Origin of the sequence: Streptomyces sp. C10-9-1 (assembly GCF_024497955.1) — a bacterium.
GTDB classification, from domain to species: domain Bacteria; phylum Actinomycetota; class Actinomycetes; order Streptomycetales; family Streptomycetaceae; genus Streptomyces; species Streptomyces sanyensis.
Map to the genome: position 1 here is coordinate 343,253 of NZ_JANHKP010000002.1, position 115,343 is coordinate 458,595.

A 115,343-nucleotide genomic window follows, 5' to 3' on the forward strand; every position below is an offset into this window, starting at 1 on the left:
ACTGCACACCGACCACTGCCCGAAGGACAAGCTGGACGGCTACGTCCGTCCGCTGCTCGACATCTCGGCCGAGCGGGTGAAGGCCGGACGCAACCCGCTCTTCCAGTCGCACATGTGGGACGGCTCGGCCGAGACCCTCGCCGACAACCTGGCCATCGGCCAGGAGCTGCTGGCCCAGGCCGCTGCCGCCAGGATCATCCTCGAGGTCGAGATCACCCCGACCGGCGGCGAGGAGGACGGCGTCACGCACGAGATCAACGACGAGCTGTACACCACGGTGGAGGACGCCCTGCGCACCGCCGAGGCCCTCGGCCTCGGGGAGAAGGGCCGCTACCTGCTGGCCGCCTCCTTCGGCAACGTCCACGGCGTCTACAAGCCGGGCAACGTCGTGCTCCGACCCGAGCTGCTGAAGGACCTCCAGCAGGGGGTCGGCGAGAAGTACGGCAAGGCCGCGCCGTTCGACTTCGTCTTCCACGGCGGTTCCGGCTCCACCGCCGAGGAGATCAGCACCGCCCTGGAGAACGGCGTGGTGAAGATGAACCTCGACACCGACACCCAGTACGCCTTCAGCCGCCCGGTCGCGGGCCACATGTTCGCCCACTACGACGGTGTGCTGAAGGTCGACGGCGAGGTCGGCTCGAAGAAGACCTACGACCCGCGGACCTGGGGCAAGCTGGCGGAGGCCGGCATGGCGCAGCGCGTCGCCGAGGCGTGCGCCGCGCTCCGCTCCACCGGCACCAGGATCAAGTAGGCGCCGCGCGGCGCGACCGCAGGCACCGCACGGCGGGCCCGGTGTCCCCTCGGCAAGGGGCGCCGGGCCCGCCGCGCATCGGGAGGGGAGGACCGCGATGGCCGCGGAGGAACGCTTCGACTTCGACACACCGGTGGACCGCACGGGTACCTGGTGCATCCAGTGGGACGGGGTCGCCGACCGGTTCGGGGTGGACGGCCTGCTGCCGTTCACCATCTCGGACATGGACTTCCCCTCACCGCCGGCGGTGCTCGACGCCCTGCACCAGCGGATCGACCACGGGGTCTTCGGCTACACGGACTGGCGGCAGGAGGACTTCCTCTCGGCGATCCGCGACTGGTTCGCCGAGCGTCACGGCACGGCCGTCGACACCGAGCGGGCCGTCTACGCCCCCTCCGTCCTCAACCAGCTCTCGCAGCTGCTGCGGATGTGGTCCGGCCCCGGCGAGGGCGTGGTCGTCCACACCCCGACCTACGACGGCTTCGCCAAGGCGATCAGCGGTCTGGACCGGGAGCTGCGCGGTGTGCCGGTGGGCGACGAGGGGGCGCTGGAGGCCCAGCTCGCGCGCCCCGACAGCCGGGTCCTCGTGCTGTGCTCGCCCCACAACCCGACCGGCCGGGTGTGGACGGCCGCGGAGCTGTCCCGGACCGCCGAGCTGGCCGCCGCCCACGACGTGGCCGTGATCAGCGACGAGATCCACGCGGACCTCGTCCACCCGGGTGCGGTGCACCTGCCGTGGACCCGCTTCGGCCGGGGGCGCTGGGCGCTCGTCACCTCCGCCACCAAGGCCTTCAACTTCCCGTCACTGAGCGGTTCGTACGGGATCATCGGCGACGCGGAGGACCACGCCGCCTTCCTGCGCCGGATGGGGACCGGGGAGGGGCTGGCCTCTCCGGCCGTGCTCTCCCTGACCGCCCACATCGCCGCCTACCGGGAGGGCGGCCCCTGGCTCGACGCCCTGCTGGCGTACGTCTCGGCCAATCTGCGGATGCTCGCCGACCGGCTGCACACCGCCTTCCCCGACCTGGGATGGCAGCCCCCCGCCGCCGGTTACCTGGCCTGGATCGACCTGCGGCCCCTCGGAGCGGGCGAGCGGTTCGGCGACGAGGAGCTCCAGCGGGAGCTGATCGAGACGGAGCGGGTGGCCGTCATGTCCGGGGGCGTCTACGGGGCGCCCGGTTTCGTCCGGCTCAATGTGGGCTGCCCGCGGAGCAAGGCGGAAGCGGGGGCGGACGCCCTGGTCAGGGCCGTGGGGAGGCTGTCCGGCCGAGCGGGCGGCGCCGCCCGCTCGTAGGACGCCGACCCGGCTGCGATGATCGCCCCATGACCCAGGGACCGGACCTTCGACTGGCCTCGCCCACGGGGCGCTGGGTGGTACTGACCACGGTGCTCGGCTCGGGCATGGCGCTGCTGGACTCCACGGTCGTCAACGTCGCCCTGCCCCGCATCGGCGAGGACCTCGACGCCGATCTGCCGGTCCTGCAATGGACGGTCAACGCCTACATGCTCGCGCTCGCCGCGCTGATCCTCCTCGGCGGGGCGCTCGGGGACCGCTACGGGCGGCGGCGGGTCTTCGTCCTCGGGGTCGTCTGGTTCGCGGTCGGCTCGCTGCTGTGCGGCCTCGCACCGACCGGTGAGGTCCTGGTCGCGGCCCGGGCCCTCCAGGGGATCGGCGGAGCACTGCTCACCCCGGGATCGCTGGCCATCATCCAGGCGAGCTTCCACCCGGACGACCGGGCCCGCGCGGTCGGGCTGTGGTCCGGCCTCGGGGGAGTGGGCGCCGCGATCGGCCCGTTCGTCGGCGGCTGGCTGGTCGACGGCCCGGGCTGGCGCTGGGTGTTCCTGCTCAACGTGCCGCTGGCCGCCGTGTGCGTACCGATCGCCCTCCGCCGCGTCCCCGAGTCCCGTGACCCCGGGGCGACCGGACGGTTCGACGTCGCGGGCGCGGCGCTCGGGGCGCTGGCGCTCGGCCTGGTGACCTATGCGCTCATCGACGCGACCCCGTGGGCCGGGCTGCTCGGTGCCGCGGTGGGCGTGCTCTTCGTCCTGCGCGAGCACCGGACGCCGGAGCCCATGCTGCCGCTCGGGCTCTTCCGGGTGCGCCTGTTCACCGCCGTGAACACGGTCACCGTCTGCGTCTACGCCGCCTTCGGCGGGTTCTTCTTCCTGATGGCCCTCCAGCTCCAGGTGGTGTCCGGCTACTCGGCGCTGGGTGCCGGGCTCGCGCTCGTGCCGACCACCGTGCTGATGCTGCTGCTCTCGGCCCGCTCCGGCGAGCTGGGCGAGCGGATCGGGCCGCGTATCCCGCTGACCGTCGGCCCGCTGGTGTGCGCCGCGGGAATGCTGCTGGCACTGCGTGTGGGGGAGGACGCCTCCTACGCGGCCGACGTGCTGCCCGCCGTCCTGGTCCTGGGCCTCGGCATGGTGACGCTGGTGGCCCCGCTGACCGCCACGGTGCTCGCCTCGGTGGACACCGCGCGCGCCGGTATCGCGAGCGGGGTCAACAACGCGGCGGCGCGGGCGGCCGGGCTGGTCGCCGTGGCGGCGCTGCCGCTGCTGGCGGGCATGGGCCCCGAGGCGTACCGCTCGGCCGCCGAGTTCGGTGCCACCTTCCGGCGGGCGATCCCGATGTGCGCGGGCGTCCTGGTGGCCGGGGCGCTGATCGCCTGGACGACGGTCCGGCGCCCGGAGGAGCCCGCCACCGGGGAGCAGCCCCACCCGGAGTGCCGGATGAGCTGCCCGGTCGCGGCTCCGCCGCTGGAGGCCCTGGAGGCTCCGGAGGACGGTCCCGGGGCGGTCCCGCCGCCCGCCCGCGGCGCGGGCGGCGGCTGACGCGCCGGGCCGCGCGGCGGTGCGGGCGGCCGGGCCGCCCCCCGGCCGGGGCGCGGGCCGACGGCGTCCGCCCGGAGGGGACGCGGGCGGGCGGGACCTGTGAGACTGGGGGCATGTCGATCCACGAGAACCTGCTCGGGGGCCCTCCCCCGACCCATCTGCCCGACGAGCCCGAGCCGCGCGAGCTGCTCGCGGGCGGCACGGAGCCCGCCGACGTGGCGGCCAAGTACCCGACCAGCTCGCTGGCCTGGGCGCGCCTGGCCGACGACGCCTTCGAGGGCGGCCGGGTCGTCGAGTCCTATGCCTACGCCCGCACCGGCTACCACCGTGGCCTGGACGCCCTGCGCCGCAGCGGCTGGAAGGGCCACGGCCCCGTGCCGTGGGAGCACGAGCCGAACCGGGGCTTCCTGCGGGCCCTGCACGCTCTCGCCCGGGCCGCCCAGGCCATCGGCGAGCAGGCCGAGTACGAGCGGTGCACCACCTTCCTGCGGGAGTCCTCGGAGACGGCCGCCGACACCCTGGGCTGAACCGGGACGATCGCCCACGACACGCCCACGGACCCGCCGCCGGTTCCCCGGCGGCGGGTTCGCACATCGGTACGATCGTCGAATTGTTGATCATGTGTCGTCGCCCGGCACACCCGGCGGGCGGCGGCACCAGGGTCCGTTCGGCTGCCGGGCGGGTGTATCGCCGGTGCCGGGGCACACACCTCCCCCCGTCCCCCGCGGACCAGGGGGGAAGACTGCCGTGGGCAAGCGTGCCGCCGTCGCCGCCGCCGGTCGGGGGACCGGACGCAACCGCCGCGCACCGGGCCGCGCCGCCGTTCCCGGCCCCGCCCGGCGGTCACCCCGCCCCGGGAACTCCCCCCGCCCTCGCGGGAGCACCGCGCGGCAGGCACCGCGGAAGGGCACCAGAGGTCCCGGCCCGCGCGGCGGCCGCCGCCGACCCGCCGGGCCGCTCCTGCTCGCCGCGCTGGTCGCGGCGGCCTCCCTCCTCGGCGGCGCCCTCCTCGCCCACTGGCGGGGCCCCGGCGGCACACCTGCCGCCGTCGCCGCTCCGGCGGCGACCCCCGGCGCCGCCGCGCGGGCCACACCGCCGCCCTCCCCCTCGCCGGCGTCCCCGCCCGCGCCCCGCCCCTCGCCCCCGGCCTCTTCCCCCGCCCCGCCGAGCAGCGGCCCCCCTGAGGTGCCCGCCTCCGGCCCGGGCACCTTCACCGTCGCGCAGGCGGCCGGCGATCCGGTGGGCGCCGGCGGCACGCTGCGCCGCTACCGGGTCGAGGTCGAGGACGGCATCGACGTCTCCGCCCGCGGGGCCGCTGCCGAGATACAGCAGATCCTGGCCCATCCGCAGGGCTGGGCGGCCAACGGGCGCGGCCGCTTCCAGCTCGTCGCCTCGGGGGCCGACTTCACCGTCCGGATCGCCACCCCGGCGACCGCCGACCGGCTCTGCCTCGCCCAGGGCCTCGACACCGGCGGCGAACTCAACTGCGAGACCACCGACGGCGTCGTGGTGAACCTGCGCCGCTGGCTGCTGGGGTCCCCCACCTTCACGGGCACGCCCGCGGAGTACCGGCACCTGATCATCAACCACGAGGTCGGCCACGAGATCGGCATCCGCCAGCACCTGGGCTGCCCCGGCCCGGGCAGCCCGGCGCCGGTGATGATGCAGCAGATCAAGGGGCTGGACGGCTGCCGCTCCAACGCCTGGCCCTACACCGCGAACGGGACGTACATCACTGGACCTGCGGTGTGATGCTCGTCTTATGATGCCGGTGGGGACCGGGGCCCACACCTAGAGGGAAGGGGCGGACCGCTACCCGGACCGTCGAGGAGACAGCGATGTCACATGACGCCGCCCCGAATCTTGACTTCGCGGGCACCACTCCCTACGAGGACTACGTCCAGGCCGACGTCCTCACCCACCTCCAGCACCCCCTCTCGGACGACCCGGGAGAGATGGTCTTCCTGGTCACCACCCAGGTCATGGAGCTGTGGTTCACCGTCGTCGTCCACGAGTGGGAGACCGCCGCACGCGCCCTGCGCGAGGACGACCTGCCCGTCGCGATGGACGCCCTGCGGCGCTCCGCGCGGGAGCTGGAGGCGCTGAACGCGTCCTGGAGGCCGCTCGCCCAGCTCACCCCCGCCCAGTTCAACTCCTACCGCAGCGCGCTCGGCGAGGGCTCGGGCTTCCAGTCCGCCATGTACCGGCGCATGGAGTTCCTGCTGGGTGAGAAGTCGGCGTCCATGCTGGTGCCGCACCGGGGCGCGCCGCGCGTCCACGCCGAGCTGGAGAAGGCCCTGTCCGAGCCGAGCCTGTACGACGAGGTGCTGCGGCTGCTGGCACGCCGGGGCCACGCGGTCCCGGCCGAGGTGCTGGACCGGGACCTCTCGCAGCGCTACGAGCCCTCCGAGGAGGTCGAGCGGGTCTGGGCCGGGCTGTACGGGGCCGAGGACCAGGACACCGAGCTGATGCGCCTGGCCGAGCTGCTGACCGACGTCGGCGAACTGGTCTGGCGCTGGCGCAACGACCACCTGGTGGCGACCCGGCGGGCCATGGGCTCCAAGGTCGGCACCGGCGGCTCCGCGGGGGTCTCCTGGCTGGAGAAGCGCGCCCGCAAGAACGTCTTCCCCGAGCTGTGGACGGCGCGCAGCCATGTCTGAGTCCCCGGCCGCACGGGCCGCGGCGCTCGACGCCGCAGACGAACTGGCGGGTGCGCGCAAGCTGTTCGCGCTGGACGACGGGGTCTACCTGGACGGGAACTCGCTGGGCGCACTGCCCGCGCACGTACCCGACCGGGTCGCCGACGTGGTGCGGAGGCAGTGGGGCGAACTGCGGATCCGCTCCTGGACCGAGGGCGACTGGTGGACCGCGCCGGAGCGAGTGGGCGACCGGATCGCCCCCCTCGTCGGCGCGGCCCCCGGGCAGGTCGTCGTCGGCGACTCCACCAGCGTCAACGTCTTCAAGGCCGTGGTCGGCGCCGTGCGCCTGGTCGGCGACCCGGCGCGCACGGACGTCCTGGTCGACGCGAGCACCTTCCCCACGGACGGGTACATCGCCGAGTCGGCGGCCCGGATGACCGGCCGGCGGATCGTCCCGGTGGACCCGGGCGAGCTGACGGCGGCCCTGGGCCCGTCGACGGCGGTCGCGCTGGTCAACCACGTCGACTACCGCTCGGGGCGGCTGCACGACCTGCCCGGGCTGACGGAGGCCGTCCACCGGGCGGGCGCGCTCGCGGTCTGGGACCTCTGCCACAGCGCCGGGGCGCTCCCGGTGGGGCTGGACGCGCACGGCGTGGACCTCGCGGTGGGCTGCACCTACAAGTACCTCAACGGAGGCCCCGGCGCCCCGGCGTACCTCTATGTGGCCCACCGCCACCAGGAGGCGTTCGACTCGCCGCTCCCGGGGTGGACCTCCCACCAGGACCCGTTCGCGATGAGCCCCGCCTACGCCCCCGCCCCCGGGGCGGTCCGCGGCCGGGTCGGCACCCCGGACATCCTGTCGATGCTGGCCCTGGAGGCGGCACTCGACGTCTGGGACGGCGTCTCGATCGACGCGGTCAGGGCCAAGAGCCTGGCCCTGACGGACTTCTTCCTGGAGTGCGTCGCCGCCTACGTCCCCGCGGGGCGCGTCGAGACGATGACACCGGCCGCACACGAGGAGCGCGGCAGCCAGGTCGCACTGCGCTGCGCGGACGCGCCCCGGGTGATGCGGGAGCTGATCGCCCGCGGGATCGTCGGGGACCTGCGCCGCCCGGACGTCCTGCGCTTCGGCTTCACACCGCTCTACGTCGGTTTCGCCGACGCCGAGCGGGCCGCACGGGTGCTGGCCGAGGTGCTGGCCGAGGAGGCGGGGGAGCGCTGACCCCCGGCGGTGGGGCGGCCGTCGCCGACGGCCGCCCCACCGCCGACGGGTGCCCGGCCCGCGGCCCCGCCTCGGGCCCGCTCCGGGGCTGGTACCGTCCGGGCTGATCAAGGTCGAGTACGCCATCCCCGCGGGACTGTTGGAGCAGCGCATGCGTGACCCCGTCGCCCAGGACGCCGCCGAGGAAGCCTCGGCGTTCTCCCATCCCGCCGTCCCGCCCGGCGCCTCGCTGCCGTACGGCGACCATCCGGACCAGGTCGTCGACTTCTACGCGCCGTACGGCGGGCGGGCCGACGCGCCTCTCGTGGTGCTCCTGCACGGCGGTGCGTGGCGCGCGCCCTACGACCGGGGCCATGTCACCCCGTTCGCCGACTTCCTGGCCCGCCGCGGACTCGCCGTGGCGAACGTCGAGTACCGCCGCGGGCGCGAGATCCCCGGGCAGCGGGGCGAGGCCCCGGTGGCGGGCCGGTGGCCCGACACCTTCGACGACGTGGCCGCCGCACTGGACGCCCTCCCCGAACTCGCCGCGAAGGCGCTTCCCCGGGCCGACGCCCGGCGCACGGTGCTCACCGGGCACTCGGCGGGCGGGCACCTCGCCCTCTGGGCGGCCGCCCGGCACGTCCTGCCGGAAGGCTCCCCCTGGCGGCTGCCCGCCGCCCCGCCGCTGCGCGGTGTCGTCGCACTCGCCCCGATCGCCGACCTCGCCGCGGCGGGAGGACTCGACGTGTGCGGCGGCGCGGTCGGCCAGCTCCTGGGCCCGGAGGAGGCGTACGAGGAGCGGGCGGCCCACACGGACCCGGCCCTGCTGCTGCCCACCGGCATCGCCACGGTCGTGGTGCAGGGCCGCCGCGACATCGTCGTCCCCCAGGCCGTCGGCGAGTCCTTCGTCGAGGCCGCGGCGCGCTCGGGGGAGACGGTGGGGCTGACCCTCCTGGAGGGGGTCGGGCACTTCCCGCTGATCGACCCCGCCTCCGACGCCTGCGCCGTGGTCGCCGAGGAGATCGCCCAGCTGGCGTGGTGAGCACCGCCCGCCGCGGCCCCGCGCGGGGGCCCGCCGGCGCGGCGCGTGCCGCCGCCCGGTCCCTCCACCGGGGACTCCCCGTAGTACTCAGGGCGGAGGCGCCGGGATCCGCACCCAAGGGGACGACCTTCCCCGCCCGTGCGCATACCGTCGACGCGTGACCCAGAAGACCCGCAGCCCCGAGTACGCCATGGCCCAGGGCCTGGTCGGGGGCCTCCGCCAGGACCTGCTCCTCGACCCCTTCGCCTACCGGCCCCTGCCGCCCCTGTCACCCGACGGCCCGGTCGTGCGGCGCCTGCCCGGCGCGCGGATACGCCGGGCGGCCGTGTGGCTGCCGCACGCCCTCGTGCTGTTCCTCGCCTTCGTCTCCCTGATGCTCGCCCTCGACGAGGGCGGCGGCCTCGGCATGCTGCTGGTCGGCCTGGTCCCGGCCGGGGCGGTGGCGATGACGCTGATCCGGCCGGTCGGCGCCTGGTGGGTGTCGATCCTGAGCACCCCGTTCGTCACGGCCCTCGCCGGTGGTGGCGACTGGCCCTGGGGACCGTCCGGGTTCCTGTCCCACCTCGCGGTGATGACGGTGGTCGCCGCGCGGACGCGGCCCCGGACGGCGGGCTGGATGTGGGTCCTCACCGCGGTGTACGCGGCCCTCGCCGGCACCCTGCTGGCCGGCGGCTACGCCTCCCTGGGCCCCGCCATGGCCTTCTGCTCGGCCGTCTCCCTGCTCCTGGTGAGCATGGTCCTCGTCCGCCGCACCGCGAAGCAGGAGGTCGCCGCCCAGCAGACGGTCACCGCTGCCGAGCGGGACCGGCGCACCCTGCTGGAGGAGCGCACCACCATCGCCAGGGAACTCCACGATGTGGTGGCCCACCACATGTCGGTCGTCGCCATCCAGGCCGAGGCCGCCCCTTACCGCGTCGAGAACCCGCCGCCGGAGCTGGCGCAGGCCTTCGCGACCATCCGCGAGAACGCCGTCGCCGCACTGACGGAGCTGCGCCGCATCCTCGGCGTGGTCCGCGCGGAGGACTACGAGGCCCCCGACGCGCCGCAGCCCGTGCTGCGCGACCTCGACGCCCTCCTCGCCAACGTCCGGGAGGCGGGACTGGAGACGGAGAAGACGGTCACCGGAGCGGTGCGCGAACTGCCCCCGGGCGTGGAGCTGTCGGCGTACCGGATCATCCAGGAGGCGCTCAGCAACGCCCTGCGCCACGCCCCGGGCTCGCGGGCCAAGGTCGAGATCGCCTATGTGCTCGGAGGGCTCGGGCTGCGCGTCGTGAACACCGCCCCGCAGGGAGCGTTCGCGACCGCCGCCGCGGCCCGCCCGCCGATGACCGGCGGCTCGGGGCACGGGATCACCGGCATGCGCGAGCGGGTCGGCATGCTGAACGGCGAACTGACCGCGGCACCGACCGAGGAGGGCGGGTACGAGGTCACCGCCTTCGTCCCCGTCGCCGCCGCCCCCGCGACCACGCCCGGGGAGGGCTCGTGACGATCCGCGTGCTCATCGTCGACGACCAGGCCATGGTCCGCGAAGGCTTCTCGGTCCTGCTGAACGCCATGCCGGACATCGAGGTGGTCGGCGAGGCCGTCAACGGCCGCGAGGCGATCGGCAGGGTCGCCGAACTCGCCCCGGACGTGGTGCTGATGGACATCCGGATGCCCGAGATGAACGGCATCGAGGCCACCCGCGGGATCACCGCCGCGGACGGCGGGGCGAAGGTCCTGGTCCTGACCACCTTCGACCTGGACGAGTACGTGTACCAGGCGCTGCGGGCCGGGGCCTCGGGCTTCCTGCTCAAGGACGCCTCCGCCCGGCAGCTCGCCGACGGGGTGCGGGTGGTCGCGCAGGGGGAGGCACTGCTCGCGCCGACGGTCACCCGGCGGCTGATCACCGAGTTCTCCCGGCTCGCGGAGGTGCCCCGGCCGGCGGCGCTGACGCAGGTCGGCGACCTGACGGAACGGGAGACGGAGGTCCTGGTGCTGATCGCCCAGGGCCTGTCCAACGCCGAGATCGCCGCGCACCTCGTGGTGGCCGAGTCCACGATCAAGACCCATGTGAGCCGGGTGCTGGTGAAGCTGGGGCTGCGCGACCGGACCCAGGCGGCCGTCTTCGCCTACGAGGCGAGGCTGGTCACCCCGTCCTGAGGGCGTGCGGGGGGAGCGGCCGGGTGCTTCCCCGCACGCCCCCGAGCCGGTGCCGGCCCTTCCGGTCACGGCACCGGCGGCGCTAGCGTCCCGTCATGAACGCCCGTGCCCACACCCCCGGCCCCCCGCCCCACGCCCCGGCCGAGCACCCCGCAGGCCCCGACCCCGTCGCGCGGCTGTTCCGCCCGGCGGAGGCGGACTTCGCCGCCGACCCCTACCCCGCCTTCGCGGAGCTCCGGGCGCTCGGCCGGGTCCACTGGTACGCACCGACGCGGCAGTACCTGGTCCCGCACCACGCGGACGTCTCGGCGCTGCTGCGCGACCGGCGCCTCGGCCGCACCTACCTGCACCGCTTCACCCACGAGGAGTTCGGGCGCCCGGCGCCGCCGCCCGCCCACGAGCCCTTCCACACCCTCAACGACCACGGGCTGCTCGACCTGGAGGCCCCGGACCACACCCGGATCCGCCGCCTGGTGACCAAGGCGTTCACCCCGCGGACCGTGCAGCGGCTGGAGCCCGTCGTGCGGCGGCTGGCCGCCGGGCTCGTCGCGGACCTGCGGCGCGAGGGCGGGGGCGACCTGGTGGCGGAGCTCGCCGAGCCGCTGCCGGTCGCCGTGATCGCGGAGATGCTCGGCATCCCCGCCGCCGACCGTGGCCTGCTGCGCCCCTGGTCCGCCGACATCTGCGGGATGTACGAGCTGAACCCCTCCGAGGAGACCGCCGCCCGAGCCGTGCGGGCCTCGGTGGAGTTCGGCGACTACCTCCGGGAGCTGATCGCGCACCGCCGCGCGGACCCCGGCGAGGACCTGATCAGCGCCCTGATCGCCGCCCACGACGAGGGCGACCGGCTCAGCGCCCAGGAGATGGTCTCCACCTGCGTGCTGCTGCTGAACGCGGGCCACGAGGCGACCGTCAACACCACGGCGAACGGCTGGTGGACGCTGCTGCGGCACCCCGGGGCGCAGGAGGCCCTGCGGGCGGACCCCGCGCTGCTGCCCGCGGCCCTGGAGGAGCTGATGCGCTACGACACCCCGCTCCAGCTGTTCGAGCGGTGGGTGCTCGACGACATCGAGATCGACGGGACGGTGATCCCGCGCGGGTCGGAGCTGGCCCTGCTCTTCGGCTCCGCCAACCGCGACGGGGCGCGCTTCGAGCGCCCCGACGAACTGGACCTGGCGCGCGCGGACAACCCGCACATCAGCTTCGGCGCCGGGGTCCACTACTGCCTGGGCGCGCCCCTGGCGCGGCTGGAACTGGCGGCCTCCTTCGGCGAGCTGCTGCACCGGGCCCCTGCCCTGCGCCTGGTGGCGGAGCCGGAGTGGAAGCCGGGATTCGTGATCCGGGGGCTGCGGGAGCTGCGGGTGGAGTTCTGAGGGCCGCGGGCCGGGCGGGGGGCGGGGCGTACGGGTGCGGTCAGCCGCCGCTCTCGACGGTGGCGAACTCCGGTCGCTGGTAGGGCTCCCACCAGCTGGTCAGCCCCCACACACCCAGCGCCAGCGCCCCGGTGGCCGCGACGGCGGCGAGCAGCGGGCGGCGTCCGACGCGCAGCACCAGCAGCCAGACGGCGAGCGGGACCAGGGCGCCCCCGAGCGCGATCAGGGGCAGGTCCAGGTAGAGCACGCTCAGGTCCCGGTGCTCGCTCTCGAAACCGCCCTCGACGTTCACCCGGGCCATCGGCGCCCAGGCGAGCAGCGCGACCGCACTGCCCGCGAGGGCGAGGAGCAGGCCGGCGCAGCCTGTGCGTGCGGGGGCGTCGGGACCGGTGCGTGCGGAGGTGTCCATGCCACTGAGGACGCGGGACGGCCGGGGCGGGGTTCCCGGCCGGGTGGCGGAGCCGGTGTTCCGCCGCTCTTCCCCCTGGAGGCGTGGGCCCGGTCCGGCGGCCGGTGACCGGCGCCGGACCGTCGGGAAGCCGCCCCGGGGACCGCGCGGGCAGCCTCCCCGGTCCGGGCGGATGCGCCGCCTCGGGTGCGGTCCCGGGGCCGCACGCCACTTCTTCACCGGGAAGGACCGGCATGCCGGGGAGCGCGCCGGCCCGGACATCGCCACGATGGAACGCGCAGCCGTCACCTGGGAGGCATGTCGTGGCCGTGACCGAGGGAACCGTTCGCTTCCGTGGGCACCGGACCTGGTACCGATGCGTGGGCCTGCCCGGCTCCGGCGGGAGGATCCCGCTGCTCGTGATCAACGGCGGTCCGGGCTGCCCGCACGACTACCTTCAGGACCTCGCCGGGCTGGCGGACGAGCACGGCCGCCCGGTCGTCTTCTACGACCAGCTCGGCAGCGGCCGGTCCGACCACCCGGACGACCCGGCGCTCTGGGTCATGGGGACCTTCGTCGACGAGGTCACCGCGGTGCGGGAGGCGCTCGGGCTCGACCGGGTGCACGTGCTCGGTCACTCCTGGGGCAGCCAGGTGGCGCTCGCCTACGCGCTCGGGCAGCCTCCCGGACTGGCCGGTCTCGTCCTCGCCGGTCCGCTGGCGAGCGCACCCGACTACCAGGCCGAGGCGCGGCGGCTCAAGGAGTCGCTTCCCGCCGAGGTGCAGGAGGTCATCGACCGGCACGAGGCGGACGGCACCACCGGGGACCCCGAGTACCAGGAGGCCACCCTGGAGTTCTACCGGCGCTGGCTCTGCCGGCTGGAGCCCTGGCCCGAGCACGTCGTGCGCTCCTTCACGCAGTGGAACGAGGTCCTGTACGAGGCCATGTGGGGCGCCGAGTGGAACATCACCGGCAACCTCAGGGACTGGGACGTCACCTCCCGCCTCGGTGAGCTGGACCTGCCGGTGCTCGTCACCTCGGGACGCCACGACGCGACGACTCCTGCCATGGTCGGCCGGATCGCCGAGCGCATCCGCGGCGCCGAGTGGGTGGTCTTCGAGGAGAGCGCCCATCTGCCCTCGGTCGAGGAGCCGGACCGCTACCGGCGGGTCCTGGAGGAGTTCCTGTCCAGGGCGGACGCCGCCGAAGGGGCGGGGCGCGGGCGGATCTGAGGGAGCCGGTACGGGGCGTCGCCGCGTCCCGGCGACGGCGGACGCGCCCGCGCGGCCGACGGGCGAGCGGGCGCCGGGGCGGCTCACCCCCGCCGTGCCGCCGGAGGCCGCGGGGAACGGCCCCGGCCCGTTCCCCCGGGGTGTGCCGGGGAAAGCCGGGGGCGAGCGCCTGCTGGCCGCGGTTCGCAGGCGCTCGCCCGTGTCCCGGGCCGCCCCGGCCCGGGACGGCTCATCCCGCCAGGTCCCGCCTGCGCAGCCGTACCAGTCCGGCCGCCGTGAGCGCCGCCGCCAGCACGGTCAGCACCCACACGGGCGTCCAGTCCATCGGCGTGCCGGGCAGCCTCGGCAGGTGGGCGAACGGGGAGAGGTCCAGCACCGGCTGCGGCAGGTCGAGCGCCGGGCCGATCCACCCCAGGGCCAGGACCAGCCCGGCGACCCCCCAGGCGGCGGAGGCCGCCTGGGGCGACACCCCGTAGAGCAGCACGGCGAGGCCGCCGACCGCGAGGACGGCGGGGAGCTGCACCAGGCAGGCCCCCAGGACGGCCCCGCCGTCCTTCCCGTGCCCGAGCCAGAGCCCGCCCGCTGCCAGGAGCAGGATCAGCGCGGAGCCGCCGAAGGCGATCACCAGGTGACCGGCCGCCCAGCGCATCCGGCCGAGTGCGGCGGCGAGCATCGGCTCGGCCCGCTGGGAGGACTCCTCGCCGTGCAGCCGCAGCACCGAGCCCGTCACGTACAACCCGGCCACCAGCCCGAACAGGCCGCACATGGCGGAGAGGAAGGCCTCGGTCAGCCGGGCCTGGCCGCCCATCCGCTCGAAGATCGCGCGGGCCTGCTCGTTGTCGCCGACGAGCTCCGCGGCCCCGTCCACCATGCCGCCGAAGACGACGCCCGCCGCGAGGAAGCCGACCGACCAGCCCAGCAGCGACCCGCGCTGGAGGCGCCAGGCGAGTCCGCCCGCGCCCCCGATCCGCCCGTTCGCGGGGCCGGGGCGGGAGGCCAGGAAGCTCATGCCGACGTCCCGCCGGGCGGTCAGCGTGTAGGCGGCGGCCACCAGGAGCGCCGTGACGGCGGCGAAGACCGCCAGCACCCACCAGCGCTCTCCCCCGGTGCCGAAGGCGCGCACGTTCTCCGTCCAGCCCAGCGGTGAGAGCCAGGTGGCCGCGGCACCCCCGCCGGCCTCCCCCGCGTCGCCCGCGGCCCGCAGTACGAAGGCCGCGCCGAGCGCACCGGCCGTGGCGCCCTTGGCGAGGCGGGCGCTCTCGGTGACCTGGGCGGCGACGGCGGCCAGGGCGGCGAAGACCGCACCCGCCCCGGCGACGGCCCCGCCGAGGGCGAGCGCCCCGGCGAGGCCCTGGCCGGCGAGGGCCGCCGTGACGACCAGCCCGAGCAGCGCGTTGCCGAGCAGGGCGGTCGCGAGCGCGGCCGTGAGCGGTGCGCGGCGCCCCAGCATGCCGGAGGAGAGCATCTCCTGACGCCCCGTCTCCTCCTCCTCGCGGGTGTGCCGCACCACCACGACCAGGCTCATCGAGGCGGCCAGGACCGCGGCGAAGACACCGAAGCGCCAGGCGGCCAGCGCGCCGACGGTGTCCCCGAAGACGGGTCCGACCAGGGAGCGCATCGAGCTGTTGGCGTTCATCGCGGCGGCGATGTCGGCCCGTTCGGCCGCCGTGGGGTAGAGGCCCTCCAGTGCACCGGTCCCGCCGGTGACCATGGCGCCGACGACCAGCATCCAGACGGGCAGCATCACCCGGTCGCGCCGCAGTGCGAGCCGGACCAGTGTGCCGGTCCCGGCGTACGGGCGGTGGCCCCTCGGGGGCGCGGCGGAGGGGGCCGCGGTCACGGAGGCGGCGGGGGTCATCGGGATGCCCCCTCGTCCGCGCCGGCCGGGGCGTAGTGGCGCAGGAACAGCTCTTCCAGGGTGGGCGGGGTGCTGGTCAGGGAGCGGACGCCGGAGCCGGTGAGGGAGCGCAGGACGGCGTCGATCTTGTCGGTGTCGACCTGGAGGCTCACCCGGTGGCCCTGCACCCGGAGGTCGTGCACTCCGGGGAGCTGCGCCAGCCCGTTCGGTGGGGCGGCGAGTTCGGCCGTGACGCTGGTGCGGGTGAGGTGGCGCAGCTCCGCGAGGGTCCCCGTCTCCACCGTCCGGCCCTGGCGGATGATGCTGACGCGGTCGCAGAGGCTCTCCACCTCGCTCAGGATGTGCGAGGAGAGCAGCACGGTCCGGCCCCGTTCGCGCTCCCCGGCCACGCAGCTGCGGAAGACGCCTTCCATCAGCGGGTCCAGGCCGGAGGTGGGCTCGTCGAGGATCAGCAGGTCGGCGTCCGAGGCGAAGGCGGCCACCAGGGCGACCTTCTGGCGGTTGCCCTTGGAGTAGCTGCGGCCCTTCTTGGTGGGGTCGAGCTCGAAGCGCTCGACCAGCTCGGCCCGGCGGGCCGGGTCGAGTCCGCCCCGCAGCCGCCCGAAGAGGTCGATGACCTCCCCGCCGGACAGGTTGCGCCACAGCGTGACGTCGCCGGGTACGTAGGCGATCCGGCGGTGCAGCTCCACCGCGTCGTGCCAGGGGTCGCCGCCGAGGACCCGGACGCTGCCCGCGTCGGCGCGCAGCAGGCCCAGGAGGACCCGGATGGTGGTCGATTTGCCCGACCCGTTGGGGCCGAGGAACCCGTGGACCTCGCCGGGTGCGACATCGAGGTCCAGGCCGTCCAGGGCGTGGGTCCGCCCGAACGACTTGTGCAGCCCGGAGACCGTGATTGCCTTCGTCATGGCTCTGAACGTACGCTCACTTCACAACTTTGTGAAGTTAAGGAAGCGTATGAAACGCGTATAGACTCGGGCCCGAACGGCCGGACGAAGGAGACGATGAGCCGATGAACGGCAACGGGGACGCGGAAGCCGACGAGGCCCTGTCGCGCTTCGTGGAGCGCTTCGCCTCGGAGCTGACCGAGGCCGGGATGCAGCGCATGGCCGCGCGGGTGTTCGCCGCCCTCTTCGCCTCGGAGACGGCCTCGATGACCTCCGCGGAACTCGCCGGGCAGCTGAGGATCAGCCCCGCCGCCGTGTCCGGAGCCGTCCGCTACCTGTCCCAGGTCAACATGGTCGGACGCGAGCGCGAGCCCGGCTCCCGCCGCGACCGCTACGTCCTGCACAACGAGCTCTGGTACGAGGCGATCGCCCACCGCGACGAGGTTCTCGTCCGCTGGAGGAAGATCCTGAGCGACGGCGCCGAGACCCTGGGGCCGGACTCCGCGGCGGGGGCCCGCGCGGCCGAGACCGCCGAGTTCTTCGAGTTCGTCCGGCACGAGCTGCGCGCCATGCTGGTGCGCTGGCGCGAGCACAAGGCCCGGGGCGGCGACGCGTCCCGGGGCGGGGCGGAGTCCGGAGCCGACTCCGGAGCCGGCTCCGGAGTGGACTCCGCCGCTAGTGCCCCGCGCTGATCCGCGCCCCCGCGAGCAGTCCGGTCAGTAGTTCCCGGGCCTCCGGGTCCCCGTGGCGCAGCTCCTCGTAGGGGTGCGCGGGCCAGTAGGCGCGGCCCTCGATCCACGCCACGGCCGTCCGCACGCCGCCGTCCTGCCGGAGCCTCAGCTCCAGTGTCCCGACCGGCTCCACCGGCGGTCTGCCCTGTGCGGGCGTGCCGGAGACGGGGAAGAGCAGGGCGAGCACGGCCTCGGGCGGGTCGCCCGCACCGTCCGCCGGATCGCCGGTCCCGGCGGGCGGCCGGGCAGGGAAGAGGACCAGTACCGGTGCGCCCTGGCCGGGGGAGTGCACCAGCGCGTACCGCCGCTCCCCGGGGACGCCGGAACGCGCCGTGAGCGCGAGCCGCCGGGCGGCGGGCACGCCCCAGGTGAGGGCCCGGTACCCCGAGTACAGCGCGTAGAGCGCCCCGGAGGCGGCCACCAGGACGGCCATCGGCGAGACCTCGGCGGAGGTGCCCAGCACCACCGAGGCCCCGCAGGCGAGCCCCGCGCCCAGGAGCACCTGGGGCAGCTGCGACAGGCTCCGCAGCGTCCGCACCCGCCACCAGGCCACCCGGCGCACGTCGGCCTCCGCCCGGCCCCGGCCCTCCGCCGGCGGGCTCGGGGCCTGGCGCCGGGCCTCGGCCGCGAAGGCCGCGTACCCGGTGCCCGGCGCCGGGCCCTCCGAGGGCTCCGCGCGCCCGACCGGGGCTGGCCCGGCCCCGCCCGCGTCCCGGTCCGCGCCGGGGCGCGGCGCCCGCACGCGGGCGACGACGCGGCGCGCCACGCCCCCGGCCACGCCCAGCAGCAGCAGGGCGAGCCCGGTCATCCCCGTCGCGTCGGTGGCGGCGGCGCCGGGCCTGTCGGCCCCCGGCGCGTACAGCTCGCCCTTCCAGGGGCCGCTCGACACCGCGTAGCCGACGTCCCAGTCGGCGAGCAGCGGGTCCCGGTCGGCGTCGCAGGAGAAGCCCCCGGTACGGGCCGTGCCGTCGAAGGGGTCCGTCCAGGCCACCCGGCAGCGGCCGTCCGGCTGCTCCTGCACCACGGTCAGCTCGACCTGCGGGTCGTCCGGAGTCCCCGACCAGGCGAGGGCGAGCCCCGTGCACACGGCGCCGGCCAGCAGGACCCAGCGGAACAGCCCCCGGCGCCGGGCCCTCGGGCGCCCCGGCAGGTCCCCGCCGGACTCGGGGGCGCCGTCCCCGGAGCCGGGTCCGTCGGGCACGCCGGAGGCAGGCCCGGAAGCGGGCATGGCGGACAGCCCCTGGCTCTCCGCCATGCGTACCAGGCTGCGCCGCTGCCGCTCCCCGCGCACGGGCTTCGCCCAGATCAGCGCGTCATGGCCGGGCGGCGCGAGCACCCCACCGCGCAGCGGGTCGCCGCACCACCGCAGGACGCCCGCCGGGCCGGGGTCGGCCAGGTGGTAGCGCTGCCGGATGGCGACCACCCGCAGCGGCAGCAACCCCCCGGTCGCGGGGTCGCGCAGGATCGCCGCGGCCGCGTGCAGTCCGCTGGGCGCCGAACGCGCTTCGCGGACCTGCCACGGGCCGGCGGCGAGGGCGGCGGCCATTCGGCGCCCCACCAGGAGGGAGCCGATCCCGATGCCGGTCGACGTCACACACAGGACGAAGGCGAGGAAGACCACCCGCTCCGCGATTCCGCCCGCCATGGCCAGGGCCACCCCGAGCGCCCCCAGGCCCGGCCCGGCGAGCAGCAGGTGCCGGGCCCGTCGGCGGTAGGCGTGCAGTGCGGCGGCGGTGCGCGGATCGTCGGCGGCGCGGGGGAGGGGCGGGGAGCCCGGCGCGGACGCGGCACCCGGGGCGACCGCCGCACCACGGGCGGCGGACGCAGGCGGGGCGTCCGGGGCGGGTGCGGACGGTTCCGCCGCGGTGTGGTCCGCCGGTGTCCCGCCCTCGCCCGTGTCGAACGGCTCGCGCTCGCCCATGCCCCACCCCTGTCCCTGTGCTCTCACCGCGGAACCCTAGGACACGGCCCCGTGCCCCCGCCGGGCAGCCCCGTGCAGGTCAGACCGGGGGCAGCGTCAGCCCCCAGGCGCCCGGCCGGAGCGTCCAGGTGCGGGTGCGGACGGGGCCGGTGACATGGGCGTCGGCCCGGTAGCGGAAGTCCGGCCCCGAGACGGTGACGGTGAGGGCCTCGGCGCGGACCGGCTCGGGCAGCGCGGGACGCCGCACCACGACCCGCGCCCGGCCCGCGGCGCCCGCCTGGACGCTCACGGCCTCCACCGGCTGGTCCAGATCGGCGAGGAGCACCCCGTCGGCCTCGACGCGCAGCCGCTGGGGGCGGGGTGCCGCCGGGGGCGGTGCCGGGCGGGTGAGCGTGAGCACCAGGGAGCGGGCCGCCCGCAGCACCGGGCTCCCGGGCCGCGGCGCCGGGCCGAGGGCGGGGATCGTCAGCCCGCCGAGGACCACGCCGTCCGATTCGTCCACGAGCAGGTCCAGCCGCCGCACCGCGCCGTCCAGGACCGTGCGCGCCGCACCCACCGCCCCGGCGGGCACGCCCAGGGAGTGCGCGAGGTGCACCGAGGGGCCGACGGGGACGACGGCCAGGGCCCCGTCGCCCAGCCAGCGGTCGCGGTGGAGGAGGGAGACGGCGCGCAGCAGCGCCCGGTCGTCGCCGACCACCACCGGCCGCCGGGAGCCCCGCCGGGCCAGGGCGCGGGCGAACTCCTCCGGGCTCTCCGGAAGGCAGATTTTCGCCTCGGAGCCACCGCACAGGACATCCTTCGCGATCCGTACGGACTCGCCGTCGATTCGGCGGGCGACCGGGTCGATGACCACCAGCAGCTGGTCGTGAGCCGACACCTCGGTCCTTCCTCGGGTAGCATCTTTGTGCAAGAGCCCCTTGCGCTATTGCGCCAGGGGCTTCGTCTATTCCGGGGCAACCGGTCCGAAGACTCAGGCACGGCTCAGGCCCCCTGACCTTGGTCTTGCCCCGCCCGGAAGGGGTGTACGCCTGTGCCCGCACTTGTGCTGCTCGGTGCTCAGTGGGGTGACGAGGGCAAGGGAAAGGCCACCGACCTGCTCGGTGGATCCGTCGACTATGTGGTGCGCTACCAGGGTGGTAACAACGCAGGCCACACGGTCGTCGTCGGTGACCAGAAGTATGCGCTGCACCTCCTCCCTTCCGGAATCCTCTCGCCCGGTTGCACGCCGGTCATCGGCAACGGTGTCGTGGTGGACCCGGCCGTCCTGCTCTCCGAGCTGAGCGGGCTGAACGACCGCGGTGTCGACACGTCCAAGCTGCTGGTCAGCGGCAACGCCCACCTGATCACGCCGTACAACGTCACCGTGGACAAGGTGACGGAACGGTTCCTTGGGAAGCGCAAGATCGGCACCACCGGACGCGGCATCGGCCCGACGTACGCGGACAAGATCAACCGCACCGGCATCCGCGTCCAGGACCTCTACGACGAGTCGATCCTCCAGCAGAAGGTCGAGGCGGCCCTCGACACCAAGAACCAGCTGCTGACCAAGGTCTTCAACCGGCGCGCCATCGAAGCCGACCGGATCGTCGAGGAGATGCTCCAGTACGCGGAGCAGATCAGGCCCTACGTCGCCGACACCACGCTGATCCTGAACAACGCCGTGGACGAGGGCAAGGTCGTCCTCTTCGAGGGCGGCCAGGGCACGCTGCTCGACGTCGACCACGGCACGTACCCCTTCGTCACCTCGTCCAACCCGACCGCGGGCGGCGCCTGCACCGGTGCGGGCGTCGGCCCGACGAAGATCAGCCGGGTCATCGGCATCCTCAAGGCGTACACCACCCGCGTCGGCGCCGGTCCCTTCCCGACCGAGCTCTTCGACGAGGACGGCGAGGCGCTGCGCCGCATCGGCGGCGAGCGCGGTGTGACCACCGGCCGCGACCGCCGCTGCGGCTGGTTCGACGCGGTCATCGCCCGCTACGCGACCCGGGTCAACGGCCTGACGGACTTCTTCCTCACCAAGCTGGACGTGCTCACCGGCTGGGAGCAGATCCCGGTCTGCGTCGCCTACGAGATCGACGGCAAGCGCGTCGAGGAGCTGCCCTACTCGCAGACCGACTTCCACCACGCGAAGCCGATCTACGAGACCCTGCCGGGCTGGTCCGAGGACATCACCAAGGCCAAGACCTTCTCCGACCTGCCGAAGAACGCGCAGGCGTACGTGAAGGCGCTGGAGGAGATGTCGGGAGCCCCGATCTCCGCGATCGGTGTGGGCCCCGGCCGCACCGAGACGATCGAGATCAACTCCTTCCTGTAGGACCCCGGCCGCTCGACCGGTGCGAAGGCCGGCTCCGGGGACGACGGTCCCCGGAGCCGGCCTTCGCCATGGGTGCGTGTGCGTGCGCGGCTAGGCTGTCCCGGCGGGAAGGGGGCGGTCGGGAGTGAGCGCGAGGAAGCCGCCGACGGAGCGCAGGCGGCGGCTGGGCACGGAACTGCGGCGGATGCGGGAGCGGGCGGGGTTGTCCGTCAACGAGGCCGCGGTCCTGCACGGCACCGACCGTACGACCGTCAGCAACACGGAGTCCGCCCGTTCGGGCGTCAGCCCCGACCGGGTGCGCCACTGGGCCGCCAACTACGCGTGCCCGGAACCGCGTTACGTCGACGGCCTGGTGGCCATGGCGAGGGAGCGGGTCGGCGGGCAGTGGTGGGACGACTACCGGGACGTGCTTCCGTCCTCGCTGCTCGACATCGCGGAACTGGAGCACCACGCCGTCGCGTTCAGGCTGGCCCTGATGATGCACATGCCCGGGCTCCTTCAGCACCCCGACTACACCAGAGCCGTCTACGACATGGCGGTGCCCGCCCTGTCCGAGGAGACGCGTGAGCGGCTCGTCGAGTTCCGGCAGGCGCGGGCGGCGGTCCTGGAGCGGCACTCCAAGCCTCGGTGCACCTTCCTGATCCACGAGGCCGCCCTGCGCATGCGGTTCGGCGGCAGAGCCGTGGTGCTCGCGCAGTTCCGCCACCTGTCGGAGCAGGCGGAGCGTCCCAACGTGGCGATCCGGGTCGTCCCCTTCGCGGCGGGCGGTTTCCCCAATCCCGGTGCCGCCGCCTTCTACGCGCACGGCCCGGTCGCCGACCTGGACACGGTGCAGTTGGATGTACCGACGGGTGTGACGTTCCTGCACGCGCCCGGTTCCCTGGAGAACTACCGTGAGGTGCTGGACCGTATGGAGCAGTGCGCGCTGGGCCCGCGTGAATCCCTGGACTTCATCGGCACGGTGGCGAAGGCGGTATGAGGGCGTGACGTCGGTGGACACTCCGTGGCGCAAGTCGTCATTCTCCACGGACACCGGAAACTGCATCGAAGTCGCGACGCGGGACGGTGTCGTCCTGCTCCGTGAGAGCGACAGGCCGGACGTCGTGGTGGAGACCACCCCCGCCAAACTGCGGGCGTTCCTCGCGGGTGCCAAGGCGGGGGAGTTCGACGACCTGGCGTGATCGGCATATGCCAGCACGGCGCAACATGTTGTTCCGGTTGCGATGTGCTCGATACGCTGAGTGCGTGAGCGGCAACCGGCAGTGCTGGTCCGTGTCTTGCCGCGCACAGGAAAGCCCCGGCGGTGTTAGCGGCACCCCGGGGCGAGGCCAACGCCCTTCCCTCACCGAGGAGACGTCAGCATGCTCCAGCGTATCCGGCGTGCCTTCCGGCGCGCAGCCGCTTGGCAACGCACCCCCCTGCCCCGGCGCCAGGCGCCGACGCCCCCGCCCTCACCCGTCCCCGCCCTCCGTGCGGCCTCCCCGCACCGCCCCCGTTCCCTCCGGGCCCTTCGTGACGCGGTCCCGCTCGACCACCCCGGCCGCCTGGTGCGCCCCTACCTCGTCGCCCACGAGCGGCAGGAGCGGCGGGCGGATACGCAGGTGGCGGCGGCCGGGAACCACCTGGGGCCGTGGTTCCTCCACGGGCACGAGGCCGGCCTGCCCGTGAGGGGAGCGGCGGCATGAGCGACGCCGACAGGATGCGGATCAGCCGGGTGCCCGGCAAGCCCGTGCGGCGGGACAGGGACGGAGGACTGGTGGTCGACCTCTGGCTCACCCGGGCCGGGGCCTTCGCCACGGACCTGCCCCTGCGGCTCACGCCCGACGAAGCGGAGGTGCTGCACGCGCAGTTGTGCTTCGCGCTGGACGACGTGCCGCTCCCCGAGGCGGGGCAGCGGGTGCCGGACTGCCGGGGACCCGCCCGCGCCCCCACCCTGCGGTGGCCCTGAGCCCTGAGCCCTGAGCCCCGGGCGCTGAATGCCGGGTCCCGGGCGGCCGGACGGCGGCCGCCCCGGACCCGGTCGCGCGCCCCCGCTTGTCCGACCGGCGGGTAACCGGGGGCGTGTTCCGGCTGTCGTCCCGGTCTCGTAGCATCCCGGGCATGAACGACGGGGAGCCCGGCAGACGGGTGATCGACGGCCGCTTCGAGCTTCAGGCACGGCTCGGGGGCGGCGGCATGGGCATGGTGTGGCGCGCACGCGATCTGGTGCTGGACCGGGCCGTCGCCCTCAAGGAGGTGCGGCCGCCCGATCCGGGGCTGGCCGAGTACGACCCCGAGGCCGCGGCCATGCTCCGCGCCCGTGTGCTGCGCGAGGCGCGGGCGCTCGCGCGCGTCGACCACCCCAACGTGGTGACCATCCACCACGTGGTCGACGGCGACGAGCACGCCTACCCCTGGATCGTCATGGAGCTGGTGACGGGAGGCTCGCTGGCCGACCTCCTCGCCCGCGGCCCGATGGAGCCGAGGGAGGCCGCCCGGCTGGGCCGCGAGGTCCTCTCCGCGCTGCGCGCCGCGCACGCCGCGGGGATCCAGCACCGGGACGTCAAGCCCGCCAACGTGCTGCTGCGGCCCGACGGACGGCCCGTGCTCACCGACTTCGGCATCGCCGCCATCCGCGAGTCCACGGCCCTGACCGCCACCGGCTCCGTCATCGGCACGCCCGACTTCATGGCGCCCGAGCGCATCTCCGGGGGCGACGGCGGACCCGAGTCCGACATCTGGTCGCTCGCGATGATGCTGTACGTCGCGGTGGAGGGGCACCACCCGCTGCGCAAGGGCTCCACCCTGGCCACGCTGGCCGCCGTGCTCAGCGAGGAGCTGCCCCCGCCGCGCCAGGCGGGCCCGCTGGCTCCGGCGCTCGGTGCGATCCTGGTCAAGGACGCCTCCGTGCGGCCCGACGCCGCCGCCGTGGACGAGCTCCTGCGCCGGGCGGAGGAGGACGATCCGGGCCCCGCGGCACCCGCCGGGGGACCCGCCACCTCCTACCACCTGACCCCGCCCACCCCGCCCGCCGGGGGCGGGTACGGCACCCCCGCCCCGCCCCCCGGCGGTGTGTTCGGTGCCCCGACCCCGCCCACGGCGGGCGGCTACGGAGCCCCGGCGGGCGGGTACGGGCCGCCGGCCACGGCGCCCGTCCTCCCGGCCGGGGCGGACGGCGCGCGCCGCGGCGTCCGGCGCAGGCGGGGTGTCGCGGTCGGTGCCGCGGCCGTGTCCGTCGCCCTCACCGGCACCCTGGTCTGGGCGTTCCTCCCGGACGGCGGTGACGAGGACCCCGGCGGCGCCAAGGGCCGGGGCATCGTGGCCACGGGCTCCCCCGGCACCTCCGCCACCCCCGGCGCCGACCCGGTCGACGCGGAGGAGCAGCCCGAGGAGACGACCGACCTGCTCACCCCGGACGGCATCCGCACCGCCGTGGACGCACTGAAGGAGGCCGCGGGCACGGACCGGATGAGCCGGCTGGCCGTCTACCCGGAGCACGTCTCCGCCAACGTCATGGTCGGCGACAGCAAGACCCGCTACGACAGCTGGACCTACCGCCCCGGCCAGGGCGCGGAGAAGGGCATCATCAGCGGGTCGGTCACCTCGATGGAGAGCGCCTTCGACGTGGACGACTTCGACTGGGACGCCGTCCCGGCGCTGTTCACGCGGGCCGAGAAGGAGCTGAACGTCACGGACGCCACCTCCCGCTACCTGCTCGTCGAGGGCGACGACCCGACCTTCGGGGACCCGCAGCACATGTCCGCCTACCTCTCCAACGACTACAGCGAGGTCGGCTATCTGACGGCGGACCCCAAGGGCAAGGTGACCCTGGTGATGCCCCACGAGGACCGGGACTGACGGCCCGGTCCCCGCTCGGGTCCGGCGGCCGGCCCTACTCGGGCGCGTCGACGATCTCCCCCTGCTCGTCGACGGTGTGGGTGCGCCAGTAGACGTCCCACTCGTCGTCCACGTGCTGAGGCACCTTGCCCTCCGGGTAGCGGGTGTACCCCTCGGGCACCGGGTCGCCGTCCGCGACGCACGCGGAGCCGGTGGCGCCCACGGTCATCACCGGGTACTCGCCGCCCGCGCAGATGGCGTCCCGGAAGGTCACGGAGCAGCCGGTGAGCGTCAGCGCGGCCGCCGCGCCCGCGAGCGCGCAGGCGGCCGCGGTGCGGACCCGGCGGCGGGCGGATGCGGCGGCGGTCGGGCGGACGGGCTGCGGGACGGGCTCGGGCACGGTGGTCTCCCCTGTTTCGGTCTCGGTCCCGACCACTGTCGCCGACCGGCGGCGCCGGGGGCCTGAGTACCGCTACTCATCCGCCGTACCGGGGTCAGGGGTGCCCGAAGCCCTGGAGCACCCCGGCCGCGGTGAAGCACAGCGCCCCGGTGAGGGTGCCCCGGTTCGACACCGTCAGGCTCACGGGAGCGTTTCGGCTCGTGGGTGGCCGGGGCGCCCGGTGCGGCGGGCAGGCACAGCCCGGAGCCCGGCGGGAGCTGCCACCACCCACCGGCCGGGGCCGAGGGGCTTCTCAGAGGCAGGTTCGTGAGGTCTTGAGTGGATCTGACGTCGCCTGATGGTGTGGGTGCGGACGAGCAGTGGCTCTGATCGAGCCGGTGATCACTGCGTGGAAGGACCGGCACCGCTCAGTCGGCGGCCGCCAGGGCGCCTACGCGATGCGGGAGATCGTGAACGCGATCCCCTGCCAGGGCCGCACCGGCTGCCAGTGGGCCCATCTCCCGCACGACCTGCCGCCGAAGAGTGCGACGTACCGCTACTGGGTGCCGGGCCGCAAGCGGGGACTGGCCGTGGACGTGCTGGGCTTGGTCATCGCCGTCATCGCCGTCATCGCCGTCATCGTCACCAGGAGGCAGTAGCCGACCAGGCACCGCGGTCCGCTGCCTTGCCTCAACCTCGCCGGGAACCGCACAGCACCTCAAGAGCTGCTGCTCTCTGCGGCCTTGGGCTGCTGTTGGGTGGCGCAGTGGATGCCACCGCCGCCTTCGGCGACGGTGTGGATCTCCAGCTGGACGACCTCGCGATCGGGGTAGAGGTCGCCGATGACGGCGGCGGCCTGCTGGTCGGCTTTGCGGTCGCCGAAGCGGGGGACGAGGACGGCGTCGTTGGCGATGTAGTAGTTGGCGTAGGAGCCGAGGAAGTCCTCCCCGCGGCGGCCGAGCCGGGTGGGGTCGGGTTCGGGGAGGTCGATGATCTCGAACCCTCTTCCACGGGCGTCGGTCGTGCCCTCCAGGACGCCGCGCGCCTGGTCGTAGGCGCGGGTCCACACGTCGGGTCCGTCGCCGGCCCAGGCGCGGCCGAGCAGGACGACACCGTTCTCTGCGAAGCGGGCCAGCGAGTCGACGTGGTAGTCGGTGATGTCCTGGCCCTTGACGCCCTTGAACCAGATCACCTTGTCGGCGCCGACCAGGTTCTTGAGGGAGTTCCCGATCTCGTCGCGGCTCAGGTCGGGGTTGCGGTTGGGGTTGACCAAAGAGCTCTCGGTGACCAGGAGGGTGCCGTGGCCGTCCACTTCCAGTGAGCCGCCCTCTCCCGCCAGCGGCGCGTCGACACGGGGGACGCCTGCGTACTCCAGGACGGCGCGGGCGACCTTCGCGTCGTGCTCGTGTTCCTGCTTGCCGCCCCAGCCGTTGAAGTGCAGGTCGATGCCCTGGAGACCTTTCGGGCCCTGGACGAAGGTCGGGCCGCTGTCACGCATCCACAGGTCGTCGGTGGGTACCGCGATCACCTCGACTCCGGAGCCGCAGGCCCGGCGGGCGGCCTTGACTTCCTCCGGGGCAGCCAGCATGACTACAGGCTCGAACTCGGCCAGCGCCCGGGCGATGCCCGCGATGTCGCGCTGGACGTCGTCGGCCATGTCCTCCCAGACCGAGTCCAGCGGCGGCCAGGACATGAACGTGCGGACATGCTCGCGGGTCTCCGCCGGCATGAACAGCTCGGCCTGATGCCGCATGGGCACCGCGCTCTCCTCCGTCCCGGCCGACGGCCGGCCCGACTCCTTCTCCCGGTCCTGGGCGCAGGCTGTCAGCCCCGCGGCGGCCAGCGCGGCAGCCAGACCGCCCCTCAGCACGCTTCGGCGGTTCGGTCTCCTCATGACACGGCTCCCATCCCGGAATTCCTGACTGAAATTTCAGTCAGGGTGTGACGGTAGCATTGCCTCCGTCACCGCCTGGAACCTTTCTAGGGAGCCGAACCGTGTCCGCCCGCCGCACCGCCATCCTGGAAGCCGCCGCCCGTGTCATCGCGCAGCGCGGCATCAGGGGCCTGCGAGTCGAAGAGCTGGCCGAGGAGGCCGGCGTGTCGACCTCGCTGATCTACTACCACTTCCGCGACCGGGCCGGTCTCCTCGCCCGCACACTCGACTTCATCAACACCCGAGCCGAGCACTACACCCAGCCCACCAGCGACCCCGATACCGACCCCCGCGGCCACCTGGAAGAGATGCTGCTCCTCGAACTCCAGGACACCCCCGCCGTCGTCGAGAACAGCACCGCCTGGGGCGAACTGCGCTCCACCGCCGTCTTCCGGCCCGAACTGCGCGACCAGCTCCGCACCACCACCGACAGCTGGAACGACTACACCAGCGACCTGATCCACCGCGCCCAGCAGACCGGCCGCGCCACCCCCGACATCTCACCCGACGACGCCGCCCATCGGCTCACCGCCCTCGTCGAAGGACTCAGCAAACGCTGGCTCAGCGGCACCCTCACCCTCGAACGCTCCCGCCACCTCCTGCGCGGCGCCATCGTCGCAGAACTCGGCCCCTGACCCGGCCGGCACGGCCTCGCCCTCACCTGAAGCAGGGCGTCAACCTGCGAACCGCGTTCTCAAGGCGCGTCCTCGCCGCAGACGCGCAGGCCCCTGGGGGAGGCGCAGGGCAGATGGCCGTGGGTGGTGATCACGTCCTGGCCCGGGCCGCGGCTCATGTAGGCGAGGAAGCTGGAGGCCAGGGAGTCCGCGGGCGGGCGGCCGTAGGTGTAGGCGTACTCGATCTCGCGGTACGGGTAGTCGCTGACGTCGAGGTCGTCGACCGGGGGCGCCGCCCCGTCGATCGCCAGGCGGTGGAGCCCCTTGAGCGTGGTGCCCGCGCGCAGTTCGCTGTAGCCGATGGCACCGTCGAGGCGGGCGACGGTCTGGAGGACCTGCCGGGTGCTGTCCAGCTCGCAGCGCACCACGGGGGCGTCCCGGTCGTCGCGGGTGGTGCAGTCGCGCGAGGAGTTGGCGAGCTCGTTGCGCCCGAGGACGCGGCGCTGGAAGACCTCGCGGGTACCCGAGTTGGCGTCCCGGCTGACCAGCCGGACGGGCAGGTCGGGACCGCCGAGGCGGCTCCAGTTGCCGATCTCGCCCCGGTACAGCCGCCGCACGTCCGCCAGCGCCAGGTCCTCCAGCGGCACCGCGTCGTTGACCACCAGGGTGAACACCGAGACGGCGATGCGGTGTTCGCGCAGCCGGGGACGCCCGGGAGGCTTGGGCCCGTCGGCGAGGGCGATCACGGAGGGGGAGCCGCCGCGGCTGCGGGCGCCGGCCTCGGCCAGGCTCCGGATGCCGGCGTTGGTGCCGTGGGCGTCGACCGTCACCTCCGCGCCCGCGCAGTCCTGCTCGTAGCGCTTCGCGAGTTCGGCGAGCACCGGTTCGAAGGCCGTGGAGCCGGTGAGGGTGAGGGTGCCCCGCGCGCAGCCCATGGGTGGACGGTTGTCGCCGCGGGTGACGATGATCGCGGCCAGGGCGACCACGCAGACCGTCAGCAGCACGGTCACCAGGCGCGCCGCCCGGCTGAAGAGCGGCAGCCGCTCGTCGGTGGGGACGGCCCGGTTGGGTGTGACGTCGCCGTCCCGGATGCCGCCGGTCACCGTGACCGGGCTGCCGACCGGCCCGCCGGTGAGCAGCACCAGCAGCTTGAAGTGCTGCCCCTGGTTCAGTGGCACCCGGGGCAGATGAATCGTTCCTTCGCTGTGGCGCATCCCGGCGGCGGCCGTGAAGTGGTCCATCAGGTGGTCCGCCCCCGGAGGCTGGGTCACCGCGATGGCGCGGACCGTCCGCCCGGTGAACTCCGCCGTCAGGCCGTGGACCTCGCGCCCGGTGTAGTCGGCGTCCGCGATCGACTGGGAGCCGTCGTTCTCGACGCGCAGCAGCACCAGTGTGGCGTCCGACATCTCCGGGGCCTCGTTGAACAGCCCCAGGCGGAAGTTGGGCCGCCCGGAGCGCACACTGCTGCCGATCGGGGTGTCCATCTGCACCCGGTAGCCGATGCGGCGGCGGCGCGGCACCCGCCGCTCGTACCAGAGCACCCCGACGGAGACGAGCACACCGAGCAGCGCCGTGGCCACGGCGACGGTGTTCTCGGGATTCAGCCACTCCACGACGCCACGGTAGGGCGGCCCGATGGCCGGATGTCGGCCCAACGGCGGTGATGTCAGGGGAAGTTCGCTCTGTGTTCAGCGTGGGGGCGGGCCGCTCCCGTAGCCGCCCGCCCGTCCTCGCGGACCGGCCGTGCCCGGGAGGCCCGGGACGCGCCCGGGGCACCCGCCGCTCGGGTCCGCTCCCCCGCCCCACCTGAACGGCCCGGCCCCGCGCCGCGTATGGAAGGGACGAGACCCGAGACCGTACGAGACGACCACCTGGGGCCGCGGATGAGGCACGCACGACGGAAACTGCGCCGGCTGGTGCGGCTGGCCGCCGCCTGCGGGCTGGTGTGCGGCGGGCTGATGACCTCCGGGGCGTTCGCGGGGGAGGACCCCGGCGGCGCCCGCACGGCGGCGGTCGCCGCGGGGGACCTGGTCGCCCGGCTGGGCACCGACCGGACCGCCGGGAGCTGGACCACGGCCGACGGGCGCACCGTGGTGGCGGTCACCGACCGGGACGCGGCCGCCGAGGTGCGGGCGGCCGGAGCCGACCCCAAGGTGGTGCGGCACAGCACCGACCGGCTGCTGGCCGCCGCGGAATCCCTGCGGGAGGCGCCGCGGGTGCCGGGGACGGCCTGGTCCGTGGACTACCGGACCAACGAGGTGCGCGTCCGGGCGGACAGCACGGTCTCCGCGGACGACTGGTCCCGGATGACGGAGCTCGCCGAGTCGATCGGCGGCTTCGTCCGGATGGAGCGGACCCGGGGCGCCTTCACCACGCGGGTGGACGGGGCCTCCTCGATCATCGGCGACCAGCGGCGCTGCTCCGCCGGGTTCAACGTCACCGACGGCCGCGGGGCCTTCATCCTCACGGCCGGGCACTGCGGCCCGGAGGGCACCGCCTGGTTCCGCGGCGGGGGCCGGGGGCTCGGCCTGCTCGGGACGACGACCGCCTCGGCCTTCCCCGGCTCCGACTACTCCCTGGTCCGCTACGAGGACGAGGACGCCGCGAGCCTGACCAACACGGTCGCGATCGGCGGCGGCCGGGGCGTGCGCATCATCGGCATCGCCGATCCCGTGGTCGGTGCCCAGGTGTTCCGCAGCGGCAGCACCACCGGGTTCCGCACGGGGCGGGTGACGGCCGTGAACGCGACCGTCAACTACCCGGAGGGCACCGTCTCCGGACTGATCGAGACCACCGTCTGCGCCGAGCCCGGCGACAGCGGGGGGCCGCTCTTCTCGGAGGGGCTGGCACTCGGGGTGACCTCGGGCGGCGACGGCGACTGCAGCACCGGCGGCACGACCTACTTCCAGCCCGTGACGGACGCGCTCCGGGCGCTGGGCATGCGGATGGCGGGCATCACCGCCCCGGCGCCGCCCGGCGGCGAGCCCGGTACGGAGGCGGGGGCGGTCCCGGCGCCCGGTGCCCCGCCCGCGGGCGCCACCGGGGGAGCGTCCCTTCCCGGGGCCGAGATCCCGCCCGGGCCGGGCGAGGGCCGCCGGGTCACCAGCATCGTGAAGTTCGACGACCCGGGCCTCGGGCTCGGCGTGATCGGCGCGAGCCTCGGCCTGCTGGTGGCCGCCCGCTGGATCGGTGCCGCGCAGGACCGCAGGAACTTCCGGAACTTCCAGTCGGCCAGCTGGGGGTGAGCCCCGGCTGGACGCGGGCGGGGGCGTGCCGGGACGGGCGCGGCCCCGGCGCCGTCCGTCCCGGTCGGGACGGACGGCGGCAGGAGGGGAGGCCGGGGTCCTACGGGGAGGGGCCCCGGCCGCCCCCTCCGCCGTCCCGGGAGGGGCCCGGACCGGCGCCGGAGGGCGCTTCCCCCGGCGCCGGTCCGGCCCCCCCGTCCGTCCTGTCCGTCCCGTCCGTCCGGGCCCCGGACGGACGGCGCCGTGCGCCGGACGGGCCCTGGCGGTGCCCCGGCGCGACACCCTGCCGAGATCAGGCCCGGAGTCCATACAGGGTGGCCATGTCGACCGCCCCCGGACACTTCCTACGCTGGCCGCATGACCCCTCATGCCGATCCGCAGACCGGCGCCGCCGTCAAGGCCGCCGACCGCGCGCACGTGTTCCACTCCTGGTCAGCCCAGGGCCTGATCGACCCGCTCGCCGTCGCCGGCGCCGAGGGGGCGTACTTCTGGGACTACGACGGGAACCGCTACCTCGACTTCACCAGCGGTCTCGTCTACACCAACATCGGGTACCAGCACCCCAGGGTGGTGGCCGCGATCCAGGAGCAGGCCGGCAGGCTCGCCACCTTCGCCCCCGCCTTCGCCGTCCAGGCGCGCTCCGAGGCCGCCCGGCTGATCGCCGAGCGCACCCCCGGGGACCTGGACCGGATCTTCTTCACCAACGGCGGTGCCGAGGCGGTCGAGCACGCCATCCGCATGGCCCGGCTGCACACCGGCCGTCCGAAGGTGATGTCCGCCTACCGCTCGTACCACGGCGGCACCGCCACCGCCATCAACATCACCGGCGACCCGCGCCGCTGGGCCAGCGACAGCGGCACCGCGGGCGTGGTCCACTTCTGGGGCCCCTTCCCCTACCGCTCCGCCTTCTACGCGGCGGACGAGGACCAGGAGTGCGCCCGCGCCCTGGCCCACCTGGAGGAGACCATCGCCTTCGAGGGCCCGGGGACCATCGCCGCGATCATCCTGGAGACGATCCCCGGCACCGCGGGCATCATGGTCCCGCCGCCGGGCTACCTCGCGGGCGTACGCGAGATCTGCGACCGCCACGGCATCGTCCTCGTCCTCGACGAGGTCATGGCCGGGTTCGGGCGCACCGGCCGGTGGTTCGCGGCCGAGCACTTCGGCGTCGTGCCGGACCTGATGACCTTCGCCAAGGGAGTCAACTCCGGTTACGTCCCGCTCGGCGGGGTGGCCATCTCCGACCGGATCGCCGCCACCTTCGAGCGTCGGCCCTACCCCGGCGGCCTCACCTACTCCGGTCACCCGCTGGCCTGCGCGGCCGCCGTGGCCACCATCGAGGCGATGGAGGAGGAGAAGGTCGTCGAGAACGCGGCCGCCCTCGGCGAGACCGTCGTCGGCCCCGCCCTGCGGGCCCTGGCCGAGCGCCACCCCTCGGTCGGGGAGGTGCGCGGCACCGGCATGTTCTGGGCGCTCGACCTGGTGCGCGATCGCGCCACCCGCGAGCCCCTGGTGCCGTACAACGCCTCGGGGGAGGCGAACGCGCCGATGGCGGCGTTCGCGGCGGCCTGCAAGCGCGGCGGTCTGTGGCCCTTCGTGAACATGAACCGCACCCATGTGGTCCCGCCCTGCAACGTCACCGAGGCCGAGCTCAAGGAGGGCTTCGCGGCCCTCGACGCGGCGCTCTCGGTCGCCGACGAGCACACGGTGTGACGGGCGGCGGCCGAGCGGCCCGTGCCCCGGTGCTCCGGGCACCGGCGCGCGGGCACCCGGCCGCAGGGCCGTGACCGCGGCCCGACGGGTGCTGCCGGTCGTGACCACGACCGGCAGCACCCGTCGCCCCGCCCCCGGGGCTCCCGGGTGCTCACGCCCCGCGCTCCACCTCCAGGTACCGGCGCCCCCCGGGACCGCGATAGAGCAGCGCCTCCCAGCCGAGGCCGGTGAGCACCCGCGCGCAGCCCCTGAGCCGGGCCTCCGCCTCGTGCGCCGCCCCGCTGCCGGGCGGCCCGAGCCATTCCACCCGCACCGTGCCCGGCCGCCCGCCCTCCGCGACGCGGTAGCCCGTCGCGGTGCGCGCCCCGTCCGGGGCGGAGGCCGAGGGGGGCAGCCCGGAGGCCTCCAGCGCCAGGGAGACGGCGCGGACCGCACGGTGCACCTCCCACGGCGCGGGCACCGCCTCCGGGTCGGCGGCGGTGGGCGAGGTCACCCGCCGGATCGCCAGCAGCGCCTCGAACGCCGCCCGCACCTCCGCCGCCCGGCCGGGGGCGTCCGCGGGGCCCGCCCCGTCACCGCTCGCGGGCTCGAAAGCATCCGTCACGCGTGCCTCTCCCTTCCCCTGCGGACCACACGTCCCAGAACTCACTCGTCCGGCCCTGGCCTATCGTGTCCGGGACCGAAGCAGAGGAGAAGCCCACGATGCCCGGCAACGGCTACGGCAGCGGCGGCAGCGCCGTCACACGCAGCACCCTGCGGCAGCAGATCGCGGACGCGCTGCGGGACGAGGTGCTGGCCGGGCGCCTGGCCCCCGGGCAGGGGTTCACCGTCAAGCACATCGCCGACCAGTACGGCGTCTCCACCACCCCGGTGCGCGAGGCACTCGTCGACCTCAGCGCCCAGGGGCTGCTCGAATCCGACCAGCACCGGGGCTTCCGGGTCCACCGCTTCACGGTGGAAGACTTCCGCACCATGGTCCACGCCCGCGCCCTGGTCGTGGACGGCATCTTCCGCGGCGGCTCCGGGCGCCCCGCCGCCTCCTTCGACGTGCGGGCCCTGACCTCGGTGCGCCGCCGGGCCGAGGAAGCCGCCCGCGCCGCCCGCGCCGGCGACCTGGACGTCCTCATCGGCTACGACCTGCGGTTCTGGCGGGAACTCGCGGAGGCCGTCGGCAACCCCTACATCGCGGACTTCCTCCACCGGCTCCGCGTCCAGGCCTGGGTCTTCGCCGTGCCCCGGCTGCGCCCCGACCCCCGTGCGGCCCGCTGGCTGTGGGGCGGGCACGAGCACCTGGTGGACGCCGCCACCCGGGGCGACGCCGAGGCCGTGCGCGCCGAGATCCGCTCCTGCGACGCTCAGGCGCTGGCCTGGGCGGACCACCTGGACGGAGCCTCCCGCACCCCCTCCGCCACCCCCGGCACCGCGCCGCCCGACCGCGCCGGGCCGGGGCCGGGCGACCGGTCGGGGGCGGCATGAGCGCCGACCCGAGTGCGGTCGTCCCCGCTTCCGGCGCGGTCGGCCCGAGTGCGGTCGTCCCCGCTTCCGGCGCGGTCGACCTGAGTGTGGTCGTCCCCGCCTACAACGAGGAGGACCGCCTCGGCCCCACCCTCGACGCGATACGGGCGCACCTGCGCGCCGACCCCGGGCGCTGGGGCGCCTGGGAGCTGATCGTCGTCGACGACGGCTCCACCGACGCCACGGCCAAGGTCGCCCAGGAGGCGGCCGCCGGGGACCCCCGCGTCCGGCTCGTCTCCTCGGGGGCCAACCGCGGCAAGGGCCACGCCCTGCGTGCCGGGGTCCTGGCCTCCCGCGGCCGCCGCGTGCTGATCACCGACGCCGACCTTGCCACCCCCGTCGAGGAGCTGGACCGCCTCGACGGGGAGCTCGCGCACGGCGGCGCGGACGCGGCCATCGCCTCCCGCGCCCACCCCGGCTCCCGCATCGAGGTCCGCCAGCGGAGGCTGCGCCAGTGGCTGGGCCGCGCGGGCAACCTGCTCATACGGCTGCTCGCCGTGCCCGGCATCCGGGACACCCAGTGCGGCTTCAAGCTCCTCGACGGCGACAAGGCCCGCGGCGCCTTCGCCGGGGCGCGCCTGCGCGGGTGGGGCGTCGACGTCGAGATCCTGCGCTTCTTCCACGTGCGGGGCTGGCGGGTCACCGAGGTCCCGGTGCGCTGGTCGCACGTCGAGGGGTCCAAGGTGCGGCCCGCGGACTACGGGCGGGTGCTGCTGGAGCTGCTGCTCCTGCGCCTCAGGGCCGTCACCCGCACCGAGCTGGCCGTCGCGGGCCTGTTCCTGCTGGCCTCCGTGCTGCTCTACCGGGGGCTCTGGGCCGACCTCGACCACGGCTACCTCAGGGACGCGGGCCAGGACCAGAACCAGTGGGAGTGGTTCTTCGCCGTCACCGCGGACAACGTCGCGCACCTGCGCAATCCGCTGTTCACCACCCTCCAGAACCATCCCGACGGTGTGAACCTGATGGCCAACACGGCCATGCTCGGCCTGTCGGTGCCCCTCACCCCCGTCACCCTGCTGCTCGGCCCCACCGTCACCTGGGCCCTGGTGCTCACCCTCGGCCTCACCGCGACGGCCACCGCCTGGTACGCGCTGCTGGCGCGCCGGATCGCCCGCCACCGCTGGGCCGCCGCACTGGGCGGCGCCTTCGCCGCGTTCGCCCCGCCGATGGCCTCGCACGGCAACGCCCACCCCAACTTCCTCGTGCTGTTCATGATCCCGCTGATCGTGGAGCGGGCCCTGCGGCTGTGCGAGGGCCGTGCCGTGGTGCGCGACGGCGTGGTGCTGGGGCTCTTCGCGGCGTACCAGGTGTTCCTGGGCGAGGAACCGCTGCTGCTGGCCGCCATGGGCATGATGCTCTTCGCCGCCGCCTACGCGGTCGCCCGCCCGGACATCGCACGGGTGGCGTGGCGGCCCCTGCTGCGCGGGCTGGGGATCGCCCTGGGGGTCTGCCTGCCGCTGGTCGCCTTCCCCCTGGGCTGGCAGTTCTTCGGGCCGCAGAGCTACACCAGCGTCATGCACGGCGACAACACCGCCAACAGCCCGCTCGCCCTGCTCAGCTTCGCCGGCCGCTCGCTGGCCGGGACGGACGCGGGGGCGGACCCGCTGGCCATGAACCGCACCGAGCAGAACGCCTTCTACGGCTGGCCCCTGGCCGCCCTGGCCACGGCGCTCGTGATCCGCCTGTGGCGCCACGCCCTGGTCAAGGCGCTGGCCTTCACGGCCGTGGCCGCGGCGGTGCTGTCCCTGGGCTCGGAGATCCGCCTGCCGTACACGGACCTGGAGGTCACCGGCCCCTGGCGGCTGCTGGCCCACCAGCCGCTGTTCGAGTCCGTGATCGAGTCGCGCACCGCGATGATCTGCGCACCGGTCCTCGGCATGCTGGTCGCCCTCGCGGCCGACCGGCTGGCAGCGCCCCGTCCGCGGGCCCACCGCGCCGCCGGGTACGCCGTGCTGGCGGCGGTGCTGGTCCCGGTGGTGCCCACGCCCTACCCGGTCAGGGAGCGGGCGGAGATCCCCGCCTTCGTCACCGAGGGCACCTACCGCTCCTACCTGGCCGACGGGGAGTCGCTGGTCACCGTTCCGCTCCCCGACCCGGCCGGCGCCGACGCCCTGTACTGGCAGTCCGCCACCGGCCTCGGCTTCCCGCTCGCCGGCGGCTACTTCAACGGGCCCTGGGGCCCCGACCGCATCGGCATCTACGGCGCCGTGCCGCGCCACACCTCCCATCTGCTCGGCGAGGTGCGCTCCACCGGCCGGGTGCCCGAACTCGGCCCCGGGTGGCAGGAGCAGGCCCGCGCCGACCTGGAGTCCTGGCGGGCCGGGGTGGTGGTGCTGGCGCCCCAGCACCACGGCGAGGCGCTCTACGAGACGGTCAACCGGCTCCTCGGGAAGCAGGGTGAGCGGGTGGGCGGCGTGTGGGTATGGGACGTGGGAGAGGACGACGGGGCGCGGTGACCGCCCTCTACGCCGCGCACACCCCCGGTACTAGGCTGTTCCGTCCACCGCCGCCCGCGCCGGACCAGCCGTCCGGCCGGGCGTCCCGACCCACCACCCGACCCGACCCCAGGACCCCGCCCCAGGACCGTGACCCAGGAACCGTGACCCAGGAACCGTGACCCGGCACCCGCGGGCCGGGACCGGCAGCCCCGGCCCGCCGCCCGCCGTACCGGCCCCGTTCGGCGGCAGCACGGCCCGGACCGCACCGCACGCACCGAACGACCCCCTTCCCGAACCGCTGAGAGCGAGCCTTCCCTTGGCCTGTGACCTGTGGCTGGTCCCCCTCGTCGACGTGCTGTGCCACAGCCCCGACAACCCCTTCGCCGAAGAGATCTCCTCCTACGACAAGGCGCTGACCGGAGCCGGACTGCCGACCGTCCCCGTGTTCGCCTACATGCCGGGCCTCTCGGGCGACGTCGCACCGGTCGCCGGGTTCGACTACGACGCGCTGCACTTCCTGCGCCGCGCCTACCTGCTCCAGCTCTGCGGGCTCCCGGTGACGCCCGTCGACGAACTGGGCGGCGACTACGAGCAGTTGCTGGAGATGTTCGAGTCGACGGCGCAGCAGTCGCATCTGGTGTGGCACTACGACCACGCGGGCGCCTACGTGCCCGTGGACTTCACCGCGCCCCTGTTCAACGACGAACTCCTGGAGGGCGGGGGGCCTCTGGGCTCCACCCAGGGCCTGCTGCGCGAACTGGAGTACGTGGCACCGTCCATCGGCATCGATCCGGCCAACCCGCCCGCCGCGCCGGCCCCGCCCGAGCGCCCCACGGCCCTGGAGGAGCCCGCCGGGCCCATCCCCTACGACGAGAGCCCCTTCGCGCGCGAGCGCCACGTCTGGCTGGGACTGCACGCCGCGGCGACGCGCAGCCTCGGGCAGGGCTCGATGATCATCTTCAGCTGACGCGCCGCGCGGCGACCCCCGCGAGGCCGCCACGGCGAAGGCCCCGGACCGGTGTCCGGGGCCTTCGTGCTGCCCGGCAAGCACAGGTTCGGCGGCCCGGTGTGGTGACGCGTCACGAAATCCGGTCCGGGAGTTGGGGTTCCGTCACAGGCCCGACGCGCCGAGCGGGCGCTTAGTCTTCCGGCACCGATCGGGTGAACGCGCCCCGGGGAACGGGCCGTGGCTCCGCGGTCCCGCGCTCCGGGCGCCGGACCATGCCCGGAGCCGCAGACGATCCCCAGAGCCGCAGACCATCCCCGAAGGAGCTCCCCCATGCCCTTCCGCTTCACCAGCCGTGCCCTGTCCGCGTGCGTCGCCGCCGCCGCGGCCGCCGCACTCGGCCTCGGCACCGCCGCGCCCGCCCAGGCCGCCGCGGACCCCCTCCGGTACGTCGCCCTCGGCGACAGCTACAGCGCGGGGTCGGGCATCCTGCCGCTCGACCCGTCGGCCTCGCTCCTGTGCGCCCGGACGACGAAGAACTACCCGAACCTCCTCGCCGACCGCCTCGGCGCCGAACTGACCGACGTCACCTGCGGCGGTGCCGAGACCAAGGACTTCACCACCGCCCAGTACCCGGGCGTCCCCGCGCAGTTCGACGCCCTGGACGCGGACACGGACCTGGTGACGCTGACCATCGGCGGCAACGACAACGGCACCTTCATCACCGCCATCGTCGCCTGCGGCGGCCTGGGCGTCCTCACCCTCGGATACGGCAGCCCCTGCAAGGACGCCTACGGCAGCAAGTTCTCCGACGACATCGCCGGCAAGACGTACCCCGCGGTGAAGGCGGCGCTCCAGGAGATCAAGAGACGCTCCCCCCGGGCCGAGGTCGCCATCCTCGGCTACCCCTGGATCGTGCCCCAGCAGAGCGTCCGGGGCTGCTACCTCAAGATGCCCATCGCCAAGGGCGACATCCCCTACCTGCGCGGCATGCAGGCGGACCTGAACGCGGCGGTCGAGCGGGCGGCCGACGAGGCCGGGGCGACCTTCGTCGACATGGCCGCGGCCTCCGAGGGGCACGACGCCTGCCGGTCCTCGGGCACCCGCTGGATCGAGCCGCTGCTCTTCGGCACCAACGTGGTCCCGGTGCACCCGAACGCCGCGGGCGAGGCCGCGATGGCGGACCGGGCGGCGTCGGTGCTGCGCGTCGGCTGACCGGCGGCAGTCACGACCGCACCGCGCGCGACGGAGGCCGGGCACCCTCGGGGGCCCGGCCTCCGTCGCGCGTCCTGCCGAGCCGGCCCCGGCCCCGGGCGGGTGGGGCCGCCGCTCAGCGGGGCGGCTCCGGCGGCCGCTGGCGGGGCATGTTGGGGCGGGTACCGGGAGGTAGCGGGAACCTGCCCTGGATGACCCCCGCCGACTGCCCGGACTGCCCGGACTCGGAGCCGCGGCCCGGCAGCGGCGAGAGCGACAGGGGCGAGGGGCCCGGCACGCGGAAGTTCGTCATCCAGTCGGAGGTCTCGTTGCGGACCAGGTCCGCCACGTCCTCCGTGAAGCGCCGCAGCACCCCCAGGCAGCGCTCGGCCGCCTCGCCCGCGGTGCCCTCGGCCGGGCCCAGGACCTCCCGCACACTCTCCGACGCCCAGTCGAACTGGAGCACCTGCAGGCGGCGCTGCACCGCCTGCGCCGTGGCCACGCTGCGCATCCAGCCGGCCGTCAGCCCGAAGTAGCGGTCGGCGCCGGTGAAGGCGGCGGCGGCCAGCAGGGACAGGTACCCCCAGGGCGCGCCCGAGGCGACCGCGCCCGCGAGGTCGAGCAGCGGCAGCGCCGCTCCGCCGGCCACACCCAGCGCGGTGCCCAGGCGCAGAAGCCGGGCCCAGCGGCGCTTGCGGGTGCGGTCCGACAGGTACCAGTCGGCCGTGCGCAGCGCCTCCGCCTCCACCCAGCGGTAGAGCTCGTCGAGCCGGGCCGCGGGCTCGCCCCAGTCCCCCTGGGGAAACGCCCGCCCGGTCAGGTCACCCAGCGGCTCCTTGCCGCCCTCCTCCCGGGCGGGCCTCCCGGGTTGCATCTCCGGTTGGCTCACCGGTGCGCTCCTCTACCTCTGCGGCTTCGCTGAAAAGGTGCTCAAAAGGTGCTGACGTTACACCGTGCGACGTACGGTGCGCGCGTGCGTTCTGGTGCCCCCGTAGATGTGCTGGCCCCTTTCATACCGCCGAATGGAGGTCCCTGGGCCGTGGATCGCGGTATTTCCGTCCGCACGGGCGGTGTGATCAGGTAAAGGCGCCTGGTCAAGGAGGGTGTCCCTCACCCGAAAGAGTTGGCCGCCGCCGGGTGGGGCGCCGGCTGCGGCCACCACGTAGGCTCGGCCGTACCGAAGCGACATCCGTACGGACAGGAGTGACCGTGATTCCCGGTGGTGGGCAGCCCAACATGCAGCAGTTGCTCCAGCAGGCGCAGAAGATGCAGCAGGACCTGGCGCGCGCCCAGGAGGAACTGGCCCTGACGGAGGTCGAGGGCCAGGCCGGCGGCGGCCTCGTCACGGCGACCGTCAACGGTTCCGGCGAGCTGCGCGGGCTGGTGATCGACCCGAAGGCCGTCGACCCGGAGGACACCGAGACCCTCGCCGACCTGGTGGTCGCCGCCGTCAAGGCCGCCAACGACAACGCCCAGAAGCTCCAGCAGGAGAAGCTGGGCCCGCTCGCCGAGGGGCTCGGCGGCATGCCGGGGCTCCCCTTCTGAGGGCCCGCCCGAGGGGGCCTCGCCCCCCGGGCCGCCGGGCGCCCGCAGGGGCCCGGCGCGTTGGCCGGAGGCAGGCGGGCGGTGGGCGCGTACGGTGGCGTCCACCTCCGGTCCCGGCAGGCGTCTTCTGTGCGCCACCGTCACCAACTACCGTTAGCAGCACGAGCGCAAGGAAAGGCGTCCCGTTGTACGAAGGCGTGGTTCAGGACCTCATCGACGAACTGGGCAGGCTGCCCGGCGTCGGTCCCAAGAGCGCGCAGCGGATCGCCTTCCACATCCTCCAGTCCGAACCGGCGGACGTGCGCCGCCTGGCGCAGGCGCTGCTGGAGGTCAAGGACAAGGTGCGGTTCTGCACCGTCTGCGGCAACGTCGCCCAGCAGGAGCAGTGCGCCGTCTGCCGCGACGCGCGGCGCGACACGTCGGTCATCTGCGTCGTGGAGGAACCGAAGGACGTGGTCGCGATCGAGCGGACGCGCGAGTTCCGCGGTCGCTACCACGTCCTCGGCGGGGCCATCAGCCCCATCGAGGGCGTCGGCCCCGACGACCTGCGCATCCGGGAACTGCTCGCGCGGCTCGCCGACGGCACCGTCACCGAGCTCATCCTGGCCACGGACCCCAATCTTGAGGGCGAGGCGACCGCCACGTACCTCGCACGCATGGTGAAGCCGATGGGACTCAAGGTCACGCGGCTGGCCAGCGGCCTCCCGGTGGGGGGAGACTTGGAATACGCCGACGAGGTCACGCTCGGTCGTGCCTTCGAGGGGAGACGACTGCTCGATGTCTGACGCCATGCTGCACGCGGTGGGCCAGAACCCGGACGACTTCGCCGTCCAGGTCGCCGACTCGATCGAGTCCTTCATCGTCGCGACCACCGAGGTCGCCAAGGGGGACGAGCCGGACAGCGCTGTGCCGTTCCTGCTGCTGGAGGTCTCCCAGCTGCTGCTCACCGGCGGGCGCCTCGGCGCGCACGAGGACATCGTCCCCGAGGAGCGCTACGAGACGGACACCGGGCCCGACCTGGACGTCGACGATCTGCGCGAGCGCTTCGCCGTGCTGCTGGACCCGATCGACGTCTTCTCCGAGGTCTTCGACCCGTACGAGCCGCGCAAGGCCCCGGTGCCCTCGCGGATCTCGGACAGCCTCGCCGACATCGTCACCGACCTGCGCCACGGCCTGGCCCACTACCGGGCGGGGCGGACCACCGAGGCGCTGTGGTGGTGGCAGTTCTCCTACTTCTCCAACTGGGGTCCGACCGCCTCCGCGACCCTGAGGGCGCTCCAGTCGCTCGTCTCGCACGTCCGCCTGAACCAGCCGCTGGCCGCGCTGGACGGACTGGACACGGACGAGGACCTCACCGAGGAGGTGCTGGCCGAGGAGGCCGGCAAGGTCATGGCGGAGGAGATCGCCGCACCCCTGGGGCTCCGCCGGGGGCGCTGAGCGGACGCCCCGGCGCAGTGCCGGGGCGGACGTAGCGGAACCGGTACGCGGACGAGGCCGTACCGTCTCCTGCCGCTTGCTACGGTCGGCCACCGACCTGAGGACGAGCAGCGGGAAGCGGGGGCACAGGGGTGGCGGCGCAGGGGTGGAGCACCGTACGCGGACGGACGGCGCGGGCCGGCGCGGCAGCGGGAGCGGCCCTGCTCCTGGCGGTCGGGTGCACCATGCAGGAGGAGCGGCGCCCCACGGTCGTGCAGGAGGCGCCGAGCGCCCCGCCGCCCGCCTCCGCCGCCTCCGCCCCGGTCTCCGCGGCACCCTCCGCGTCGCCCTCGCCCACGGGGACGGCCACCCCTTCCGCGTCCGCCGCCCCCTCGGCGCCGAGCGCCCCGCCCACGAGGACGGCGACCCCGCCGGCACCGCCCGCGAGCCCCGCGCCGCGCCCGGCCGCGCCCACCCGGCTCACGGTCTCCGCCGCCGCACCCGGCGGGCTGGACCTCGTGCGCGGTGGCGCCGCCCGTGAGTTCGCCGTCACCCTCGCAGGCGGCAACGTCCGGGCCTACACGGCGCTCAAGGTCGTCTTCCAGATGGAGATGATGCCCGGCGAGGGCCCGGGGCCCCTGCCGGCGGGCAACGGGTTCGTCCTGGAGCGCCGCGACCCGTCCAGCGGTCTCTGGCGGCCCGTCGAGCTGCGCGTCGCCAACGACGTCCAGCCGCACTTCCTGTTCTCCGGGGGCGCCCCGCTGGCCCGCGAGGCTATTCGGACCGAGCGGTTCCGTATCCGTGCGGGCGCGGAGGGCCCCGTCGGGTCCCTCCCTCTGATGATCCGGGTCGTCGACACCACCGCGCCGGCGTCCGCCACCCCCGAGCAGGGCGTCCCCGCCCGCACCTCCCTCGCGGTCGCCGCCCGCCGCGCCTGAGCCGCGCGGCCGGTCCGCAGGCCCTCCCGCGCCGCCGGGGCCGGGTGTGAGCCGCCCCACACAGGGGCCTACACCGGGGGCCGATGGGCAGCAGCCATCCGAGCGGCCGCGGGATCCTGCGGGTCGACGCGGCTGGGCGGGACATCTCAGCATGTGGCACCACCAGGGTGTTCCGCGGTCGCTCGATAGACTGAGCCGACCGCAGTACTACCGCAGTATTACTGCCGAAGACCGAGCGAGGAGCGCACGTGGGCCTTGTCGTGCAGAAGTACGGAGGCTCCTCCGTTGCCGATGCCGAAGGCATCAAGCGGGTCGCCAAGCGGATCGTCGATGCCAAGAAGAACGGCCACCAGGTGGTCGTCGTGGTGTCGGCGATGGGTGACACGACGGACGAGCTGATCGATCTTGCCGGGCAGGTATCCCCGATCCCTGCCGGGCGCGAGTTCGACATGCTGCTGACCGCCGGAGAGCGGATCTCCATGGCCCTGCTGGCCATGGCGATCAAAAACCTGGGCCACGAGGCCCAGTCGTTCACCGGCAGCCAGGCAGGCGTCATCACCGACTCGGTCCACAACAAGGCGCGCATCATCGATGTGACGCCGGGCCGGATCCGTACGGCGCTCGACGAGGGCAACATCGCCATCGTCGCCGGCTTCCAGGGTGTGTCCCAGGACAAGAAGGACATCACCACCCTCGGCCGCGGCGGGTCGGACACCACCGCCGTGGCGCTGGCCGCGGCGCTGGACGCCGAGGTCTGCGAGATCTACACCGACGTCGACGGCGTCTTCACCGCCGACCCGCGGGTCGTGAAGAAGGCGAAGAAGATCGACTGGATCTCCTTCGAGGACATGCTGGAGCTCGCCGCCTCCGGCTCCAAGGTGCTGCTGCACCGCTGCGTCGAGTACGCACGCCGTTACAACATCCCGATCCACGTCCGCTCCTCCTTCTCGGGGCTGCGGGGCACCTGGGTCAGCAACGAACCGCGAGGGGATCAGAAGGTGGAGCACGCCATCATCTCCGGAGTCGCCCACGACGTCTCCGAGGCCAAGGTCACGGTCGTCGGCGTGCCGGACAAGCCGGGCGAGGCCGCGGCGATCTTCCGCGCGATCGCCGACGCCGAACTCAACATCGACATGGTCGTCCAGAACGTGTCGGCGGCCACCACCGCCCTGACCGACATCTCCTTCACGCTGCCGAAGACGGACGGCGCCAAGGCGATGGCCGCACTGGAGAAGCAGAAGTCCGCCATCGGCTTCGACTCGCTCCGCTACGACGACCAGATCGGCAAGATCTCGCTGGTCGGCGCGGGGATGAAGACCAACCCCGGTGTGACCGCCACCTTCTTCGAGGCCCTCTCCGACACGGGCGTCAACATCGAGCTGATCTCCACCTCGGAGATCCGCATCTCGGTGGTCACCCGCGCCGACGACGTCAACGAGGCCGTGCGCGCCGTGCACACCGCCTTCGGGCTCGACTCCGACTCGGACGAGGCGGTCGTCTACGGCGGCACCGGGCGATGACCCTCCGGCCCGGAGGCGTGCGGCGATGAGCCGCGGCCCGGCGCTCGCGGTCGTCGGGGCGACCGGAGCCGTCGGCGAGGTGATGCTCCGCATCCTGTCGCAGCACGCCGACGTCTGGGGCGAGATCCGACTCGTGGCCTCCCCGCGCTCGGCCGGCCGCAGGCTGGCCGTGCGCGGGGAGGAGTGCGAGGTCGTGGCGCTCGCGGACGAGGCCTTCGACGGCATCGACGTGGCGCTCTTCCTGGTGCCCGGCGAGGTGTCCGCCCGCTGGGCACCCGTCGCGGCGGCCCGCGGCGCCGTGGTCGTGGACAGCTCCCCCGCCTTCCGGGCCGACCCGGAGGTGCCCCTGGTGGTGCCCGAGGTCAACCCCCACGCGGTGCGGGTACGGCCCCGGGGCATCGTCGCGAGCCCCCACGACACCACCCTGACCCTCGCCCCGGCGATCGGGGCGCTGCACGCCGAGTTCGGGCTGCGGGAGCTGGTCGTCGCCTCCTACCAGGCCGCCAGCGGCGCCGGGCGGGACGCCGCCCGGGCGCTGCGCGAGCAGGTCTCCCTGGTCGCGGACAGCGACCTGGGCACCGGCCCGGGCGATGTGCGCCGGGCCGTGGGCGAGGACCGCCTGGGACCCTTCGCCGGTCCCCTCGCGCTCAACGTCGTCCCCTGGACCGGAGAGCTCCTCGACGGCGGCTGGTCTTCCGAGGAACTCGGGCTGCGCGAGGAGACCCGCAAGGTCCTCGGCCTGCCCGGGCTCCGGGTGGCGGCCACCTGCGTGCGCGTCCCGGTGCTGATCTCCCACTCCCTCGCGGTGCACGCGCGCTTCGAGGGCGAGGTGACGGTGGACCGGGCGCACGAGATCCTCGCCACCTCGCCCGGCGTGGTCCTCTACGACCAGCCGGAGGTGGGCGACTTCCCCACGCCCGCGGACGTGGTGGGCACCGACCCGGTCTGGGTGGGGCGGGTGCGGCGGGCGCCCGACGACCCGGCGGCCCTGGAACTCTTCGTCTGCGGGGACAACCTCCGCAAGGGCGCCGCCCTGAACTCGGCGCAGATCGCGGAGATGGTGGCCGCCGAACTCGCCGCCTCCGCGGGGCCGTCCCCGCTCCCCTCCGAGCCGTCCTCGGCGCCGTCCTCCGGCGGGTAGGCCCCGACGGGGGCGGGCGCCCGGCCCGGCCCTCCGGAGCCGGTACCGGGGACGGAGCCGGGGCACGGCCACGCCGCTGCTGCCCCGTCCCCGTGCCGCCGTCCTCCGGCGGTACGGGCGGAGCCGGCCGCGCACACCGGGTGTGACCTCGGGCACCGCGCGATGATCGGCCGCTTTTGTAGGATCTACGAGGCGTCCCTGATTCACGTAGAGGTCTGAACCACTTGAACGCGGGCGTTCGCATGTTCGACGATGCGTTTCTCTGTGCCGCAACCGGCGGCGGAGAGCGGAGCGTCTTCGCGGACACCTCGACGGGGTGCGGGGGAGTACGGGGCATTGGGGAAGAACGAGTGCGGATCAGGGAGTCGGGAGCACCGCCGAAAGCGGGCGCGAGCGCGTACAACCCTGGCGGGGGGAAGCGTGTCCAACTGGCGTGGCAGAGGTTCTCGACATCACAGGAGTGCTCCCGGCTCGCGGCGCGGTGCTGCGCCCCGCCCGCAGAGCACGCCCCGCCGGCGGCATGCCGGTGATCGCCCCCATGCCCGTGCCGCGCGCGACGCGCATGCCGGCGCAGCGGCAGGGTTCTGACGAGGCCATGGCTGCCGGAACCACCGTCGACCACCTGACCGAGACCTACCGGGCCCACTACAGGTCCCTGCTGGGTCTCGCCGCTCTGCTCCTGGACGACACCGCCTCCTGCGAGGACGTGGTGCAGGAGGCGTTCATCCGGGTGCACTCGGCGCGCAACCGCGTCCGGGACCCGGAGAAGACGCTCGCCTACCTCCGGCAGACCGTGGTCAACCTCTCCCGGTCGGCGCTGCGCCGCCGCATCCTCGGGCTCAAGCTGCTCTCCAAGCCGATGCCGGACATGGCCAGCGCCGAGGAGGGTGCGTACGACCAGCTGGAGCGGGACGCGCTGATCAAGGCCATGAAGGGGCTCCAGCGGCGTCAGCGGGAGGTCCTGGTGCTGCGGTACTTCGCCGATATGACCGAGGCGCAGGTCGCCGAGACCCTGGGGATATCCCTGGGGTCCGTGAAGGCGTACGGCTCGCGCGGCATCGCCGCGCTGCGGGTGTCCATGGGGGCCTCGGCGTGAGCGGCGGCGCAGGGCAGGGCGGAGGCGGCGACGCTCGGCGGCCGAGCGGAACGGACGGGGCGGTTGACCACCGGACTGGGAACGAAACTGTGAACGACGGCCCGGAAGAGGCGTCCGGCGGCGGCGCCGCGGCGGAGCGGAACGGCCACGACGCCCCCACGGCAGGCACGGTGGGCACGGCGGGCCCCGGCGGCGGGACCGCGGCCTCCGGCGACGAGGAGACCCCCACGGCGGCGCTCCCCCAGGCGGGTGCCACGCCCCCGGTCCCGGCGGCGGACGAGCCCACGGCGGCCCTTCCGGCGGCGGGCGCGGACTCCGCCCCGGCGGCGCGCCCCACCGACCCGGAGAGCCCCGCCCCGGAGAGCCGGGCGGCCGGGAAGCCGGCGGCCGAGAGCGAGGCGGCCGCGGACCCGGTGGCCGGGGGCGTGCGGGATCTGCCCGGCGACGGCGCCGACCGGCTGCTCTCCGCCGTCTTCGGGACGGACCGCACCGGCTCCCGGACCCCTGCGGAGGCCGACCGCCCCGCCGCGGACGGGCAAACCCCCGCGGCTTCCTCCCCGGACGCCGGGGAGGACGGGCCCGACGGCGACGAGGAGGCCCTCCGGAGACTGCTGCAGGGCGTCGTGGAGGGCCTGCAGCCCTCGGACGGTGCCCTCGACCACCTCCGCCGGGCCGTCCCCGCACGGCGGGCCCGCAAGCGGCAGGCCCTGGTCGGTGCCGCAGCGGCCGTGCTGCTGGTCGGCACCGCCGTGCCCGCGTTCGTCCACGTGGCGAACTCGGACTCCGGAGCCGACACCAAGGCCGTCAGCACCGGCCACGGGGAGCAGGCCCAGGGCGGCACCGGCAACGACCCCGGCGCGACCGGAGGCGAGCGGGACCGGCTGACCCTGCCCGGCAGCGGCGGCCAGAACCCGGGCTACCGGAGCCCGGCGACCAGCATCCCCGGCGAGGCGCCGGACGAGAGCGCCGCGGACGGCCCCTCGGGCGAACCGGAGACGCCCGGCGCCCAGACCGGTGCCCCGGCCCTGTGCGAGGGCGGGCGACTCGGCGTGGTCGCGGTGGAGACCAACGCCCCCGGCGCCGAGGGCAAGGTCTACGGCACCTTCCGCATCGCCAACGTGTCCGACGCCGCCTGCACCGTCGAGGGCAGCGGAGAGTTCGCCGTCGAGGCCCTGGGCGCGGCCGACCCGACCCGGGTGGGCGTCACCGGCCACTCGGACGGGGACCCCGCGGGCGGCCTGCCGTCGTCCTCGGCCGACCGGAAGACGCTGGTGCTGAAGCCCTCCGGCGCCTACGAGGTGAAGTTCGCCTGGGTTCCCTCGGACACCTGCCCCACCACCGAGCCCTCCCCGGACCCGTCGCCCTCCGAGAGCGGCGGGGCAGCGGGCGGCAGTACCGCGGGCACCGGTACCGCCTCCGGCGGGGACACGGGCTCCGGCACGTCGGCGGAGGGCGTCCAGCCCCAGCTGGTCGCCGAGGACGGGCCGGCCGAGGGCAGCGTCGCCGTGACATACGTCCCCGTGGCCGGGGGGCCGAGCGCCCAGGCCACCGTCCCCAACGCCTGCGCGGGCACCGTCTACCGCACGGGGATGCTGCCCGACGGCGAGTAGCGGGCCCCGCACGCCGGGCACCGCTCCCCTCCGCGCCGCCGCCCCGGGGAGCCCCGTCGCGCCATGGGCCGGCTGACCGCCGCGAGCCAGGCCGGGGCGCCGGCCGCGCGGACGCCCCCGGCCTGGTGCGGTCAGGAGGCCTCGGGCTCCAGGCCCAGCTCACGGTCCCGGGCGGTCTCGGCCTCGCGGCGCACCAGGCGGAACCACATGAAGAGCACGAAGCCCGCGAAGACGAACCACTCGCCGGTGTACCCCAGGTTCTGGAACGCCTTCAGGTCCAGCCCGCTCCCCTGGGGCGCGGTGGCGGGGACGGCCTCCAGCCCTGCGTCCGCCTCGGTGAGCGTGATCCAGGCGTCGTAGACGTCGTCCTCGACCAGGTTCACCAGCGAGGCCGCGCTGATCATGCCCAGCTGGCCTCGGGGGAGACCGCCAGCCGTGTGCGCTCCGTCGGTGCCCACCGTCTCCGACGCCTGGAGTGCGCCCGCGACGGTCACCTCGCCGGCCGGAGCCGCCGGAGCGGTCCCCCCACCGGGGAGCCAGCCCCGGACCACGGGCAGGGTCCGGCCGCCGTCCGTGCGGAGCAGCGTCAGGACGTAGGAGCCCTGCCGGCCGTCCAGTTCCCGCCCCGGGACCAGGAACTGCTCCCCGTAGCGTCCGTCGGCGGTCGCCTGGCGGCCCGAGGTCTCGGTGTCCACCGGCAGCAGCTCCTCCAGTGGGACCGCCGCCTCCTGCGCGGTGCCGGGGCGCTGCTCCGCCTCGCGGTGGTTGTCGACGCGGTCCTCGAACCGGCCGAGCTGCCACGAGCCCATGAACACGCAGAACGGGATCGCCAGCAGGACGAAGGCGTTGATCCCCCACCAGCGGGGCGTCAGCAGGAATCGGTACACCCCTCCACGGTACGGAACGGCCCCGGCCTGCCCGCTCCCGGGTCCGTCCCCGTCGCCCTCCTCTCCTCGCGGCGGCCCGCGGCTCCCGGCCTCGCGGCCGTCTGCCGGTTCCCGGGCCGTGCCGGGGTGCTCCGGGGCCTGTCCTCGCGGGCCGCCGGGTCGCCCGGGCCGCCGCGAGGACGTCGCCCGCGGCGCCGTGGCGCGGCCTCAGGGCGTGCCGCGCCCCAGATGCCGGTCCGCGAAGTCGATCTCCATCCTGACCTGCTTGATCCGCTCCTCCACCACCAGCGAGCCGTGGCCCGCGTCGTACCGGTAGACCTCGTGGACCGCGCCGCGCGCCGCCAGCCTGTCCACGTAGTTCTCCACCTGGCGTATCGGGCAGCGAGGGTCGTTGACCCCTGCCGAGATGTAGACCGGAGCCCGCACCGCGTCGACGTAGGTGAGCGGCGAGGACGCCGCAAAGCGCTCCGGGACCTCCTCGGGCGTACCGCCGAGCAGCGTGCGGTCCAGGGCCTTGAGGGCCTCCATCTCGTCGTGGTAGGCCGTCACGTAGTCGGCGACCGGCACCGCGGCCAGCCCCAGGGCCCAGGAATCCGGCTGGGTGCCCAGCCCCAGCAGTGTCAGATAGCCGCCCCAGGACCCGCCCGCCAGCACCGTGCGGGCCGGGTCGGCCAGCCCGGAGGCGACCGCCCACGCGCGCACGGCCGCGATGTCCTCCAGTTCGATGAGCCCGACGCGGTGCTTCAGGGCGTCCGTCCACTCCCGCCCGTACCCGGTGGAGCCGCGGTAGTTGACCCGGACCACCGCGTAGCCGTGGTCCACCCAGGCGGCCGGACCCGCCGCGAAGGCGTCGCTGTCGTGCCAGGTCGGCCCGCCGTGGATGTCGAAGACCGTCGGCAGCGGGCCCGCCGCCCCGGCCGGGCGCTGGACGAGGGCGTGGATCCGCCCACCGGGGCCGTCCACCCAGACGTCCTCGACCGCCACCGACGCGGGCGCCCGGGGGCCGGGCGGGTCCAGCACCGCGTCGCCGGACGTCGACCTGATGCACGGCGGTTCAGCCGCCGAGGACCACAGGTACTCCACGTGGCCGTCGGGGCGCGCGGTGGCGCCCGACACCGAGCCCGCGGGCGTCGCGATGCGGCTCAGGGCCCCGGTGCCCAGCTCGTAGCGCCACAGCTCGTCCCGCGCCTCGTGGCTGTGCACGATCAGCAGGGCCGAGCCGTCCGGGAACCACTCGGCGCTCACATCGCCGGGCAGCTCGATCGACAGGTCGCGTTGCGTACCCCCGATCACGTCCCAGACCATCGGCTCCCAGCGCCCGCGGCGCTGGTGGCCCACAAGGAGGCGGCCGTCGCCCTCGACGGGAGCGAAGCCCAGCACCTCCAGCCCGAGTTCCTCCTCGCCGCCCCGGGTGTCGTCGAGTTCGGCGACGGTCGTCCCGTCCAGCCGCATCACCCGCAGCGCCGAGTGCATCGCGTCGCCGTGCTCGGTGTGCTCAAGGGCCAGCAGCGTCCCGTCGTGCGACAGGTCCCCCACCACGGCGGACTCCCGGTGCCGGTAGATCTCCACCGGCTCCGCCCCGGGGCGCACGACGTGCACGGTCGTGCCGTCCTCGTCGGTGGAGCGGCCGACCACGGCCGTGCCGTCCCTGCCTATGGCGAGCCCTCCGGGGTACGAGGGGGCGAGACCGGGGACGGCGGGGGAGTCCTCGCCCCCGCCGAAGGGCTGGCTCATCCAGATGCCGAACTCGTCGCCGTCGGTGTCGGAGAACCACCAGACGGCCTCGCCGTCGGGGGTCAGGACGCCGTCCGTCGTGCCGTTCGGCCGGTCCGTGACCTGGCGCTGTGCGCCTGTCGACCGGTCCCAGGCGTAGAGCTCGTACGTCCCCGTGGCGTTGGACATGAACAGGCAGCGTTGGGGGGCGTCCTCGGCCCAGTCCGGCAGGGAGACGCGGGGGGCCCGGAAGCGCTTCTCCCAGTCGGGCATGCCGGGCATGTCGGGTGTGGTGTCCGTGTCGTTCATGCCCTCCATCCAACCGGAAAACCCACGGGGACATCCCCGCCCTGTGGACAGCCGCACGTCTGTGGACAGAGCGGGGGCACGAACGGGTGAGACGCGGGGCGCGGCCGCCCCGGGGACCCGGAGGGTCCGGACCGTCGCCCGCCGTCTTCCGGCCGCCGCGACCGCCCCTCGCGCCGGCCGCCCCGGAACCCGGGGCGGCCGGCCTCCGGCATCCGAGCTCCCGCCCCCCGGCTTCCGGGGCCGCCCTCACCGCGCGTCGGGGGCCGCCCGGCGCGCGGCCGGGTCCGGGTGGGGTCCGCCGGCGGGTGCGGTCCCGGCGACCGGTGCCGCGTGGCGCCCGGCGCCCGACAGCACCGCGCGCGGGTCCACCGCCCTGGTGATCGCCGCCTCGACCGCCGTGATCCGGTCCGCCAGCAGCCCCAGGGCCGCGACCGCCCGGGCCATCGGGTCGCCCTCCGGTCCGCCGAGCGCGAGGGTGCGGACGTAGCGCGCCTTGACCTCCGCCCAGCGTGCCGCCTGCCCGGCGTCGAGTGTCCCCCGCAGTTCGGCGAGCTTGAGCAGGGCGGACTCCGCGCCGCTGGTCAGGGTCTGCGCCTCGCCCGCGTAGTGGTCCTCGATCAGCGCCGCCACCTCGGCGTCGTCCATCACCGGGCTGAGCCGCTCCACGATCTTGTTCATGTTCCGGTACGAGCCCTGGAGGAGGAACGGCGGTTCGCTGCGCGTCTCGTCGCTGCGTGCGGCCGAGGCGATGTAGGCCGCGTTCACCGCCAGCACCGTGCGGCGCGCGGTGAGCACATGCCGCAGGACCGCGAGGACCCGGTCCAGTTCGGCGGGCGGGCAGGGCTGCACCAGCCGGTCCGCACGGGCCGTCGGGTCGCCCTCGGCGAGCCGCACGAGCAGGTCCACGTCCGCGCGGTCGCGTCCGGCGAGCGGCGCCAGCACGGGATGGGAGGTCAGCGCGTTCTCCACGAAGCTCAGGGCGAAGACCCCCTCCTTGCCCGTCAGCACGTCGCCCAGGTTCCAGACGTCGGCGCGGTTGGCGAGCATGTCGGGGATCCGGAAGCGCCGTCCCGACTCCGTGTAGGGGTTGCCGGCCATGCACACGGCGAAGCGCTTGCCCCGCAGGTCGTAGCTGCGGGTCTCGCCGCGCCACACGCCCTCCATGCGCCGCTGGGCGTCGCACAGGGAGATGAACTTCTGCAGCAGCTCCGGCGAGGTGTGCTGGATGTCGTCCAGGTACAGGAGGACGTTGCTGCCCGCCTCCAGGGCGAAGTTGATCTTCTCGACCTCCTGGCGGGCCGTCGCGTTCGGCGCCATGGCGGGGTCGAGCGAGGTCACTCCGTGCCCCAGGGCCGGGCCGTTCACCTTCACGAGCGCCAGGCCCAGCCGGTCGGCCACGTACTCCATCAGCGTCGTCTTGCCGTAGCCGGGCGGGGAGACCAGGAGAAGCAGGCCGTTGCTGTCGGCGCGGCGGGCCTCGCCCGCCGCACCGATCTGCTTGGCCAGGTTGTCGCCGATCAGCGGCAGGTAGACCTCGTCGATCAGCCGGTTGCGCACGAAGGACGGCATCACCCGCGGGCGGTGCTCGTCCAGCCGCAGCCGGTCCCGCTCGGATGCGGCCAGGGCGGCCCGGCGCTGCTGGTAGTCCCGGAAGCCCGGCACCACCACCAGGCGGAAGTGCCGCGTCCTGGAGAGCAGCTCGTCGAGCCGCACGGTCATCGAGCGGCCCTCGATCCGCGGGTGCTCGCCGAGCAGCCCGTCGACGCGCACGGTGAGCGGTGCCTCGCAGGTGTAGCGCTCCAGGCCGGGACACAGCTCGATCGCGACCGCCTCGGCGAGGTCGTCTGCCTCGGCGGGGTCGCTGCCCCCGTCGCCGGTGCCCGCGGACCGGGCGTACGCGCCGAGCCAGTTCTCGACGACCTGGCGCCGGGCCCCGAGGTCGTCCCCGAGACCGGCCAGGTCCTCCGCGTAGCCCGTGCCGGACACCGCCTCCCGGAAGGAGCCGAGAAGGGCGTGTGCCGCGCCGCCCGTGACGAACCCGTCCGGACCGCCCGTCAGCTCCTCGAAGAGGTACTCGGCCGCCAGGTCGCCCCCGTCCGCCGCCGCGCCCGCGCTCCGGTCGCCCCAGGCCCGCAACTCCGCGGCCAGTTCGGCACGGAAGGCGTCGACGGCCGGTGCGAGCCCGAAGGTCTCCCGGGCGCGCGCGAGCGACACGGCCCGACGGGCCCAGGAGCTGCGCCGCTCCTCGTCCGCGCCGTACGCCCAGAACAGCTGGGCCGCCGCCCGGGCCCGGGGCGGGTAGCGCAGCAGCCCCGCGCCGTCGTGCAGCTTCAGCAGCGCCTGGAGCACGAGCACCGCGTCGTGGTCGTGCACACCCCGCTCGTAGCCCTCGTCGTAGGTCCCCTCCGCGGCACGGCGCACCAGGTCGGGGAGGTCGGACCCCGACAGGGCGTCGGCGCCGTGCTCCTCCAGGAGCCGCGCGGCCAGGTGCTCGGAGCGGTAGACGTCCGCGTTCTCGGAGCCGAGCGTCTGCTCCCAGTAGGGCCGGGTACGGGCGAACTCCGCGTCCGTCGCGCCGGTCACCGGAGCGCGGTAGTCCGTACCCGTCAGGGCGAACGCCTGGCCGTCCCCGTGCGGAACCAGCGTCAGCTCCAGCGGCTGGGTGTTCACCGTGAACAGGTGGCGGCCCAGGCGGAGCGCCGAACCGCCCCCGGCGTACAGCTCCGCCCGGTCGCGCAGGGCGCGGGCGGCCTCCTGGCGAGCCGCTCCCAGGCGCCCCTCCAGCTCCTCCGCCCGCGCCCCGTCCCCGAGCCCCCGCAGCTCCTCCGCGGTCCTGCGGACCTTGCCGACCATCGGGTCCGAGGCGAAGTAGGCGTTGACGGCCTCCCGGTCCTCCAGCGACGCCGCCCGCCGGGCGATCGTCTCCAGCACGCGCTCGGCCGACACCGCCAGGCGCTCCGCCCGGCGCGAGCGCGCGTCCACCAGCGCCTGCCGCCGGCCGGCGAAGGCCTCGTAGACCTCGGTGCGCCGGTCGCCCAGCTCCGCCAGGAAGGCGTCCGAGTCCGCGAACCGCGACTCCAGGTCCTCGACGGCCACCAGCAGAAGGGCCAGCTGGGCGTCGCAGGAGCCGGGGTCGGTGGCCGCGGCCAGACCACCGGTCACCGCCTGCCCGAGCAGGGCCAGTTCGGCGGCGAACTCCGCGTGCCCCTCCCGCTCGACCAGCTCGCGGCGGCGCGCGTCGAGTACGGCGCGGGCCCGGTTCACCGCGCCCAGGACCTCGGCGATCCGCTCCAGGACGCCCGTGCGCACCACGGCGTCGCCGAACTCCAGCCCGGTGACCACCTCCGTGAGCGTCCGCAGCCCGCTGTCGATGCCGTCCAGCCGCTCCGCGACCGGTACCGCCGCGGCGGCCGTGGGGACTTCCTCCGCCTGTGCCGACAGCTCCTCGATCTCCTCGCGGTGGCCCGCGAAGGCGTCTGGGCGCTCCAGGAAGGCGATCGCCCGCTGCGCGAACGAGGCGATGTCCGCCTCCGTCCCGGTCACCAGTTCGTCCACGCGTGCGGTGTCCGCGTAGCGCAGTTCGCGCAGCGTCAGCAGCTCGCCCTGCGCACGGCGCAGCTCCGTCAGCCCCTCGACCCAGTCGCCCGCCGTGCGGGGGGTCCCGCCGCGCAGCCGCCGCACCAGCGAGGCGGTCCGCTCGGACGCCTCCGACAGCGCCTCCGTCGCCTGCGCGGTGAGCGCCCGCACCGTCGCGAACTCCTCCACGACCCGGGCCGCGGTGTCCCGCACGGCCTCCAGCGGGGTCCGCAGGTCGACCACCCCGGTGTCGCCGAGCCAGTGGTAGGCGTCGCCCGTCCGCGTCGCGGAGGCCAGCAGCGCCTCGTACACGGCCACGGTCGGGGTCGTCTCCGTCGCGGCCCGGACCACCGACAGGCAGTCGGCCACGGCGCGCACCAGCTCGGCGTTGCCGATCCGGGACAGCGGGCCCTCGCCCGGATCGGCCGCGGCGTGGGTGTCCGACACGAACGGCGAGGCCCAGCGCTGTACCGGGTGCACCCGGGACGGCTCGTCGTCGCGGGGCCGGAGCACCAGCAGGCTGCCGTCCTCGAACAGGGCGTGGCCGCGGCACAGCAGCGGCGCCTCGACCGACTTGCGGATCCTGTTGTACGGCAGCAGCAGGGCGTCGCCGCCGTCCTGCCCGCGGAAGACGAACAGGGTGTCCTCGCCGTTGGGCGAGTGCACCGTCCGCTCGTGGCGCAGCGAGGCCAGCAGCTCCTCGTCGACGTCGAAGGTCCGGGCGGCGCCCGTCGCGGCGAGGCAGTACCCGCCGGGGAACACGATGCCCTGGTCGCCGGGGAGCCGCAGACACGCCTGCCCGACGGCGTCGAGACGGCTGACGGCACCGGTGGTGGTGGCGTAGACGAAGTACCGGTCCCGCTCCTCCTTGTAAGGGCGGACGCGCAGCAGCAGGAGGGGGCCCACGCGGGCGTGCGCGACCTCGGCGTCCGCCAGCGACTGGAGGGGCTCGTCGACCGGCTCGGAGTGGATCCCCTCGTCGGTCTCCGTGTCGTCGGAGGTCTTCAGGGTGAGCGAGCCGCCGGCCGTCGAGACGAACAGGTCACCGCCGACGCCGATGTGCGGGTGGCGGCCGAGGACGTGGTCCTCGCGGGTCGCCGCCGTCCAGGTGACGTCGCAGACGGGCGGGAGCGCGTGGTCGCGCTCGCCGCGCGCGTCGAGGAACCGCGCCCGTACGCCTCCCGCCCCGTCCGCCTCCAGCGCCCAGCGCAGCACGCGGGTGTCACCCGCCTGCGGGGCGCGTCCCCCGGCCGGTGTCCCCGGGGTCCCGCCGCCGGTCCGGAACACCGCCAGCAGCCGGTCCTCCACCACCCTCAGGCGCACCAGGCGGGCGTCCCGGAAGTAGCGGTGCAGCGCCTGGAACTCCTGCCGGAAGGCGTGGTCGTCGAGGAGCCCGGGCACGCTGTCCTCGGGCACCGGTGCCAGGTCGGCGGTGTGCAGGCTCAGGACGTCGCCGACCTCGGCCGTCCCCGCGGCCGTCCCCGCGCGGTCGAACCCGAACAGCACGAACGGCCCCAGGGCGACGATGTCGCGCGGCAGGCCCGCGTGCTCGGTGCGCAGCCTGTCCGTCCCGGTCAGCCGCAGCTCCGTGGAGCCGAAGGCCTCGACGCGGAGCGCGTTCAGCGCCTCGGCCCGGCGGGCCAGCTCCGCGGCCTGCGCCCCGAGCCGGTCGCGCAGCACCTCGTACGCACCGGCCTCCTGCGGGACTGCGTCGCGGTCGGCGGCGGGCCGGGTGGTGGAGGGGGTCATCTGCTGTGCTCGCTTTCCTGCGTCGGCCTCCGGAGAGGGCTCGGACCGCCGGGCCTGCCGGTCGGGCGCCCGGGCCGGGGCCGGCCACGGACAGGCGCCCGTGCGGGCGGTGGACGGGTCCCCGGGTCCGCCGGGCCTCGTGCCCGGGGCGGTGGCGGTGCGGCCGCGATCCGGGGATCCGGCCGGAGGGGCCGGGCCGCACGGCCCGGCCCCGGTCGGGTGCGGGGCCCGGTACTGTCCACCCCCGTGGGTCAGTACCGGGCCCCGCGGCGCGCCGTCAGCTGTGCGACGCGCCGTTCAGGGGGGCGTTCTCGGCGGCGGGCTTCGATCCGCCGAGGACGGAGGCCAGCGGCAGGTCCGCCAGGCCCAGGCGGTCGGCCTCCTTCAGCAGCCGGCCGAGCTGGGCGCCGCCGGTGCCACCGGACCGCATGAGTTCCGTCAGCAGCGCGGACACCGTCAGGTTCTGCACGTCGCCGGTCGAGACGCCGCGCAGGACGGACGTCAGGTCGTCGGTGAAGCTGGAGGACCCGTCCAGCCACGGCCCCGCCAGGGTCCGGGCCGTCTGCGAGTTGGAGACGAAGGCGTCCACGCCCTTGCCGAGCGCGACCGAGGACATGATCCGGTCGAAGAAGACCGACTCCCCTCCGACGATGTTGATGTCGGCGTTCTCCAGACCGGTGGCGAGCACCGTCGCCTGCGCCTCCGCGACCTGGCGCTGCACGTCCAGCCCGGCCATGCGGATGTCCTTCTCCGCCTCCAGGCGCAGCCGGTACTCCTCGTGTCCGCGCGAGGCCTCGTCCAGCGCGGCCATGGCCGCCGCCTTCTCGGTGAGGCCGGCCGCCTCCGCCCGCAGCTTCTCGCCGATGGCGGCCGCGTTCGCGGCGCCCTGGGCGCGGACGCCCTCCGCCTCGGCCAGCAGCCGGGCCTGGGCCGCCTCGGCCTCGGCACGGCCGGTCCGCTCGATCGCGTCCGCCTCCCTCTCGCGGACCTGCGCCGCGGCGAGGCCCTCGGCCGCCGCCTCCGCCTGGACACCCTCCGCCAGCCGGATCTTGGCGCGGGCGTCGAGGTCGGCCGACTTCACCCGGGCCTCCGCCAGCGTGAGCTCCTCGGCCGCACGGTGCACCGCGGCCTGCTCCGCGGCCTCCGCCGCCTTGATGTCCTTGACCAGCTTCTCCTGCGCCTCGGCCTCGGCCGCGATGACGAGGGCCTGGCGCTCCCGCTCGGCCTCCTCCACCGCGCGCAGCCGCTTGATGGACTCCTCCTGCTCGGCGACCGTCCGGTCCACGGCGACCCGCTCGCGCACCACCTCGGCGATCTCGCGGCGCTCCGCCTCGACCTCCTTGTCGGCGGCGATCCGGGTCAGCGAGGTCTCCCGCTCCCGGGCGATGACCTCCAGCAGGCGGTCCTTCTCGATGCGCTCGTTCTCGATGGCGATGACCCGCTCGCGGTTCTTGCCCGCGACGGCCACCTCCCGGGCCTGGTTCTCGCGCTGGACGCCCAGCTGCTCCTCCGTCCGCAGGAACGCGGACTGGGCGCGCAGCCGCTCCTCCTCCACGACCCGCGCGGTCTCGGCCTCCTCGCGGGCCCGCACGGTGTCGATCTCGCGGCGCTGCTTGATCTCGGCGTCCGCCTGCCGGCGCTCCAGCTCCAGGATGGCCTCCCGGGCGTCGACGTTCTGCCGGGTGATCTCCTTCTCCTCCGTGCGCTGGTACTCGTTGGTGCGCACGTGCTCCGTCGCCGTCAGCTCCGTGATCTTCCGGATGCCCTGGGCGTCGAGGACGTTCGAGGGGTCGAGCTGCTTGAGCGGGGTCTGCTCCAGGTAGTCGATGGCCGCGTCCTCCAGGCTGTAGCCGTTGAGGTCGGTGCCGATCACCTGGATGATCCGGTCCCGCAGCTCGTCCCGCTTGGTGTAGAGGTCGGTGAAGTCCATCTGCTTGCCGACGGTCTTCAGCGCCTCGGAGAACTTGGCGTTGAACAGCTCCTGCAGCGTGTCCTTGTCGCTGGCCCGGGCGGTGCCGATCGCCTGGGCGACCTTGACGACGTCCTCGACGGTCTTGTTGACGCGGACGAAGAACGAGATCCGGATGTCGGCGCGGATGTTGTCGCGGCAGATGAGGCCGTCGCGCCCGGCACGGGTGATGTCGATCGTCTTCACCGAGATGTCCATGATCTCGGCCTTGTGCAGCACCGGCAGGACGACCTGACCGGTGAAGGTGACGTCCACCTTCCGCATCTTGGAGACGATCAGTGCCTTGCCCTGCTCGACCTTGCGGAACAGCCGGGTCACGACGAGCAGCAGGCCTACGGCGATGAGCAGGACGGCGGCGACGAGCACGCCGATGCCTGCGGAGATGGAGTCCATGGGAGTCCTCGGGTGAGCGGTGGTCGATGGGGGCGGCCGCGCCGTGGCGGCGCAGGGGCGCCGGCCCGGGACCGGCGGGAGGGTACGACGGGGGCGGGTGCCTCAGGCGGCGGTCGGCATGCCGGTGCCGGGCAGCTCTCCGAAGGGGGAGAAGGGCGCGACCCAGAAGAACTCGCCGTCCTCGTCGAAGGCGTAGAGCAGGGCGGTGGCGCCCGCGGACAGGGCGGGCCCGTCCTCGGCCGGGCCGCCGGCTGCCGGCTGCCGCACCTGGACCAGGGCGGTGGAGCCGTCCGGGGCCGTGACCTCGGCCTGGCCGAACCGGGTGTCCACGCGACCGGTGCGGATGGTGCAGGTCATGCCGATGAAGTCGTGCCGGGACGGCCCGCGTTCCTCGGGGAAGAGCTTCGCGAGCAGCCGCACGAGTCTTCGGGTCACCCGCCAGGAGACCAGGCACGCGAGCAGCAGGACCGCGCAGGCGAGTGCCGCGTGCGGGAGGCCCGTGAGCCCGGATCTGTGCAGCAGGACGGCGCCGCAGAGGCTGGTGAACCAGGCCAGGACGACCAGCAGCGAGGCCGCGACGGCGACGGGTACCCCCGCGAGGCCCGCGGATCCGGCCCCCGCCGACTCCACGTCGGCGTCGAAGGCCCCGGGTTCCGCGGCGCCGAGGAGCACGAGCAGCCAGAAGACGACGACCACCGCGAGAGCGGCGCTGAAGAGGGCGGTGGGGAAGGCGGCCACGGCCGAAAGGAACTCGTTCACCGCTTCACCCCTCTCCCTGGCCATATTGCCGGTTCGCAGCATCCGGCTTTCGCTGCTCTCCGGTGCCCTCCCATGGTGGCAGCCGGATGGACTTGATTACATTGCCGGATTCCGGCAGTGTTGATGCATTCTTTATGCCGGGTCGGCTGCCGGGGGTGCCCGGAAGCCCGGCCCGCACCAACAGGGGGACGGGGCAAGGGAGATGACGACACAGGAGATCTGGGACGCGTATCTGGAGGGGTACGCCGAGATCCTCGCCGCCGTCGGCCGGACGGGCCGGCGGCTCAACCGCGACGAACTCGAGAGCCGCCGTGCGCTGGGCGAGCACGCGGCCGAGGCGGGGCACGGGCTGCGCGCCCTGGTCATCGGGCATCTGGCCGCCACGCGCTCCTCCTGGCCCGACACCACGTCTCCCGACCGGGTGCTGGCCGCCGTCCAGCAGGCCGTGGACGCCTTCGCCGAGGGCTACGAGAGAGCGCAGCGCCTCGCGGTCCGCAAGGAGGAGGCGGCCCGCCGGGAGTTCATCGACGACCTGCTCCACGGGCGAGGTGAGGCGGGCAGGATGGCCCAGCGCGCCGAGCGGTTCGGGCTGCGGCTCGCCCATGCGCACGCCGTGGGCGTGGCCGTGGGCTCCGAGGCGTACGACGACACCCACCCGGTGACCCGCCGGGTCGATGCGGCGCTCTTCGCCCGCTTCGGCGACCGCCGCATCCTGCTCACGACCAAGGATGACCGCCTCATCTGCATCGCCCCCGGCGACCAGGAGGAAGTGGTGCGCTACTTCGCCAAGCAGGCGTACGCGGTCACCGAGGGGAGCGGGCGGGCCGCGATCGGGCGACCGCACCCGGGCCCCGGAGGCGTCGTCCGCTCGTACGAGGAGGCACTCAACGCCCTGAAGCTCGCGGACCGGATGCAGCTCCACGAGCCCGTGCTCTACGCGGCCGACCTGCTGGTCTACCCCGTGCTCACCCGCGACCGCGAGGCGATGGCCGACCTGGTGCGCAGCGCCCTCGGCCCGCTGCGGGAGGCCCGCGGAGGGGCCGAGCCCCTGCTGGAGACCCTCCACGCCTACTTCGACGCAGGCTGCGTCTCCGCCCAGGCCGCCCGCCGGCTCAGCCTGAGCGTGCGCGCCCTCACCTACCGGCTGGAGCGGATCCACCAGCTCACGGGTGCCGACCCGACCGATCCCCAGCACCGCTTCATGCTGCAGACGGCGGCCATCGGGGCCCGCCTCCTGGACTGGCCGAAGAGGGACCTCTGAGCCCGGGGCCGTACCGCCGCTGCGGCGCGGGTGCCCGGCACCAGCCGGCAGCGCGTCCGTGCCGTGCGCACCAGGCCCCTGCTCCGGCCCGCCCGGACGCGCCCGGAGGCGGGACTCCCGGCCTCGGCTGCCGGCCGGCCCGCGCGGGCCGGCCGGGGACCTGCGGGCCGGGTCGTCCCGCCCACAGGATCAGATGTTGACGCCGAAGTCCTGGGCGATACCGCGCAGTCCGGAGGCGTATCCCTGCCCCACGGCGCGGAACTTCCACTCCGCGCCGCTGCGGTACAGCTCGCCGAAGACCATGGCCGTCTCCGTCGAGGCGTCCTCGCTGAGGTCGTAGCGGGCGAGCTCCGCGCCGCCCGCCTGGTTGACCACGCGGATGAAGGCGTTGCGCACCTGGCCGAAGGACTGCCCCCGGCTCTCGCCCTCGTGGATCGACACCGGGAAGACGATCTTGTCCACCTGGGCGGCCACGTTCGCCAGGTCGACCTTGATCTGCTCGTCGTCGCCCTCGCCCTCGCCCGTGAGGTTGTCGCCCGTGTGCTCGACCGAAGCGTCGGGGCTCTTGAGGTTGTTGAAGAAGACGAAGTGCTGGTCGCTCAGGACCTTGCCGCCCGCATCGACCAGGAGGGCGCTGGCGTCCAGGTCGAAGTCCGTGCCCGTGGTGGTCCGTACGTCCCAGCCGAGTCCCACGATCACCGCGGACAGGCCGGGGGCCTCCTTGGTCAGCGAGACATTGCCGCCCTTGGAAAGGCTCACACCCATGGAAATCCCCTGCTCAATCCGGCGCGGTCAGCGCCACTTGACGACTTCTTTGCCCAACCGGACCAACGCCCGGCCACCCCGCCCGGTTCCCGCTGCCGCGAGGAGGCGCTCATTTCACCTGTACGGCGTATCCGGGCGGCGGTCCCCCGGCGATCGCGCCCTGCTCAGCGCACCACCGTCGTCACCTCGGTGGCCTTGACGCTCGTCCACACCTCGACCCCGTCCGCCAGTCCCAGCTCCGCGGCGGCCTGCGGCGTGACCTCCGCGACCAGGTCCGGCACGCCCGGGGAGGCGACCAGCACCCGCAGCCTGGACCCCGAGACGGTCATCTCCCTGACCACGCCCGGCCAGACGTTGCGCGGACTTCCGCCCGGCCGCTCCCGGTGGAGGGCCACCGCCTCGGGCGGGATGATCGCCAGTGCCTCCGCGCCGGTCGGCGGCGGGTCCGCCGCGACCAGCACGCCGCCGCCCGGCAGCGCGAGCCCCCGGTCCGTCGCCGTGCCGGACCAGGCGTTGCGGCCCAGCATCCGCGCCACCCACACCGAGCGGGGATGCCGGGTCACCTCCTCGGGCGGTGCGTCCTGAAGCGCCCGCCCCCCGTCCAGCACCAGCACGCGGTCGGCCAGTGAGACCGCCTCGACGGGATCGTGGGTCACGATCAGGCAGACGCCCCCGTAGCCCGCGAGGTGCGTCCGCAGCGTGTGGCGGACCTGCGCCCGGGTGGTCTGGTCGAGCGCGGCCAGCGGCTCGTCGAGCAGCAGCAGCCGGGGCCGGGCCGCGAGCGCCCGCGCCAGGGCCACCCGCCCGGCCTGGCCACCGGACAGCTGCCCCGGGCGGCGTCCCGCCAGTTCGCCCACACCGAGCCGGTCCAGCCACTGCTGCGCGCTCCGGCGGGCCTGCGCCCGGCCCACTCCCCGGGCCCGCAGTCCGTACGCCGTGTTGGCCAGCGCCGTCATGTGCGGGAACAGCGCGCCGTCCTGCGGGACCCAGGCGACCCCCCGGCGGTGCGGCGGCCGTGCCGTCACATCGGACCCGCCGAGCACCAGCACCGCCGAGGAGCGGTCGGTCAGGCCCAGCAGTGCGCGCAGCAGCGTCGTCTTCCCCGCACCGTTGGGGCCGACGACCGCGATGGTGGTGCCCGGTGGGGCGTCCAGGGTCAGCTCGTCGAAGCCGGTCACCTCGGCGTGCAGCGCCCAGCGCTCCCGCGCGCCGTCCGGCGCGGGTTCCCCCCGGGCCTGCGGGTCCCCCTCCTCGGGCCCCGGCTCCCTCACCCCCGCCGCGGGCCGCTCCCCCCGCGGCGCGGCCCCGTCCGCCGGGCCGTCCCCCGGCCCGGGCCCCGCCTGCGCGGCGCGGCCCCGGCGCCGGTCGCCGCCGTCCGCCGGGGTGCCCGTCCAGCGGCCGCGCAGCGCGACCAGCACGGCCATGGCCACGGCGAGCAGCAGCAGGCTCACCGAGGTCGCGGCCGTGGGCTGCTCCTGGAGGAGCAGGTACACCTGGAGCGGCAGCGTCTGCGTCGTCCCCGGAAGGTTCCCCGCGAAGGTGATGGTCGCGCCGAACTCGCCGAGCGCCCGCGCCCAGGTCAGTGCCGCCCCCGCGAGCAGCCCCGGTGCCACCATCGGCAGCGTCACGGTGAGGAAGACGCGCAGCGGCGACGCGCCGAGCGAGGCCGCGGTCTCCTCGTACCGGGGCCGCAGCCCGCCCAGTGCCCCTTCGAGGCTGATCACCAGGAACGGCATCGCCACGAAGGTGGCCGCCAGCACCGCGCCGGAGGTGTGGAAGGGCAGCGTCAGTCCGAAGACGTCCTCCAGCCACGGCCCGAGGAGCCCCCTTCTGCCGAAGGCCAGCAGCAGTGCCACGCCGCCCACAGTGGGCGGCAGCACCATCGGCAGCAGGACCAGCGAGCGGACCACGGCCTTGCCCCGGAAGGGCACACGGGCCAGCAGCCAGGCGAGCGGCACCCCGAGGAGGAGCGACAGGCCGAGGGCCCAGAAGGAGACCACGACCGACAGCCGCAGCGCCTGTGTGGTGCCGGAGCTGGTCAGATGGGTGCCCAGTTCGCTCCACTCGGTGCGGGCGAGGACCCCGGCGAGCGGCAGGACGAGCAGGCCGACGGCCAGCGCCGCGGGGATCGCCAGGGGAAGCGGGACACGGCTGCGGACCGGCCCTTCGGACCCCCTGCGGCCCTGGGGGCGGCGGAAGCGGGCGAGCGGTCGCGTCACGGTCCTCGGACTCCTTGGTCGCACGGTCGTCCCGGGCCGTCCGGCCGGGGACGCTGGCCGCTTCCCGCAGGCTACGGCTGCTGGAAGCCCGCGGCCTGCAGGATCCTCTGCGCCTCGGGCCCGGACAGCCAGGCGACGAAGGCCCGGGACGCGGCCGCGTGCTCCGAGGCGTCCAGGGTCGCCGCCGGGTACTCGGCGATCGCGTTCTGCGCGTCCGGGATCTCCACGGCGTCGACCGTGCCGGCGGCCGCCGCGGTGTCGGTGCGGTAGACGAGTCCCGCGTCCGCCTCGCCGAGCGCGACCTTGCTCAGCACGGCGCGCACGCTCGGCTCCTGCGACACCGGCCGCACGGTGACCGCGCGGGCGTCGAGGATCTTCCGGCTGTACCGGCCCACGGGGACCTCGGGCGCCGCGAGCACCACCTTCAGACCGGGGCCGGCGAGGTCCTCCAGCGCGTCGATGCCGTGCGGGTTCCCCTGCTCCGTCGCGATCACCAGGCGGTTCTTCGCGATGACGGCCGGATCCCCGGTCTCCGCGGCGAGTCCGTCCATCGTCGCCGTGTCGGCTGTGACGATCGCGTCCGCGGGAGCGCCCTGGCGCACCTGCGCCGCGAGCTCCTGCGAGCCGGCGAAGGAGAAGGCGATCTCCGTGCCGGGGTGGGCCTCCTCGTAGGCGGCGCCGACCTGCTCGAACACATCGGTGAGCGAGGCGGCGGCGAGCACGGTGAGCCGGGCCCGGAGGTCCCCCGCGGTCCCTTCGGCGGACGCTCCGCCGGACGTCCCCGCCGCGTCGTTCCCGCCACCTCCGCAGGCGGCCAGCGGGCCGAGCAGCAGGGCGGCGGCCAGGGCCGCGGCCACCCGTCGTCGGGAGGGGGAGGAGGTGGGGGACACGGCGAGCTGCTCCTTGGGTACGCGGGCGGCGGGACCGCCCGGGCGGATGGCGAAGCGCTGCGCCGGTGACGGGCGACGCCGCTGCGGTACGACCGCCCGCCGGGCCCCGCGCGGGGCCCGGGCCCCGGTGGGCCTCCGAGCGGAGCGGACGCTCAGGTGCGGTCGATGTGGACGTTGGTCGACTTCACCCGGGCGGTGGCCCGCATGCCGACCTCCAGCCCCAGCTCCTCGACGGCCTCCCTGGTCAGAAGGGAGACGAGGCGGTGCGGCCCGGCCTGGACCTCGACCTGGGCGGCCACGTCGCCGAGCTTCACCGCGGTGACGATCCCGGCGAAGGCGTTCCGGGCCGTGGTGTACGGCACCTCGTCCTCGGTGGCGCTGTTCCGGGCCACCTCGACCGAGAGGGCGGCCAGGTCGCGGCCGTCGATCAGGCGCCGGCCGCTGTCGTCGCGGTGGGTCGCGACGCGGCCCGCATCGGCCCAGCGGCGCGCGGTGTCGGCACTGACGCCGAGCAGACGGGCCGCCTGCCCGATGGTGTAGGACTGCATATGCGTCAACATAGGCCCTCAAGGCTGGCATCTGCAAGCACTTGAGTGATCGCACACGGCAGATGCGTGATCCTCGGATTTTGCTCCACTGGCGCCGGTGCAGGTGCCCGGCGTACCGGAGGCGCGTGGGCGAGCGGCGGCCCCGGGGCCGCAGGGCGGCGGCGGCCGAGGGGTGTGCCCGGGCGGGGGAGCGCCGGGGCGGGGCGGGAGTGCTGACGCCGCGGGCCGCGACCGCCGGGTCGGACCGCCGCATCCGGCACCGCACGCCCGTCGGCGACCAAGTCGCCCACCGACAACCCGGATGTGTAGATTTGTACCGCGGGTACGCCGCTGCCAGGCGCGCACACGGTCGCGCCGACGCGCAGGAGCCTCGCAGACGAGGGCCGTATGTTCGACTTGAGCGCGCCGATCGTGGCCATGTTCGTCGTGTACGTGATCGCCATGATCGCCACAGGTGTCTGGGCGTACGCACGCACGCACACGTTCACCGACTTCGCCCTGGGCGGCCGCCGGCTCACCTCGCTCGTCGCTGCCCTGTCCGCGGGGGCCAGCGACATGTCCGGCTGGCTGTTCCTCGCACTTCCCGGAGCGGTGTACGCGGCCGGCCTGGGCGCCGGCTGGATCGCCGTCGGACTGGTCATCGGCACCTACCTCAACTGGCTGGTCGTCGCACCCCGGCTGCGCACCTACACCGAACGGGCCGGGAACGCCGTGAGCCTGTCCGCGTACCTGGAGGAGCGGTTCGAGGACCGCACCCGGGTGCTCCGGATGGCCTCGGCCGCGGTCACCCTGGTCTTCTTCACCGTCTACGTCGCCAGCGGCCTGGTGGCGGGCGGGCTGCTGTTCACCAACGTCTTCGACCTCCGCTTCGGGCTCGGGGTGACCCTCACCGCCCTGGTGATCGTCATCTACTCCTGCCTGGGCGGCTTCCTCGCCGTGAGCCTCACCCACGTCCTGCAGGGCACCCTGATGTTCCTCGCCCTGCTGGTGCTCGCCCTGGTCGGCGTCACCACGATCGGCGGCTTCGGGGAGCTGCGCGACGCCCTCGACGACAGAACACCGGGACTGCTCGAACTGGGCGCCGACGTCCGCTTCACGGACGGCGAGTGGTCGGCGGGCGGCTCGCTCGGCGCCGTCGCCATCGTCTCGCTGCTCGCCTGGGGCCTGGGCTACTTCGGCCAGCCGCACATCCTGGCCCGCTTCATGGGCATCCGCAGCATCCGCGCCATCCCCGCGGCCCGCCGCATCGGAACGGGCTGGGTCGTCGTCGTCCTCGGCGGCGCCACGCTCATCGGCCTCATCGGCATCGGACGGATCAGCCCGCCGCTCGCGGACCCGGACACCGTGTACATCGTGCTGAGCCAGACCCTGCTCAATCCCTGGGTCTCCGGGCTGATGCTGATCGCCGTGCTGGCCGCGATCATGTCGACCGCGGACAGCCAGCTCCTGGTGTCCTCCGTCGCCCTCACCGAGGACTTCTACCGCGCCCTGCTCAACCGCCGCGCCACCGACAGGGCCCTGGTCTGGGTGGGGCGCGGGGCCGTCGTCCTGGTCATCCTGGTCGCCTACGCGATCGCGCTCAGAGGCGACGGGCTGCTGAGCATCGTCGCCTACGCCTGGGCGGGCTTCGGAGCCGCCTTCGGCCCGGTCGTCCTGCTCTCGCTGTACTGGCCGCGCATGACCTGGGCGGGGGCCATGGCCGGGATCGTCTCGGGCGCGGCCACGGTGCTCCTCTGGGACCGGATCAACCCCCTGCTCGGGCCGCTGGAGTCGGACATCTACGAGATGGTCCCGGGCGTGCTGGTCGCCACACTCGCCGCACTGCTCTTCGGCAGGTTCGTCGGCAGACCACCCAAACAGGCCTTCTGGCGGATGCCCGGCGGCGGGGTCAACCAGCTGATCCTCACCCCGTTCCTCACGCATGCGCCGGTCGGCATCGCCGTCCTGGACACGGACCTGCGCTACGTCTGGGTGAACGAACCGCTGGACCGCATGGTCCCGCTCACGCAGCGGCTGGGGCGCGAGGTGAGGGAGGTGCTGCCCGAGCAGGACGCGGAGGACTTCGAGGAGTGCATGCGGACGGTGCTCAGGACCGGTCGGCCGGTGATGGACCACGAGTTCCGCGGCGCCAGCCGCACCGACCCCCACCGGGAGCGGGCCTACTCCGCCTCCTTCTTCACCATGAAGGACCGCCAGGGACGCACGGTGGGCATCTGGTACATGATCATCGACGTCACCGAGCGCTGGCGGGCGCAGGAGCGCCTGGCCCTGCTGAACGAGGCCGGGGCCGGGATCGGCAGCACCCTGGACGTGACGCGGACCGCCCAGGAGCTCTCCGACGCGGCCGTGCCCTCGATCGCCGACTTCGTCGCGGTCGACCTGCTGGACACGGTCATGCGGGGCGAGGAACCGGCCCCCGGACCCGTCGGCATGACACCCGTGATCCGCCGCGCGGCGCGGCAGTCGACGCGCGACGGCTGGCCGGAGGGGACCCTGGCCGTGGGCGAAGCGGTGCAGCGCGCCCCGTCCTCGCCCGTGGCCCGCTGCCTGCTGGAGAGCAGGACCCTGGTGGAACGCTCACTGGACCCCGCCACGAGCACCTGGCTCGGCGAGGACCGCTCGCTGGGCGACTGCGTCCGCGCCTTCGGGTTCCGCTCGCTGATGGTGGTGCCCGTCCGGTCCCGCGGCGTCACCCTGGGCGTGGCGACCTTCGGCCGGACGCGGGAGGCGGGCGCCTTCGAGGAGGACGACGTACGCCTCGCCGAGGAGATCGTCTCCCGCGCCGCGGTCAGCATCGACAACGCGCGCCGCTTCACCCGCGAGCGCACCGCCGCCCGTTCGATGCAGCGCGCGCTGCTCCCGCAGAAGCTGGCGGGCGGGTCCGCACTGGACGTCGCCTCCTGGTACCTCCCGGCGGACGCCCCGAGCGGTGTGGGCGGGGACTGGTTCGACGTGATCCCGCTCTCGGGCGCACGGGTCGCCCTCGTGGTCGGCGACGTGGTCGGCCACGGCATGAACGCGGCCACCACCATGGGCCGGCTGCGCACCGCCGTCCGCACGCTCGCGAAGCTGGACCTCGCCCCGGACGAGGTACTGGCGCACCTCGACGACCTGGTCATCGGCCTGATCGGGGCGGACGACGGCGAGGAGCCGGCCGAGGCCGAGGACGAGACCGTGGGCGCCGCGTTCCTCGGCGCCACCTGCCTGTACGCCGTGTACGACCCGGTCAGCAGACGGTGCACGATGGCCCGGGCCGGGCACCTCCCGCCCGTGGTCGTCGGCCCGGACGGCGGTGCCGAACTCCTCGACCTGCCCGCCGGGCCGCCCCTCGGGCTCGGGTACCTCCCCTTCGAGTCCGTCGAGCTGGAGCTGGCCGAGGGCAGTCTCCTCGCCCTCTACACCGACGGCCTCATCGAGAGCTACGACCGGGACATCGACATCGGGCTCTCCCGCCTCGGCGACACCCTGGCGGAGCGCGGACCGGCGCTCGGGGAGATCGGCCGCAAGGCGGTCGACGCCCTGCTCGCGGGGCCCCCGTCCGACGACGCGGCGCTGCTGCTCGCCCGGACCAAGGGCCTGCCCCCCGACCAGGTGGCCTCCTGGGACCTGCCGAGCGACCCGGCCGCCGTGGCGCAGGCCCGCACGCTCGCCGGCCGGCAGCTGGCCGAGTGGGGCATGGACGAACTCGCGTTCACCACGGAGCTCATCGTCAGCGAGCTGGTCACCAACGGCATCCGCCATGCGGAGGGGCCGGTCTCACTCCGGCTCATCAGGGACCGGGGGCTGATCTGCGAGGTCTCCGACGCGAGCAGCACCTCGCCGCGCCTGCGCCACGCCCGGACCACGGACGAAGGCGGCCGGGGTCTGCTCATCGTGGCCCAGCTCGCCCAGCGCTGGGGCACCCGCTACACGGCGACCGGCAAGACGATCTGGACGGAGCAGGTCATCCCCGCCGAGGGGTTCGGTGGCGGAGCCGACCGGGGGCCGTCGCTGTGAGGCCGCCGGACCGGTGCGTGCCGGTCCGGCGGCAGTCGCGCCCCGGCTGCTTCGACAGCCCGCCCTCGACAGGGTGCAGGCCCTCGGCCACGGCGCCGGTCCGGCGTGGCGGCCCGCCCCCGACCGCGAACGGCGCCGACAGGGGCGGGCGCGCCGCGCTGGCCACCGGAGGGAGACGAGCCCGTCGGCGGTGACGGTGGGCCGGCTCGGCGGAGGCGGCGGGCTCGCCGTCGACGAGCACCTCGTACCGGGAGACGAACGAGGAAGGCGTGCCGGTCGCCCGGTTCACCGTGACGCGGGCCCTGGTGTGGTGGGCCGTACCGCCCAGCCCTGCGCCCGTGACGGACCTGACGCCAGGCCGGCGACGGGACCGGCGGCCCAGGACCGGATGGTGGCGAGCCGGTCGTAGAGGGCGTCGCCCGGGCACCGGGTGTTGTAGCCGTCGCGGTGGCCGTGGACGGCGGGGAAGGACAGCCGGGCACCGCTCGCCCAGGTCCTGCCCGCGTAACTCCGGCCGCTCGCACCCGCGGTGAGCGTGGCGGTGCCCGCGGGGTCCACGCCGTACCGGCCGAGCTTCCAGGCGACCACCTGCGCCACGGAGGCCATCGCGGCCTGCGACGGGGCGGCGTCGGTGTAGGCGCCGAGCACGGAGATCCCGGTCGTCTCGGAGTTGAAGCCGTACGCGTGCGCTCCCAGGACCGGCCGGTCGACACCGCCCTTGCGGCCCTCGTAGACCGTGCCGCACTTGTCGACGAGGAAGTTGTAGCCGATGTCCTTCCAGCCCAACTGCTGCACGTGGTAGGCGTAGATCCCGCGGACGACCGCGGGGGCCTGCTCACAGGTGTACGCGTTCGACTCGGCCGTGTGGTGGACGACGACCGCCCTGATCCTCCCGCCGGGCAGGTACCCGGGCTCCTCCGGGCTGATCGACTCGTCCGCGCCCCAGCCGGCCCGGGACGTGATCGGCGGCCGCGGCACGCCGGAGGGCGGGCCCGGCGGGACGCGCACCGCCGCCGTGGGGCTCGGCGATCCGGACGCGGAGGGCACCGGGGTGCCGCGCGGGGGCGCCGACGGGACCGGTGCCCCGGACGGGCCGGCCGACACGCCGGGCCCGGGCTCGCGGGTGGCGCCCTCGGCACCCGGCTCCTCCGGGTCCGCTTCGGCGGCCCGGGGGCCGGTCGCGGAGGTCTGCCCTCCGGTCGGCTCCGTAGCGTCGGCCGGGGCCGGGGTCTCCTCGACGGCGAAGGCCGCCGGTTCCATGGCCGTGGCACGGCCGCTACCGGGGTCGATCATGTCCAGCCGCAGCCCGGACGGAAGCCGGTCCGACGTCGCGCCGTCCGCCGCGCGCAACCGGGCCTCCACTCCGTCCGAGGGCCCCACCCAGACCGGCTCGGTTCCGCCGCGCGCGGCCCCGTTCTCACCCCGGCCGCTGTCCGCGTCGAGCCGCAGCCACGCCGACCAGGTGCCCGACTCGGCGGACCGCGTACGGACCTCGACCGTGCCGCCGACGCGTGCCGAGGCGTCGGTCCAGGTGACGCCGAGCATGCTGAACGGGCCCGTGTCCCGCCGCGGAAGCGAGGCTCTGCGCCCTCCGTCGGCCACTGCGAGGGGCGTGGTCCGTGTGTCGGCTCGGACCGGCTTGCTCTTCCCGTCCGCAGCGACGCCACCGTCCGGGGCACCGGCCGGTCCCTGTAAGCAGAGCACCCCGCCCAGGCTGGCCACCACCGCGGCCGCACCCGCCCACCAACGACGCCGCCTCACGCAGCCCCACCCTTTCCACACCGCCCTGAGAAGGAACGACGAGGCGATCTGGCCGCCTCCCCTTCCCCTGTCGGCACGAACGTACGCCGCCGATCATCGAAATCGAGCCATTGTTCAACCGGCGGGGCATGTCTGGTCTGTTTCCGGGCATCAGCCTACGGATTTTTCACATGCTGACCGTGCTCCCAGGGGCGTGGCGCACGGCGATGTCCGTGTCGTGCCGGACCCCGTGGGCCGGGGCGCGGGACGCCGGACTGCGGGGCGAGCAGGGTGAGTTCGCGGTGGGTTCGCCGAGGGTCGCGATCCCGGTGAAGGCCACGGGGCGGCCGGACGGTGGCGGGCGGCGGGCGGGGCGCAGCGGACGGGGAGCCGGCGACCACTCGCGCCCCGGACGGCCCGGCCCGGCTCGCGATGCGGCGGGACTCGGGAAGGTGGCCTGATGGACGCGGGTCCCGTCCGGCGGGGATGCGCGCTGCGTCCCGGCCCGCCACCGCCCGGCACGCGATGCCGACGGATCCGCCGAGGGGACGGCCCGGAGCTGGTGCCGAGGTGTCCCGGGGCCTTCGGGAGAGCCCGGGGAACAGGTCAGGCCCGGTACTGGTTTCCCAGTACCGGGCCTGACCCTTGATTTCTGTCGGGGTGGCGGGATTTGAACCCACGACCTCTTCGTCCCGAACGAAGCGCGCTGCCAAGCTGCGCTACACCCCGATGTCGCCCACTGTCCCGGCGACGTCGTTTACTTTAGCCCACCGTCGCCCGGAGACGAAATCCGGTTTCGGGCGACGGCGGGCGCCCCCGGTGGAGGGGAGGCGGAGTCATGGCGCGGGCCGGGTCAGTCCCGCGGGGTCAGCGTCAGCAGGGTTGCCTCGGGGGGACAGGCGAAGCGCACCGGGGTGTACCGGTTGGCACCGCAGCCCGCGGACACGTGGAGGTACGCCGTGTTCCCGCCGTGGTGGTGCCGGGAGAGGCCCTTGGCCCGGTCCGTGTCCAGGTCGCAGTTGGTGACCAGCGCCCCGTAGAAGGGGATGCACAGCTGGCCGCCGTGGGTGTGGCCGGCGAGGACGAGCGGGTAGCCGTCGCCGGTGAAGGCGTCCAGGCTGCGCAGGTACGGGGCGTGGACGACGGCCAGCGAGAGGTCCGCGTCCGGCTCGGGACCGCCGGCGACCTGCTCGTAGCGGTCGCGCTTGATGTGGGGGTCGTCCAGTCCGGTGAAGGCGAGCTCGACGCCGTCGATCTTCAGGCGGCCGCGGGTGTTGGTCAGGTCCAGCCAGCCGGCCTCGTCGAAGCCGTCGCGCAGCTTCTCCCAGGGGTTGTGGACCGCTCCGACGGCCGGGGCGTTGCCGTTGAGGCCGTGGCGTCCCTGCGCCTTCTCCAGGAGGTAGCGGGCGGGGTTGCGGAGCTTGGGCCCGTAGTAGTCGTTCGAGCCGAAGACGTAGACGCCCGGGTACTCCATCAGCGGCCCGAGCGCGTCCAGCACCTCGGGCACCCCCTCGGTGTCCGAGAGGTTGTCCCCGGTGTTGACGACGAAGTCCGGGCGGAGACCCGCGAGGGACTGGAGCCAGGCGCGCTTCTTGCGCTGGCCGCACACCATGTGGATGTCGGAGACCTGGAGCACCCGCAGGGGCCGCGTGCCCCGGGGCAGCACCGGCACGCTCACCCGCCGCAACCGGAAGGAGCGGGCTTCGTACCCGGCGGCGTAGACGAGGCCGGCCGCGCCGGCTGCCATGATTCCTGCGGTGATCTTCAGGGGTGTCCCGTGGCGTGCGCGCATGGTCACATCGTCGCAGACCCGTGCCGGGGCGGTAGCGGTGAGGGAACCGGCCGGCGCCTCCGGGCAGGGCGTCGGGGCACCCTCCCCGCCCCGGCGGCGAAATGGGAGCGCGACCCGATGCCGCCACCTGCCACACTTGGCGCCATGACCACGCTCAAGTCCACCCTTCAGGAAGACCTCACCGAGGCGATCAGGGCCCGCGACGAACTGCGCTCCTCGACGCTCCGGCTGACCCTCGCCGCGATCACGAAGGAGGAGGTCTCGGGCAAGACGGCCCGCGAGCTCTCCGACGACGAGGTGCAGAAGGTGATCGCCAGGGAGGCGAAGAAGCGCCGAGAGGCGGCCGAGGCGTTCGCCCAGGGCGGCCGGGCCGAGCAGGCCGAGCGGGAGCGGGCGGAGGGAGTCGTGCTGGACGCCTATCTGCCGCAGCAGCTCACGGACGAGGAGCTGAGCGGGATCGTGGCCCAGGCGGTCGGCGAGGCGAAGGCCGCGGGTGCGGAGGGCCCTCGCGCGATGGGCGCCGTGATGAAGATCGTGAACCCGAAGGTGGCCGGTCGCGCCGAGGGCGGCCGGGTGGCCGCCGCGGTGAAGCGGGCTCTGGCGGGCTGACGCCGGGGGCACCGCCCCGGGCTGACGCCGGGGGCACCGCCGGTGCAGGGCCGCGGCCTCCGTGCGAGTCCGCGGGCCACGGCTGTCGCGGGGCTCCAGGCGGGAGCCCGCCCGCTCAGGCCGCGGAGGTGCATCAGTCACGAGGAGAGGGGCCCCGGATTCCGGGGCCCCTCTCCTCATGCAGGCGCTGCTACGGCCCGTTCCCGCCGCCGTTGCCGCCCTGGCCGCGGTTGGCGCCGCCGCCGATCAGGTCCGGAGGGATGCTGATCCCGGGGAAGGGGCTGGTGCCGCCGGGCCGCCCGTCGTCCCGGCCCCGCTCGCGTTCCCGGTCCCGCTCCCGCCCCTCGTCCTTGTCCTCCTTCGGCTTGGCCCGCGGCACGGAGACCGGGTTGAAGGAGGGGGTCTCGGAGGCGTCCAGCGCTCCGCGCATCGCGATCCGCCAGATCGGTCCGGGCAGGCAGCCGCCGCAGACCTTGGCGTAGTACTGGCCGCCGATGGTGATGTTGTACATCGACTGCTTCTCGCCGACGTCGTCGCCCACCCACACGGCCGTGGACAGGTTCGGGGTGTAGCCGACGAACCAGGCGTCCTTGCGGTCGTTGGTGGTTCCGGTCTTGCCGGCGTTGTCGCGGTCCTGGAGCCCGGCCTGGGTGCCGGTGCCGTCCTCGACCACGCCCTTGAGCATCTGGTTGACCGTGTCGGCCGTCTGCTCGCTCATCGCCTGCGAGCACTGGGAGCCGGGCACCTTGATCCGCTTGCCGTCGGCGTCGGTGATCGAGGCGATCGCGATCGGGGTGCAGAAGGTGCCCCGGTTGGCGAAGGTGGCGTAGACCGCCGCCATGTCGAGCGGGGTGCTCTCCTCGCTGCCGAGGGTGATGGCGGGGTTCTCGCCGACCGGCTTGCCGTCGCCGCGCTTGTAGCCCATCTTCTTGGCCATCTCGACCGTCTCGCACAGGCCCGCCATCTGCTCCAGGTGCGCGAAGTAGGTGTTGATGGACTTGCCGAGCGCCGAGGTCATGTCCCAGGTGCCCGTCTCGGACTCCAGCTCGTTCGACGGGTCCCAGACGCCGCTGCCCGCGGGGCTGCCGGAGCAGGTGGTGAAGGACTGCATGGGGAGCTGGACCCGGTACCCGGTCGTGAACGTCTGGGCCGGGCTGATGCCCTTCTCCAGCGCCGCGGCCGCCGTGATCGGCTTGAACGTGGACCCGACCTGGAAGCCGTAGGTCGTTCCGCCCATGCTGGAGTCGACCGAGAGGTTCAGCACCGTCTCGTGCTTGTTCTGGTCCAGGCCGTACGGGCGCGACTGGGCCATGGAGAGGATCTTGCCGGTGCCGGGCTCGACCTGCACGACGGCGGCGGCGACCCCGTCCGTCTTGTCGACCTTCGCCGTGGCGGCCTCGTTGGCGGCGTTCTGGGCGCGGGGGCTGAGGGTGGTGCGGACGGTCAGGCCGCCGAGGTTCCAGAGCTTGGAGCGCTCCTCCTCGGTCTTGCCGAAGACGGGGTCGGTGAGGATCGTCTTGCGGACGTAGTCGCAGAAGAAGCCGGCACCGCTCACGGCGGTGATGCAGCCGTTCTTCGGTCTGCTGACCTTGAGCTCGACGGGGTCGGCCTTGGCCCGGTCCGCCTCCTCCTGGGAGATGTCCTGGACGTCGGCCATCCGCTGGAGCACGACGTTGCGGCGCTTGGTGGCCTCCTCGGCGTCGTTGACCGGGTCGAAGCGGCTCGGCGACTGGACGATGCCGGCCAGCAGCGCGGCCTCCTCCAGTTCCAGGTCCTTGGCCGACTTGGAGAAGTAGCGCTGCGACGCGGCCTCGACGCCGTACGCCTGCTGCCCGAAGAACGTGATGTTGAGGTAGTTCTCCAGGATCTTCTTCTTGCCCAGCTCCTCCTCGACCTGGATCGCGTACTTCAGCTCGCGGATCTTCCGGCCGAGGGTCTGCTGGGTGGCCTCGGCGACCTTCTCGGGGTCGTCGCCCGCCTCCTCGACGAAGACGTTCTTCACGTACTGCTGCGTGAGGGTGGACGCACCCTCGGACACGCCGCCGGCCTGGGCGTTCCTGTTGAGGGCGCGCAGCACGCCCTTGAGGTCGACCGCGCCGTGCTCGTAGAAGCGCGCGTCCTCGATCGCGACGATCGCCTTCTGCATGTAGGGCGAGATGTCCTTGAGGGGGACCACCGTGCGGTCGCGGGAGTAGACCGAGGCGATCTTCCCGCCCTCGGCGTCCAGGATCGTGGTGCGCTGACTCAGCGGCGGGGTCTTGAGGTTGGCGGGGATCTCGTCGAATCCCTCGACCGTCCCCTTGGCCGCGAGCCCCAGCGCCCCTGCGGCCGGCAGGGCGATGCCTGCCAGGACCGCCCCGGAGAGCACGCTGACACCGAGGAACTTGGCGGCCTGCTGGGTCCCGGTCAGACCGCCGCCCGAGCGCTTCTTTGGCATGAGGGCAGCCTAATCCGTCGCCGGGGGCGTTTCGGAGGAGCGGTCCGCCATCGGGATGTTCGAGTGCAGGATCGTGACATCCGGGGGTGCGGGAGAGGGGGCGGGGGCTTCGCGCGCCGGTGTCCGGGAAGGCCGGGACGGTGGGAGGGGCGGGCGCGGTGTCCGTTCCCGGTGCGCCCGCTCCGCCGGGCGCACCGGGAGTGTTCGAGTCGCGAAGAGAGCCGAAAGGGCGCGGTATCGGCCGCCGGGGCGGTCGGGGGCGCCTGGGAAAATCGCCGGACAGGCGCAAAGGCATTGGCCTAAGCTGCTCTCAACTGTCACATCAGTGCGGTTGTGCACCAACTCGACGTCAGACTCCGCCGTTCCCGAATCCGGTGGGGTTCTGTCCGGGTGCTCCGGATATGTCCCTGTCCTGCTCGCCGTGCAGAGAGATTTCGACCCGGTATTCCGGATTGCTCACGAATGCCCCCAGGTCACTCCCCTGGGTGATCTGCCGCGTACCCATAGTCCGTTCGGGCCATTCAAGATTGGACCGCGCGGGGGTGTTGCGCTGTCCCCGCCTTCCGTAACGTCCTCGACTGGTAGCGGTGAATATGCCGCTACCGCCGTGGGGGAGCCTCGATTCGGGAGAGGACGGCGCCGGCATGGGCTGGGTTACCGACTGGAGTGCGCAGGCAGCCTGCCGCACGACGGATCCGGATGAACTGTTCGTACAAGGGGCAGCGCAGAACAGGGCCAAGGCGGTGTGCACCGGTTGCCCGGTGCGGACCGAGTGCCTGGCCGATGCGCTCGACAACCGCGTCGAGTTCGGCGTGTGGGGCGGGATGACGGAACGGGAACGGCGCGCGCTGCTGCGCAGGCGCCCCACGGTCACCTCCTGGCGGCGGTTGCTGGAGACCGCGCGCACGGAGTACGAGCGCAGCGCGGGCATTCTCCCCGTGGGCCTCGACGACGACGAGACGTACGAGGAGTACGCCGCGGCCGGCTGAGTCGGCGCGCGCCCCGGATCCCGGGACGTCGCCCGGACGGTGACCCCGGAGCAGGAGACGCACCCCACACGTCGCGCGTCGCGCACAGCGTCGTGTCTCCCCGGAGGGCGGCGCACGCACTCCGGACGGTCGGAGGCCGCGCCCGCACAGGGCGCGGCCCGGCGGTCCCGGAGTCGGTGCCGGTGCACCCCCGAGCCACCCGACCGGGAGCCCTCTGCGGCGCGCCCCGGCTGCCGACAGCAGATCAGCGGGTTGCGGGCGGGCGCCTGGTGCCCGCCTCGCCCTGCCGGGCGCCCGCGCCCGGTCGTCCCGCGTGCCGTACCCGCCCACGGCGGGAGGGGGCGACGGGGCCGTCCCGCGCACGTGGCAGGCGGTGGCTCGTGTGTGCCCGCGAAGGTTCGCGCGTCGGAGGCGCCAGGGTGCAACGGCCCGTGTGTCAGGCGCCGGCGTTCCCGGCCGCCAGCCGCTCCCCGATCGCCCGGAGGCCGGCCAGGTCGTGCACATCGCCCGCCAGCGCGGGGACCTCGGCGACCGCCACCTCGGGATGGAGCGCGGTGAAGCGGTCCCGGGTGCGCTTCTCCCGGGCGAGTACCTGCATGCGCTCGGCGTGCAGCCGCAGCAGACCGGCGGTCAGCCGCGGTATGTCGTTCGGCGGCACGGCCTCGGGAGAGCCGTGCCGACCGGCCTCGGCGGGGGACGCATCCGGCACGGTGGCCGCGTCCCTCCGCGGTGGGGCCGAGGGAGCCTCGTGCGGTGTTTCGGGGGAGTGCTCCACGGCCGGGGGTTCGGGGGAGACGGCCGCGGCGTCACGACCCTGAGTCTTCCCGGCTCGTTGATCGACAATGCGGCCCTCGTCAAGATTTTCCGCGGCCGCCAGGGCCCGCTCCGCGGACAACCGCGCCGCGCCGCTGCCGTGCACCCGGTTCAGCACCAGGCCGGCCAGCGGCATGTCCTCCGCCGCCAGGCGCTCCACGAAGTACGCGGCCTCCCGCAGCGCGTCGCGCTCCGGGGCGGCGACCACGACGAACGCCGTGCCGGGTGCCTGGAGCAGCCGGTAGGTGGCGTCCGCCCGGGTCCGGAAGCCGCCGAACATCGTGTCCATCGCCGCGACGAAGGTCTGCACGTCACGGAGGAACTGACCCCCCAGCAGCTTGCCGAGCGTCCCCGTCATCATCGACATGCCGACGTTGAGGAACTTCATCCCGGCCCGGCCGCCGACCTTGGCCGGTGCCATCAGCACCTTGATGAAGCCGCCGTCCAGGAACGAGCCGAGCCGCCCCGGCGCGTCGAGGAAGTCGAGCGCGGAGCGCGACGGCGGGGTGTCGACGATGATCAGGTCCCACTCGTCCCTGGCCCGTAGCTGCCCCAGCTTCTCCATCGCCATGTACTCCTGCGTACCGGCGAACCCTGCCGACAGGGACTGGTAGAAGGGGTTCTCCAGGATGGCGCGGGCCCGTTCCGGGTCCGCGTGCGCCTCGACGATCTCGTCGAAGGTCCGCTTCATGTCCAGCATCATCGCGTGCAGCTCCCCGCCGCCCGCGGCCCCGCCGTCCCGGACGATGCCGGTGACCCTCCGGGGGGTGTTGTCGAGCGAGTCGATGCCCATCGACTGGGCCAGCCGCCGCGCCGGGTCGATGGTCAGCACGACCACCTTCCGGCCGCGCTCCGCCGCCCGCACGCCGAGCGCCGCGGCCGTCGTGGTCTTCCCGACGCCGCCGGCGCCGCAGCACACGACGATACGGGTGCCGGGGTCGTCGATGAGGGGGTCGATCTCCAGGCGGTCCACCGTGTCCAGGGTCATTCGCCCGCCCCTTGCTTGCGCAGTTCCGAGGCCAGCTGGTACAGCCCGGCCAGTTCCACCCCGTCGCCGAGCATCGGCAGTTCGTGGGAGTCCAGCCCGAGCCCCGTGAGCAGTCCGCGCTGCGACCGCTCCAGCCCGACGCGCTCCGCGTGCTCCGCGGCCTGCTCCAGCAGCGGGCCCACCAGCTCCGCGGGCTCCGGCACACCGGCGGAGCCGAGGGCCTCGGCGACGGCAGCCCGCCCCCCTTCGGAGACCTCCCGGACGGCGTCCTCGTCGAGGACGTGCGGTCGCACCATGTTCACGATCACCTTGCCCACCGGGAGCCCGGCCGCGCGCAGCTCGGCCACCCCGTCCGCGGTCTCCTGGACGGGCATCTCCTCCAGCAGGGTGACCAGGTGCACGGCCGTGTCGGCGGACTTCAGCACCCGCATCACCGACTGCGCCTGATGGTGTATCGGGCCGATCCGGGCCAGTCCGGCGACCTCGTCGTTGACGTTGAGGAAGCGTGTGACGCGGCCGGTGGGCGGAGCGTCCATGACCACGTGGTCGTAGACGTAGCGCCCCTCCTTGTCGCGGCGGCGCACCGCCTCGCACGCCTTGCCGGTGAGGAGCACGTCCCGGACGCCGGGGGCGATGGTGGTCGCGAAGTCGATGGCCCCGATCTTCTTGAGCGCCCGGCCCGCGGAGCCCAGCTTGTAGAACATCTGCAGGTAGTCCAGCAGCGCACGCTCCGCGTCGATGGCCAGCGCGAAGACCTCGCCGCCCTCGGCGGAGACGGCGATCTTGCGCTCCTCGTAGGGGAGGGCCTCCGTCTCGAAGAGCTGGGCGATGCCCTGCCTGCCCTCCACCTCGACGAGAAGGGTGCGCTTTCCCTCGGTCGCGAGGGCGAGCGCGAGGGCGGCGGCGACCGTGGTCTTGCCGGTACCGCCCTTGCCGCTGACGACCTGGAGCCTGCTCACACATGCGAGCCTAACCAGTCGGGGCGCGCCCTACGCACGGAGGCCGCCAGCCCTCCGGCCCGCCCCGGGCCGCGGGCCGCGGCGCGCGGGCTGCCTCACGGGGGCGCGGGGCGGGGCGGCTAGAGTCGCCTCCATGACCAAGTGGGAATACGCGACCGTGCCCCTCCTCGTGCACGCGACGAAGCAGATTCTGGACACCTGGGGCGAGGACGGCTGGGAGCTCGTCCAGGTCGTGCCCGGACCGAACCCCGAGCAGCTGGTGGCCTACCTGAAGCGGGAGAAGCAGTGAGCGGCGCGGTGGAGAGCAGGCTCGCCGAGCTGGGGCTGACCCTGCCGGAGGTCGTGCCCCCGCTCGCCGCCTACCAGCCCGCCGTGGTCTCGGGTGCCTACGTGTACACCGCGGGCCAGCTCCCCATGGTGGAGGGCCGGCTCCCGGTCACCGGCAAGGTGGGCGCCGAGGTGACCGCGGAGGAGGCCAAGGACCTCGCCCGCACCTGCGCGCTGAACGCCCTGGCGGCCGTGAAGTCGGTCGTCGGCGACCTGGACCGGATCGCCCGGGTCGTCAAGGTGACCGGCTTCGTGGCGTCCGCCGCCGACTTCACCGGTCAGCCGGGCGTCCTCAACGGGGCGAGCGAGCTGCTGGGCGAGGTGCTCGGCGACAAGGGCGTGCACGCCCGCAGCGCCGTGGGCGTCGCGGTCCTTCCCCTGGACGCGCCCGTCGAGGTCGAGATCCAGGTCGAGCTGGCCCGGGGCTGAGCGGAGGGCCCCACGGGCCCGGCCCGTCCGCGGCCCGTGCCCCGCCCGGGGGCCGGGCACGGGCCGCGCTTCCGCCCCGGAGGAGCCGCCCGGGCGCCGTGCGGCTCCCGGCCGCCCCTCGAACATCCCGGCGGGAGCGCATAGCATCCGCCCATGTCCAATGGTCAGTGGTACCCGCCGGAATGGCCCGACCGCATCCGCGCCCTGGCGGCCGGTGAGCTCACCCCTGCCGCGCCCCGGCGGGCGGCCACCGTCATGCTGCTGCGCGACGGCCCCGACGGGCCCCTGGTCCACATGCTGCGCCGCCGCACCTCCATGGCCTTCGCCGGCGGTGCCTACGCCTACCCGGGCGGCGGTGTCGACCCCCGGGACGACCGGCCCGTGGGCTGGGCGGGTCCGTCGCCGTCCGAGTGGGCCGACCGGCTCGGCACCGGTGACGCGGCCCTGGCGCAGGCCGTCGTCTGCGCGGCGGTCCGGGAGACCTACGAGGAGGCGGGCGTGCTGCTCGCCGGGCCTACCCCGGACACCGTGGTGGGGGACACGACCGGCGAGGACTGGGAGGCCGACCGCAGGGCGCTGGTCGACCGCGAGCTGTCCTTCTCCCACTTCCTCGAGCGCCGCGGACTGGTGCTCCGCTCCGACCTGCTCGGTGCCTGGGCCCGCTGGATCACCCCGGAGTTCGAGCCGCGCCGCTACGACACCTGGTTCTTCGTGGCGGTGCTCCCCGAAGGCCAGCGCACCCGCAACGCCTCCACCGAGGCGGAGTCCACGGTGTGGACCCGCCCGGGCGAGGCCGCTGCCGGCTACGACCGGGGCGAGCTGCTGATGATGCCGCCGACGATCGCCACCCTGCGCACCCTGGAGCCGTACCCGGCCGCGGCGGACGCCCTCGCGGGCTCCGCGGGCCGCGACCTCGCCCCGGTGCTGGCGCAGGCGCGGCTGGTGGGCGGCGAGGTGGTCCTGAGCTGGCCCGGCCACGACGAGTTCACCCGGCACGTGCCGCAGGGGGACCGACGATGACCGACGCCGCCGCACTGCCCGGGCAGCCCCGGGGCGGTGTGCTCTCCGGGCCCGCCACCGCGCGCGCCGTCAACGTCCTCGCCCCCAACCCGTCCCCCATGACCCTGGACGGGACCAACACCTGGGTGCTGGCGGAGCCCGGCTCCGAGGCGGCCGTGGTCGTCGACCCGGGGCCGCTGGACGAGGCGCACCTGCGGGCGGTGATCGAGACCGTCGAGGCGTCCGGCCGGAGGGTCGCGCTCACCCTGCTCACCCACGGCCACGCCGACCACGCCGAGGGCGCCGGCCGCTTCGCCGAACTGACCGGGACGCGCGTCCGGGCCCTGGACCCCGCCCTCCGGCTCGGTGACGAGGGACTCGACGCGGGTGACGTCGTCGACGCGGGCGGGCTCGAACTGCGGGTGGTCCCGACTCCGGGGCACACCGCCGACTCGCTGTGCTTCCACCTGCCCGCCGACGGTGCGGTGCTCACCGGGGACACCGTCCTCGGCCGGGGGACCACGATGGTGGCCCATCCCGACGGCAGGCTCGGCGACTACCTCGACTCGCTGCGGCGCCTGCGTTCGCTCACCGTGGACGACGGCGTCCACACGGTGCTGCCCGGGCACGGCCCGGTGCTGGAGGACGCCCAGGGCGCCGTCGAGTTCTACCTGGCCCACCGCGCGGCGCGGCTCGCGCAGGTGGAGACGGCGGTCGAGAACGGGCTGACCTCCGCCTCTGAGGTCGTCGCCCGGGTGTACGCCGAGGTGGACCGCTCGCTGTGGCCCGCGGCCGAACTGTCGGTCAGGGCGCAGCTGGCGTACCTGCGCGAGCGCGGGTTGACGGGGCCGGGCGACCGCTCCTGAGGCTCCGCGCCACCGGACCGGGTAGGACGGCACCCGTAAGAGGCCGGACCCGGTGCGTGCGCCGCAGGACCGCGCAGCCGGCGGAGCCCTTGCGCACGCCGTGCGGAACGCGTGCGGGCGAGCCGTGCAACCCCCGGGCGCCCCGGGGCGTCCTGGGAGGTGGACGGGGGCTTTAACCCCCGCTTACATCGGAACGACCGGCGTGGCGCGGTCCGGCGCTACCCGCCCTGGGGGGACAACGACGTGTTCGTGCTGTTCGTCATACTCGTCATCGCCGCGGCGGTGCTCCACTTCGCCGCGCGCGGCAGCGAGCGCACCGGTCTGAGGCTGGGCGCGCTGGGTGCCCTGCTGGCGGGGCTGCTCGCGGGCGTCACCAGTTGCGTGCACGTCGTCAGCGCCTACGAGGTCGGTGTGCCGGTCACCTTCGGCAAGGTGGGATCGCCGATGACCTCCGGACTGAACCTCACCTCGCCCTTCACGAACGTCACGACCTTCTCGACCCGGCCGGTGGACCTCAACCTCTCCGACAAGGACGTCATCGAGGTGCGCTCCTCCCAGGGCGGCGTCATGTACGCCGAGGTCACCGTCAAGTGGGCGGTGACCCCGGCCAAGGCGGTCGAGCTCTACCGCCTCGCGGGCAGCGAGGACGCCATCCAGCAGCGGCTGGTCTTCCCCGACAGCCGGGAGATCGTGCGCAACGTCTTCGCCCGCTACACCAGCGAGGAGGGGTACACCTCGGCTCGGGAGAAGATCAACGCCGAGATCGCGGAGCTCATCAAGGAGCGCCTCGCGCCCCGGGGCATCGCGGTGACCACCGTCAACCTCCGCAACGTGAAGCCCTCCGAGAAGCTCCAGGAGCAGATCGACCGCAAGATCCAGCAGGAGCAGGCGACCGAGCGGGCCACCGAGGCCGCCCGCACGGCGAAGGCGGAGGCGGAGCGGCGCCGCATCGAGGCCGAGGGCATCGCCAGGGCCAACCGGATCCTCAGCGAGTCGCTGAGCGACAAGGTCCTGGCCAACCAGTGCATCGAGGCCTTCAGGGAGGCGGCGGCCAAGAACCCGGTCTACGCGGTTCCCTGCGGTGGCGGTGCGGGCAACCCGGTGATCGTGGACGGCACCCGGGACTGAGCGGGGGACTGAGCGGGGGACACCGGGCAGCCGCCCCGGTTCCCTCCCGGGAGCCCGTACGACACGCCCGAGGGCCGTCCCGCGGATTCTGCGGGACGGCCCTCGGGCGTGTCGTACGGGGGAGCGCCGGGCGCCGCCTCAGCGCGAGCGCTTGGCCAGCCGCTCCACGTCCAGCAGGATCACCGCGCGGGCCTCCAGCCGGAGCCAGCCGCGCTGGGCGAAGTCGGCCAGGGCCTTGTTGACGGTCTCCCGGGACGCGCCGACGAGCTGGGCCAGCTCCTCCTGGGTGAGGTCGTGGACGACGTGGATGCCCTCCTCCGACTGCACGCCGAAGCGGCGCGACAGGTCGAGCAGGGCGCGGGCGACGCGGCCCGGGACGTCGGAGAAGACCAGGTCGGACATCTGGTCGTTGGTCTTGCGGAGCCGGCGGGCGACCGCGCGCAGCAGCGCCGTGGCGACCTCGGGGCGCACGTTCAGCCAGGGCTGGAGGTCTCCGTGGCCCAGACCGAGGAGCTTGACCTCGGTGAGCGCGGTGGCGGTGGCGGTGCGCGGGCCCGGGTCGAACAGGGACAGCTCGCCGATCAGCTCGCCCGGACCGAGGACGGCGAGCATGTTCTCGCGCCCGTCCGGGGAGGTGCGGTGGAGCTTCACCTTGCCCTCCGTCACCACGTAGAGGCGGTCACCGGGGTCGCCCTCGTGGAAGAGCGCGTCGCCGCGGGCGAGCGTCACCTCACTCATCGAGGCGCGGAGCTCCGCGGCCTGCTCGTCATCGAGCGCCGCGAAGAGCGGGGCGCGCCGCAGAACGTCGTCCACGAGTTCTCTCCTTGTCGACCTGCTCAGGGGACGTAGTCCCCCATGATGCCGGACCGTGCCGTGCTGTCCCGGCGACGTCGGGTCCCGCGCGGCATCGTCGGGGGTCCGGACCCCGGTAGTAAACAATCGTGCGATCAGTCACAACAAGTCTGACGCACGGACTCGTCCCCCGGTGCGGCAGGGGCCCGATTGGGTCGTGATTCCCGGGGACCGGCGCGGATGTCACCGGCGGCCCTTAGGCTGGCCGGGTGTCCAATTCGCCGGTGGGAGTGCAGGCCGAGGGGGCTGGGAGCGTGCCGCGAGAGCAGGATTCCGCTGTGGGCGAACAAGGGTCCCGCGGCCCGTCCGGAAGGCGCAAAACGGGCAAACCGGAATCGCGTCTGGCGATGGTCCGCCGTGCCAGGAGGATCAACCGGGAACTGGCCGAGGTCTACCCGTACGCCCACCCCGAACTCGACTTCGAGAACCCGTTCCAGCTGCTGGTGGCCACGGTGCTCTCGGCGCAGACCACCGACCTGCGGGTCAATCAGACCACCCCGGCGCTCTTCGCCGCCTACCCCACACCCGAGGACCTGGCGGCCGCGGTCCCCGAGGAGGTCGAGGAACTGATCCGGCCCACCGGGTTCTTCCGGGCCAAGACCAAGTCGATCATGGGGCTGTCCGCGGCGCTGCGGGACGAATTCGGGGGCGAGGTCCCCGGTCGGCTCCAGGACCTCGTCACGCTGCCCGGGGTGGGCCGCAAGACCGCGTTCGTGGTGCTGGGCAACGCCTTCGGCGTCCCCGGCATCACCGTCGACACCCACTTCATGCGCCTGGTGCGCCGCTGGAAGTGGACGGAGCAGGAGGACCCGGTCCGGATCGAGGCCGAGATCGCCGCGATCTTCCCCAAGTCCGAGTGGACGATGCTCTCCCACCGCGTCATCTTCCACGGCCGCCGCATCTGCCACGCCCGCCGTCCCGCCTGCGGAGCCTGCCCCATCGCCCGTCTCTGCCCGTCCTACGGGGAGGGCGAGACCGATCCGGACAAGGCCGGGAAGCTCCTCAAGTACGAGATGGCGGGGCAGCCGGGGCAGCGGCTGAAACCGCCCGCCGACTACCCCGGCAAACCGGCCCCGGCGCTGGGCGCCGGCGGGTGACGGCCCCCGCCCGCGGTGGAGACGGCCGCCGGGGGCCAGGAACGATCCGGACGCCCCGGGGCGTTGAGCAGCAAGGGGTGCCCATGACACGCACGGGAGAAGAGACGTACGGATCCAGACGCCCGGCCGGGCCGCCCGACGGCGAGGCCGAGGTGACGACCGAGGGCCTTCCGCAGTGGCTGGACCCCGTGGTGCACGCCGCGCGTACGGTCCGTCCGCAGCAGTTGAGCCGCTTCCTGCCGCCGGAGGGCGGCGAGGGGCGCCAGTCCGCCGTGCTCGTCCTCTTCGGAGAGGGCCCCCGCGGCCCCGAACTGCTGCTGATGGAACGAGCCGGGACCCTGCGCTCGCACGCGGGCCAGCCCTCCTTCCCCGGCGGGGCGCTCGATCCCGAGGACGGCGACCCCGCCACCACGGGCCCCCTGCGGGCCGCGCTGCGGGAGGCCGAGGAGGAGACGGGACTCGACCCGCGCGGGGTGCAGGCCTTCGGGATCCTGCCGAGGCTGTACATCCCGGTGAGCCGATTCGTCGTCACCCCCGTACTGGGATGGTGGCGCACCCCGTCCCCGGTCGGCGCGGTGGACCCGGCGGAGACCGCCCGTGTCTTCACCGTGCCCGTGGCGGATCTCACGGACCCGGCCAACCGGGCCACGGCGATCCACCCGAGCGGCCACACGGGCCCGGCGTTCCTGGTCGAGTCCGCTCTGGTCTGGGGTTTCACGGCCGGGGTCATCGACCGGATCCTGCACTTCGCAGGATGGGAACGACCATGGAACCGCACCAGGGAGGTCCCGTTGGACTGGCGCGCATGACAGGCTGACCCCGTCAGACGCGCACTCCGGGGCGCCGCAAGCGGGCGGCCGAGCCGCCACCCGGACCGACCAGCCGGAGGGAGCACCCGGCACGACGACACAGCGAGGCTGAAGACGGTGAACGTGCTGGACATCCTGTTGCTGGTCGCCGCCGTGTGGTTCGCGGTCGTCGGCTACCGCCAGGGCTTCGTCGTCGGCATCCTCTCGGTGATCGGCTTCCTCGGCGGCGGGCTCGTCGCCGTGTACCTCCTCCCGGTGCTCTGGAGCGCGCTCACGGAGGACTCGGAGGTCTCCACGGCCGCCGCCATCGTGGCCGTGGTGATCGTGATCATCTGCGCCTCGGTCGGGCAGGCGTTCACCACCCACCTCGGCAGCAGGCTGCGCAGGCACATCACCTGGTCCCCGGCGCGCGCCCTGGACGCCACCGGCGGTGCGCTGGTCAACGTGGTCGCCATGCTGCTGGTGGCCTGGCTCATCGGTTCGGCGCTCGCCGGCACCACCCTGCCCACACTGGGCAAGGAGGTCCGCAGCTCCAAGGTGCTGCTGGGCATCTCCCAGGTCATGCCCGACCAGGCGTCGACCTGGTTCACCGACTTCTCCTCCGTGCTCGCGCAGAACGGCTTCCCGCAGGTCTTCAGCCCGTTCGCCAACGAGCCGATCACCGAGGTCCAGGCACCCGACCCGGCCCTCGTGGGCAGCCCCGTGGCGGCCCGCGCCAAGGAGTCCATCGTCAAGGTCGTCGGCACCGCGCCGAGTTGCGGCAAGGTCCTCGAAGGCACCGGCTTCGTGTTCGACGAGCGCCGGGTGATGACCAACGCCCACGTGGTCGGCGGCGTCGACGAGCCCACCGTCCAGATAGGCGGCGAGGGGCGGCTGTACGACGCCAAGGTCGTGCTCTACGACTGGGAACGGGACATCGCCGTGCTCGACGTACCCGACCTCACGGCCCGGCCCCTGAAGTTCGCCGAGGAGGACGCCCGCAGCGGCGACAGCGCGATCGTCGCCGGATTCCCCGAGAACGGCTCCTACGACGTGCGGTCCGCCCGGGTCCGCGGCCGGATCAACGCCAACGGCCCCGACATCTACCACCGCGGGACCGTCCGCCGCGATGTGTACTCCCTGTTCACGACCGTCCGCCAGGGGAACTCCGGCGGTCCGCTGCTCGCCACGGACGGCACGGTGTACGGCGTGATCTTCGCCCGCTCGCTGGACGACGCGAACACCGGCTACGCCCTGACGGTCGACGAGATCCGCGAGGACATCGAGCTGGGGCGCAGCGCCAACCAGGAGGTCGACAGCCAGGGCTGCGCCCTGTAGGCCGCAGCCGGACGGCGCCGGGGCCCCGCCCGGCCGGGCGGCGCCCCTCGGTGATCGTGACCGCACCCGCCCGCGGTGTGCCGGGCGGTGGCGTGGCGTCAGCTGCGGGCGTGCCTCAGCCGCGCCGACATCCACCGGGCGCGGCGGCGCAGGATCCGCGGGATCCCGATGCCCTGACCGGGATGTTCGTGCCTCCCTCCGGGGGAGTCACCGCTGTCGTGGGTGACCGGCCCGTTGGCCGAGCGGCGGTTGCGTGCTGCGTCACCGTAGTCGTGCGTCCAGCCCATACCCGGACGTCTGCCCGTGGCCCATGGTCGGTAACCGCGGCCGGGACGTCCAATTGGCCTATGCGCCAGGCATGTGGCGCCGGACGGGCGGCCGCTCCCCGCGCAGGGGCAACGCGTCAGCGGTCCGGCTCGGGGTCCTTGAGCCAGTTGACGAGTTCGCCGGAGAAGGCCACCGGGTCCTCCTCGTGGGGGAAGTGGCCGAGACCGTCGAACAGGCGCCAGCGGTAGGGGGCTTCGACGTACTCGCCCGAACCGGCGGCACTGCGGGTCCGCATGACGGGGTCGAGCGAGCCGTGCAGATGGAGCGTCGGCACGCGTACCGGCCTCTTCATCCGGCGGTTGAACTGGAAGCCGTCGGGGCGCGCGAGCGAGCGCACCATCCAGCGGTAGGGCTCGATCGAGCAGTGGGCCGTCGAGGGGATGCACATGGCCCGCCGGTAGACCTCCACCGCCTCCCGGTCCACTGGCTGCGGCCCCGACCACTCCTCGATCAGCCGGCCCACCAGGGCCCCGCCGTCCGCGACCAGTTGGCGCTCCGGGATCCACGGCCGCTGGAAGCCCCACACATGCGAGCCCGCCCGGCTCTGGGTGACGTCGGAGAGCATCGCCGAGCGCCACCGCCGGGGATGGGGCATCGAGGACACCGCGAGCCGCCGGACCAGCTTGGGGCGCATGACCGCGGCGGTCCAGGCGAGATAGCCGCCGAGGTCGTGGCCGACCAGGGCGGCGTCCGGCTCCCCGAGGCTGCGCACGACACCGGTGATGTCGAGCGCGAGGTTGGCCGGGTCGTAGCCGCGCGGGGTGCGGTCGCTGCCGCCCACACCGCGCAGGTCCATGGCGACCGCCCGGAAGCCCGCATCGGCGAGGGCCGTCAGCTGGTGCCGCCAGGTCCACCAGAACTGGGGGAAGCCGTGGAGCAGCATCACCAGCGGTCCGTCGCCCATCTCGGCGATGTGGAACCGGGCGCCGTTGGCGGCCACGTCACGGTGGGTCCAGGGACCGTCGATGCGCACGGGGCTGCCGGAGGCGCCGGGGCCGCCGGGGCCGATGTCGGGGTCAGTCATGCGCACGAGCGTGCCATATGCGCGCCCGAGGGGTGCGGCACGCCGGGCGCGGTGTGACCGCTACCGCCGGTCACACCCCGACCCTGTCCTCGACCGCCGCAGGGAGCTCCCTCAGACCCTCGGGACGCGGGTGGGGCTTGGCGTTCTGGAGCACGGCCGCGGTCTCCTTGGCCGACGCCACCGCCTTCTGCGGTCCCTTGCCCTGCTTGGCCTTCTTCATGAAGGCCATCCCCACCAGGCCCAGCAGCACGGCCAGGACGACGTTGACCGCGAAGGAGAGCAGGAAGCACACGCCCAGGTTGAACCCGGTCCACGCCTCGAAGCCGTAGGCGAGGGCGAAGCTCAGCATGGGAAGGGAGAACAGCAGCACCGTGGCGGCCAGGACGAGCACGACCCCGCCGAGGCCCGCCTTCTTCACGTCCTGCCGCAGCTGGGCCTTGGCCAGTGCGATCTCGTCGTGCACCAGTGCCGACATCTCGGCTGTCGCCGAGGCGACCAGCTGGCCGAGGCTGCGGTCGGCGCCGACGGCCTTCGCCGTGGTGTTGCCGGGATCGCTCATCGCTGACTCCCTCTCCAGATCCTGCGGTCTGCGCGTACTACCGTCCGATGTCAGATCATGCCGGACCGTCGCCGTCCTCGCGCGACGCCCCCGCCGCATCCGCCTTCCTGCGGTGCTCGGCGGCCTTCTCCTCGTAGATCGCGGCCATCCGCAGATGGTAGGCCGGATCGTCCTGCTCGTAGACATCCGGTATCCCGGACATGTCGTCGTCGCGCTCCTCCTCGGCGTACAGCGCCTGGTAGGTGCGTACCCGCATCTTGAGGAGGACTCCGGCGAGGATCGCGGCGATCAGGGAGCCGACCAGCACCGAGGCCTTGACCTCGTCGGTGAGGACCTCGTCGCCCTTGAAGGCCAGTTCCCCGATGAGCAGCGAGACGGTGAAGCCGATGCCGGCGAGGGAGGCGAGGGCGAAGACGTCCGGCCACCGGAGGTCCCTGTTGAGTTCGGCCTTGGTGAAGCGGGCCGTCAGCCAGGTGCCGCCGAAGATGCCGAGGGCCTTGCCGACGACCAGGCCGAGCACCACGCCCAGCGTCTCCGGACGGGTGAACACGTCGCCGAGCGACTTGCCGGTCACCGCCACGCCCGCGGAGAAGAGGGCGAACAGGGGCACCGCGAAACCGGCGGAGATCGGGCGGACCAGGTGCTCGATGTGCTCGCCGGGCGACTGCTCCTCGCCCTCGCGGCGCGTGCAGCGGAGCATCAGGCCCATGGCGACGCCCGCGATCGTGGCGTGGACGCCGCTGTTGTACATCAGCCCCCAGATGGCCAGGGCGAGCGGGACGTACACGTACCAGCCGCGCACCCCCATCCGCAGGAGCAGCCAGAACAGGAGCAGGCCGGCGGCGGCGCCGCCGAGCGCCGCGAAGTTGAGGTCCTCGGTGAAGAACACCGCGATGATCATGATGGCGAACAGGTCGTCCACCACGGCGAGCGTCAGGAGGAAGGCCCGCAGAGCCGAGGGCAGGGAGGCGCCGAGCACGGCGAGGACGGCCAGGGCGAAGGCGATGTCCGTCGCGGTCGGCACCGCCCAGCCGGCGGCCGAGCCCCCGCCGATCCCCGTGACCGTGAGGTAGACCAGCGCGGGGGCGATCATTCCGCAGAGGGCAGCCACCACGGGCAGTGCGGCGGCCCGGGGGTCGCGCAGCTCGCCCGCGACCAGCTCGCGCTTGAGTTCCACGCCCGCGACGAAGAAGAAGATGGCGAGCAGGCCGTCCGCGGCCCAGTGCTGGATCGACAGGTCCAGGCCGAGGGAGGCAGGGCCGATGTGGAAGTCGCTGACAGCCTCGTAGCTGCCCCCGAAGGTGTTCGCCCAGATGAGCGCCACGACTGCGGCGAGCAGCAGCAGGATGCCGCCGACGGTCTCCGCGCGCAGGGCGTCGGCGACGAAGTTCCGCTCGGGCAGGGTGAGACGGCCGAGGAACGGCCGGTCGTCGCGGTTGTTGTCTCGGGGCGCTGTCACAGGAGGCCTCCGGGTCGGACGGGCATGACAAAACAGTTGCCGACCAGACTTCCCGGCGCACCTCGAACGGCTTGTGCGTCAACGACGCGCACTTACTGTACCCATACGTGACAGTGGGACACATCGTGTACATGCCAGAACCCCCGTCGTCGTCGAGGCGACGGGGGTTCCGAAATGCCTGGTCGGAGCCGGTGGGGCCGGTTCCGGTCAGTCCTCGCCGGGGGCGCTGGGGAGCTTGGTCTGGATGAGATCCATCACGGACGAGTCCGTCAGCGTGGTGACGTCCCCGAGTTCCCGGTTCTCCGCGACATCGCGCAGCAGACGGCGCATGATCTTGCCCGAGCGGGTCTTCGGGAGTTCCGCCACCGGCAGGATGCGCTTCGGCTTGGCGATCGGCCCGAGGGTCGCTCCCACATGGGTGCGCAGCTCGTCGACGAGGCCCTCGTCCTCGCTGGCGCTGCCGCGCAGGATCACGAAGGCCACGATGGCCTGGCCGGTGGTCTCGTCCGCGGCGCCGACCACGGCCGCCTCGGCGACCTTCGGGTGGGAGACCAGGGCGGACTCGACCTCGGTGGTGGAGATGTTGTGCCCCGACACCAGCATCACGTCGTCGACCCGGCCCAGCAGCCAGATGTCGCCGTCCTCGTCCTTCTTCGCCCCGTCGCCCGCGAAGTACAGGCCCTCGAAGCGGGACCAGTAGGTGTCGATGAACCGCTGGTCGTCGCCCCAGATGGTGCGCAGCATCGAGGGCCACGGCTCGGTCAGGACCAGGTAGCCGCCGCCGCCGTCGGGCACCTCGTTCGCCTCGTCGTCGACGACGGTCGCGGAGATGCCGGGGAGCGGCCGCTGGGCGGAGCCCGGCTTGGTCTCGGTGACGCCGGGCAGCGGAGAGATCATCATGGCGCCGGTCTCGGTCTGCCACCAGGTGTCGACGATCGGGGCGCTGCCCGCCCCGATGTGCTCGCGATACCAGACCCACGCCTCGGGGTTGATCGGCTCCCCCACCGAGCCGAGCACCCGCAGGCTCGACAGGTCGAACTTCGCGGGGATGTCGTCGCCCCACTTCATGAACGTGCGGATCGCGGTGGGAGCCGTGTAGAGGATGGTGACGCCGTACTTCTGCACGATCTCCCAGAAGCGGCCCTGGTGCGGGGTGTCCGGGGTGCCCTCGTACATCACCTGGGTCGCGCCGTTGGCCAGCGGTCCGTAGACGATGTAGGAGTGCCCGGTGACCCAGCCGATGTCGGCCGTGCACCAGTAGACGTCGGTCTCCGGCTTCAGGTCGAAGACCGCGTGGTGGGTGTAGGCCGCCTGGGTGAGGTAGCCGCCCGAGGTGTGCAGGATGCCCTTCGGCTTCCCCGTGGTACCCGAGGTGTAGAGGATGAACAGCGGGTGCTCGGCCTCGAACGCCTCCGGGGTGTGGTCCGGGGACTGCCGGGCCACCACGTCGTGCCACCAGACGTCGCGGCCCTCGGTGAAGGGCGTCTCCTGCCCGGTCCGGCGCACCACGAGCACGTGCTCCACCTGCGGGCAGCGCGAGACCGCCTCGTCGATGGCGGGCTTGAGCGCGCTCGGCTTGCCGCGGCGGTAGCCGCCGTCGGCCGTGATGACCAGCTTGGCGTCGGCGTCCTGGATGCGGGAGGCGACGGCGTCGGCCGAGAACCCGCCGAACACGACCGAATGGGCGGCGCCGATGCGGGCGCAGGCCAGCATGGCGACCGCGGCCTCGGGGATCATCGGCATGTAGACGGCGACCCGGTCGCCCTTGCGGACGCCGAGTTCGGTCAGTGCGTTGGCCGCCCGTGAGACCTCGTCCTTCAGCTCCGCGTAGGTGATCGCGCGCCCGTCGCCGGGCTCCCCCTCGAAGTGGATGGCCACCCGGTCGCCGTGGCCGGCCTCGACGTGGCGGTCGACGCAGTTGTAGGCCACGTTGAGCGTGCCGTCCGCGAACCACTTGGCGAACGGCGGGTTGCTCCAGTCGAGGGTCTCCGTCGGCTCGGTGGCCCAGTGGAGGCGCCGCGCCTGCTCGGCCCAGAAGCCGAGACGGTCCGCCGCGGCCCGTTCGTACGCCTCCGCCGTCACGTTGGCGCTCGCCGCCAGCTCGGACGGAGGGGCGAACCGCCGCTCTTCCTTGAGCAGGTTGGCAAGGCTCTCGTTGCTCACGACATCTCCCTTTCCCAGGGCGTCTTCCGTGCGTATGTGTCCCAGGCCATACCTCATCAGCCGAAGGGCCGGGTGACAAGTGCCTTCCGAAAATTGGTTTAGACCTATGGGTACTCTTCGGGCGGCGCGCCGCCGTCCGGCCGCGCCGCCGGACGGCGGCCCCTCCCCCGAGCGGTGGGGGAGGGCGCCACACGGTGGCACGGACGGCGCCCCCGCACGGTTCAGCCGCGCCGCGGGCCGTCGAGAGGCGCCCGTCCGCACGGGCCCGCCGACGGTCCGGCCGGGTCGGCGCACGGGTCAGGCGCGTACCTCCTCCAGCGAGGACGGGCCCGGCGCGACCCGGGTGAACACCTCGTCCATGCGGTGCTCGTCGGTGCCGGTGAGCAGGTAGGCCTGCGCCTCGCCGACGTGGAAGTACATGCCGTGGAGCCGCAGGGTGCCGTCGGCGAGCCGACGCGCCACGGCCTCGTGCGTCCGCAGGTGCTCCAACTGCTGGACGACATTGGTCAGGCAGAGCTGCTCCACCGCGTCGGCGGGGAGCCGGCCCGCGATGCGCGCCCACGGGTGGCGGCGGCTGCGCATCCTGGCGAGGCTCGGGCGGCCGTGCCGCAGCCAGCGCCGCAGGGGCGTCGAGTCGTCGTCGGCGGGCCCGTCCAGCAGGGCCTGCATGGCTCCGCAGCCCGAGTGGCCGCACACGGTGATGGAATCCACCTCCAGCACATCGACGGCGTACTCGATCGCGGCGGCCACGGACTCGTCGCCGCGCTCCTCGCCGGGGCGCGGGACCAGGTTGCCCACATTGCGCACGGTGAACAGGTCTCCCGGGCCGCTGGCTGTGATCATGCTGGTCACCAGGCGGGAGTCGGCGCAGGTCAGGAAGAGGTGCGAGGGGCGCTGTCCCTCCTCGGCGAGCCGGGCGAGCTCGTCCCGGACCAGCGGTGCGGTGTCCCGCTGGAAGGAACTCAGCCCGCTGGCCAGCGGGTGGATCGCGGGCCCGTGCGAGCGGTCCTCGCAGCGGTGGTTGCGCCAGGGTGTCCAGGGGCGGCAGCAGCCGTGGGGCTCGGAGCCGGGTTCGCTGGTGCGCAGCCCGGCCCGGCCGGTGAACTGCACGGCGCCGCCCTGCGCGGTGTGCGCCGTCCGCCAGTCCCGCAGGGCCTCGTAGGCGGCATGGTCCATGAAGGAGCTGTCCAGCTCGACGTCGCAGGAGCCGCCGGGCGGGACCTGGCCGAGTGCCCTGCTCAGCCGCGGTACGGCAAGGAAGGTCAACTGCCCCCGCACACGCACGCGGTGGCCGCCCGGTGCCTCCTCCACCGTGATGCGGGTACGCGTGAGGCGGTGCAGCGCGACGAGCACGGCGACCCCGATCCCGATGAGCACGCCCTCCAGGACGCCGGTGAGCACCACGGAGCTCACGGTGGCCGCGTAGACGAGCACTTCGCGGTTCCTGCGGATGTTGCGGAGGTGGGTGAGGCTCACCATCTGCACGCCCACGACGGCGACCAGGGCCGCCAGGGCCGCGAGCGGGATGAGGTCCATCGCCGGGACGAGGAGGAGGGCGGCGACCGCGACCCACAGCCCGTGCAGCATGGTCGAGTTGCGGCTGACCGCGCCGGCGGAGACGTTCGCGGTGCTGCGGACGGCGACTCCGGCGACCGGAAGCCCGCCGAGTGCGCCGGACACGATGTTCGCGGCGCCCTGACCGGAGAGCTCGCGGTCGAGATCGGAGCGCAGGGGGACGGAGTCCCCGCCCCGTGCGGCGACGAGCTTGTCGACGGCCACCGCGGAGAGCAGGGACTGCACGCTGGTCACGAGGGTGATGGTCACCACCGCCGCGACGAGGCCGAGGACCGGTCCGTCCGGCAGTGCGGGCAGGGCGTGCGCGCTCCAGGACGGCAGGTCCACCCGCTCGACGTCCAGCCCCGCGCCGACCGAGACGGCGGCCGCGGTCACGACGGCGGCCAGCGCGGCGGGAACGGTGCGCAGGATCCGCCCGGCGCGTCCGGGGATCCGGGGCCAGGCCAGCAGGACGGCCACCGTCAGGCCGCTGATCACGAGTGCGGTCGGGCGGGCCGCCATCAGCTGCCCCGGCAGGGCGAGGACGTTGGCGACCGGTGAGCTGTCGGGCGTGCCGCCGAGCACGATGTGGAGCTGCGCGAGGGCGATGGTGACACCGATGCCGGCGAGCATTCCGTGGACGATGGCGGGGCTGACGGCGAGTGCCGAACGGGCGACGCGCAGGGCGGAGAGCCCGAGCTGGCAGAACCCCGCGGCGACGGTGATGGCGCAGGTGGCCCGCCAGCCGTAGTGCTGGATCAGCTCGGCGGTGACGACGGTCAGCCCGGCCGCGGGCCCGCTCACCTGGAGGGGCGAGCCGCCGAGGCGCCCGGCCACGATGCCGCCGACCGCCGCCGCCACGAGACCGGCCTGGAGGGGGGCGCCGGTGGCGAGGGCGATGCCGAGGGAGAGCGGCAGGGCGATCAGGAAGACGGAGACGGAGGCGGACAGGTCCGCCGGGTCGAGGCGGATGCGGCGGTGCGGGCTCCTGCCGCCGGGGGGGCTGTGCGGGCGGTGGCAGGAGTCCGGTCCGGTTCGGCCTGCCGCCGGGTGGTGGGTGTCGTCGGGGCTTGTGGGGGTGCAGGTCATTCCCGTCTCCTCCGGGGCGCGGTCGCGGTCTGTGGGGGGCGCGGCCGTGGGGCACGGCGTGCGGTGGCGGGATGCTCGGTTTCGCACGAGCTCTCAACTCTGAGTAAACGCTCCGTAATGCAGAGTAAAGAAGTGAACATGCTTTTGAGGGCAAATGGGGCAATCAATCACTCGATTCGGTGATTAGTCACTTCATTCCGGCCCGGCCTTCCGGCACCCCTCTTTTCGCGGTGCGAGCGTGGCGATTCCGCCATCGATAAGTCGTATCTACATATGAAATGGGGTGGACGGATGCCGGCCGTCACCAAGAGGACCGCTGCCGTCGGCGCCGTCGCCGCGGCCCTGTTCGCCGGCCTGGTGGGCTGCTCCACCGGGGACGGAGGCCGGAAGGCGGCCGACGGGACCGAACACGGCGCGCCGGCCCAGAAGCAGGGCGTCGGCGCCCCCAAGAGTGCGATCCGCCTGATCGGCGACGGCTCCACCGCCTTCACCGGCGCTCAGCCGAACCTGCTCCGGCCGCAGCGGCTGAAGCCGGGCGAGACGCCGCCGCAGTTCGTCGTCTTCTCCTGGGACGGCGCCGGGGAGGACAGTCAGAAGCTGTTCTCCCACTTCCGGGAGGTGGGCAGGAAGTACGACGCCACCATGACGTACTTCCTCAGCGGCGTGTACCTGCTGCCCGAGGAGAAGCGCTCGCTCTACGAGCCTCCGCAGCACGCGGCCGGGAGCTCGGACATCGGCTTCAACGACGTCGAGGGCATCCGCGACACCGTGCGCGAACTCCGCGGCGCCTGGCTTGACGGCAACGAGGTCGGCACCCACTTCAACGGCCACTTCTGCGGGGCGAACGGAGGTGTCGGCACCTGGTCGGTGGACGAGTGGAAGAGCGAGATCGCCCAGGCCAAGTCGTTCGTCAAGAACTGGAAGACCAACGCCGGGCTCTCCTCCGCCGAGCCGCTCCCGTTCGACTACGACAAGGAGCTGATCGGCGCCCGGACCCCCTGCCTCGAAGGCCAGGACGCGTTCATGCGCGCCGCGTCCCAGCTGGGTTTCCGCTATGACACCAGCGGAGTCAACAGCCAGGTCTGGCCGAGCAAGAAGTACGGGCTGTGGGACCTGTCCCTCCAGATGGTCCCCTTCCCCGGCCGCGCCTTCGAGACGCTGTCGATGGACTACAACTTCATGGTCAACCAGTCCGGGACCACCAAGGGCGACCCCGCCATGCACGCCTACTGGGGAAACCAGATGCGCGACGGGTTCCTCAAGGCGTTCGACCGCGCCTACGAGGGCAACCGGGCCCCGCTGATCATCGGCAACCACTTCGAGTCGTGGAACGGCGGCACGTACATGACGGCCGTCGAGGAGACCATCGCCACCGTCTGCGTGAAGCGCGACGTCGAGTGCGTGTCCTTCCGGCAGCTCGTCGACTGGCTCGACGCACAGGACCCGCTCGTCCTGGAGAAGATGCGGCAGCTGCAGGTGGGCCAGGCTCCCGGGGGCGGCTGGGCCCGTTTCCTGGTGGCTCCTCCTGTCGCCGCCGCACCGCCCGCCGGGGAGAAGGGCGGGGCCGACCGCTGAGGCCTCCCCGCCGGCCGCCCGCGACTCCGTTGGCGCGGGCGGCCCGCGGGGACGCGGTCTCCCCGGCCGGACGCTGACGGACGGCCCCGTCCCGGTGCGTGGGGCCCGCGGCGCGTCATCCGGGCTGGGGCACCGGCACGTGCTCGCCCAGGACGAAGGCGGGGTCGACCTGGGCGGCCAGGTCGGCCCCGGTCTTCGCGTTCCCCCAGCTCTCGGCGTTCCTGAGGTGGAAGTGGACCATCTGGCGCGTGTAGCGCTCCGGGTCCCGGCGCGCGTGCGAGGCGTCGGCCGCCTCCTGCAGGGTCCCGAGCGCCCGCCGGTTGGCGTCCTCCAGCTGGGCGAAGCGAGGGGGCCTGCCCTTCTCCATGGCCCTGACCCAGTCGGAGTGGGCCATCGTCACCAGCAGGTCCTCGCCGACCTCCTGGCGCAGGAAGTCCACGTCGTCGGGTCCCTGCACCTTGTTGCCGACGACCGCGAGCGCGACTCCGTAGTCGCGTGCGTAGTCCTTGTACTGCCGGTAGACGGAGACGCCCTTCCGGGTCGGTTCCGCCACCAGGAACGTCATGTCGAAGCGGGTGAACATCCCGGACGCGAAGGAGTCCGACCCGGCCGTCATGTCCACCACGACGTACTCGCCGGGGCCGTCGACCAGGTGGTTGAGGCACAGCTCCACCGCACCGACCTTGGAGTGGTAGCAGGCGACGCCGAGGTCGGACTCGGTGAAGGGGCCCGTGGCCATCAGCCGCACCTCGCCGTCGTCGAGGTGCACGGTGCGGGCGCACGCGGCGTACACCGGGTTGTCCTCCTGCACGCGCAGCAGGCGGGACCCCTCGCCCGGCGGTGTCGTCTTGATCATCGTCTCCGGTGAGGTGATCCGGGGGTTGGTGCCCCGCAGGTACTCCTTGATCAGCGGAAGGTGGGCGCCCATGGCCGGGAGCGAGGAGGCCGCGGGCTCGTCGAGCCCCAGCGCGGCGCCGAGGTGCTGGTTGATGTCGGCGTCGACCGCGACGACCGGGACCGCCCGGGCGGCGAGATGGCGGATGAACAGCGAGGACAGCGTGGTCTTGCCACTGCCGCCCTTCCCTACGAAAGCGATCTTCATGTTCACCTAGCGTAGCCGCACGGGTGCACCGGGTTGCCCCGGTGAGTGAAGAAGACCACTCCAACGTGGGGCCCGGGTGCCGGGCGCGTAGCCTCGCTGCTTATGAGTACCAACGCCTCGGCGGGCGACCCGCTCGCCGCCCTCGCCGCCCTCCCGGGCGTCGCCGACTCCGTGGGCTCCGTCCGCAAGGCCGTCGACCGGGTCTACGGGCACCGCATCATGCGTCGCCGCAGTGTCGAGATCACCTCGGAGGCGGCCCTTCGGGGGGCCCGCGCCTCCGCCGCGCTCTCCGGGGCGGACTGGGCCCTGGAAGAGGTGCGCAGGCGGACGGACTTCGGCGGCGAGGGAGAGGCGCGTACCGTCGGCGCCGCGCTGCGCCTGGGCGCCGAGGCGGGTCAGCTGCTCTCCGTCTGGCGGCAGTCGCCGCTGCGCGTGCTGGCGCGGCTCCACCTCGTCGCGGCGGGCGGCTTCGAGGACTCGGGCGCCGTGGGGCGTCCGCGCCTGGCGGGCGAGGAGGTCGACGAGCCGCTCGTCGAGGCGTCGCTGCCCACCGCCGTCGAGGTGGCCGGCCGGCTGGAGGGCCTGGCCGGCCTCGTGGTGGCGGACACCGCGGCACCCGCCCTGGTGTCGGCCGCGGTGGTGCACGGCGAGCTGCTCGCGCTGCGGCCCTTCACCTCCTGCAACGGCCTGATCGCGCGGGCCGCGGAGCGGATCGTCCTCGTCGGCAGCGGTCTCGACCCCAAGGCGGTCTGCTCGGCCGAGGTCGGCCACGCCGAGCAGGGGCGGGCGGCGTACGTGGCCGCCTTCGCGGGGTACCTCTCGGGCACGCCCGAGGGGATGGCCGCCTGGATCGCCCACTGCGGGCGGTCCGTGGAACTCGGCGTCAGGGAGTCGACGGCGGTCTGCGAGGCGCTTCAGCGCGGCGCCGCCTGACCCCGTCCCGTCGTCCCGCGGCCCCGGCCGGAGGGGCGTGTGCGCGACGGGGTCGGGGCGCGGAACGGGTGCCGAAAAGGGTTGCGGCGGTACCTCTTCGGTACCGCCGCTGGCATGTCCGCCCAGTTACCAAGCGTCCTCGAAATATTGCCCATCAGGTCGGGTTCTTTGCCCGTCCCTGGTGCGGCTGGCCCGTAATCGACGGGTCGACGTCGCGTGGGTGCTCGACTTCCATGCTTCGGTCCGTGGGGCCTTGTCTGCGTTGAAGATGATCCTTTCGGACGTCCTCGGTCTCGCGGGCCGTTGACTCCTTTGTACTCCTGCGGGCGTCGGAGCGAAAGCCCTGCCTGCACTTCTTTACCTTCCACCCCGATACGGGACGAAAGGGGCGGGTCGAAGGTGTCCGCCGCGGGCGTTCACAGGGTCGCGGCCCGGGCCGCCCCGCGCCGGCGGCTGGCGTACCAGACGAGGCCCGCCGTGGCCGCTGCCGCCCCCACCGCGGCGGCGACCAGCGCCGGTCGCGTGGGCATCGACAGGGCGGGCAACCGCTGCTTCAGGCGCACCGGGCGGTTGAAGACCAGGACCGGCCAGCCGCGCTGCGCGGCCTCCCGCCGGAGCGCCCGGTCCGGGTTGACGGCGTGGGGGTGGCCCACGGACGAGAGCATCGGCACGTCCGTCGCGGAGTCGCTGTAGGCGTAGCAGCGCGACAGGTCGTACCCCTCGGAGGCGGCGAGTTCCCGCACCGCCTCGGCCTTCGTCGGGCCGTAGGCGTAGTACGCGATCTCGCCCGTGTAGCAGCCGTCGTCGCCGACCACCATCCGGGTGGCGACGACCCGGTCCGCGCCCAGCATGTCGCCGATGGGCTCGACCACCTCGGCGCCCGAGGTGGAGACGATGACCACGTCCCGGCCCGCGGTGTGGTGCTCCTCGATCAGCGAGGCGGCCTCGTCGTAGATGATCGGGTCGATCAGGTCGTGCAGCGTCTCGGCGACGATCTCCTTGACCTGCTGGACGTTCCAGCCCTTGCAGAGCGCCGAGAGGTACTCCCGCATGCGCTCCATCTGGTCGTGGTCGGCGCCGCCGGCCAGAAAGACGAACTGCGTATAGGCGGTGCGCAGGGCGGCGCGGCGGCTGATCAGCCCGCCCTGGTAGAAGGACTTGCTGAAGGTCAGCGTCGACGACTTCGCAATGACCGTCTTGTCCAGGTCGAAGAACGCGGCAGTACGCGGCAAGGAGTGGTTTTCCACGGGCAGAGCATATGCGCCCGCCATTCGGCGTACGCTGTGGCGCGTGGGTTTGCCTGAGAAGGCTCTCGGGTACACCATGGAAGTCACGGATCGTTCGCGACCGTGCTAACCCGGTCCGGCTCCTCCCCCCCCGAGCCGGCCGGAAAGACGACCCCCGCTCTCCCCCCCGGCGGGGGTCGTCGCATGTCCAGGGCGGTTTCGCCCACTCTTCCCCGGATGTCCACCATCCGTTCGCCGTTGTGGCCGCGCTCGTCGGCCCGGAGTGATCCGTCCCGGATTCGTCACTGAGGGTAGTTGTCGGGCTGCGTTCCGGCGCGCCTGGCTGCTCGCCGGTATGGGCGACCGGGTTATTCACACCTGGCCGGTTGTCCACAGTTTTTCACCAAGATCCACACGATTTCCGGGAGCACTCCACCGTGATTCCAGCCGCGAACTTCGCGGACCGGGGAATCACGCGCGTCGCGCCGTACCGGGCGCATGCGCAGGAGAGAGGTGGACCGTGGTCGCAGCCAATGCAGCGCAGCACAGCCCGGCGGGCGAGCACCGCCGCGAGGGCCCCCTGATCGTCACCGAGGACGTGGACCTGCTGGACGACCTGCTGCGCCTGTGCGCCGCCGCCGGTGCGGAGCCGGCCGTCCACCACACCGTTCCCGAACGGCGCGGCATCTGGGAGGCGGCCCCGCTGATCCTCGTCGGAGGGGATGCGGCGGACCGCTGCCGCGGCGTGCCCCGGCGCGGCGGGGTGCTGCTCGTCGGCAGGGACCAGGACGACCCCGACGTGTGGCGGCAGGCGGTCCGGATCGGCGCCGACGGGGTGCTGTGCCTGCCCGAGTCCGAGAACTGGCTCGTCGACCGGATCGCGGACGTGTCCGAGGGGGTCGGGCGGCCCGCGCTGACGGTCGGGGTGATCGGCGGCCGGGGCGGCGCGGGGGCCTCCACCCTCGCCTGCGCGCTCGCGGTCACCGCGGCCCGCGAGGGCAGGCGCACCATGCTCGTCGACGGGGACCCGCTCGGCGGGGGGCTGGACGTCCTGCTCGGCGGTGAGCAGGCACAGGGCCGCCGCTGGCCCGACTTCGCCGCCTCGAAGGGCCGCGTCGGGGGCGGGGCCCTCGAGGAGTCGCTCCCCAGGCTCCACGCGCTGCGCGTGCTCAGCTGGGACAGGGGCGACCTCGTGGCGGTGCCCGCCGAGGCCATGCGCTCGGTGCTCTCGGCCGCCCGGCGGAGGGGCGGTGTGGTCGTCGTGGACCTCCCCCGCCGGGTCGACGAGGGGGTGGCCGAGGCGCTCGCCCAACTCGACCTCGGCCTCCTGGTGGTCCCGGGAGAGCTGCGCGCCGTCGCGGCGTCCCAGCGTGTCGCGTCCACCATCGGCATGGTCCTCTCGGACCTCCGGGTCGTCGCCCGCGGCCCGTACGCCCCCGGGCTCGACGAACGCCGGGTGGCGGACGCGCTCGGTCTCCCGCTCGCCGGGGACCTGCCAGCGGACCCGGGTCTGCCCGCCGCCCTGCACGACGGCAGACCCCCCGGCGCCGGAACCCGAGGACCTCTCGCCCGCTTCTGCACGGCCTTCTGGGGCAGCGCGCTCACCGCGGAGGCGACGGCATGAGCGCCGCACTGCTGGAAGCCGTCCGCCAGAGACTCGCCGAAAGCGGGGCCGAACCCACTCCCGCCGGGGTGGCGGCCGCCCTGCGGGCCCAGGGACGCCTCCTGGGTGACGCCGAGGTGCTCGGCGTCACCGCCCAGCTGCGCGGTGAGCTGGTGGGCACCGGGCCGCTGGAGCCCCTCCTCGCGGATGCCGAGGTCACCGACGTCCTGGTCTCCGCTCCCGACCGGGTGTGGGTCGACCGGGGCGGGGGTCTGGAGCTCACCGGCGTCACCTTCGCCGACGCCGCCTCCGTACGGCGCCTGGCGCAGCGGCTGGCCGCCGTCGCCGAACGCCGACTCGACGACGCCCATCCCTGGGTCGACGCCCGCCTCCCCGACGGGACCCGCATCCACGCCGTGATCCCGCCGGTGGCCGTCGGCTCCACCTGCCTCTCCCTGCGTGTGGCCCGCCACCGGGCCTTCTCTCTCCGGGAGTTCGTCGAGGCCGGAACCCTCCCGCCCGGAGGGGACCGCGTGCTGCGCGCCCTCATGGCCGCCCGCCTGTCGTTCCTCATCAGCGGCGGCACCGGCTCCGGAAAGACCACCCTGCTCAGCAGCCTCCTCGGCCTCGTCGGCCACGGGGAGCGGATCGTGCTCGCCGAGGACTCGGCCGAGCTGCGCCCGGACCACCCGCACGTGGTGCGCCTGGAGTCGCGGCCCCCCAACCAGGAGGGCGCGGGGCGGGTGACCCTGCAGGACCTCGTGCGGCAGGCCCTGCGGATGCGCCCGGACCGGCTGGTCGTGGGGGAGGTGCGCGGCCGGGAGGTGACCGAGCTGCTGGCCGCCCTGAACACCGGTCACGAGGGGGGTTGCGGCACCGTCCACGCCAACGCCGCCGCCGACGTCCCTGCCAGGCTGGAGGCACTCGGCACTGCCGCGGGCCTGGACCGGGCCGCCCTGCACAGCCAGGTGGCCGCCGCCCTGTCGGTGGTCATCCACCTCGCACGCGACCGGCAGGGCAGGCGACGGCTGGCCGAACTGCACGTCCTGGAAAGGGACTCCGCCGGGCTCGTCGTCACGGTGCCCGCGCTGCGCTGGGGAGCGGACGGGTTCACCCGGGAGGCGGGCTGGCCGCGACTGCTGCACCTGACGGGGGAGGAGTCGTGACGGTGGACCAGCCGCTGTGCGCCGCGGCTGTCTGCGCCGGTGCCGCGGCCTCGCTGCTGGTCGCAGCGGAGCGCGGGAGGCGGCGTGTGTCCCTGATCCTGCCCCGTGCCGCCGCACCGGGCCGCCGCCCGCCATGGTCGTGGCAGCAGGCCGAGGAGGCCGCACGGGGCCACCGGGAGTGGCTGTGCCTGCCCCTGGCCCTCGTCCTGGCCGTGCTCGGGTCCTCCCCGCTGCCTCTCGCCCTCGGAGCTGCCGCCGTGCCGCTGGTACGCCGCGCGCTGCTCCGGAGGGAGCGGCGCGCCCGCGCACGGCGGCAGGCCGAGGCCGTGGTCGCGCTGTGCGGCGCGGTCGCCGCGGAACTCCGGGCAGGCCTCCAGCCCGGACAGGCGCTGAGGTTCGCCGCACGGCAGACCGAGGCCCTCGGGGAGGCGGAGGCGGCCGTGCTGGCCGCCGCGCGCTTCGGCGGCGACGTGTCGGCCGCGCTGCGGACCGCCGCACGGCTACCGGGGGCGGAGGGCCTGGCCGGGATGGCGGCCTGCTGGCAGGTGGCGGTGGGCAGCGGCGCCGGGCTGGCCGCCGGTCTGGAGCGACTGGAGGCCGCGCTGCGCGCCGACCGGGACCGGCAGGACGACCTCGACGCGCAGTTGGCCGGTGCCTGGTCCACGGTCGTCCTGCTGGCGCTGCTGCCGGCGGCCGGGCTCGGCATGGGCTGGGCACTCGGCGCGGACCCGTTGCGCGTGCTGCTCCACTCTCCCGCAGGGCTCGCCTGCCTGGCCGTCGGAGGGGCCCTGGAGGCCGCAGGCATGTACTGGGCCACGAGGATCGTACGGTCGGGGGAGGCGGCATGACCGGCGGCCCGCCGGACCGGCTCCTGGCCGCAGGCGCCGTCCTGGCCGCGGTCGGCAGCCTGGTCCCCCTGCTTCTCGACGGCCGCCGGACCTCCGCCGCACGGCGCCGCGGCGAGGCGCTGCTGGGCCTTCGGGGACCCCGGGGACCGCGTACGCGCCTTCGGCGGCCCCGGGCGCGAGCGCTCACCGGGCCCCTGTGCACGGCGGTTGCCTGTGCCGCCCTGCTGGAGGGCGTGACGGGCGCTGTCGTGGGGCTCGTCGCCGGTCTGGCTCTCCACGCCGCGCTGCGCCGCCGCTCACGGGCAGGGCCCGCAAGGTCCCGGGGCATCGGAGCACCCGCCCACGACGGTCGGGCCTCCCTCGCGTACGCCGCCCGGACGGTCCCGCCCGAGGAGGCGGGACGGCAACTGCCGCTCGCCGCGGACCTCCTGGCGGCCTGCCTCTCCGCGGGAGCCGGACCTCGCGAAGCGACCCAGGCGGTGGGCGAGTCGCTGGGCGGAGCCGCCGGCGGCTGCCTTGCCGCGGTCACCGCACAGCTGAGGCTCGGGAGAGAACCCGCGGAGGCCTGGGCCTGGCTCGGAGCCGCGCTCGACGCCCAGGCGCTCGCCCGCTGCCTGGAACGCGCCGACGCCACGGGGTCCCCGGCGGCCGAGCCGACGGCGCGTACCGCCGACCTGCTACGGGCCGCGCGCGCCCGCAGAGCCGTCGCACGCGGGCGACGCGCCCAGGTGAGGATCACCGCGCCCGTGGGGCTCTGCTTCCTCCCCGCGTTCCTCGCGATCGGCGTCGCACCTGTGCTCATCGGGCTGGCGGGCGGCCTGCTCCCTCCCGCCTGACGGACCTACTCCGACGGGCGGCGGGCGTCGGCCCCGGCGCTCCCGCGACGAGGGGCGCGTCGGCCGGGCCTGAACGGCGGGCCCGGAGACACGACTCGCGCGGCGACCGGAGCCGGTGGAGGCACGCCCTCCCACCACGTTCCTGCACCACATCCACGGAAACCACTCTCGACTGGAGGTCGAGCATGTTCTGCACCCTCATGTCCCTTACCCCGAAGACCTTCCGGCGGCCACCGCGCCGCAACCGCCGTCCGGGCACCGGCGTCTCGACCGCCCACCTGCTCGGCCTCCGCGGCCGGTTGGCCGCGCTCCGCGGGGATCGCGGGATGACCACGTCCGAATACGCGATGGGCACGATCGCCGCCTGCGCCTTCGCCGCCGTCCTCTACAAGGTGGTCACCAGCGGGGCGGTGGCCCAGGCTCTCGAAGCGGTGGTCGGCAGGGCACTCGATGTCCAGTTCTGAGCGGAGAGCGCCGTACCGCGTCCGGTCGGCGACCCGGCTCCGGAGCAGGCGCGCCGCGCCGGTCCCGACGCGCCCCCGGCGGGGCGACCGGGGATCGGTGACGGCCGAGGCGGCGATGGCCCTGCCTGCTCTGGTGGCCTTCGCCATGGGGCTGGTCTGGGCGCTGACGGCGGCCGCGGCCCAGATCCAGTGCGTGGACGCCGCGCGCGCCGGTGCGCGTGCGGCAGCCCGGTCCGAGCCCGTCCCGGTGGCCGTCGCCGCCGCGCGCTCCGTCGGGCCCCGGGGGGCGCGGGTGGCCGTGTCACGGCGCGGCGATCTCTGGCACGTACGGGTCGAGGCCGACGCACCCGGGCCCGGCGGGCTCGGACTCACGCTGGACGCCGAGGCGGCCGCCCTGGCGGAGGACACCGTGCACGGCGGTGACTTCGCCGGCGCATCCCGGCCCCGCGGAGAGCCGGGCACGGACCGTCACGGCGCCCGCGCGTACCTGAGCCGTACCGTGCCCGGCGCGGTAGCGGGAGGTGCGGTGGGCGCCGCGCCGGGGGCGGGACCCGGGGCGGTGCCGCGGTGAGGTGCTGCGCTCACCGGCCCCGGGACGCTGGGTCGGCCACGGTCTGGGTGGCCTCGCTCGCGACCGTGCTGTGCGCGGTCTTCGCCGTCGCCCTCGCGCTGGGCCAGGCCGCCGTGGCCCGGCACCGGGCCGCCGCGGCGGCGGATCTCGCGGCCCTGGCCGCCGCGGACCACGCCCTCCGCGGCCCGCTCGCGGCCTGCGACCGAGCGCGCGCCGTGGCCCGCGCGCACCGGGCCGAGGTGGCCCGCTGCGCGGTGAGCGGCGAGCTCGCCGATGTCACCGCGGCCGTGCGCCTCGGCCCGTACACGCTGCACAGCAGGGCCCGGGCCGGGCCGCCGGAGGCATGGCGCGCAGCGCACCCCGCCGCCCTTGCGCCGGCCTTCCGCACGGTGGGAGGGAGGGCCTCGCGCACGGGGGGCCCGGCGAGGCCGACGGTGCGCCGCCGGGGTCAGCCCTCCGTGCCGCGGGGGGCCTCGCCCGCGGCGTCGGCCGCGGGCCACGCCGGACTGCCCTGCTCACCGGACTCGGCGCCGGTGTCCGCGTCCCGCGGTGCGCCCGGCGCCGGATCCGCCGCCCGGGGAGCGCGTGGGGAGGCGCGCAGCAGCTCGCCGAGGAGCCTGACCGCCCCGCGCTTGTGCAGCGGATCGTTGCCGTTGCCGCACTTGGGCGACTGGATGCAGGAGGGGCACCCCGCCTCGCACTCGCAGGAGGCGATGGCCTCACGGGTGGCCGTCAGCCACTCGGCCGCGGTGTGGAAGGCCCGCTCCGCGAAGCCCGCGCCGCCGGGATGCCCGTCGTACACGAAGACGGTCGGCAGCAGCGTGTCCGGGTGGAGGGGCACCGAGACCCCGCCGATGTCCCAGCGGTCGCAGGTGGCGAAGAGCGGCAGCATCCCGATCGACGCGTGCTCGGCGGCGTGCAGGGCCCCGCCGAGCTGCTCCGGGCCGATCCGCGCCGCGTCCAGCTGGTCCTCGGTGACCGTCCACCACACCGCACGGGTACGCAGCGTCCGGGGCGGCAGGTCCAGCTTGGTCTCCCCGAGCACCTCGCCCGTCACGAGCCTGCGGCGAAGGAAGGACACGACCTGGCTGGTGACCTCCACGGAGCCGTAGCACAGGCGCCCGGCGCCCCAGGGGACCTCGACGTCGGTCTCCAGCACGGACACGGCCGTGGTGTCCCTCGCCGTGGTCGAGTACGGCGGGGATGCCTCCTCGACCAGGGCGACCGAGTCCTCCAGGTCGAGCCGCTTCACCAGATAGGTCCGGCCCTGGTGGAGATGGACGGCGCCGTCGTGCACGGACGCGTGCGCGGCGGCCTCGTCCACCGTCCCCAGCAGGCGCCCCGTGCCCGCCTCCACGATCTGCACCGGCTGCGCCCCGCCGCCCCGGATGTCGGTCAGGTCCGCGGCGCGTTCGCGGCGCGTCCAGTGCCATCCGGAGGCTCGGCGGCGCAGCAGCCGGGCGCGCTCCAGCTGAGGCATCAGCCCCGCGGCGGCCGGTCCGAAGAGCCCCAGGTCGGCATCCGTCAGCGGTGCCTCGGCGGCTGCCGCGCAGAGGTGCGGCGCCAGCACGTAGGGGTTGTCCGGATCGAGGACGGTGCTTTCCACGGGGCGTCTGAACAGCGCCTCCGGATGGTGCACCAGATAGGTGTCCAGCGGATCGTCCCGGGCCACCAGAACCGCGAGGGCTCCCCGCCCGGACCGTCCGGCCCGTCCCGCCTGCTGCCACAGGGACGCGCGTGTCCCGGGGTACCCGGCGATCACCACGGCATCCAGCCCCGACACGTCGATCCCCAGCTCCAGAGCGGTCGTCGCGGACAGCCCCAGGAGTTCGCCGGAGTGGAGGGCGCGCTCCAGTGCGCGCCGCTCCTCTGCCAGGTAGCCCCCGCGGTACGCGGCCACGCGCCGGGGGAGCGAGGAGTCGACCTCGGCGAGCCTCTCCTTGGCGATCACGGAGACCAGCTCGGCGCCCCGGCGCGAGCGCACGAAGGCGACGCTGCGCACCCCCTGGACGGTCAGGTCGGTGAGCAGGTCCGCCGTCTCGGCGGTCGCCGTGCGCCGCACGGGTGCCCCCTTCTCCCCGTGCAGCTCGGTCAGCGGGGGCTCCCACAGGGCGAAGACGAGTTCGCCCCGCGGTGAGGCGTCGTCCGCGACTTCCCGTACGGGCACGCCCGTCAGGCGCCCGGCGGCGGCGGCCGGGTCCGCCGCGGTGGCCGAGGCGAGCAGGAAGACGGGGTCCGCCCCGTAGCGGGCGCACAGGCGGCGCAGGCGGCGCAGGACCTGGGCGACGTGGGAGCCGAACACTCCCCGGTAGGTGTGGCACTCGTCGACCACGACGTAGCGCAGCGAGCGCAGGAAGGAGGACCAGCGCGGGTGTGCAGGGAGGATGCCCCGGTGCAGCATGTCCGGGTTGGTCAGGACGTAGTTGGCGTACTGGCGCACCCACTCCCGCTCCTCGACCGGGGTGTCCCCGTCGTACACCGCGGGCCGCACCCGGTTGCCCAGCGGTGCGGCCAGCTCCCTGACGGCACGCCGCTGGTCTGCCGCCAGGGCCTTGGTCGGGGCCAGGTAGAGGGCCGTGGTGCCGCGCCCGTTCGCGGCCTCGGCCCCGTCGAGGAGGGTGTGCAGGACCGGCACCAGGTAGGCCAGGGACTTCCCGGAGGCCGTGCCGGTGGCGATCACCACCGAGGTGCCGTCCAGCGCATGCTCCGCCGCCTCTGCCTGGTGCGTCCACGGGTGCTCGACACCGGCCTCCCGGACGGCGGAGATCACCTCGGAGCGGATGCGGTGGGGCCAGACTGCATGGCGCCCCGCCCTGGGGGGCAGGTGCTCCGTATGAGTGATGCGCGCAGCCCGGCTCCCGCCTGCGGTGAGCCGGTCGAGGACCTCTCCGGGGGAGGGCCTGTCCTCCCCGGTCGCGGGGGGTCGACTGGGACGCTGTTTCTTGGCCATCGGCACCGAGTGTGTCACCGGCATGACGGACAATGGTCCCAAGGCGTCGTGCATGGCTGCTGGTAAGTGATTGAATGCCATGGCGGCTGGCGACCGCCCTCCGGCTCCGTTCGGGAGACCTGAGAGGCGGCCGCTCGATAGCAAGGTGCTGGAGGATCCGTGGACCTGTCCCTGTCGACTCGCAATGTGTCCGGCCCTGGTGGCGACCGTACGGTCGTCGAGGTCGGTGGCGAGATTGATGTCTATACCGCGCCCAAGCTGCGCGAGCAGTTGGTCGAGTTGGTGAACGACGGCAGCTACCACCTGGTTGTCGACATGGAGGGCGTGGACTTCCTCGACTCCACCGGCCTGGGCGTGCTCGTCGGCGGCCTGAAGCGCGTGCGTGCCCATGAGGGTTCGCTGCGCCTGGTCTGCAACCAGGAGCGCATTCTCAAGATTTTCCGGATCACCGGCCTCACCAAGGTGTTCCCCATCCACACCACGGTCGAAGAGGCCGTCGCGGCGACGGACTGACGGTCGCCCGGACTGCCGGAAGAAGGGAAGGGGGACCGGGCCGCCAGCCCGGGCCCCTGGCACGCACGCTCGCTCTCTCCAGGGGGATCCGTATGGCCACCGTCGAGCTCCGCTTCAGTGCGCAGCCTGAGCACGTCAGGACGGCCAGGCTCGTCGCCGCGGCCGTGGCGCGGCGCGCCGGGGTCGACGAGGCGGTGCTGGACGAGGTCCGGCTCGCCGTCGGCGAGGCGTGCAGCCGCGCGGTCGGGCTGCACCGCAGCCACGGTCTGACGTCGCCCGTGCGCGTCGTGCTCTCCGAGGAGGAGAAGGCGTTCTCCATCGAGGTCGGCGACGAGGTCACCGGCGTGGGCGCGGCTGATCCCGGTGACGGGCGTCCGGAGGGTGCCGAGGGGGCCGCGGAATCCGAGGAGGAGGACGAGATGGGCCTCGCAGTGATCAGCGGCCTTGTCGACGACATGGAGGTCTCCTCCACCGACGTCGGCGGCGTGATCCGCATGAGCTGGCCGGCGACGCCACCTCCGGCGGTCTGAGTTCCACCCGTCGTTCGGTCCCGCCGGTCCGCGGTGGGACCGCGGGGAGCGGCGCCACCGTCGCCCCGGCCCGGCCGAGGCACCCGCGCTGCCCGCACCGGACGGCGTCCGCCGAGAGGCGCACCCGCGGAGTGAGACGGCCTCCGCGCCCCCGAGGCCCGGAGCCTGCCTCCCGAGGCCCGCTCCGCCGAGGCCCGGCCCCGCCGCAGAGTCCTGCGCCTGGTCCGACCGCCCGCGGACACCGAACCCCTTCGGACAGATCCACGTCGGCCCCACCCCGTCCGGGTGAGGGCCGTACGGGTGATTACGCGTGTCGCGGCCGAGAAGATTTTCGCGCGGGGGGAAGCCTGTTGAACAGGGCCTTTGTCCAGGCTCCCGGATAGCCGTTCTCGGGGTGCATACCCTTGGCCCGTTACGGCCTTCCGGTATATCGCGCAAACATTGTGTCAACCTGATCAATTTCAGGTGGCAGAACGACACCCTCGAAAAATTCTGTGCCCTTCTTTGATCGTGTTCTGCTCCCTACACTCCGTCCACATCTTGAGGTCTGAACATCAAGGAGGACGAATGCCGGGGCTCTCCCTCCCTCAGTCGGCCGAACCTCCACCCTTCCTCGCCGACGCGGTGCTGACCGACGGCAACCGGGTGATCATCGTGGTCATCGCGGTCGTCGCACTCGCCGCGCTGGTCGTGGCCCAGCTGCTGGTGCGCCAGGTCCTCGCCGCAGGCGAGGGCACCGAGTCCATGAAGAAGATCGCGGCGGCCGTCCAGGAAGGCGCGAACGCCTATCTCGCCCGGCAACTGCGCACCCTCGGGGTCTTCGCGGTCGCCGTGTTCTTCCTGCTGCTCCTCCTCCCCGCGGACGACTGGCCCCAGCGCATCGGCCGATCCGTGTTCTTCCTGGTGGGTGCGGCCTTCTCCGCCGCCACCGGCTACATCGGAATGCGATTGGCGGTGCGCGCCAATGTGCGCGTCGCCGCGGCGGCCCGCGAGGCGAGCCTGGAAAAGGGCGAACCCGGTAAGGACCTGACCTCGGTCGCCCACAAGGCGATGAAGATCGCCTTTCGCACCGGGGGCGTCGTCGGCATGTTCACGGTGGGCCTCGGTCTGCTGGGCGCCTCCTGCGTCGTCCTGGTCTACGCGGCGGACGCCCCCAAGGTTCTGGAGGGCTTCGGTCTCGGAGCCGCTCTCATCGCCATGTTCATGCGTGTCGGCGGCGGCATCTTCACCAAGGCCGCCGACGTCGGCGCCGACCTGGTCGGCAAGGTCGAGCAGGGCATCCCGGAGGACGACCCGCGCAACGCGGCGACCATCGCGGACAACGTCGGGGACAACGTCGGCGACTGCGCCGGAATGGCGGCGGACCTCTTCGAGTCCTACGCCGTCACCCTCGTGGCGGCCCTCATCCTCGGCAAGGCGGCCTTCGGGGACGCCGGGCTCGCCTTCCCGCTGATCGTCCCGGCGATCGGCGTGGTCACCGCGATGATCGGCATCTTCGCGGTCGCGCCCCGGCGCGCGGACCGCAGCGGGATGACCGCGATCAACCGCGGCTTCTTCATCTCGGCGGTGATCTCCCTCGGCCTGGTCGCCGTCGCCGTCTTCTCCTACCTCCCCTCCGGCTACGCGCAGTTGGACGGCGTCGAGGACCCGGACATCGCCGGGCACGGCGGCGACCCCAGGATCCTGGCGCTGGTGGCCGTCGCGATCGGCATCGTCCTCGCCGCCCTCATCCAGCAGCTGACCGGCTACTTCACCGAGACGACCCGGCGGCCCGTGCGCGACATCGGCAAGTCCTCCCTGACCGGTCCGGCCACCGTCGTCCTCGCCGGCATCTCGATCGGCCTCGAATCCGCCGTCTACACCGCGCTGCTGATCGGACTTGGGGTGTACGGGGCGTTCCTGCTCGGCGGCACCTCGATCATGCTCGCGCTCTTCGCGGTGGCGCTGGCCGGGACCGGGCTGCTGACCACGGTCGGCGTCATCGTCGCCATGGACACCTTCGGCCCGGTCTCCGACAACGCCCAGGGCATCGCCGAGATGTCGGGTGACGTCCAGGGGGAGGGTGCCCAGGTGCTCACCGACCTCGACGCCGTGGGCAACACCACCAAGGCCATCACCAAGGGCATCGCCATCGCCACGGCCGTCCTCGCCGCCTCGGCGCTCTTCGGCTCCTACCGCGACGCGATCGCCACCGCCGCGCGGGACGTGGGCGAGACCCTCGGCGACGGCGCGCCCATGACCTTGGTCATGGACATCTCCCAGCCCAACAACCTGGTCGGCCTCGTGCTGGGGGCCGCGGTGGTCTTCCTCTTCTCCGGGCTCGCCATCAACGCGGTCTCCCGGTCCGCCGGAGCGGTCGTCTACGAGGTGCGGCGGCAGTTCCGGGAGCACCCGGGGATCATGGACTACACGGAGAAGCCCCAGTACGGGCGCGTGGTGGACATCTGCACCAAGGACGCCCTGCGCGAGCTGGCCACCCCGGGGCTCCTGGCCGTGCTGACGCCCATCGCCGTGGGCTTCACCCTGGGCGTCGGGGCGCTCGGTGCCTTCCTCGCGGGAGCCATCGGGACGGGCACCCTCATGGCCGTCTTCCTCGCCAACTCCGGAGGCGCCTGGGACAACGCCAAGAAGCTGGTCGAGGACGGCCACCACGGGGGCAAGGGCAGTGACGCCCACGAGGCCACGGTGATCGGGGACACGGTCGGGGACCCGTTCAAGGACACCGCCGGGCCGGCCATCAACCCGCTGCTGAAGGTGATGAACCTGGTGGCCCTGCTGATCGCACCGGCAGTGGTGCAGTTCAGCTTCGGAGAGGACGCCGACGCGGGGATTCGCGCCCTGGTGTCGGTGGTGGCCGTGCTGGTGATCGCCGGTGCCGTCTACGTCTCCAAACGGCGCGGGATCGCCGTGGGCGACGAGGGAGGCGCACCCGACCGGGACGCCGCCCCGCCGGGCCCGGCGGCCATGAGGTGATCGCGGGCGGAGCCCCGGCCCCCGGGCCGCCCGGGGCCAGGGCTTTGCGCTGCGGACGGCGCACGGGGAGGGTGACGGCCCGTCATGATCCGGGCGGTGGCGCGGGGTGATGCGCCGTCCGTCCGTGCCTGCCGGTCCGTCCTCGCGGCAGAGGCGTCGGGTGCTGTGGAGTGAGACGTCTCTCCCTTGGTGCAAATGGCTTCAATAGCTTATGAAGCGGACTTCCCGCGTATGGGCGTCACCCGTGCGGCGTGTATGTTCCGGGGCCGAGAGCGCCTTGGAAGGGACCGATCCGGTGAACAAGAGACTTGCGGCCGTGCTGTCCGGCACTGCGGTGCTGGTGCTGGTGCTGTCGGGATGCGGTGACGACAGCGAGGAGAAGGTCAACGACTGGGCCAAGAAGGTCTGCGACGCCGCCGAGCCGCAGATCCAGAAGAGGGCCGACGCCCAGCAGGCCATCATCTCGACGGCGGCGGACGGCGAGCCCGCGGACATCCAGGCCGCCGACTCCAAGGCGTTCGCGGACATCGCGGCAGCGGACAACGCGCTCGCGAAGGCGGTACGCGACGCCGGGGTTCCGCCCGTGGAGAACGGCGAGCAGCTCCAGAACGACGCGGTGAAGGAGCTGGAGGCCACCGCCGCCGAGTACCTGAAACTCAAGGACCAGATCGACGGGTTGAACCCCGACGACCAGCAGAAGTTCGCCGACGGACTCCAGGGCGTGGCGGACGGCCTGAAGAAGATCGAGACGATGGACCAGGAAGCCCTGAACAAGCTCCAGTCCGGCGAGCTCGGCGCGGCCATGGCGAAGCAGCCCGGTTGCCAGCGGGCCGACGCCTCCAGCCCCGCCTCGGGATCCTCCGCCTCACCCGCGGCCTGAACCCGGACGGCGCCGCCTCCCGCCGGGGCGGCGCCGCGAGGCGCCGGGCCGCACCGGCGGCGGGCGCCGGCGTGCGGTGACGCGTCCGACGCGCTCGGACCGGCCCGGGGCACCCCGCACGCTCCGGCCCGTCCGGGCCCTGGGGGAGCGGCCCCCTGAGGCGGCAGCAGGGCGCAGCCCGCAGGCGGGACGCCGGTGCCGCGGGCGGCAACTGTCGGCGGCTCCCCCCACAATGGACGGGTGAGCACCGCCACCCTTCCCACAGCCGACCACGCCCGACGACTCCGCGAGGCTTTCGCCGCCGCGGAGTTCACCGCCGACGGCCTCCTCGACCTGCTCGGGGCCCCCGCCTACGCGGCGCTGGCCCGCAGCGAGACGGTCCCCGCCCTGCGGGCCACCCGCGGGGACAGCGCCCTGGAGGCGCTGGTGCGCCTGTTCCTGCTCCAGAGGCCGGTGGCCCTCGAACGCGCCCGCACCGCGCTGCCGCTGGAGGAATGCCTTGACGGGGGCTGGCTGACCCGCGACGGCGACCAGGTGCTCGCCGCCGTGGACATCCGCCCCTACGGCGGTCCGGAGGGCCAGGACTGGTACATCGTCTCCGACCTCGGCTGCGCCGTGGGCGGGGCAGGCGGAGCGGGCGACCAGCCGGAGGGCGTCGTCCTCGGCGTCGGCGGGGCGTCGACCACGCTGGCCGGGATCACCGTGCGGACCCCCGTCGCCTCCGCCCTGGACCTGGGCACGGGTTCCGGGATCCAGGCGCTCCACGCGGCCCGGCACGCCACCCGGGTGACCGCGACGGACCTCAACCCCCGGGCCCTCGCCTTCACCCGCCTCACCCTGGCGCTCTCGGGCGCGGGGGACGCCGATCTGCGCGAGGGCTCGCTCTTCGAGCCCGTCGGCTCGGACACCTACGACCTGATCGTCTCCAACCCGCCGTTCGTGATCTCCCCCGGTGCCCGGCTGACCTACCGCGACGGGGGCATGGGAGGCGACGACCTGTGCCGCCTGCTGGTCCAGCAGGCGGGGGACAGGCTGAACGACGGCGGCTACGCCCAGTTCCTCGCCAACTGGCAGCACGTGAAGGGAGAGGAGTGGCAGGACCGGCTGCGCTCCTGGGTGCCCCGCGGCTGCGACGCCTGGATCGTGCAGCGCGAGGTGCAGGACGTCACCCAGTACGCCGAGCTGTGGCTCCGCGACGCGGGGGACCACCGCACCGACCCCGACGCCTATGCGGCCCGGTACGAGGCCTGGCTGGACGAGTTCGAGGCGCGGGACACCAAGGCCGTGGGCTTCGGCTGGATCACGCTGCGCAAGTCCGGTTCGGACCGGCCGTCGGTCGTCGTCGAGGAGTGGCCCCACCCCGTGGAGCAGCCGCTCGGCGAGACGGTCCGCGCGCACTTCGACCGCCAGGACTACCTGCGGACACGCGACGACGCGGCCCTGCTC

Annotated in this window: 94 protein-coding genes, 1 tRNA gene and 1 pseudogene (2 of these 96 running past the window's edge); 61 read left to right on the forward strand and 35 right to left on the reverse strand. The window is 74.0% G+C overall.

Annotated elements, in window-relative coordinates; genetic code table 11:
- From fbaA to NPS70_RS04085, 11 genes are all read left to right on the forward strand, one after another.
- On the forward strand, positions 1 to 751 hold the 3' portion of the coding sequence (fbaA, locus tag NPS70_RS04035; RefSeq protein WP_256522559.1) for a class II fructose-bisphosphate aldolase. 272 nt of this gene lie to the left of the window's left edge; only the last 751 of its 1,023 coding nucleotides appear in the window; its start codon lies off the left edge, out of view; its stop codon occupies positions 749 to 751.
- 97 nt (positions 752 to 848) lie between these two features.
- Positions 849 to 2,045, forward strand: coding sequence for a MalY/PatB family protein (locus NPS70_RS04040; protein ID WP_256522560.1), 1,197 nt, complete (start codon positions 849 to 851; stop codon positions 2,043 to 2,045).
- A gap of 29 nt (positions 2,046 to 2,074) precedes the next feature.
- A complete protein-coding gene (locus NPS70_RS04045; RefSeq protein ID WP_256522561.1) occupies positions 2,075 to 3,583 on the forward strand; it encodes an MFS transporter in 1,509 nt (502 codons plus the stop codon).
- Between the two features lie 113 nt (positions 3,584 to 3,696).
- Positions 3,697 to 4,110, forward strand: a complete 414-nt coding sequence (locus tag NPS70_RS04050) for a DUF3151 domain-containing protein (protein WP_256522562.1) — start codon at positions 3,697 to 3,699, stop codon at positions 4,108 to 4,110.
- 658 nt (positions 4,111 to 4,768) lie between these two features.
- Positions 4,769 to 5,335, forward strand: a complete 567-nt coding sequence (locus tag NPS70_RS04055; RefSeq protein ID WP_308314977.1) for a DUF3152 domain-containing protein — start codon at positions 4,769 to 4,771, stop codon at positions 5,333 to 5,335.
- An 86-nt stretch (positions 5,336 to 5,421) separates the two neighbouring features.
- Positions 5,422 to 6,243: a tryptophan 2,3-dioxygenase family protein gene (locus tag NPS70_RS04060; protein WP_256522563.1), complete on the forward strand. Its 822-nt coding sequence runs from the start codon at positions 5,422 to 5,424 to the stop codon at positions 6,241 to 6,243.
- A complete protein-coding gene (kynU, locus tag NPS70_RS04065; protein WP_256522564.1) occupies positions 6,236 to 7,444 on the forward strand; it encodes a kynureninase in 1,209 nt (402 codons plus the stop codon). Before NPS70_RS04060 ends, kynU begins: the two co-directional genes overlap by 8 nt.
- A gap of 151 nt (positions 7,445 to 7,595) precedes the next feature.
- On the forward strand, positions 7,596 to 8,465 hold the full coding sequence (locus tag NPS70_RS04070) for an alpha/beta hydrolase (protein ID WP_256522565.1): 870 nt from the start codon (positions 7,596 to 7,598) through the stop codon (positions 8,463 to 8,465).
- A gap of 157 nt (positions 8,466 to 8,622) precedes the next feature.
- Positions 8,623 to 9,951 carry a sensor histidine kinase gene (locus NPS70_RS04075; RefSeq protein WP_374211930.1) on the forward strand — a complete coding sequence of 443 codons (1,329 nt, stop codon included), beginning with the start codon at positions 8,623 to 8,625 and terminating at the stop codon, positions 9,949 to 9,951.
- Positions 9,948 to 10,607, forward strand: coding sequence for a response regulator transcription factor (locus tag NPS70_RS04080; protein ID WP_256522566.1), 660 nt, complete (start codon positions 9,948 to 9,950; stop codon positions 10,605 to 10,607). Before NPS70_RS04075 ends, NPS70_RS04080 begins: the two co-directional genes overlap by 4 nt.
- Before the next feature lie 95 nt (positions 10,608 to 10,702).
- Positions 10,703 to 11,980 (forward strand): cytochrome P450, encoded by a 1,278-nt coding sequence (locus NPS70_RS04085; RefSeq protein WP_256522568.1) that lies wholly within the window; start codon positions 10,703 to 10,705, stop codon positions 11,978 to 11,980.
- 40 nt (positions 11,981 to 12,020) lie between these two features.
- On the opposite strand, the gene NPS70_RS04090 is transcribed toward NPS70_RS04085, so the two are convergent.
- The gene (locus tag NPS70_RS04090; protein ID WP_256522569.1) at positions 12,021 to 12,389 is read right to left on the reverse strand and encodes a hypothetical protein; all 369 of its coding nucleotides are present in this window, start codon (positions 12,387 to 12,389) and stop codon (positions 12,021 to 12,023) included.
- 302 nt (positions 12,390 to 12,691) lie between these two features.
- On the opposite strand from NPS70_RS04090, the gene NPS70_RS04095 reads away from it, so the two are divergent.
- Positions 12,692 to 13,600, forward strand: a complete 909-nt coding sequence (locus NPS70_RS04095; protein ID WP_256522570.1) for a proline iminopeptidase-family hydrolase — start codon at positions 12,692 to 12,694, stop codon at positions 13,598 to 13,600.
- Positions 13,601 to 13,829: 229 nt separating this feature from the next.
- Here the strand turns inward: NPS70_RS04095 and NPS70_RS04100 are convergent, their stop codons facing one another.
- Together NPS70_RS04100 and NPS70_RS04105 are read right to left on the reverse strand one after the other, a co-directional pair.
- Complete coding sequence (locus NPS70_RS04100; RefSeq protein WP_256522571.1) at positions 13,830 to 15,458, reverse strand: ABC transporter permease; 1,629 nt, start codon at positions 15,456 to 15,458, stop codon at positions 13,830 to 13,832.
- Entirely contained in the window at positions 15,455 to 16,363 is a 909-nt protein-coding gene (locus tag NPS70_RS04105) for an ABC transporter ATP-binding protein (RefSeq protein WP_256522572.1), read from the reverse strand. Before NPS70_RS04105 ends, NPS70_RS04100 begins: the two co-directional genes overlap by 4 nt.
- Positions 16,364 to 16,467: 104 nt before the next feature.
- On the opposite strand from NPS70_RS04105, the gene NPS70_RS04110 reads away from it, so the two are divergent.
- On the forward strand, positions 16,468 to 17,034 hold the full coding sequence (locus NPS70_RS04110) for a GbsR/MarR family transcriptional regulator (protein WP_256522573.1): 567 nt from the start codon (positions 16,468 to 16,470) through the stop codon (positions 17,032 to 17,034).
- Here the strand turns inward: NPS70_RS04110 and NPS70_RS04115 are convergent.
- Both NPS70_RS04115 and NPS70_RS04120 read right to left on the reverse strand, forming a co-directional pair.
- Positions 17,018 to 19,021, reverse strand: a complete 2,004-nt coding sequence (locus NPS70_RS04115; RefSeq protein ID WP_256522574.1) for a hypothetical protein — start codon at positions 19,019 to 19,021, stop codon at positions 17,018 to 17,020. The genes NPS70_RS04110 and NPS70_RS04115 overlap by 17 nt on opposite strands.
- Before the next feature lie 52 nt (positions 19,022 to 19,073).
- Entirely contained in the window at positions 19,074 to 19,871 is a 798-nt protein-coding gene (locus NPS70_RS04120) for a diacylglycerol kinase (RefSeq protein ID WP_256522575.1), read from the reverse strand.
- Positions 19,872 to 20,024: 153 nt separating this feature from the next.
- On the opposite strand from NPS70_RS04120, the gene NPS70_RS04125 reads away from it, so the two are divergent.
- From NPS70_RS04125 to NPS70_RS04150, 6 genes are all read left to right on the forward strand, one after another.
- Complete coding sequence (locus NPS70_RS04125) at positions 20,025 to 21,308, forward strand: adenylosuccinate synthase (RefSeq protein WP_256522576.1); 1,284 nt, start codon at positions 20,025 to 20,027, stop codon at positions 21,306 to 21,308.
- A 124-nt stretch (positions 21,309 to 21,432) separates the two neighbouring features.
- Positions 21,433 to 22,287, forward strand: coding sequence for a helix-turn-helix transcriptional regulator (locus NPS70_RS04130; RefSeq protein ID WP_256522577.1), 855 nt, complete (start codon positions 21,433 to 21,435; stop codon positions 22,285 to 22,287).
- Positions 22,288 to 22,300: 13 nt separating this feature from the next.
- Positions 22,301 to 22,489, forward strand: coding sequence for a DUF397 domain-containing protein (locus NPS70_RS04135; RefSeq protein ID WP_374211940.1), 189 nt, complete (start codon positions 22,301 to 22,303; stop codon positions 22,487 to 22,489).
- A 180-nt stretch (positions 22,490 to 22,669) separates the two neighbouring features.
- Positions 22,670 to 22,993 carry a hypothetical protein gene (locus NPS70_RS04140; protein WP_256522581.1) on the forward strand — a complete coding sequence of 108 codons (324 nt, stop codon included), beginning with the start codon at positions 22,670 to 22,672 and terminating at the stop codon, positions 22,991 to 22,993.
- Positions 22,990 to 23,256: a hypothetical protein gene (locus NPS70_RS04145; RefSeq protein ID WP_256522583.1), complete on the forward strand. Its 267-nt coding sequence runs from the start codon at positions 22,990 to 22,992 to the stop codon at positions 23,254 to 23,256. Before NPS70_RS04140 ends, NPS70_RS04145 begins: the two co-directional genes overlap by 4 nt.
- A 152-nt stretch (positions 23,257 to 23,408) precedes the next feature.
- The gene (locus NPS70_RS04150) at positions 23,409 to 25,145 is read left to right on the forward strand and encodes a serine/threonine-protein kinase (protein WP_256522587.1); all 1,737 of its coding nucleotides are present in this window, start codon (positions 23,409 to 23,411) and stop codon (positions 25,143 to 25,145) included.
- 34 nt (positions 25,146 to 25,179) lie between these two features.
- Here the strand turns inward: NPS70_RS04150 and NPS70_RS04155 are convergent, their stop codons facing one another.
- Positions 25,180 to 25,524 (reverse strand): SCO0607 family lipoprotein, encoded by a 345-nt coding sequence (locus NPS70_RS04155; protein WP_374211931.1) that lies wholly within the window; start codon positions 25,522 to 25,524, stop codon positions 25,180 to 25,182.
- A gap of 377 nt (positions 25,525 to 25,901) precedes the next feature.
- Between NPS70_RS04155 and NPS70_RS04160 the strand changes: the two genes are divergently transcribed.
- Positions 25,902 to 26,162 carry a transposase gene (locus NPS70_RS04160; RefSeq protein ID WP_374211932.1) on the forward strand — a complete coding sequence of 87 codons (261 nt, stop codon included), beginning with the start codon at positions 25,902 to 25,904 and terminating at the stop codon, positions 26,160 to 26,162.
- Positions 26,163 to 26,221: 59 nt separating this feature from the next.
- On the opposite strand, the gene NPS70_RS04165 is transcribed toward NPS70_RS04160, so the two are convergent.
- Positions 26,222 to 27,397: an agmatine deiminase family protein gene (locus tag NPS70_RS04165; protein WP_256522591.1), complete on the reverse strand. Its 1,176-nt coding sequence runs from the start codon at positions 27,395 to 27,397 to the stop codon at positions 26,222 to 26,224.
- Between the two features lie 101 nt (positions 27,398 to 27,498).
- Between NPS70_RS04165 and NPS70_RS04170 the strand changes: the two genes are divergently transcribed.
- The gene (locus NPS70_RS04170) at positions 27,499 to 28,071 is read left to right on the forward strand and encodes a TetR/AcrR family transcriptional regulator (protein ID WP_256522592.1); all 573 of its coding nucleotides are present in this window, start codon (positions 27,499 to 27,501) and stop codon (positions 28,069 to 28,071) included.
- A gap of 59 nt (positions 28,072 to 28,130) precedes the next feature.
- On the opposite strand, the gene NPS70_RS04175 is transcribed toward NPS70_RS04170, so the two are convergent.
- Positions 28,131 to 29,663 (reverse strand): substrate-binding domain-containing protein, encoded by a 1,533-nt coding sequence (locus tag NPS70_RS04175; protein WP_256522593.1) that lies wholly within the window; start codon positions 29,661 to 29,663, stop codon positions 28,131 to 28,133.
- Between the two features lie 270 nt (positions 29,664 to 29,933).
- On the opposite strand from NPS70_RS04175, the gene NPS70_RS04180 reads away from it, so the two are divergent.
- Positions 29,934 to 31,295 carry a S1 family peptidase gene (locus NPS70_RS04180; RefSeq protein WP_256522594.1) on the forward strand — a complete coding sequence of 454 codons (1,362 nt, stop codon included), beginning with the start codon at positions 29,934 to 29,936 and terminating at the stop codon, positions 31,293 to 31,295.
- A 357-nt stretch (positions 31,296 to 31,652) separates the two neighbouring features.
- Positions 31,653 to 33,008 (forward strand): aspartate aminotransferase family protein, encoded by a 1,356-nt coding sequence (locus tag NPS70_RS04185; RefSeq protein ID WP_256522595.1) that lies wholly within the window; start codon positions 31,653 to 31,655, stop codon positions 33,006 to 33,008.
- A 151-nt stretch (positions 33,009 to 33,159) separates the two neighbouring features.
- Here NPS70_RS04185 and NPS70_RS04190 read toward each other — a convergent pair whose 3' ends face one another.
- Positions 33,160 to 33,612, reverse strand: a complete 453-nt coding sequence (locus NPS70_RS04190) for a hypothetical protein (protein ID WP_256522597.1) — start codon at positions 33,610 to 33,612, stop codon at positions 33,160 to 33,162.
- Between the two features lie 98 nt (positions 33,613 to 33,710).
- Here NPS70_RS04190 and NPS70_RS04195 point away from each other — a divergent pair, with 98 nt between their 5' ends.
- The 4 genes from NPS70_RS04195 to NPS70_RS04210 all read left to right on the forward strand — a co-directional run bounded on the left by NPS70_RS04195 (position 33,711) and on the right by NPS70_RS04210 (position 39,122).
- Positions 33,711 to 34,484 (forward strand): GntR family transcriptional regulator, encoded by a 774-nt coding sequence (locus NPS70_RS04195; protein ID WP_256522598.1) that lies wholly within the window; start codon positions 33,711 to 33,713, stop codon positions 34,482 to 34,484.
- Positions 34,481 to 36,979 carry a dolichyl-phosphate beta-glucosyltransferase gene (locus NPS70_RS04200; RefSeq protein WP_256522599.1) on the forward strand — a complete coding sequence of 833 codons (2,499 nt, stop codon included), beginning with the start codon at positions 34,481 to 34,483 and terminating at the stop codon, positions 36,977 to 36,979. The genes NPS70_RS04195 and NPS70_RS04200 overlap by 4 nt, the downstream gene beginning before the upstream one ends.
- Positions 36,980 to 37,277: 298 nt before the next feature.
- The gene (locus tag NPS70_RS04205) at positions 37,278 to 37,928 is read left to right on the forward strand and encodes a hypothetical protein (protein ID WP_256522600.1); all 651 of its coding nucleotides are present in this window, start codon (positions 37,278 to 37,280) and stop codon (positions 37,926 to 37,928) included.
- A 312-nt stretch (positions 37,929 to 38,240) separates the two neighbouring features.
- Complete coding sequence (locus NPS70_RS04210) at positions 38,241 to 39,122, forward strand: SGNH/GDSL hydrolase family protein (protein ID WP_256522601.1); 882 nt, start codon at positions 38,241 to 38,243, stop codon at positions 39,120 to 39,122.
- A 115-nt stretch (positions 39,123 to 39,237) separates the two neighbouring features.
- Here the strand turns inward: NPS70_RS04210 and NPS70_RS04215 are convergent, their stop codons facing one another.
- Complete coding sequence (locus NPS70_RS04215) at positions 39,238 to 39,990, reverse strand: SLATT domain-containing protein (protein ID WP_256522602.1); 753 nt, start codon at positions 39,988 to 39,990, stop codon at positions 39,238 to 39,240.
- Positions 39,991 to 40,310: 320 nt separating this feature from the next.
- Here NPS70_RS04215 and NPS70_RS04220 point away from each other — a divergent pair, with 320 nt between their 5' ends.
- The 8 genes from NPS70_RS04220 to NPS70_RS04255 all read left to right on the forward strand — a co-directional run bounded on the left by NPS70_RS04220 (position 40,311) and on the right by NPS70_RS04255 (position 48,367).
- The gene (locus NPS70_RS04220; protein WP_256522603.1) at positions 40,311 to 40,646 is read left to right on the forward strand and encodes a YbaB/EbfC family nucleoid-associated protein; all 336 of its coding nucleotides are present in this window, start codon (positions 40,311 to 40,313) and stop codon (positions 40,644 to 40,646) included.
- Between the two features lie 185 nt (positions 40,647 to 40,831).
- Positions 40,832 to 41,431, forward strand: a complete 600-nt coding sequence (gene recR / locus NPS70_RS04225) for a recombination mediator RecR (protein WP_256522604.1) — start codon at positions 40,832 to 40,834, stop codon at positions 41,429 to 41,431.
- Positions 41,424 to 42,083, forward strand: coding sequence for a DUF5063 domain-containing protein (locus NPS70_RS04230; RefSeq protein ID WP_256522605.1), 660 nt, complete (start codon positions 41,424 to 41,426; stop codon positions 42,081 to 42,083). Before recR ends, NPS70_RS04230 begins: the two co-directional genes overlap by 8 nt.
- Before the next feature lie 224 nt (positions 42,084 to 42,307).
- The gene (locus NPS70_RS04235) at positions 42,308 to 43,000 is read left to right on the forward strand and encodes a hypothetical protein (protein WP_256522606.1); all 693 of its coding nucleotides are present in this window, start codon (positions 42,308 to 42,310) and stop codon (positions 42,998 to 43,000) included.
- Positions 43,001 to 43,248: 248 nt separating this feature from the next.
- Complete coding sequence (locus NPS70_RS04240; protein WP_256522607.1) at positions 43,249 to 44,520, forward strand: aspartate kinase; 1,272 nt, start codon at positions 43,249 to 43,251, stop codon at positions 44,518 to 44,520.
- A gap of 25 nt (positions 44,521 to 44,545) precedes the next feature.
- A complete protein-coding gene (locus tag NPS70_RS04245) occupies positions 44,546 to 45,661 on the forward strand; it encodes an aspartate-semialdehyde dehydrogenase (protein WP_256522608.1) in 1,116 nt (371 codons plus the stop codon).
- A gap of 433 nt (positions 45,662 to 46,094) precedes the next feature.
- The gene (locus NPS70_RS04250) at positions 46,095 to 46,757 is read left to right on the forward strand and encodes a SigE family RNA polymerase sigma factor (RefSeq protein ID WP_374211933.1); all 663 of its coding nucleotides are present in this window, start codon (positions 46,095 to 46,097) and stop codon (positions 46,755 to 46,757) included.
- Positions 46,758 to 46,846: 89 nt separating this feature from the next.
- On the forward strand, positions 46,847 to 48,367 hold the full coding sequence (locus NPS70_RS04255; protein WP_256522609.1) for a hypothetical protein: 1,521 nt from the start codon (positions 46,847 to 46,849) through the stop codon (positions 48,365 to 48,367).
- Between the two features lie 131 nt (positions 48,368 to 48,498).
- On the opposite strand, the gene NPS70_RS04260 is transcribed toward NPS70_RS04255, so the two are convergent.
- The 5 genes from NPS70_RS04260 to NPS70_RS04280 form a co-directional block, all read right to left on the reverse strand.
- On the reverse strand, positions 48,499 to 49,254 hold the full coding sequence (locus NPS70_RS04260) for an SURF1 family protein (RefSeq protein ID WP_256522610.1): 756 nt from the start codon (positions 49,252 to 49,254) through the stop codon (positions 48,499 to 48,501).
- Positions 49,255 to 49,461: 207 nt separating this feature from the next.
- On the reverse strand, positions 49,462 to 51,285 hold the full coding sequence (locus NPS70_RS04265; RefSeq protein ID WP_256522612.1) for a prolyl oligopeptidase family serine peptidase: 1,824 nt from the start codon (positions 51,283 to 51,285) through the stop codon (positions 49,462 to 49,464).
- A gap of 237 nt (positions 51,286 to 51,522) precedes the next feature.
- Positions 51,523 to 56,601, reverse strand: a complete 5,079-nt coding sequence (locus NPS70_RS04270; protein ID WP_256522614.1) for a DNA repair ATPase — start codon at positions 56,599 to 56,601, stop codon at positions 51,523 to 51,525.
- A 277-nt stretch (positions 56,602 to 56,878) separates the two neighbouring features.
- Complete coding sequence (locus NPS70_RS04275) at positions 56,879 to 58,963, reverse strand: SPFH domain-containing protein (protein ID WP_256522615.1); 2,085 nt, start codon at positions 58,961 to 58,963, stop codon at positions 56,879 to 56,881.
- A 102-nt stretch (positions 58,964 to 59,065) separates the two neighbouring features.
- Complete coding sequence (locus NPS70_RS04280) at positions 59,066 to 59,722, reverse strand: hypothetical protein (RefSeq protein ID WP_256522616.1); 657 nt, start codon at positions 59,720 to 59,722, stop codon at positions 59,066 to 59,068.
- Positions 59,723 to 59,924: 202 nt separating this feature from the next.
- On the opposite strand from NPS70_RS04280, the gene NPS70_RS04285 reads away from it, so the two are divergent.
- Positions 59,925 to 60,983 carry a CdaR family transcriptional regulator gene (locus NPS70_RS04285; RefSeq protein WP_256522618.1) on the forward strand — a complete coding sequence of 353 codons (1,059 nt, stop codon included), beginning with the start codon at positions 59,925 to 59,927 and terminating at the stop codon, positions 60,981 to 60,983.
- A 189-nt stretch (positions 60,984 to 61,172) separates the two neighbouring features.
- On the opposite strand, the gene NPS70_RS04290 is transcribed toward NPS70_RS04285, so the two are convergent.
- From NPS70_RS04290 to NPS70_RS04305, 4 genes are all read right to left on the reverse strand, one after another.
- A complete protein-coding gene (locus NPS70_RS04290) occupies positions 61,173 to 61,748 on the reverse strand; it encodes a TerD family protein (protein WP_256522622.1) in 576 nt (191 codons plus the stop codon).
- A 164-nt stretch (positions 61,749 to 61,912) separates the two neighbouring features.
- On the reverse strand, positions 61,913 to 63,967 hold the full coding sequence (locus NPS70_RS04295) for an ABC transporter permease (protein WP_374211934.1): 2,055 nt from the start codon (positions 63,965 to 63,967) through the stop codon (positions 61,913 to 61,915).
- 71 nt (positions 63,968 to 64,038) lie between these two features.
- Entirely contained in the window at positions 64,039 to 64,857 is an 819-nt protein-coding gene (gene modA / locus NPS70_RS04300; RefSeq protein WP_256522623.1) for a molybdate ABC transporter substrate-binding protein, read from the reverse strand.
- Between the two features lie 152 nt (positions 64,858 to 65,009).
- The gene (locus NPS70_RS04305; RefSeq protein ID WP_256522624.1) at positions 65,010 to 65,405 is read right to left on the reverse strand and encodes a molybdopterin-binding protein; all 396 of its coding nucleotides are present in this window, start codon (positions 65,403 to 65,405) and stop codon (positions 65,010 to 65,012) included.
- A 387-nt stretch (positions 65,406 to 65,792) separates the two neighbouring features.
- Here NPS70_RS04305 and putP point away from each other — a divergent pair, with 387 nt between their 5' ends.
- Positions 65,793 to 69,401: a sodium/proline symporter PutP gene (gene putP, locus NPS70_RS04310; protein ID WP_256522625.1), complete on the forward strand. Its 3,609-nt coding sequence runs from the start codon at positions 65,793 to 65,795 to the stop codon at positions 69,399 to 69,401.
- Positions 69,402 to 69,686: 285 nt separating this feature from the next.
- On the opposite strand, the gene NPS70_RS04315 is transcribed toward putP, so the two are convergent.
- The 3 genes from NPS70_RS04315 to NPS70_RS04325 all read right to left on the reverse strand — a co-directional run bounded on the left by NPS70_RS04315 (position 69,687) and on the right by NPS70_RS04325 (position 72,933).
- Positions 69,687 to 71,003, reverse strand: coding sequence for an N-acetylmuramoyl-L-alanine amidase (locus NPS70_RS04315; protein ID WP_256522627.1), 1,317 nt, complete (start codon positions 71,001 to 71,003; stop codon positions 69,687 to 69,689).
- A 793-nt stretch (positions 71,004 to 71,796) separates the two neighbouring features.
- Positions 71,797 to 71,870: transfer RNA gene (locus NPS70_RS04320), tRNA-Pro, on the reverse strand.
- A 124-nt stretch (positions 71,871 to 71,994) separates the two neighbouring features.
- Positions 71,995 to 72,933 carry a metallophosphoesterase gene (locus tag NPS70_RS04325; RefSeq protein WP_256522628.1) on the reverse strand — a complete coding sequence of 313 codons (939 nt, stop codon included), beginning with the start codon at positions 72,931 to 72,933 and terminating at the stop codon, positions 71,995 to 71,997.
- Between the two features lie 144 nt (positions 72,934 to 73,077).
- On the opposite strand from NPS70_RS04325, the gene NPS70_RS04330 reads away from it, so the two are divergent.
- Positions 73,078 to 73,542, forward strand: coding sequence for a GatB/YqeY domain-containing protein (locus NPS70_RS04330; protein WP_256522629.1), 465 nt, complete (start codon positions 73,078 to 73,080; stop codon positions 73,540 to 73,542).
- 190 nt (positions 73,543 to 73,732) lie between these two features.
- Here the strand turns inward: NPS70_RS04330 and NPS70_RS04335 are convergent, their stop codons facing one another.
- Positions 73,733 to 75,979 carry a transglycosylase domain-containing protein gene (locus NPS70_RS04335; protein ID WP_256522630.1) on the reverse strand — a complete coding sequence of 749 codons (2,247 nt, stop codon included), beginning with the start codon at positions 75,977 to 75,979 and terminating at the stop codon, positions 73,733 to 73,735.
- A gap of 644 nt (positions 75,980 to 76,623) precedes the next feature.
- Here NPS70_RS04335 and NPS70_RS04340 point away from each other — a divergent pair.
- The gene (locus NPS70_RS04340) at positions 76,624 to 76,968 is read left to right on the forward strand and encodes a WhiB family transcriptional regulator (protein WP_256522631.1); all 345 of its coding nucleotides are present in this window, start codon (positions 76,624 to 76,626) and stop codon (positions 76,966 to 76,968) included.
- Positions 76,969 to 77,404: 436 nt separating this feature from the next.
- Here the strand turns inward: NPS70_RS04340 and NPS70_RS04345 are convergent, their stop codons facing one another.
- Both NPS70_RS04345 and NPS70_RS04350 read right to left on the reverse strand, forming a co-directional pair.
- The gene (locus tag NPS70_RS04345) at positions 77,405 to 78,769 is read right to left on the reverse strand and encodes an ArsA-related P-loop ATPase (protein ID WP_256522632.1); all 1,365 of its coding nucleotides are present in this window, start codon (positions 78,767 to 78,769) and stop codon (positions 77,405 to 77,407) included.
- The gene (locus NPS70_RS04350) at positions 78,766 to 79,728 is read right to left on the reverse strand and encodes an ArsA-related P-loop ATPase (protein WP_256522633.1); all 963 of its coding nucleotides are present in this window, start codon (positions 79,726 to 79,728) and stop codon (positions 78,766 to 78,768) included. The genes NPS70_RS04345 and NPS70_RS04350 overlap by 4 nt, the downstream gene beginning before the upstream one ends.
- Before the next feature lie 133 nt (positions 79,729 to 79,861).
- Here NPS70_RS04350 and NPS70_RS04355 point away from each other — a divergent pair, with 133 nt between their 5' ends.
- From NPS70_RS04355 to NPS70_RS04375, 5 genes are all read left to right on the forward strand, one after another.
- Positions 79,862 to 80,017, forward strand: coding sequence for a DUF4177 domain-containing protein (locus NPS70_RS04355; protein ID WP_100202903.1), 156 nt, complete (start codon positions 79,862 to 79,864; stop codon positions 80,015 to 80,017).
- Entirely contained in the window at positions 80,014 to 80,484 is a 471-nt protein-coding gene (locus NPS70_RS04360) for a RidA family protein (protein WP_256522634.1), read from the forward strand. Before NPS70_RS04355 ends, NPS70_RS04360 begins: the two co-directional genes overlap by 4 nt.
- 153 nt (positions 80,485 to 80,637) lie before the next feature.
- Positions 80,638 to 81,504: an NUDIX hydrolase gene (locus NPS70_RS04365; RefSeq protein ID WP_256522635.1), complete on the forward strand. Its 867-nt coding sequence runs from the start codon at positions 80,638 to 80,640 to the stop codon at positions 81,502 to 81,504.
- Positions 81,501 to 82,349 carry an MBL fold metallo-hydrolase gene (locus tag NPS70_RS04370; protein ID WP_256522636.1) on the forward strand — a complete coding sequence of 283 codons (849 nt, stop codon included), beginning with the start codon at positions 81,501 to 81,503 and terminating at the stop codon, positions 82,347 to 82,349. The genes NPS70_RS04365 and NPS70_RS04370 overlap by 4 nt, the downstream gene beginning before the upstream one ends.
- A 243-nt stretch (positions 82,350 to 82,592) precedes the next feature.
- Positions 82,593 to 83,477, forward strand: coding sequence for a prohibitin family protein (locus NPS70_RS04375; protein WP_256522637.1), 885 nt, complete (start codon positions 82,593 to 82,595; stop codon positions 83,475 to 83,477).
- 138 nt (positions 83,478 to 83,615) lie between these two features.
- Here the strand turns inward: NPS70_RS04375 and NPS70_RS04380 are convergent, their stop codons facing one another.
- Entirely contained in the window at positions 83,616 to 84,290 is a 675-nt protein-coding gene (locus tag NPS70_RS04380; RefSeq protein ID WP_187741560.1) for a Crp/Fnr family transcriptional regulator, read from the reverse strand.
- A gap of 317 nt (positions 84,291 to 84,607) precedes the next feature.
- On the opposite strand from NPS70_RS04380, the gene nth reads away from it, so the two are divergent.
- From nth to NPS70_RS04395, 3 genes are all read left to right on the forward strand, one after another.
- On the forward strand, positions 84,608 to 85,426 hold the full coding sequence (gene nth / locus NPS70_RS04385; protein WP_256522638.1) for an endonuclease III: 819 nt from the start codon (positions 84,608 to 84,610) through the stop codon (positions 85,424 to 85,426).
- 83 nt (positions 85,427 to 85,509) lie between these two features.
- Complete coding sequence (locus tag NPS70_RS04390; protein ID WP_256522639.1) at positions 85,510 to 86,235, forward strand: CoA pyrophosphatase; 726 nt, start codon at positions 85,510 to 85,512, stop codon at positions 86,233 to 86,235.
- Positions 86,236 to 86,352: 117 nt separating this feature from the next.
- Positions 86,353 to 87,552 carry a MarP family serine protease gene (locus NPS70_RS04395; RefSeq protein WP_256522640.1) on the forward strand — a complete coding sequence of 400 codons (1,200 nt, stop codon included), beginning with the start codon at positions 86,353 to 86,355 and terminating at the stop codon, positions 87,550 to 87,552.
- A 98-nt stretch (positions 87,553 to 87,650) separates the two neighbouring features.
- Here the strand turns inward: NPS70_RS04395 and NPS70_RS04400 are convergent, their stop codons facing one another.
- The 6 genes from NPS70_RS04400 to NPS70_RS04425 all read right to left on the reverse strand — a co-directional run bounded on the left by NPS70_RS04400 (position 87,651) and on the right by NPS70_RS04425 (position 95,727).
- Positions 87,651 to 87,839: a hypothetical protein gene (locus tag NPS70_RS04400; protein ID WP_256522641.1), complete on the reverse strand. Its 189-nt coding sequence runs from the start codon at positions 87,837 to 87,839 to the stop codon at positions 87,651 to 87,653.
- Between the two features lie 116 nt (positions 87,840 to 87,955).
- Positions 87,956 to 88,903: an alpha/beta fold hydrolase gene (locus NPS70_RS04405; RefSeq protein WP_256522642.1), complete on the reverse strand. Its 948-nt coding sequence runs from the start codon at positions 88,901 to 88,903 to the stop codon at positions 87,956 to 87,958.
- A 70-nt stretch (positions 88,904 to 88,973) separates the two neighbouring features.
- Positions 88,974 to 89,462, reverse strand: coding sequence for a phage holin family protein (locus tag NPS70_RS04410; RefSeq protein ID WP_256522643.1), 489 nt, complete (start codon positions 89,460 to 89,462; stop codon positions 88,974 to 88,976).
- A gap of 55 nt (positions 89,463 to 89,517) precedes the next feature.
- Positions 89,518 to 90,921, reverse strand: coding sequence for a Na+/H+ antiporter NhaA (nhaA, locus tag NPS70_RS04415; protein WP_256522644.1), 1,404 nt, complete (start codon positions 90,919 to 90,921; stop codon positions 89,518 to 89,520).
- 207 nt (positions 90,922 to 91,128) lie between these two features.
- Entirely contained in the window at positions 91,129 to 93,084 is a 1,956-nt protein-coding gene (acs, locus tag NPS70_RS04420) for an acetate--CoA ligase (RefSeq protein ID WP_256522645.1), read from the reverse strand.
- A gap of 297 nt (positions 93,085 to 93,381) precedes the next feature.
- The gene (locus NPS70_RS04425; protein WP_256522646.1) at positions 93,382 to 95,727 is read right to left on the reverse strand and encodes a SulP family inorganic anion transporter; all 2,346 of its coding nucleotides are present in this window, start codon (positions 95,725 to 95,727) and stop codon (positions 93,382 to 93,384) included.
- Between the two features lie 273 nt (positions 95,728 to 96,000).
- Between NPS70_RS04425 and NPS70_RS04430 the strand changes: the two genes are divergently transcribed.
- Positions 96,001 to 97,302, forward strand: coding sequence for a hypothetical protein (locus NPS70_RS04430; protein WP_374211935.1), 1,302 nt, complete (start codon positions 96,001 to 96,003; stop codon positions 97,300 to 97,302).
- 115 nt (positions 97,303 to 97,417) lie between these two features.
- Here NPS70_RS04430 and NPS70_RS04435 read toward each other — a convergent pair whose 3' ends face one another.
- Positions 97,418 to 98,404 carry an ATP-binding protein gene (locus NPS70_RS04435; RefSeq protein ID WP_256522647.1) on the reverse strand — a complete coding sequence of 329 codons (987 nt, stop codon included), beginning with the start codon at positions 98,402 to 98,404 and terminating at the stop codon, positions 97,418 to 97,420.
- Positions 98,405 to 98,506: 102 nt separating this feature from the next.
- On the opposite strand from NPS70_RS04435, the gene NPS70_RS04440 reads away from it, so the two are divergent.
- Complete coding sequence (locus NPS70_RS04440) at positions 98,507 to 99,337, forward strand: oxidoreductase (RefSeq protein WP_256522648.1); 831 nt, start codon at positions 98,507 to 98,509, stop codon at positions 99,335 to 99,337.
- A gap of 416 nt (positions 99,338 to 99,753) precedes the next feature.
- Here the strand turns inward: NPS70_RS04440 and NPS70_RS04445 are convergent, their stop codons facing one another.
- On the reverse strand, positions 99,754 to 100,608 hold the full coding sequence (locus NPS70_RS04445; protein ID WP_256522649.1) for an HAD family phosphatase: 855 nt from the start codon (positions 100,606 to 100,608) through the stop codon (positions 99,754 to 99,756).
- A gap of 475 nt (positions 100,609 to 101,083) precedes the next feature.
- Here NPS70_RS04445 and ssd point away from each other — a divergent pair, with 475 nt between their 5' ends.
- The 7 genes and pseudogenes from ssd to NPS70_RS28845 all read left to right on the forward strand — a co-directional run.
- Positions 101,084 to 102,187 (forward strand): septum site-determining protein Ssd, encoded by a 1,104-nt coding sequence (ssd, locus tag NPS70_RS04450; protein ID WP_256522650.1) that lies wholly within the window; start codon positions 101,084 to 101,086, stop codon positions 102,185 to 102,187.
- Complete coding sequence (locus tag NPS70_RS04455) at positions 102,184 to 103,332, forward strand: TadA family conjugal transfer-associated ATPase (protein WP_256522651.1); 1,149 nt, start codon at positions 102,184 to 102,186, stop codon at positions 103,330 to 103,332. The genes ssd and NPS70_RS04455 overlap by 4 nt, the downstream gene beginning before the upstream one ends.
- 2 nt (positions 103,333 to 103,334) lie before the next feature.
- Entirely contained in the window at positions 103,335 to 104,180 is an 846-nt protein-coding gene (locus tag NPS70_RS04460; RefSeq protein WP_256522652.1) for a type II secretion system F family protein, read from the forward strand.
- Positions 104,177 to 105,016, forward strand: coding sequence for a type II secretion system F family protein (locus NPS70_RS04465; protein WP_256522653.1), 840 nt, complete (start codon positions 104,177 to 104,179; stop codon positions 105,014 to 105,016). The genes NPS70_RS04460 and NPS70_RS04465 overlap by 4 nt, the downstream gene beginning before the upstream one ends.
- 326 nt (positions 105,017 to 105,342) lie before the next feature.
- The gene (locus NPS70_RS04470; RefSeq protein WP_374211936.1) at positions 105,343 to 105,480 is read left to right on the forward strand and encodes a DUF4244 domain-containing protein; all 138 of its coding nucleotides are present in this window, start codon (positions 105,343 to 105,345) and stop codon (positions 105,478 to 105,480) included.
- Positions 105,481 to 105,577: 97 nt separating this feature from the next.
- Positions 105,578 to 106,051, forward strand: a complete 474-nt coding sequence (locus NPS70_RS04475) for a TadE family type IV pilus minor pilin (RefSeq protein ID WP_374211937.1) — start codon at positions 105,578 to 105,580, stop codon at positions 106,049 to 106,051.
- A gap of 65 nt (positions 106,052 to 106,116) precedes the next feature.
- Positions 106,117 to 106,326, forward strand: a pseudogene (locus tag NPS70_RS28845) (Rv3654c family TadE-like protein); the annotation flags it as partial.
- Positions 106,327 to 106,499: 173 nt separating this feature from the next.
- On the opposite strand, the gene NPS70_RS04485 reads toward NPS70_RS28845, so the two are convergent.
- Entirely contained in the window at positions 106,500 to 109,082 is a 2,583-nt protein-coding gene (locus NPS70_RS04485) for a DEAD/DEAH box helicase (protein ID WP_256522654.1), read from the reverse strand.
- Positions 109,083 to 109,160: 78 nt separating this feature from the next.
- On the opposite strand from NPS70_RS04485, the gene bldG reads away from it, so the two are divergent.
- The 5 genes from bldG to NPS70_RS04510 form a co-directional block, all read left to right on the forward strand.
- Entirely contained in the window at positions 109,161 to 109,514 is a 354-nt protein-coding gene (gene bldG / locus NPS70_RS04490) for an anti-sigma factor antagonist BldG (protein ID WP_078075833.1), read from the forward strand.
- Positions 109,515 to 109,606: 92 nt separating this feature from the next.
- Positions 109,607 to 110,044 carry an ATP-binding protein gene (locus NPS70_RS04495; RefSeq protein ID WP_256522656.1) on the forward strand — a complete coding sequence of 146 codons (438 nt, stop codon included), beginning with the start codon at positions 109,607 to 109,609 and terminating at the stop codon, positions 110,042 to 110,044.
- A 567-nt stretch (positions 110,045 to 110,611) separates the two neighbouring features.
- Entirely contained in the window at positions 110,612 to 113,017 is a 2,406-nt protein-coding gene (locus NPS70_RS04500) for a sodium-translocating pyrophosphatase (protein WP_256522657.1), read from the forward strand.
- A 295-nt stretch (positions 113,018 to 113,312) separates the two neighbouring features.
- Positions 113,313 to 113,897 carry a small secreted protein gene (locus NPS70_RS04505; RefSeq protein WP_256522658.1) on the forward strand — a complete coding sequence of 195 codons (585 nt, stop codon included), beginning with the start codon at positions 113,313 to 113,315 and terminating at the stop codon, positions 113,895 to 113,897.
- 240 nt (positions 113,898 to 114,137) lie between these two features.
- On the forward strand, positions 114,138 to 115,343 hold the 5' portion of the coding sequence (locus tag NPS70_RS04510; RefSeq protein WP_256522659.1) for a class I SAM-dependent methyltransferase. The gene runs 291 nt beyond the window's last position; the window shows 1,206 of its 1,497 coding nt (coding positions 1-1,206); its start codon is at positions 114,138 to 114,140; the stop codon falls past the right edge of the window.

What these genes read in the sequence shown, in the direction of transcription:
- NPS70_RS04040 (WP_256522560.1), top strand. Translation starts at nt 849, where the DNA reads ATGGCCGCGGAGGAACGCTTCGACTTCGACACACCGGTGGACCGCACG.
- NPS70_RS04045 (WP_256522561.1), top strand. Translation starts at nt 2,075, where the DNA reads ATGACCCAGGGACCGGACCTTCGACTGGCCTCGCCCACGGGGCGCTGG.
- NPS70_RS04050 (WP_256522562.1), top strand. Translation starts at nt 3,697, where the DNA reads ATGTCGATCCACGAGAACCTGCTCGGGGGCCCTCCCCCGACCCATCTG.
- NPS70_RS04060 (WP_256522563.1), top strand. Translation starts at nt 5,422, where the DNA reads ATGTCACATGACGCCGCCCCGAATCTTGACTTCGCGGGCACCACTCCC.
- kynU (WP_256522564.1), top strand. Translation starts at nt 6,236, where the DNA reads ATGTCTGAGTCCCCGGCCGCACGGGCCGCGGCGCTCGACGCCGCAGAC.
- NPS70_RS04070 (WP_256522565.1), top strand. Translation starts at nt 7,596, where the DNA reads ATGCGTGACCCCGTCGCCCAGGACGCCGCCGAGGAAGCCTCGGCGTTC.
- NPS70_RS04085 (WP_256522568.1), top strand. Translation starts at nt 10,703, where the DNA reads ATGAACGCCCGTGCCCACACCCCCGGCCCCCCGCCCCACGCCCCGGCC.
- NPS70_RS04090 (WP_256522569.1), bottom strand. Translation starts at nt 12,389, where the DNA reads ATGGACACCTCCGCACGCACCGGTCCCGACGCCCCCGCACGCACAGGC.
- NPS70_RS04100 (WP_256522571.1), bottom strand. Translation starts at nt 15,458, where the DNA reads ATGACCCCCGCCGCCTCCGTGACCGCGGCCCCCTCCGCCGCGCCCCCG.
- NPS70_RS04105 (WP_256522572.1), bottom strand. Translation starts at nt 16,363, where the DNA reads ATGACGAAGGCAATCACGGTCTCCGGGCTGCACAAGTCGTTCGGGCGG.
- NPS70_RS04110 (WP_256522573.1), top strand. Translation starts at nt 16,468, where the DNA reads ATGAACGGCAACGGGGACGCGGAAGCCGACGAGGCCCTGTCGCGCTTC.
- NPS70_RS04140 (WP_256522581.1), top strand. Translation starts at nt 22,670, where the DNA reads ATGCTCCAGCGTATCCGGCGTGCCTTCCGGCGCGCAGCCGCTTGGCAA.
- NPS70_RS04145 (WP_256522583.1), top strand. Translation starts at nt 22,990, where the DNA reads ATGAGCGACGCCGACAGGATGCGGATCAGCCGGGTGCCCGGCAAGCCC.
- NPS70_RS04150 (WP_256522587.1), top strand. Translation starts at nt 23,409, where the DNA reads ATGAACGACGGGGAGCCCGGCAGACGGGTGATCGACGGCCGCTTCGAG.
- NPS70_RS04165 (WP_256522591.1), bottom strand. Translation starts at nt 27,397, where the DNA reads ATGAGGAGACCGAACCGCCGAAGCGTGCTGAGGGGCGGTCTGGCTGCC.
- NPS70_RS04180 (WP_256522594.1), top strand. Translation starts at nt 29,934, where the DNA reads ATGAGGCACGCACGACGGAAACTGCGCCGGCTGGTGCGGCTGGCCGCC.
- NPS70_RS04185 (WP_256522595.1), top strand. Translation starts at nt 31,653, where the DNA reads ATGACCCCTCATGCCGATCCGCAGACCGGCGCCGCCGTCAAGGCCGCC.
- NPS70_RS04195 (WP_256522598.1), top strand. Translation starts at nt 33,711, where the DNA reads ATGCCCGGCAACGGCTACGGCAGCGGCGGCAGCGCCGTCACACGCAGC.
- NPS70_RS04200 (WP_256522599.1), top strand. Translation starts at nt 34,481, where the DNA reads ATGAGCGCCGACCCGAGTGCGGTCGTCCCCGCTTCCGGCGCGGTCGGC.
- NPS70_RS04210 (WP_256522601.1), top strand. Translation starts at nt 38,241, where the DNA reads ATGCCCTTCCGCTTCACCAGCCGTGCCCTGTCCGCGTGCGTCGCCGCC.
- NPS70_RS04230 (WP_256522605.1), top strand. Translation starts at nt 41,424, where the DNA reads ATGTCTGACGCCATGCTGCACGCGGTGGGCCAGAACCCGGACGACTTC.
- NPS70_RS04235 (WP_256522606.1), top strand. Translation starts at nt 42,308, where the DNA reads ATGCAGGAGGAGCGGCGCCCCACGGTCGTGCAGGAGGCGCCGAGCGCC.
- NPS70_RS04245 (WP_256522608.1), top strand. Translation starts at nt 44,546, where the DNA reads ATGAGCCGCGGCCCGGCGCTCGCGGTCGTCGGGGCGACCGGAGCCGTC.
- NPS70_RS04265 (WP_256522612.1), bottom strand. Translation starts at nt 51,285, where the DNA reads ATGGAGGGCATGAACGACACGGACACCACACCCGACATGCCCGGCATG.
- NPS70_RS04270 (WP_256522614.1), bottom strand. Translation starts at nt 56,601, where the DNA reads ATGACCCCCTCCACCACCCGGCCCGCCGCCGACCGCGACGCAGTCCCG.
- NPS70_RS04275 (WP_256522615.1), bottom strand. Translation starts at nt 58,963, where the DNA reads ATGGACTCCATCTCCGCAGGCATCGGCGTGCTCGTCGCCGCCGTCCTG.
- NPS70_RS04285 (WP_256522618.1), top strand. Translation starts at nt 59,925, where the DNA reads ATGACGACACAGGAGATCTGGGACGCGTATCTGGAGGGGTACGCCGAG.
- NPS70_RS04290 (WP_256522622.1), bottom strand. Translation starts at nt 61,748, where the DNA reads ATGGGTGTGAGCCTTTCCAAGGGCGGCAATGTCTCGCTGACCAAGGAG.
- NPS70_RS04305 (WP_256522624.1), bottom strand. Translation starts at nt 65,405, where the DNA reads ATGCAGTCCTACACCATCGGGCAGGCGGCCCGTCTGCTCGGCGTCAGT.
- putP (WP_256522625.1), top strand. Translation starts at nt 65,793, where the DNA reads ATGTTCGACTTGAGCGCGCCGATCGTGGCCATGTTCGTCGTGTACGTG.
- NPS70_RS04325 (WP_256522628.1), bottom strand. Translation starts at nt 72,933, where the DNA reads ATGCGCGCACGCCACGGGACACCCCTGAAGATCACCGCAGGAATCATG.
- NPS70_RS04330 (WP_256522629.1), top strand. Translation starts at nt 73,078, where the DNA reads ATGACCACGCTCAAGTCCACCCTTCAGGAAGACCTCACCGAGGCGATC.
- NPS70_RS04335 (WP_256522630.1), bottom strand. Translation starts at nt 75,979, where the DNA reads ATGCCAAAGAAGCGCTCGGGCGGCGGTCTGACCGGGACCCAGCAGGCC.
- NPS70_RS04340 (WP_256522631.1), top strand. Translation starts at nt 76,624, where the DNA reads ATGGGCTGGGTTACCGACTGGAGTGCGCAGGCAGCCTGCCGCACGACG.
- NPS70_RS04345 (WP_256522632.1), bottom strand. Translation starts at nt 78,769, where the DNA reads ATGACCCTGGACACGGTGGACCGCCTGGAGATCGACCCCCTCATCGAC.
- NPS70_RS04355 (WP_100202903.1), top strand. Translation starts at nt 79,862, where the DNA reads ATGACCAAGTGGGAATACGCGACCGTGCCCCTCCTCGTGCACGCGACG.
- NPS70_RS04365 (WP_256522635.1), top strand. Translation starts at nt 80,638, where the DNA reads ATGTCCAATGGTCAGTGGTACCCGCCGGAATGGCCCGACCGCATCCGC.
- NPS70_RS04370 (WP_256522636.1), top strand. Translation starts at nt 81,501, where the DNA reads ATGACCGACGCCGCCGCACTGCCCGGGCAGCCCCGGGGCGGTGTGCTC.
- NPS70_RS04390 (WP_256522639.1), top strand. Translation starts at nt 85,510, where the DNA reads ATGACACGCACGGGAGAAGAGACGTACGGATCCAGACGCCCGGCCGGG.
- NPS70_RS04400 (WP_256522641.1), bottom strand. Translation starts at nt 87,839, where the DNA reads ATGGGCTGGACGCACGACTACGGTGACGCAGCACGCAACCGCCGCTCG.
- NPS70_RS04405 (WP_256522642.1), bottom strand. Translation starts at nt 88,903, where the DNA reads ATGACTGACCCCGACATCGGCCCCGGCGGCCCCGGCGCCTCCGGCAGC.
- NPS70_RS04410 (WP_256522643.1), bottom strand. Translation starts at nt 89,462, where the DNA reads ATGAGCGATCCCGGCAACACCACGGCGAAGGCCGTCGGCGCCGACCGC.
- NPS70_RS04425 (WP_256522646.1), bottom strand. Translation starts at nt 95,727, where the DNA reads ATGACCTGCACCCCCACAAGCCCCGACGACACCCACCACCCGGCGGCA.
- NPS70_RS04430 (WP_374211935.1), top strand. Translation starts at nt 96,001, where the DNA reads ATGAAATGGGGTGGACGGATGCCGGCCGTCACCAAGAGGACCGCTGCC.
- NPS70_RS04435 (WP_256522647.1), bottom strand. Translation starts at nt 98,404, where the DNA reads ATGAAGATCGCTTTCGTAGGGAAGGGCGGCAGTGGCAAGACCACGCTG.
- NPS70_RS04440 (WP_256522648.1), top strand. Translation starts at nt 98,507, where the DNA reads ATGAGTACCAACGCCTCGGCGGGCGACCCGCTCGCCGCCCTCGCCGCC.
- NPS70_RS04445 (WP_256522649.1), bottom strand. Translation starts at nt 100,608, where the DNA reads ATGGCGGGCGCATATGCTCTGCCCGTGGAAAACCACTCCTTGCCGCGT.
- NPS70_RS04455 (WP_256522651.1), top strand. Translation starts at nt 102,184, where the DNA reads ATGAGCGCCGCACTGCTGGAAGCCGTCCGCCAGAGACTCGCCGAAAGC.
- NPS70_RS04465 (WP_256522653.1), top strand. Translation starts at nt 104,177, where the DNA reads ATGACCGGCGGCCCGCCGGACCGGCTCCTGGCCGCAGGCGCCGTCCTG.
- NPS70_RS04470 (WP_374211936.1), top strand. Translation starts at nt 105,343, where the DNA reads ATGACCACGTCCGAATACGCGATGGGCACGATCGCCGCCTGCGCCTTC.
- NPS70_RS04485 (WP_256522654.1), bottom strand. Translation starts at nt 109,082, where the DNA reads ATGGCATTCAATCACTTACCAGCAGCCATGCACGACGCCTTGGGACCA.
- NPS70_RS04495 (WP_256522656.1), top strand. Translation starts at nt 109,607, where the DNA reads ATGGCCACCGTCGAGCTCCGCTTCAGTGCGCAGCCTGAGCACGTCAGG.
- NPS70_RS04500 (WP_256522657.1), top strand. Translation starts at nt 110,612, where the DNA reads ATGCCGGGGCTCTCCCTCCCTCAGTCGGCCGAACCTCCACCCTTCCTC.